This window comes from Pannonibacter sp. Q-1, assembly GCF_054073275.1.
Window position 1 is genome coordinate 55,222 of record NZ_JBSXNB010000010.1, and the last position, 107,463, is coordinate 162,684.

Here is a 107,463-nt window from a genome sequence, read left to right on the forward strand (position 1 = left end):
GCGCTCCACCTCCCCACAGATGGTGATGGCGCAATAGTCCAGAACCGCCTGCCAGGACGACAGGACCGGGTTCTGATTGAGGTGTCGCAGCAGGATCTGGCGGGCCTCATAGACGACCGCCTGCTCCTGGGCTGAGAACCGGAGAGACTGCGGCTCGATGATGAGTTTCCTGTGGTGTGATGTCATGTTCGGAATCCCCGACGGGCAGCCGGCCGGGTGCCGGGACTTTCACCGCGTCACGGCGAGAAGCGCCGCCCTCTGCCTCGGAGAGAGCGGCGCAGGATCGCAAAGCCGGAGAGCCGGAAATCAGGCGTTCCGGTTTTCCGTATCGGTGGGATTCAGGATCAACCCGGCATCGCCGCGGGCGCGGGCGTAAAGAATGCGCTCGGCCGCACGTATGCTGCCAGCCTCTCTTGCCGCCTCGGCCCAGACCGAGATCGGAAAATCCCCGGTAAAGAGCAGTTCCCGCTCGATGCCCATGCCGAGGGGCAACCGGATGGACTCCAGTTCCTCCAGAGAGAAACTGCCAAGCTCCGGATAGCCGATATCGGCGAGGCCGAACATGACGTCGCCGTCCGGATCCAGCTCGGTCGCGAGCCAGACGCCTTCGCCGAGCGGATTGAAGAATTTCACGGCGGGCACATGGTCGACGTCGCGCCGCCGGCCGTTGGCGAGCAGGCGAACGCGCAGATCGGGTGTCAGGAGGATCATGCTGCTGCCCTCCTGTCGATGATGTCGGCATCGACGGCGGGACTGTCGGCATCCGGAAGGAAGGACAGGATCCAGTCCGCCGCCTTGCTGGCCTGCGAGGCGGCACGGACGATGGCGCGGGAATCCTCGCGCAGGACCTCGAGCCAGGAGCCGATATAATCTGCGTGGCGCACGGTCGGGACGATGCCGAGCGAAGCGCAGCAGAAAGCCGAAATCTGTTCGGCGATCATCTCTTCGAAGGCGTATTTCTTCGAACCGAAGGACCCGGAAAGATCGCGATTTAGCCGGCTGTGATGCCCGCTGGCGTGACCGATTTCATGAAGTGCGGTCCGATGCCAGTTGATCGGCTCGTAGTAGGCTTGCGGCGGTGGCACGACCACATAGTCGTGGGTGGGGACGTAGAACGCCTTGTCGCCGCCGATGCGGAAGTCGATGCCGGTCGCCCTGATGAGCGCCTCCACCTTCGGCTCGATCAGGCCGGGTGGCGGCGGCGGGGTGGTGACGGCGATATCGTCGGGCAGCCCCTCGCATTGCGCCGTGTTGAACACGGTGAACCGTTTGAGGAAAGGGATGGCCTGCGCCTCTTCGCCGGTCTCGCGGGCACGCTTCTTCTCGTCCTCGGGAACGAAGCGGTCGGCATAAACGACGGTGGTGCCGCGTTCGCCCTTGCGCACATTGCCGCCAAGGGAAAGAGCCTGCCGGAAAGTGAGCCAGCCCTGGCCGGGAAAGCCGTTCTGGACGACGGCACCCCAGAGAAGAAGGATGTTGATGCCGCTGTAGCTTCGGCCCGTGCTGGCATTCTTGGGCAGGCCGAGCGGGGCTTTCGCCGCGGACGTACCCCAGGGCTGCACCCAGGGCACGCGGCCGGCTTCCAGCTCGGCGATGATCTTGCTGGTGATTTCGTCGTACAGGTTCGTCCGGTCCGCGCCGGCGCGTGGGGTGCGATCATATCTGGACATCGCGGTTCTCCGCGACGGGCGCCGGAGACCACTTCTCCGACCCTCAACCCGTCACGGCAAACCCGTCCGCACTCTCACTCTCGCCGGGCCGGAGGCCCGCAAAGGCGCAGAAACGTAAAAGCGCAAAGCCGCCTTCCGGACATCCGCCGACAGCAGCAGCACCACCATGCGTCAGGGATCGACGCCCGCAGGGTGAAGACCCGCGCAAGCGGGGCTTCAGCGCCAGCCGAGGGCCCGGCCCGAAGGGCGGCGCCCAACCTCTAAATCGTCCGAGTATCGTGACATACCTCGGCCATCGCTGAGCTGCCCAACCTCGTAAAGTCGAAGGGACTGCAGGCGATTGCGTGACTACGATGCACCTTTCCACGGTTCGCCCGGCAGGCGTTCGATCAGCGCGGACTGAACCTTCGCCGCCGCCGACTCGAAATCCCAGGCGTAGCCGTTAGCCAGCAGTGGGCCGATGTCAGCAGTGAACTGCGGATCGCTCCGCTTCTGGTGCATGTTCTGCTCGAACAGCGCACGGGTAATGGTTTGGCCGCCATGCTCCATGTAGGAGCTGAAAGTCTGGACGATGCGCTCGGGGTCGGCGTCATTCTGCTCAAGCGCCACGGCCAGATCGAAGAGGTCACGACCCTTCTTGCGCTGGTAGAGCGCGCGCAGTTTGGTGCCGAGTAGTTCGTCCAACTCGTAGGTCGCGATCTCGCAGGCCCCTTCGAACCAGCGCGACGATACGCTGAAGGGAAGCTTCTTGAATCCGTGAACCGCAAAATGCTCGCGCGAATTGATCTCGACCTTCAGCTTCATGGCGATGGGCGGCGCGTCTTCGGATGCGAAACGATAGACGAAGGTCACGCGGCCTTCCGTCTGCTTCCAACGCGGTGCGCCGAGCCACGGGTCGAGCACCGACCGCAGCGCGTCCATCACCGGCCCGGCGGCTTCCGCGCGCATCTGCACGAGGTCGATGTCCTCGGAATAGCGTGCGGCCGGTTTGAGATAGAGTTTGTACAGCGCCGTCCCGCCACGAAAGGCCAGCGCTTCGGCGAGGACCGGATGAGAGAATATCGCGACCAGCGTGCGGCAGATGACGAGGTCCTGCTCGATCTGGATGTCCTGCACCCAGGGCGCCTGCGCCCGCCATTCGGTAATGTAGTCGCGCGGGATCACAGTTCGGCCTCCACGTCGGCGTTGACGAGGAGTTTCCACCCGTCATCTCGAGGCGCACCCTCGGCCGAGGCCATGGGCAGAAGCGGAGCCGTCTGCCGTGCATGTGTGCGAACATAAGATTTCAGCGGTGCGGCAAGCGTGTGGGCATCAACCTTTTCGAGGAGATAGCCAAGACGCTGCGCCCAGGGGATCGGCGCTATTTGCGCCGCCGCGACCAGTTTGCTGGCGTCGAGGTTCTCTGCGAGTTCGCCCAGAACCGTTGCCACCTGGTCGAGGCCGCCGACGTGATCGTAGTAGCCGACAATGTCGACCGCCGTTGCCTCAGGGGTGGAGACGAGCACGGTGCCGCGCGGCGTGTTGAAGGTCTGGACGGGTACCCGTGCGATATCCTTGCGCACGATGAAGGCGACCCGCACCGCGCCGCACGCAAGCGGGCGGCGGCTCTTGGCGACCATCACCTGCGCTTCCTGCGGGCGATGATGGGCAGCGCCGTGATACTGCGCTGCGGAGAGAAGCCCCATATAATAGGGCTGTCCCAGCTTCTGCATGAGCGCCGGGATGAACTGGTCCGCAGGCAGGCACCCGAGGGATCGGTATTCCGGAGGAATGATGACGTAAAAGCCTCGCGTCGGCGAGGCGATCAAACCCTGCTTCGCGAGCCGGTTCAGAGCGAGTTTGGCAGCGTCGGGTGAGACTCCCAGCGCCTCCCGCGCGTCCCCGGAACTGAAATGATAGCGCCCGCCGCTGGCAAGGCGCGTGATATAGTCCCGGGCGTGAATCCGCGATTCTGATTTCATGTGCGCAAAGTATCATTTTTTAATACCTTGCGCAATTGATTCGGGAAAGACCATGCCTGCCAGCAGGATGCCTGGCCCCATTCCTCGTTTCTTGACAAGAGCAGGCCTGCCTACCTGGTTCCGCCTTCGGACTGCGCCTCAGCTCTGGCTGCATGGACGACGCGCGCTATCGCGGCTACGGCGGCCGAGGGCCGTGATCACAGCAGAGGCGAAGCCTTAAGGCCGCAGGCTCGCGTAGGTTTGTATCACCGCATCAGACGGCGCAACACCCGAAGCCGCGATTCGATTTCGTCGCCCGGCAGGAACACAGCCGGATCGTCACGCCATATCTCCAGGGCCGTGAGAAGGAGATCGAGCGGGCTGTTCCCGGCTTCCCTCAGCCGGTCGAGGAGCCATAGCACGCCATGCACTTCCACCTCCATCTCGTGTGCGGTCCGGCGCAGATGCTGATCACCGGTAAGCAAGATCGCCTCTTCATGACGCAACGTCGTCACCAAGCAGAAGCAGTCATTCGCGGAGAGCCGTCCGCGTCCGGCTTTGATCTGCAGCGCTTCACCGACGGCGTCGGGCGGCAGGTCGAACGTGACTAGGCCGCCGTCATCAAGAAGGCGCCATTCCTGCGCCGTGAAATCCAGCAGTTCCGATGCGCGCACCGGGAAGGGCACGACAAAGCGGTGGGGCAGGGACAGCATCGCATGAAGGAGCCGCCCCTTGCGCAGATCGATCAGGCAGGACGCATCATTGACGATCACATACGCCACTGTTCCCGCGGCCCCCTGATCCCCCGTTCAATCTCCGCAAGAGGGCGCTTGAGCAGCTGCGCGGCCCTTGCCGGCGAAATAAGCTGCTCCGCGAGCGCCCTGTAGACCAGCCCTTCGAAGCGCTTGGGCTGTTCGAAGGCGCCGATCCCGATCCCGTCCTCGATCGGCTCCGGCTCCTCCTTGCGCCAGCTCCTGGCGTAGGTGCGGAAGGCGTAGACGATCACGGCTTCCGACAGAATGCCGACATCGCGCAGCCGCATGAGCAGCGCTGCGGCCGACACGCCGTAGAACCTCTTCATCTCCATGATCTCGTGATAGGCGATGCCGTGGCGGCGCGGGCCGACCTCCCGCCTCAGATGTTCGGCAGGCACGAGAAACGCGCCCGCGAAGCGGTGCATGGCGTTCTCGAGTTTGATGTCCTTGCCGGAAACATCCTTGACGACCCTGTGTGCCAGCTCGTGCGCGAGGGTGAACCGCTTGCGCTCGACATTGATGTTCTCCGAAATCACGATGGCTTCGGTGGCGGGCCTGCCGCTGGCGCGCTTCACCACGCAGGTCATGCCGGTGACCCTGTCCGGAAAGTCCGCCTCGATGACCTTGATGCCCTTGTCTTCGAGCAGGCCGGTCATACTCGGAATAGGGTCGGTGCCGAGCTTCCAGTCCTTGCGCAGCCTGTCCGCGAGCTCTTCCGCTTCCTCATAGCTCTCCACGTGATCGCACCGCACCGCCGCGAAAGGGTCGCCTGCGGGCGGCAACTCCAGAATGTCCTCAACGGCGAGATAGTCTTCCAGCGCCTCGGTCACGATCGCCTCCACCCGTGCGCGGTCACGCGCGGACGCGCCGGAATGTTTGCGGAACTCGACGCCTTCCAGTTCCTCGACCTCGCCGCTCATCAGGAAATCGAGCGACACGCCAAGCACCTTGCCGAGCCCTACGAGCACGCGCGAGCTTGGCATCATTTCATTCGCCTCATACTTGCTGATCGCCTGGGCGCTGACAGGCGGGTCCATGATCGCGGCCAGCTCACGCAACGAAAGGCCCGCCTTTTTTCGAGCGATTCTTAGCCTTTCCCCGAGCATATGCCTCTCTCCTTCCTTAGGTTGACGATACGCATTTCAATACCTATATTGTAAACATGTGGTTGATGATTGTCAACCAAATCGATCAAGGAATAGCGCGAATGTCGAAGAAGAATCAGCATGTTGTGCCGCATCCGGACGGTTGGGCGGTGAAGAGCGAAGGCAGCCAGAGGGCGGCGTCTGTCCACCAGACGCAGCGCGAGGCCATCGAGGCGGGCCGCCAGAGCGCGATCGGCAACCGCAGCGAACTTCTCGTACACGGCCGCAACGGCCAGATCAGGGAGCGCAACACCTACGGTTCCGACCCCTATCCGCCGAAGGGGTAGGGACAAAGCCACAGCACCCGGCCGGGGGTTGACGCGCTGCGCCGACTCGGCCTGGTTGGTGAGAACGAAACTCGAACACGCGGAGCCGGCTATGACCGCTTCCCTTGCATTTTTTCCCGTTTCCAACGGGGACATGACCCTGGTCGTTCTTGATAACGACCAGACGGTCCTGATCGACATCAACATTCGCGGCGCAGCCGACGACGAGGACGACGACACGCCTGACGTGGCGACCGACCTCCGGGACCGGCTCAAGCGCGACGACAAGGGTCGGCCCTATGTCGATGTGTTCCTGTCGACCCACCCCCATCAGGACCACATCACGGGGCTGCGGAATCACTTCCATCTCGGGCCGCCGGGCGAATGGAGCAAGGATGACGACAAGATCATCATCCGCGAGATGTGGTCTTCGCCCGTGGTGTTCCGGCGTGCCGACTCCCAGACCCCGCTCTGCGAGGACGCCAAGGCCTGGGCCAAAGAGGCAAGGCGGCGCGTGAAGCGCTTCCGCGAAATCGGCTTCGACACCGTGCCGGGCGACCGGATCCTCATCATGGGCGAGGACATCGACGGCAAGACCGACGACATCCTCGACATCGTCATCAGGCTCGACGAGACCGTGACCGCGGCCAACCGCGTCAGGGCCGGCGTCTTCGAGGCCCGGCTGCTTGCCCCGCTGCCGGCGCAGAGCGACGAGGAAGAGGAGGAGCTGTCCACCAACGAGTCGTCGGTGGTCCTGCGCTTCTCGCTGACCGGCGGCGGCGTTGCCGACCGCTGCCGTTTCCTGACCGGCGGCGATGCCGAGGTCGCGATCTGGCAGCGCCTGTGGCAGCGTCATGGCGACGACAACCCGGACTGGCTGTCCTACGACGTCCTCCAGACGCCCCATCATTGTTCGTGGCGGAGCCTTAGCTTCGATAGCTGGAGAGATCTCGGCGAGGACGCCGAAGTTGACGAGGACGCACGTAGCGCCCTGTCGCAGACCAGGAAGGGCGCCGTCATCGTTGCCAGCAGCAAGCCGATCAAGGACGATGATGACAACCCGCCGCACCACCGGGCGAAGCGGGAATATCTCGGCATCGTCGATGGCGACGACGACCGCTTCTTCTGCACCGACGAGCACCGGGACGACGAAGGGCTGACCCTTGAATTCGAGGTCAAGGCGAGCGGGATCGTCCGCAAGCTTGCCAAGGCCGCCGCGCTTGCCGCGCCGGCGCTTGGCATCAGCGCGACGGCCGCCCATGCGCGCCAGCATGGGTGAGACGACCCGATGTCGACGGACGGGCCGGGCGATCATGCCGAACGCTTTCTGACCGCCGCGCGCACTCATCGCGAGTGCCGCGGCGGCCGGATTGTTTCGGTCGACGAGACGGCCGCGATGATCGAACTCGACATCAATGTCGAGATGCCCCTGCACATGCGGGTCGACGGCGTCAGCGAGAGCGGGGTGCGTCGCACCGAGACCGTTACCGCGCACCTTGGCGCCCGCTATCCGTGGTCGCCGCCGACCTTCTTCCTGCGGGAAGACTTTCCCCGCAACCTGCCCCATCTACAGCCCGGCCCCCTGACGGAACTGCCGCGGCCATGCCTGGTCGACGGTAACGAGCGCGAATTTTTCATCCAGTTCGGGCTGGTTGAGCTGGGCATCTTCAATCTCGTCCATCAGCTTGTCCTGTGGCTGCGGCATGCGGCCGAAGGCGCCCTGATCGACCCGGAGCAGGGGTGGGAACCCACCCTGCGGCGTAACCTGTCGGCCGAAATCGTCATCGATGCCGAGGCCTGCCGTGCGATCGTAGACCGGAACGGCGGGCATCGCGTCCAGAAGGCACGCTTTCTTCGGTCCGGCGCGAACGGCGCGTCGATCGGCGCCGAGGCGTTCGCGTGGATCGACGTTACTCCCGAACAGGCGCCGCTCAGCCGCGACGACAAGAAGCTGTTTACGCACCGCCCCGGGCAAGGCTATGCCGAGGGCAACACGGTCTGCGCCGTGATCTGGCCGGATAAGCTGCCGGCCGGCGGACCGTTTGTCGCTTCTTCCTACATGCCCGAAACCGTCACCACCTATGAGGACCTGGCGGCCCGCGCCGATGAACTCGGTTGCGGACGCGCCCTTCGCGTTTTCATCGACGGCCTGGAACGGTGCTTTCGCGGGTTTGTGCTCGATCCGCCGGTGCCTGTTGCCGTCATTCTTTGCGCGCGCCGTCCGTTCCACCTGATCGGGTCTGCCTCCGACATCGAGCTTCTGCCGTATGTCATCGAAATCCGCGCTCCAAATGGCCGGACATCCTTGTTCGCCGGTGGCGACGCGGAGCCGGTCGCGCCGGCGATCCAGCGCGATACACCCAATCCCGCCTTGTTGCGGCGCGTCTCCGGCGCCCCCGAAATTGCACCCGTCGTGATGCTCGGCTGTGGCAGCGTCGGATCGAAGATGGCGATGCATCTCGCGCGCTCCGGCGTCCCGATTCCGGTCGTCAGCGACAGGAGCAGCCTGCTCCCGCACAACATGGCCCGCCACGCGCTGGCGCGGCCGCCGGTCGCCCGGTCCAAGGCGACGGAGCTGGCTGCGGAGCTTTCACAGATCGGGCAATCGCCGCAGGTCCATGAGGACGACCTTGTCTTCGATCTTCCGGAACGGGACAAGCGCCGCACCCTGTTGCCGAGGGACGCCGGCTGTGCCGTCAACACGACCGCCTCGCTGGCCGTGCGCGAGGCCTTGTCCGCGCTCCCCGCGAAGGAGGTCAAACCGCGTCTCGCCGAAGCGGCGCTGTTCGGGCGCGGGCAAGGCGGGTTCGTGCTGATCGATGGCGCGGCCCACAATCCCACTCTCTCCGATCTGACCGCCGAGCTCTATGCGACCGCCAGGTCGCCGCGCCTGCGCACGCTGCTCTTCGATCCCGGCCACGGGCTCGCCGAGGTCCAGATCGGCCAGGGCTGCTCGTCGCTCACCATGCCGATGACGGATATGCGCCTGTCCGCCATGACGGCCGGCCTCGCCGAGCAGCTCGTGCAGGAGCTTCAGGCGCCCGCCGCCGACGGTCGCATCGTCGTGGCGACGACCGCCGGGGATTCGCCCGACACGAGCTGGTCCTGGCAGTCGGTCCCGCCCTTTGCCGTCGTCGATGTCGAAGGCGCCGACGGCTGGACCCTGCGCATCGCCCGGCGCGTTCTCGACGATATCTATGCGGAGGTCGCCCGCTGGCCTGCGGCCGAGACGGGCGGCCTGATGATCGGCACGTGCAGCGCCCGCCTGCGCACCGTCACGGTCGTCGATCTCCTGCCGGCGCCGCCGGACAGCCAGCGCTCGGCCGGCCGGTTCGTCCTGGGCACCGAGGGGCTCGTGGCGGCGATCAAGGCCCGCCATGCCGAAAGCGGATCGACCCTGTTCGACGTCGGGACCTGGCACTCGCACCTGGCCGACGAGGGACCGTCCGCGCTTGATCGCAAGACGGCGGCCGAACTCGCTGCGGAACGCCCGCCGCCGTCGGCCTTGCTGATCGTCACACCGGCAAGGCTTTTTGGTCTCATGCATGCGCGGCAGGGCGCCACCGGCGGCACGGGCGTCCGGCGGGAGGCGCATTGATGGGCTATGAAGTCGATTTTCTGCCGGTCGGCAATAGCAACGGGGATGCCATCTGCATTCGCTACGGTACGGACGCGACCGGATACACCATTCATGTCGTTGATGGCGGTTATGCCGACACCGGGCAAGCCGTGGTGGATCATATCAGGCAGTACTACGGAGCACCCGGTTTCGTCGATCACGTCGTCCTTTCCCATGCCGATCAGGACCACGCTTCCGGCCTGATCACGGTGATGGAGCAGTGCACCGTCGGCGCTCTGTGGATGAACCGCCCCTGGCTTCATGCCGCGGAAATCATCGACAGCTTCCATGCCAACTATACCGTTCAGGGACTCTGGAAGACGATCCGGGAGGCGTATCCCCTTTTGGTGGAACTGGAGCGCATAGCGATCTCCAATGGCGTTCCAATCTACGAAGTCTTCACCGGCACTCAGATTGGCGCCTTCACCGTCCTTGCGCCGACGAGACAACGATACCTGGCGCTTATTCCTGAACTGGACCGGACTCCGACTTCGTATGCCGAAGCCCAGAAGACGACGGGCCAGACTTTTGCCGAGGCACTGCGCAAGGCGGTGAAATGGGTCGAAAGCTGGTGGGCCGAGAATCTTGACGAGAATCCGCCCCCTGTTTCGGCCTCGAACGAAACCTCGCTTGTCCAGCTCGGCATGATCGACGGACGAACGATTCTGCTCACTGCCGATGTGGGGCCGGTAGGTCTGACCGAGGCGGCAAACGTCGCCGCCTATTACGGCGTCCTCTCGCCACCCAATGTCGTGCAGATCCCACACCATGGCAGTCGACGGAATGTGACGCCGACAGTGCTCAACCGCTGGCTCGGCCCCCCGGTTGCCGAGGGGACAAACCGGGGCACGGCTTTCTGCTCGGTCGGCCTCAACAAACCCGAATACCCGCGCCATCGCGTTAAGAACGCCTTCCTGAGGCGCGGCTATGGCGTCATCGCAACGCGCGATACCTGGAAGTCGTCCTACTATCAATTGCCGCCGAAGCCTGGCTCAATCCCGGTGGCCTCCGAGCCATTCTCCTACGAGTATCACGAATGAGCACCACGCAGTTCATCGATACCTACAACCTTCGCGCCCGGCTGTGGCCCGCTATCCTCGGGATCGCGCCGGCGATCGCACTGGCAGCAATTGCCGTCTCATGGGACGAGCTGAGCTTGCCGCAAGTGATAGCTACGGCAGCGATCGCGGTCCTGTTCGGAGCAGCGTCCGACCTTGCGCGACGCATGGGCAAGCGCTTCGAGCGAAAGATGTTTGCCTCAACCGGCGGCAAACCAATCATGACGCTGCTGAGGCATTCTGACGGGACGCTCGAGACGCGTACCAAAGACCGTTACCGCAATTTCCTGGCCGAGCAGCTAAAGGAACCACCACCCACCGCGGAAGACGAGACACGCGATCCTGCGGCCGCCAACGGATTTTACGATCGCTGCGGAATCTGGCTCCGCGAGCGCACCCGCCGTGACACAGGCAAATACAAGGTTCTGTTTGAAGAGAACGTGACCTACGGGTTCAGGCGAAACTTGTACGGACTGAAATGGCCTGGCCTCACCCTGAATGCGACGGTTGTTGTCGTTTGCCTGTATCTGTTGTCTCCGTATGGAAGCTGGATTAGCGCAACGACCCGGGCGGAACTCCATGCGGTGCTAACCATCGCTGCCATCCACGCCGTGTACTTTCTCTTCTTTGTCACCCGAAGGAGCGTCGAGGAAGCATCCGATCAATACGCGCGGCAGCTTGTCCTTAGTTGCGAAGGTATCATCGAGAACGCCACGGGACACGCCCGACCCTCTCCGACTTCCTGAAGTTCTCACTGGCCGGAGATTGGCAGGCCAGTGACTAAAGGCCGCCTATCCTGTGCCGAACACAGAACCGTACCTGCCATTACACCAGATGCCGGTCAACGCGGCGTTCGTGTCAACTTTTGTAGGTGCGTCGGGGTCGAAGGACCATTTACGAACCTTGCACCGGTCAGGTGATGGGGATTTGTAGATGCTGTGAGGAACGACTGCATTATACGGAAAGTGGTGCGCGGCTGTACGTGGCAATTACTCTGATCACGCGATAGCTCGCAAGCCCTTGGCCTTGACCAGATTGAGCAGCTTGAGCGAAGGGCCGTCCGGTCGCTTTTCTCCCCGCTCCCATTTGCTGATGGCATCCTTACGTACATTCAGATAGTGCGCGAAAACAGGTTGTGAGACCTGCTCGCGCTCCCGTAGCGCGCGGATCTCGTCTGGACTAAGGGGCTCGACTGGTGTCAAGCACATGGCGTCAAACTCGCGCATAGTCGCCTTGTCGACCAGGCCAGCTTTGTGCAGGCCGGCGGCCGTCTTGTGGACGGAAGCAAGGATGCTGCTTTCAGCCTTCCTGTTCTTTGTCATCTCTCGTCACCAAGATCAGTTCACCGCCGCTTTGCGCAGTACGAAGTTCTTCACCCGAAAACCCTAGCAGCACATCCGCCAACTGCCTGAGCGCCTTCAATTCCTTCGCTGACACGTTCGCCTTGTCGCTCTTGGCGAAGCCGTGAACGAAGAAGCTATGGTCACCGGCCTTGAACACGACAATCGTGCGAAAACCGCCCGACTTGCCACCCCCTTCGCGCGCGACCCGCTGCTTGAACACGCCCACGCCGAGATCGGCGTCGTATCGGCCTTCCATCACCTCCGCCGCCGCCTGAAGCAGCCTGTCGGCGGAAAGGCGGGACTTGCGCGCGAATCGGGCGAACTCCTTCGTGACGAAGACGGTCATGCCGAACGGTGCCCACGCAAGCTCCCATATGTATAGTCCTTGGGACTACATTTTTCAAGCTGCAGAAGCATGGGCGCGGTCCTCGTGCGTGGTGCGGCGGGATCGGCGTCCGCTTCCGGACTGGTCGAGAATGGTGGCGATCTCGTCCGCCACCTTGTCGGCTGCGAGCTTCAGCGCTTCGTCAATGTGAATGTAACGCTGCGTCACGCCACGCGCGGCATGGCCGAGAAGTGCGGCGATGGTCAGCTCCGAGAAGCCGAGATCGGCGGCGACGCTGGCGAAGGTATGCCGAAGAGTGTGCAGGGTCACACTAGCGAGGCCCACCCGAGCGCAGACGCGATCGAACACGCGGACCAGGCCGATGAAGTGTCCGTCGCCCCAATCCGCAGGAAAGAAGAACGGCGATTTCGTCCTGGGCTGGGCCAGAAGCAGGTCGACCGCCGACCGGCCAATAACACGGGTCTGCGCGCCGCTCTTGGTATCGGGAAAGCGGATCGCACCCTCTTCCTCGTCCAACCAGGCGCGCTCCAGTCCGAGCCCTTCCATGCGGCGGAAGCCAGTCAGCAGCAGGAAGCGGATGGCGGCGAGGCCGGTGGGGTGCTCGCCATCCTTCTCGGCCGCAAGCATCGCCTTGCCGAGCTTCTCGATCTCGGTACGGCTGAGCCGCCGGTCGCGCGGTGTGCTGGCGATCTTCCGAACGCCTCTGGCCGGATTGTCGTCGATCTTTCCGAGCCGGACTGCGTGCTCGAAGATTGCATGGAGTGTGGACATGGTGCGCGCGGCGACACCCTCCCCGCCGGTGGTCACGCCGCCGCGGGACCCCTTTCGCGGCTTCGACGTCTTGCCCGCCGCTATATCGGCCTGCGCGCCTTCGATGTCCCCGAGTTTCAGTTTGCTGACGACGCGCTTGCCGAGCAACGGCTTGATGTGGGCTTCGATACGGCTCTTGTCCATCGCGAGCGACGAGGCCTTGATCGGGCGCCTGCGCCGGCCAAGAAGACGGCCGCTTTCCGCTTCGCTGAGATACCAGTCGCACAGTGCGGCGACTGTTATCGGCCCGTCAGGATCATCATCGACGTCGGCAGGGTCTTCGCCGGCCGCGATGGCGCCGAGCTTGATCTTGGCCTCGGACCGGGCATTTTCGAGCGTCATGACGCCGTAGCGTCCGATGTTGATACGGCGGCTTTTGCCGGCCGCATTCCGATACTGAAGAATGAAGGTCTTGGCTCCGGCCTTCGTGATGCGAACCCCGAAGCCCTTCAATTCGCCGTCCCAGAGAAATGCCTGTCCCGATGCCGGGGCCTTGAGATCGTCGACCGCCTTCTTGGTGAGCTTGGCCATTTCGCTCCCTCGCTCTATCAATTTGCTTACATGGATTGGTTCTAGCACGTGTGTAAGCACTGTGTAAGCAGATTTGGCGAAAATGGCGGCATATTCTGGCGGACGATGGCGAAGGCGTGTCCAAGATTATTGTGTCATCGTAGTGCTTTAGAGAAACGCCGGATATAGTAGCGAAGGGCCTCGGGAAAGTTGCCAAGGTTGGAGTCGAGGGTTCGAATCCCTTCGCTCTCTTCAGATTTCTAAAGGAAATCAAAGGATTAAGTAAGGGCCATCTTCGGGTGGCCCTTCCCTTTTTGGGCTTGGTCAACACCTGGTCAACACGAATGACGCCTGAGCAGGCAGGACGGGATGATCGCCTGAACACCAGCCGGACGATGCCTCGGCGAGCCGAACTGATTCGAGTCCGTCTCCAATGCGCATTGCCCAACTGGCTCGGGCAGACAAGTGGACCCGCGTATCGTTTCAGGCCGGGCGAGTTCCTTCACCGCGACCAGCAACAGCCCGATGGACAGGAGGGTCGGAATGACGGGTACACTGCCGCCATGCCAGCGTTTTGTTTCGGCGCTGGGCTGGAGATGCCCATAAGGATCAGGGCGAGAACGGCGTTTTTGCCGGCGCGATTCCAAGTCTCGAAGACGTCCGACTCTTGGCTCAGGTAAGATGAGGTACATCACAGGCGCCCAATCCCCGAACGATATCGAGCGCGCTCAAGTTTGATCCTTAAGGCTGCCTTAAGCCTCGTATAGAAATGCGACCTGGAACCTCGGGTGATGACCATGCGCGTGCTGATAGTCGAAGATGATGCCGTCCTCAGAGACGGATTGACGGTGGGCCTTTCGATTGGCGGCTTCACCGCCGATGCGGTCAAAACCTGCGAAGAAGCCGGCGCAGCTCTCACGAACCATGAGTTCGATGCGCTGGTGCTTGACCTGATGCTTCCCGACGGTTCCGGCCTCGACGTGCTGAAATCCCTGCGGGAACGGCAGGACGCCACGCCCGTCCTCCTCCTGACTGCGCGTGATCAGGTCGCCGACCGGATTCACGGACTGGATGCGGGGGCCGACGACTATCTCGGCAAGCCGTTCGACCTCGACGAGGTCGCGGCGCGGCTGCGCGCGCTCGTCCGCCGTGCCGCTGGCCGGCCGCAGGCGCTTATCGAATGGCGCGGCCTGCGGCTCGATCCTGCAAACCAGAATGTCGAACACCAAGGCGAACCCATCCGCCTGTCGCGGCGCGAATACTCGATTTTGCATGCCCTCATGATCCATCCCGGCCGGATCCTGTCGCGGAGCCAGATCGAGGAGAAGCTTTACGGCTGGCAGGAGGAGGTCGAGAGCAATGCTGTCGAGGTCCACATCCATCATCTTCGCGGCAAGCTGGGACCGGGCATGATCCAGACCGTCCGTGGGATCGGCTATCGCCTCGGAGACGAACCGTGATGCCGTCGATCTCCAAACGGCTGTTCCTGATCCTCGCCCTGACCACCGGTCTCGTCTGGCTGTCGGCGGTCGTCTGGATTTTCCTTTCCACGCGCGCGGAGGTGGAACGGGTTCTCGACGCGCGGCTGATGGAAGCCGGCCGGATGGTTTCCTCATTGATCGTCAGCCAGGAGATCGCCATCGATCCGACGCAAACGATCACGTCCGATCTGCCGGTGCGCGGCCACAGCGCCTATGACCGCCAGCTTTCGTGCCAGATATGGTCGCTGCAGGGGACATTGATCGGGCGATCGGATGCGGCGCCCGATCAAGCAATGTCGGAGCACACCGACGGGATCTCCGAAACCGTGATAAATGGTGAGCGGTGGCGGGTTTATGCAATCACCAATACCGAGCGCGGTGTTCGCGTTCTGGTCGGCGACAATCTGAGTATCCGTAACGGGTTGGTGAACGACGTCATCCGCGGTCTTCTCCTGCCGGCCCTGCTGATGTTGCCGGTTCTTGCTGTCCTGATCTGGCTCAGCGTCAGGCGCGGCCTTGAGCCGCTAAGGAAGATCGCAGGCGACCTGGAAGCACGACCCGCCTCCGACCTCAGCCCGATCGAGGACGTGCAGACCGCGAAGGAGATTGCGCCGGTCTTGCAGTCGCTCAACGGATTGTTTGCACGCGTGGCCGGGCTTCGGGAACGCGAGCGCAACTTCACCGCCTTTGCCGCCCACGAACTGCGCACGCCGTTGGCCGGCCTCAAGACGCAGGCGCAGGTCGCGCTTGCAAGCGGCGATGGCACGATCCGCGAGCAGGCATTGCGTCAGATCATGGTTGGCGTAGACCGCACCGGCCGGCTCGTTCGGCAATTGCTGGATATGTCGGCGGTTGAGGCGCTCGACCAGGGCGAGCGTAGTGGGAAGGTATGGCCCGGGAGTATACTGAGAGCGCTCGCGGACGAATTAGCAGATCCGACCAGGGGCGTTGCGGTCGAGGTTTCCCCTGATCTTGACCGCATCGAGCTGGACATCGAGCCGGATCTGTTTGCTCTTGCTGCCCGGAATCTGATGGAGAACGCAGTGAACCATTCGCCGCCCGGAGGCGTCGTCAGGTGTCGTATGGCCGGTCGCGCCGAAGAGGGCCAGATTATCATCGAGGATGATGGTCCCGGTATCCCCGAGGAGGAGTTGGCCCGCGTCACCGAACGTTTCTTTCGCGGCCGCAACAAAGTACCGGTCGGCAGCGGTCTCGGCCTCGCAATCGTCGAACTGGCGCTCGGGCGGAGTGGTTGGCACCTACGACTTCAGAATCGCGATTGCGGAGGGCTGCAAGCTGTGATGGCGAACGCCGCGTGACCCGTTGCACATACATGGTGCGGGGCGCAGCCAACTCATCTTCAAGAAGATGGAGTGCCAGCAGGATGCGCCAACGCAGGGAGTGATCTTCTCGCCGCGCGACGAAGCTATCCCACCAAAAGATGGCCCATAGCCGGATCTGCTATCACAACCAGCGGGCTCCCGTCACGAACGTTGTCGGCGAGGTGGATGACATCCTGATTGATCATCCTGATGAAACGGCCTGGCCGATGGTCCAGAATTCCGGGTTTCCGTGGATGCGATAAATCGTGTCCCGGTTTCCTTCATGAATGTAGAGGGCGCGTGCTCCAAGTGGATTTTTCAGCCCTGGGTCCATGCCGCCATTGGCGATTGAATAGGGCTCTAACTCGGGTTGGCGCGCAACCATTTCATCGGGAGGTGTCCAGCGCGGCCATTCCCGCTTGTATGCGATATGACGCCCTCGGCCAGCCCACGAAAAACCGTCCCTGCCGACACCCACACCGTATCGGGTTGCGCGGCCGTGAGGCTGAACGTGGTAGAGGTAACGGTTTGGCGTATCGACGATGACGGTGCCGGCTCGCTCATCGGTCGGATAGTCGACTTCCGTCCGCCACCATTTCGAATCGACCTTGGAAACGTCGACTTCCGGGATCGGGAAGCGCTCGTTCGTCATTGCGTAGTATATTGGGGGCGTCGGCGGCGTGGGCGGCGTCGCGACCGGCTGCGCGACGTGCGGTGTTTGCCTCGTGGAAACGCATCCGGCGAGGGTCATTGCACTGGCACCAATGAGGAACGCGCGTCGCGCGATTGCGGGTGTCGGTAGCTTAGTCACGTTTCATACGCTCTCTGCTTTGCGATCGATCAAGCCGCACAGCACGATGCCTGTCTTAAGGGCAGCTTAAGGCAAGCGCGGCCGATGATAACGATGCGGCGGGGACTTCAGGCGCCGGCCTGCGGCTCAAGTGATCCGGCCGAACAGGTTTTCGATTGGGTGGGGGCACCTTGTTGGAAACGCGGGCTTGCGTCGCAGGCGAGGAGCACTTTTCCGCCCTTAAGCGGGCCTTAAGGAACGCCCGCTTTGCCGCCGGTCCTGTGAAGGAGACGAGGATGCGGACGCGACTTTTAAGAAACAACGCCGTAGCGTCCGCGGAAGGTGTTGGATGCGGCATCGATGCTGATGCTCAACGCAAGAATGGCCAATGGATCCGCCGCGAGCTTCTGCTCGGGGGCCTGGTGGTACCGGTAGGATTGTTGACGGCTCCCATAGGGATGGCCGCCGCCAATCCAGCTGATATGGTCACGGACGTCGCTTCCCACGGGGAGAGGCTGGAGCAGGTTGCACGAACACATAGCTTCGCGCTCATCGACATCCGTGCGGACTGGTGTGCAGTGTGTCACCGTATTGAGCGGGAAATCCTCGCCCATCCCGCTGTGCTACAACACCTTGAGGCTTTGCCTCTCGTCAGGGTGGACGTCACGACAATGGACGAGGGAAATCGCCAGCTCCTATCCCACCTTGGAGCGAGCGGCCCGCCAACATTCTTCATCGTGGATGCAGCCACCGGACGGGAGTACGACGGCACCCGTTCGGTCGGATCGTTCAGCAGGCGTGATCTCATGCGCCGATTGCGGCCGTTCATCCGATAGTCCGTAGTCTGGATAACCTGCCATCGCATCTTCGGATCGATGGATCCTTAAGGCTGCCTTAAGCTCGGGAGAGTGTGCTCGCTCCAATATCCATGATCTGGAGCTTTGACCATGCACGATCGGCGCCACCGCACATCCACACTTCTTCCCTTTTCTATCGGTGGGCCGCCATTTCGCAGTGCGATGAGCCGGCGGACCTTGCTTTCGGGGTTGGCGGCGCTCGCTGCCGCCGGCCTTGCCATGCCCGTGCGTGCCGACGACATGTCAGCCGAGATGATCCTGAACGACCCGGAGGCGCCGGTCGGCGGCAACCCGAATGGCGACCTGACGATCGTCTCGTTCTTTGACTACAACTGCCCGTTCTGCAAGCGCACCGTCGAGCCGCTGAACGCTGTGCTGGAATCGGACGGCAATGTGCGCCACGTCTATAAGGACTGGCCGATCCTCGCGCAGTCGTCCGTCTATGGCGCAAAGCTGGCGTTGGCGGCCAGGTATCAGAACCGCTACGAGGATGCCTATCTGGCGCTGATGGGTGTCGAAGGCTCGCGGGTTCCGGAAGAGCGGATGCGACAGGCATTGGAAGGCGCTCGCTTTGACATGGCGGGTCTTGAGACCGAAGCCAACCGCCGTGACGCCGAAATCACCGCCTTGCTTCAGCGCAACAACGCGCAGGCCGAGGGGCTGGGCCTGCGCGGCACGCCTGTGTTTCTGATCGGTCGGTTTCTCGTCGCCTCCGCCCTCGACGAGGACGGCTTCCGCCAAGTTGTCGCAGACGCTCGCAAAGCGTCCTGATACTCCCCCCCGATCGCGATCATCCGAGTAATTGCATGTCCTCAATCCCCTTACTCCGCCTCCTTGCCGTCCTGTTCTTCGTCTTCCTGTCGCTGCCCGCCGCGGCGCAACAGGAGGATCTCCTGCAAGCCGAGGAAGCCTTCCGTTTCTCGGTTGAGCGGAATGCGGATCAGCAGATCCAGCTCCGTTGGGAGATCGAGGGAGGCTATTATCTCTATCGCGACCATCTGGAAGCGAAGGATGCCGCGACCGGCGAGCCGGTCCCGCTTTCGACTCGACCAGGCGTCGTGGAGACAGGGGATGCCAACTTCGGCCCTTCGGAGGTCTATTATCTTGAAGCGGTGGCACGTCTTGGCGTCGAAGCGCCCGGGCAGGTCGCAGTCACCTATCAGGGCTGCAAAAAGGATTCGATCTGCTATCCGCCGCTGACCCTGACGATCAACACGGCAAACCTTCAGGTTTCCGAACCCGTTGTGGGCTTTGGCATAGCTACAACTCCGGCCGCCCCTGCCGGAGGGACGGGAAGCGGCAGCTTCAACCTGGCCGAGGACACGCAGGGCGGTGGCATGGTCGGCTCGCTTCTCGCCAGCGGCGGTGCGATCTGGGTGATCGTGAGCTTCCTCGCCTTCGGGCTTCTGCTCGCCTTTACGCCTTGCGTGCTGCCCATGTATCCGATCCTCAGCGCGACCCTGGCGCGCGAGGGCGAGGCATTGACGGCCCGGCGCGGCTTCATCCTGTCTTTGGCCTACGTGCTGGCGATGGCCGCAGCGTTTGGCATGCTTGGCGTCGTCGCCGCGTGGTCTGGCCAAAACCTCCAGATGGTGCTGCAATCGCCATACGCCATTGGCGCCGTCGCAGCGCTGTTCGTGGTGCTGGCGACGGCGATGTTCGGCCTGTTCGAACTGCAACTGCCGACCACCTGGGCCAGCCGGATGGCAGGGGTACAGGCCGGCACGCGCGGCTCGGTGGGCGGAGCCGCCGGAATGGGCTTCCTTTCCGCGCTGATCGTCGGTCCCTGCGTCACCGCGCCGCTCGCGGCGGCACTTCTCTATATCGCACATACGGGCGATGCCTGGATCGGCGCGAGTGCGCTGTTCGCCCTCGGGCTCGGCCAAGGCATTCCGCTGATCGCATTTGGCACGATGGGGAGCCGCGCTCTGCCGCGTGCGGGGGCGTGGATGGTGCAGGTCAAATACGCGTTCGGCTTCGTCTTTCTCGGCGCGGCGATCTGGATGGTCTCCCGAATCCTGCCGCCGCAAGTGACGCTGGCGCTTTGGGCGGGCCTCCTCTTGATTGTTGCGGTCTTCATCGGCGTCGCTGATCGGCTCCTGGCCGATGCGGGTGCCTGGCCACGTTTCCGCAAAGCCGCCGGACTTGGGGTTTCCCTCGGCAGCGTGTTTCTGGCAATCGGGGCTGCGTCGGGCGGAACCGACCCGCTGCGCCCGCTCGCCCACTTCGTCACGACCGGTTCAGGCCAGCAGATCGCCCAGTCCGAGATGACATTCATCGAGGCAAACTCGACGCCGCAGGTCGAGCAAGCGATTGCCTCTGCCAACGGACGTCCGACATTGGTCTATTTCACGGCCGACTGGTGCGTCATCTGCAAGACGATCGAACGCGACGTCTTTTCGAGCACGGAAATCGTTGCCGCACTGAACGACTTCCAGCGTGTCAAGGTGGATCTGACCGCACTGGATGAGGTCAGTCAGGGCCTGATGCGCGATCTTGCTGTGGTCGGCCCACCGACCATGATCTTCTTCAACCGAAATGCCTCGGAGGCAAACGGCTCCCGCCTCATCGGCGATGTGACAACCGATACGTTGCTGACATCGGTCTCTCAGGCGAGGCAGTGAGATGAACGCAGTCGCCATCGGGCCTTTCGTCTTCGCACCCGACCGCTTCGCCGCGATCCTCGCCATCGCCGCCTTTCTCCTGCTGAGCGAGATCCTCGCCCGCAGGGTCGATCAGCGCTTTTCGTCCTGGGCCTGGGGCGCGACCGTCGCTTTCGTGGTCGGCGCACGCGTCGGGCACGTCATCCAGCACGCGAGCAGTTTCCTCGCCGAGCCGCTGCGCGTATTCTACATGTGGCAGGGCGGCTTCATGATTGAAGCCGGCATTGCGCTGGCGTTCGCCCACACGTTCTTTCGCTTCCGGCGCGAATTGCGGCTCACATTGTGGACGGCCCTGCCGAGCGCCGCTGCGGCCTATGTCGCGTTCTTCGTGCTGCAGCTCACCGCCGGCGCGCCGGCGACCCCGCTGCCAACCGGAGGCATTTACCGCACGCTGGCCGGTGAACGGTTCAATCCAAGTGGACTCGAAGGCCAACCGGTGGTCATCAACCTGTGGGCGACGTGGTGCCCGCCGTGCCGTCGTGAACTGCCGATGATGGCGGACGTTGCCGCAAATACGGACGCTGCCGAACTTGTCTTCGTCAACCAAGGTGAAGGCCAGGAGATCATTCAGCGCTACCTCACAGCCGAGAATCTTGAGCTTGAGCATGTGGTGCTCGACGGACTCGGTGAGTTCGGTCGTCATTACGAGGTACCGGGCCTGCCGGCTACGTTGTTCCTCAAGAGCGACGGGACGCTGCAATCGGTACACATGGGCGAGATCTCAAGAGAAGCCCTCGTGAGCGGCATTCAAGGTCTCGAATAGCCGCCGCAGGTCCGGCACGGCTGGCTTTTGCTGACGACCGTGACGAAGCTGCGACCATCCTCATGATGTTTTGTCATGCAATCCTCATTGAACCTGCCATTCTCGGACGCTATTGGGCAAGGCAACAGGTCTTAGGGCCTTTGATCGAGACGAGCCTTAATTGTCTCCATCTGCTCGATCTCGCTGCGCTGGGCTGCGATGATTTCTTCGCAAAGCGTCAGCAATTCAGCATCGCGCAGGTCTGCTTCCCGGCACATGAGGATCGCGCCCGAGTGGTGCGGGATCATCGAATCGATGAACTGCCCGTCACCGATCAGGGTTTGGCTTCGTGTGGCTGCGAATGAGGCGATCGTCAAGACGAGGAAGACGGCGTAGAGGGTGATATTGAGCCCTTTTCGCGGAAACATGCCGGGCATCGTTGCCAGCATGAAGATGCCCATCGGCGCCCACATGGTCACGGCCATGTAGAACATGTTGAGATTGTTTCGGAAATCTTGAAATCCGTCGATCATCGAGAACATGACGACGTACATGACGATCAGGCCGAGCGCCATGTTGATCCAGAACATTAGGTAGGGACGTCCTTCGCCGTGATCGGCGTGTTCGTGCTTGCCATTATGGGACGATTGGGTCATCTCGTGGCTCCTTGGTTTTCGCTTAATGTCCGAGACCGATGCCCATGGGCTTGAGTAGCATCCAGATCGCCATGCCGACCATCATCAGGTTCTCCGTCAGCGAGACGAAGCCGAGCGGAACGTTGCTGTCACCGCCAACGCAGGCGCATTTGAGTTCGCGCTTGTCGATATAGACCGCCTTGAAGACCGATACGGCTCCGACAGTGCCGATGAAGAGGGCAACGGGGATCGACAGCCACATCAGCGCGCCGGCCATCATCAGGATGCCCGCCAGCGCTTCGGCGAACGGATAGACGTAGGAGTAGCGCACCCAGCGCTGGGCGAGCAGATCGTAGTTGAGGAACATGGTAGCGAAGCTTTCCACGTCCTTGAGCTTCTGCAGGGCGAGCAGACACATGGCGATGGCAATGAACCATTCTGCCGCCGCAACGGTCGCAAGGGTACCGAACGCGGCCCAACTCGTCGCTAGCGCCATCAACGCAGCCATCGCGAACAACGCGATCACCGGCGTATAGGTGGTGGCGTCCTTGTCCTTTACCTCCTTGCCGAAGAAGGCGAGAAGATCGTCGTAGCCGCCGATGCGATTGCCGCCGATAAAGGTCTGCGGTGTGGTGTCGACGCCGTGCGTTTTCTTGAAAGCATCGATCTCGGCGCGCGACGTCAGCTCATGATCGTTGACCTCGTAGCCCTGCCGTTTCAGGAGGTCGAGCGATTTGAGACCGTAGGGACAGGTATGTTCGTGGGTCACCATCCTGTGCAGGTCGGCGCGTTTTGCGGTGGAAGTGGCCATGTCGTCAGTCCTTCGATTTCAGAGTTTTGCTTTTGCGAACACCTCGACCAACTCGCTGAATTTGCGGCGTTGCGCGTCCGCATCACCTGCCGCTATCGCTTCCTCGACACAGCAAGCGGCGTGGGTCTTGAGGATTTCGGTCTCGACCTTGGCCAGCGCCGCCTTGATGGCGTGGATCTGATGCAGGATATCGATGCAGTAACGGTCATCGGCCACCATCTGGCTGACCCCTCGCACCTGTCCTTCGATTCGCTTGAGCCTCGCGCGGAGGGCTTTGTTGTCCTTCTGGCACATGGCCGTAAAATACCCCGTATGGGTATATTTAAGGTTCGAGAGCCATCTTGGTTCCCTCCGATCAAAAAATCTCGCCGGCGCTTTCTGTCTGCTTTGCACCATTGTCGCGATCATCAGTGGGGTTGACCTTCCAATGGTTGGAACCCTCATCTTGGAGGGCCAAACGAAGGAGATGGACATGAAGATCAGAGCCGAGAATCTGATCGCCGCAGTTGGAGAGCTTCGGGTCGGGTTGCTTGCGGTCAGGGATCTGGCCGATACGCTGTTATCCCTGGTCGAGGCCGCGGACGCATCACCATTATCGAAACAGGGTTCCAGACGTGGTTCAGCGTCCACGCGAGCCGTTTGCCTTGACCGAAGGCGCACCGATGGGGCGCTTGTCGCCTTCGCGGTGGCAACCGTCCTCGTGCTGATGACCGGCAAAGGAAAAGGGCGGAATTGATCCGCCCTTCACCGTCTCATTGGCTGCGCTTGGCCAGCCATTCCTGCATCTGCGCGATTTCCGCCTCCTGGGCGGAGATGACCTCCTCAGCAAGTGCTCGCACCTCGGGGTCTGATCCGTGTTCGAGAACGACACGAGCCATGTCGATGGCGCCCTGGTGATGGGGGATCATGCCGCGCATGAAATCCTCATCCGCATCGCCCGTAAACTCGATCGCCATATCGGCATGCATCTTGTCGTTGACTTGCTGGTAGGCGCGAATGACAGGGTTATCCGAAGGCGGGGTGGCGCCGTGTCCGGCATGTTCGCCGTGATTCATGGTCGCTCCTTGGCCTTGCTCGTCCATCTGAGACTGTGCGTAGGCGAGTCCGCCAGCAATGACGAACGCGCCGGCAATGAAGATCGGGGTGAGCTTGTTCATGACGCAGCTCCTGGTCAGTTTACAGTTGCAGGATAGCCGGCTTCTTCGAGAACCTGCTGAATAGCCCCCGCACTAGCAGTCGTCTCAACCTTGACCGCCCGCGCCTCCGGATTCGTCTCCACCCTGGCGGTGGGGTCGACTGACTGGATCGCCTTGGTGACGGATTTTGCGCAGCCACCGCAGGTCATGTTCTCGATTCTGAGTTCCATGAGAATTCTCCTTGTTTCGGTCTCACGCTGCCGGATGTAGGGCTTCCAACCATGGGAAGGTCAAGAGCGATTTTTCTCTTTCTGCCCTCTTGACCTTCCCATGGTTGGAAGCCCCATCTTCTGTCCGAACTGAAATTTCGGGACAAAAAGGAGGCGGCTATGAATGCCCCCGTTCGAGCAACAGACCCGTCTGGAACGATATCACTCCCCATTGAGGGGATGACCTGTGCATCCTGCGTAGGTCGTGTCGAAAGAGCCCTCAAGGCCGTGCCTGGCGTCGCCGATGCGGTCGTCAATCTGGCGACCGAAAAGGCGAGCATCACCACCAACGCTGCGGTCGATCCTGCCACGCTCGTCAAGGCCGTGGAGGATGTAGGCTATGAGGTCGCGGCAAGCTTCTCCGCGCCGACGGCAGCCTCGCTTGAAGTGGCGATCGAGGGCATGACCTGCGCATCCTGCGTGGGACGCGTCGAAAAGGCGCTCAAGGCCGTACCCGGCGTCACCAATGCCGTCGTCAACCTCGCGACCGAGAAGGCCACGATCCAGGGCAGCGCCGATGCGGCGGCTTTGGTGGCTGCCATTGAGGGCGCGGGATACGACGCCAGGGTGATCGCCACGGCGGCAGGAACCAGCCAGGGCGAGACGGATGATCGTACCGAAAAGAAGGAAGCGGAGCGCCGTGAACTGACGCGCGATTTCACCATCGCGGCGGGGCTGACGGTGCCTGTCTTTATCCTGGAGATGGGCTCGCATGTCGTCCCGGGCATGCATGACCTGATCGCTTCGACCATCGGCATGCAGATGAACTGGTACATCCAGTTCGTGTTGACGACCATCGTGCTGTTCGTTCCGGGTATCCGCTTTTATGATAAGGGGCTGCCCGCCCTGTGGCGGCTCGCCCCCGACATGAATTCCCTGGTCGCGGTCGGCACGCTCGCCGCCTATGGCTATTCGCTGGTCGCGACCTTCGCGCCCGGTTTCCTGCCTGCCGGAACGGTGAACGTCTATTTCGAGGCAGCCGCCGTCATCGTGACGCTGATCTTGCTCGGTCGCCTGCTGGAGGCGCGTGCCAAGGGACGCACCTCCGAGGCGATCAAGCGTCTCGTCGGCCTTCAGGCCAAGATGGCGCGCGTGCGCAGGGACGGCAAGACGATCGAATTGCCGATCGATTCCGTTCTGACCGGAGACGTCGTTGAGGTTCGGCCCGGCGATCGCATCCCGGTGGATGGCGAGGTCATCGAAGGCGAGAGCTATGTCGATGAATCCATGATCACCGGCGAGCCGATCCCCGTCTCCAAGGCAAACGGCAGCGAAGTCGTGGCCGGAACGGTAAACCAGAAGGGCGCTTTCGCGATCCGCGCCACTGCGGTCGGCGGCAACACAGTGCTGTCGCAGATCATCCGTATGGTGGAGGAAGCTCAAGGGTCGAAGCTGCCGATCCAGGCGCTGGTCGACAAAGTCACGATGTATTTTGTGCCGGCGGTGTTTGCGGTAGCGATCCTCACCTTCGCCGCATGGATGTGGTTCGGCCCGTCGCCCGCACTCACATTCGCTCTGGTCAATGCCGTCGCCGTCCTGATCATCGCCTGCCCATGCGCCATGGGTCTGGCGACGCCGACCTCGATCATGGTAGGCACAGGCCGCGGTGCGGAACTTGGCGTGCTCTTCCGCAAGGGCGAGGCGCTGCAACTGCTGAAGGACGCGAAGGTCGTCGCCGTCGACAAGACGGGCACGCTGACGGAAGGCAAGCCCGCGCTCACCGATCTGGAACTGGCCCTTGGTTTCGACCGGGCAGATGTCCTCGGTCTGATGGCGGCCGTCGAGGCGAAGTCGGAGCATCCGATCGCCCGTGCGATCGTGGATGCGGCCGCCGGGGAAAACATCCCGCTGCCGGCTGTGTCGGATTTCGAATCGGTGACTGGGTTCGGCGTCAAGGCCGTGGCCGGCGACAAGCGTGTCGAGATCGGCGCCGACCGCTACATGGCAGAACTCGGCCATGACGTGGCCGGGTTCGCTCAGGTCGCCGAACGTCTCGGCAACGAGGGCAAGTCACCGCTCTACGCCGCGATCGACGGCAAGCTGGCGGCGATCATCGCCGTGGCCGATCCGATCAAGGAGACGACGCCCGCGGCGATCAAGGCGCTGCACGATCTCGGCCTCAAGGTCGCGATGATCACCGGCGACAATGCCCGCACGGCAAAAGCCATTGCGGCTCGGCTGGGGATCGACGAGGTGGTGGCGGAAGTGCTGCCGGACGGCAAGGTCGACGCGGTACGCCGCCTCAAAGCCCAGCATGGCAAGGTCGCTTTCGTCGGCGATGGCATCAACGACGCTCCGGCGCTGGCCGAAGCGGATGTGGGCCTTGCCATCGGCACGGGTACGGACATTGCCATCGAGGCAGCCGACGTGGTGCTGATGTCGGGCAGCCTGCAAGGCGTGCCGAACGCGATCGCACTGTCCAAGGCGACGATCGGCAACATCCGGCAGAACCTGTTCTGGGCCTTTGCCTACAATACGGCTCTTATCCCCGTTGCCGCCGGTCTGCTCTATCCGGCCTACGGCATCCTGCTGTCGCCGGTCTTTGCCGCCGGCGCGATGGCCCTGTCGAGCGTCTTCGTCCTCGGCAACGCGCTGAGGCTCAAGACCTTCCGCGCGCCCGCGCAGGCGGAAAGCGGCGCAGTCCGGCCCCGTCGGCCTGAACTTGCGCCTGCGGAATGAGAAACAGGCGAGCCTGCTTCGGCAGGCTCGCCACATGTAAAGGAATGAAGCAGTGACCAATACAGGAACTCCGTCAGTGGTGCTGTATACCACGCCAACCTGCCCCGATTGCCATGCCGTCAAGCGATGGCTTGCTGACCAGGGTGTCCCATTCGAAGAGCGTGACCTGTCAGATCCGCAGATCGCCGAAGAGGCGAAAGCGCGGACCGGCGTGCGCGTTGCCCCGATCACGATCGTCAACGAACAGGTCTTCTATGGCACCTTTGCTGACCAGAAACCTCGTCTGGCGGAAGCCCTGTCATCAGGCGCCGCCTGAGGGGAGATTGTCATGGGAAGACAAATCGAAATTCGGCAGGCGGGGCGCATCATCGACGTGCCGGATGGCCGAACCATTCTGGAGAGAGCGCTAGAAGAAGGGATCGCATACCCGCATGGATGCCGTTCGGGCCGCTGCGGCTCGTGCAAGTCCCGACTGGTCAGCGGCGAGGTCGATCTTCTGCCGCACACGCGCTTTGCCCTGACGGACGATGAGCGGTCTCAGGGACTGATCCTTGCATGCCGCGCGCAGCCGCTCACGGACTGCACGGTCGCATGGCTCGATGAGGAGGAAGAACAGCTTGATCTTCCCGTCCGCACCTATCGCACGCGGGTTGTCGCGATCGATGACGCAACCCACGACATCCGGCAAATCAGGCTGGAGGTCGAAACGGGAGAGGCCGTCGCGTTCAAGGCGGGCCAGTATGCGCAGGTGACGTTCGATGGCGTTCCGGCGCGCGACTATTCGATGGCGAACCAGCCCGGGCGAGACCATCTCGAATTCCACATCAGGCATGTGCCCGGTGGAGCGACGAGCGAACACGTCGCCAGGTCACTCAAGGTCGGTGACGAGGTTTCGGTCCGCGGGCCGCTCGGCAGCTCTTTTCTGCGCGAACAGCATACTGGTCCAATTCTGGCGGTCGCCGGCGGGTCGGGACTGGCGCCGATCAAGTCGATTGTCGAAACGGCGCTGACAAGCGGCCTGCGGCAGCCGATCCATCTCTATTTCGGGGCACGGACGGAGCGCGATCTCTATCTGGTCGAACATTTCAGTCTTCTGGCGAGCGCCTACGACAACCTCACCTTCACACCCGTGCTTTCGGAAGTGAGCCGATCCGATCGCTTCCGAACCGGCCTGGTAACGGATGCGATCGTGAGTGACGTGCAGGATCTCGATGGCTGGAAGGCATATATGGCCGGACCGCCCGCCATGATCGATGCTTCTGGCATCATGCTTCGCGAACTGGGCTTGCGCGGCGAGGACATACATGCGGACGTATTTTTTACGCCCGAAGAAGCGCCTACATAAGTCGAAGAAAGGAACCAGCGATGAACATCGGAAAGGCAGCGGCGGCATCAGGCGTTTCGGCGAAGATGATCCGTTACTACGAATCGATCGGATTGATCGCGGAAGCGTCGCGGACGGATAGCGGATACCGAGATTACTCCGACAAGGACGTGCATACGTTGCGTTTTATCAGGCGTGCGCGCGATCTCGGTTTCTCGGTCGAGAAAATGACGGAACTGCTTGCGCTCTGGCGAGACCGAGACCGGGCGAGCGCGGACGTCAAGCGTGTTGCCCTTGAGCATGTCGAGGAACTTGAACGGAAGGCGCGTGAACTCAGGGAGATGAGCATGACGCTCAAGCACCTTGCCGAGAACTGCCGGGGCAATGCCCGGCCGGACTGCCCGATCATCGATGAGTTGGCGACGACTGATGACCCTGAGACCAGCCCCACACACACCCGCGATCGTTCCGGCGCGACAGGGAACAGGTTCGAGCACACGAGGCCCGTCGTGTCGGCGAAGGCGGAAAGAAGCGGTCACGGTGCCAGGGAGCAATAGCCATGACACTTGCCGGCGAAATCCTGCACCTGTTCAAACGGGCATGTTCGGACGGCGACATGGAAGTTGCCGAGAAGCTATTGCAGGCTCTTGAACTGATTGATGCGCGAGGGCTCGGCGTCGCAGCTTCGCACAAGCCGTTGTCTCAAGCTTATCTGGCTATCGGAGAACTTCCTGTGCCTCCGAAAAAATGTCAGCGGCATCACTAGGACATCATCCGTTCAATGAGGCCCAAGGATGGATGAGCCGGAAACGGGACGGGTCAATGCCGACTTCGCAGGTCAACAACTGCCCGCGTAGGCGGGACTCCGAAACTCAGCGGCGGCGGGAGACCTCCTCCTGATATCCGCGCTCTCGTTCCGGCCAGGTACTCTTAATAAAAGCGAGGACAGCCCGGATCTCGCCCTCGCTCAGGGCATCGGCAAAACCAGGCATGTCGCTCTCATAGCTCCCTCCGACGATGGCCGCTGTACCCTCCTTGACGATGCGGAACAGCATCTCATCGGCATGGTGCCAGGTGTGGCCGCTCTCGTCGTGCGGCGGTGCGGGCAGCCGACCGGAGGGAAGCGGCGAGCGCCAGTCCGGCTGCCCTTCGAGATTCGCACCGTGGCAAGACGCGCATTGATCCGCATAGACTTGTCGGCCCTGCTCGACGACCTCCGCTGATGCCGCAGCGGTGGATTCGGAACGGGCGTAATGCCACCCAGCCAATGTTACCACGATCGCTCCTCCGAGGAACGACCTTGACCAGAAAGTATTTTGGGGCTTCTTTCGCATGGCACGCATGTTCAGTAACGAGGAATTGCAACGCACGAGATGGCAAGGAAGATTTGCCAGTGGTGCGACACCATTTGCAATAGACATTCCGGTGAGTAGTACCTATCTTTCCAGTATGTTTGCGCGCGTTGTCTCCATGCTTGCCATAGCCGCGGTCGCCATCATGACGATGGTGTTTTCCGCGCACGCGGCACGCATGAGCATAACGCCGGACCCGGCTGTGCATGCGAACGAGATGATAGTCGTCTCAGCCGGCATCGAGCCTGCATGCAGCAGCGAACACTGCGGATCGGCAGACATGGATGCGGGAACCTGTGAACTGGTTTGTGCAGGTTTTTCGCTCTTTCTCATATCACCGAGCGGTGGTTCTGGAAACCAATACACGCCAACCATCTATGTCCTGCCGCCTGATGCAAGCATTGCCGGTGGGGCGCTTGGACTGAACGAGCGTCCTCCGAAGGTCCGCTTCCTCTGATCGCGCCCGGGCTTCGGCCCGCGGACTTCCGACAGCTTGAGGAACGGGACTGCTGTCCCGAGGAGACGACCATGAATACCCTTTCACGACGCGGCTTTCTCGCCGCTGGCGCAGCTATGCTGGCCTACGCTCATGTGCCCCGGACGGCGGCAGCGCAGGACGCCACGCCGCTGTCGCTTCGCGCCGCCAGCCGGACTCTGGACATCGACGGACGCGCCGCCACTGTCTGGGGTCTTGCCGGGCCATCAGGACAGGGCCTGACACTCGATCCCGGCATGCCCTTCCGGGTGGATCTAACAAACGAACTCGATACCGCCACACTGATTCACTGGCACGGCCAGATTCCGCCCAATGCGCAGGATGGCGTGCCCGACATGCCCTTGCCGATGCTCGCCCCCGGCGAAACACGCGCCTATGACTTCGCACCGCTGCCCGGCACCTATTGGATGCACGCGCATGTGCCGCTGCACGAGATGCGCCTTCTGGCCGCGCCACTGATCGTGCGCAGTGCCGAGGATGTCGCCGCTGACCGGCAGGAGGTGGTGCTGTTTCTGCATGATTTCTCGTTCAAGGCGCCCGAGGAGGTGATGGCCGAGATCACATCCGGCCATGGCGCCACGGGCAATCACGGAAGCGGCGCAGGCGCAGGCACGGGCGGAATGTCGGGTATGGACCACGGCGCGATGGGAAACATGCCGATGACTGGCATGGATCACGGCGCCATGGGTGGAATGGGGTCCATGGACAGTATGGCGATGGACCTCAACGACTACGATTGGGACGCCTATCTTGCCAACGATCGCACGCTCTCGGACCCGGAAGTGGTGCAGGTCGAGCGCGGCGGGCGTATCCGCCTACGCGTCATCAACGCCGCTGCGGCGACTGTGTTCTGGCTGGACACCGGCGAAGCGCAGGCCCGGCTCGTCGCGGTTGATGGCCACGCCGTTCAGCCGCTGTCTGGCACGCGGTTCGGTCTGGCCATGGGCCAACGGCTCGACCTTGAGATCGACCTGCCTTCGGAGGGTGGTGCCTGGCCGATCCTTGCGCTGCGAGAAGGAGCGCGGGAGCGCACTGGTCTGATCCTTGCCACTCCGGGCGCCGAGATACGGCACATTGATGCTTTGGCAGAGTCCGAAGCACCGGCTTTTGACACCAACCTTGGACAGGAGACGCGCTTGATCGCTTCCGAATCCTTGCCGGAGCGGCCGGTGGACCGCAGCCACATGGTAATGCTGGGCGGCTCGATGCAGCCCTATGTGTGGACGATGAATGGCGCCGTCTGGGGCCAGCATCGCCCGGTTACCGCGAGGCGCGGCGAGCGGATCGTGCTGTCCTTCCACAATATGTCGATGATGGGTCACCCGATGCATCTGCACGGGCATGTGTTCCAGGTCGTCGGGCTGAATGGACGGGCGGTTACGGGCGCGCGGCGGGACACGGTGTATGTGCCGCCAATGTCGATGGTCGACATTGCACTCGACGCCGGAGAAGCCGCGCGCTGGATGCTTCATTGCCATCACATGCCGCATCTTGAAACAGGCATGATGACCGAATTTGCGGTCAGCGCATAGGCAGCGTGCTGGCAGGAGGACGCCGGCACCGGCGTCCTCCTGTGCAACAAGGAGGTGAACCCTATGTCAATGTCTCACGGCGGTCATGCCGGCCACATGCCCGCGAGTGGTGATCGCAAAGCGCTCGTCATTTCGGGCTGGCTTACCGGCCTTTACTTCATCGTGGAACTCGGGATCGGCATCTGGACTGGCTCGGTCGCCGTCATGTCGGATGCCTTCCACACCTTCTCGGCCGTGGGCGGCGTGCTCATTGCGCTGGTCGCCATGCGTCTGGGTGAGCGAAAATCCAGCCCCTCGCGCACCTTCGGCTACATTCGGGCGGAGATCCTGGGGGCCCTCTTCAACGGCCTCTTCCTCGTCGCCATGGCTCTCTACGTGCTGTGGATGGGCGCGATGCGCCTCATGGAGCCCATCGAACTGGCCACGACGCCGATGTTGATCGCCGCAGCGGGCGGCATCGCCACCGAGCTTGTCGCGCTCTGGCTCATGTACGAGCGCCAGAAGGACAACCTGAATATCCGGGGTGCGTATTGGCACATACTGCAGACCTTCGTCGGCAGCTTCCTGATCATCGTCTCGGCGCTGGTGATCCGATTCACGGGCTTTGTGGCCATCGACCCGCTGCTTGGCATGGCCTTCGGACTGGTGCTGCTCTGGGCTTCCTGGGGTATTATGCGCGAGGCATTGCACATCCTGCTGCAAGGCACGCCCGAAGACCTCGACTTGGAGGCCGCCATCGAGGCCATCCGGCAGCTAGAGGGGGTTACCGACGTGCATCACGTCCATGCCTGGAGTCTGACATCCGGGCGCAATGTATTCTCAAGCCACGTCTGCGTTGGGGACTTTCAGGAAGGCGAACGGGTGTTGCGACAAGCAAGCAATCTCCTGCGCGAGCGTTTCAACATCTACTTCTCGACGTTGCAGATCGAGAAATACTGCCTCGACGGCGAGGACTCTGCGGCCGAGATTGACATCATGCAGTCTCAGACGGGGCAAGAACGGACCAGCATCGGAAAGATCCACGACAATCACTGATTGGCAGGAACTCCGGATTCCGATCACCTCTTGACCTTCCAACGGTTGGAAGGCGCAGAATAGGCGAAGAGCAAGCTTAGGATAAGACGCCGGGGAGGCGTGAAAATGGCCAGCAAGACCGAACACGATCACCAGAATCAGAGTCACGTTCATTCCGCCCAAGGTCATGCGCATGATCACGGGGCGGTCGCGCAGGACGACGCGCACAAGGTCAAGGACCCGGTCTGCGGCATGATTGTCGATCCCCACACGGCCCAGCACAAGGCCGAGCATGCGGGCCGGCCCTATTATTTCTGCTCGGCCGGGTGCCGCGCGAAGTTCCTGGCCGAGCCCGAAAGCTATCTCGATCCGGCGGCGGCGGAGGTAGTACCGATTCCCGAGGGGACGGTCTATACCTGCCCGATGCATCCCGAGATCCGGCAGGACGGCCCCGGATCATGCCCGATCTGCGGCATGGCGCTGGAGCCGGTGCTGGTCAGCCTTGAGGCCGAGCCCAATGTCGAACTGATCGACATGACACGCCGCTTCTGGATCGGCCTCGTTCTGGCGATCCCGGTGTTCATTCTCGAGATGGGCGGGCATGTGTTCGGGCTGACTCACGCCATCGGGCAGCAGGTCTCGAACTGGCTGCAACTGATCCTCGCAACGCCGGTCGTTCTCTGGGCGGGCTGGCCGTTCTTCCAGCGTGGCTGGCAGTCGCTCGTCAACCGCAGCCTCAACATGTTTACACTGATCGCCATGGGCACCGGGATGGCGTGGATCTACAGCGTCGTCGCCACGCTTGCACCCGGCATCTTCCCCGACGCCTTCCGCCAGAACGACGGCTCGGTCGCGGTCTATTTCGAGGCGGCGGCGGTCATCACCGTGCTGGTGCTGCTGGGACAGGTACTGGAGCTGCGGGCGCGCGAGAGCACCAGCGGCGCGATCCGGGCGCTGCTTGACCTCGCTCCCAAGACCGCGCGGATCATTCGTGACGACGGCACTGAGGAGGAGGTTCAACTCGACACCGTTCATGTCGGCGACCGTTTGCGGGTGCGGCCTGGCGAGAAGGTGCCGGTCGATGGCGAAGTTCTGGAAGGACGCAGCGCTGTCGATGAATCGATGGTGACCGGCGAGTCGATGCCGGTGACCAAGGAGGCCGGCGCCAAAGCCATCAGCGGCACCATGAACCAGTCCGGCGCGCTAGTGATCGAGGCACGCAAGGTCGGGCGAGACACCATGCTGTCGCAGATCGTCCAACTCGTCGCCGAGGCGCAGCGAAGCCGCGCGCCGATCCAGCGCCTCGCCGATCAGGTGTCGGGGTGGTTCGTGCCGGCGGTGATCGTCGTCGCAGTCATCGCCTTCATCGCTTGGTCGATCTGGGGACCGGAGCCGCGCTTATCCTTCGGGCTGATCGCGGCGGTTTCGGTCCTGATCATCGCCTGTCCCTGCGCGCTCGGGCTGGCAACGCCGATGTCGATCATGGTCGGCGTCGGCCGGGGCGCACAGGCGGGCGTGCTGATCAAGAACGCCGAGGCGCTCGAGCATATGGAGAAGGTCGATACCATCATCGTCGACAAGACCGGTACGCTGACCGAGGGCCGGCCCGCTGTCACCGCAATCGTGCCAGCGCCTGGCTTCACCGAGGACGAGGCTTTGCGGCTTGCCGCCAGCGTGGAGCGGGCCAGCGAGCATCCGCTGGCGCTGGCCATCGTTCGCGCTGCCGAGGAGCGGGGGATCGTGACCGCACCGGTCGCGGATTTCGACTCGCCGACCGGCAAAGGCGCCTACGGCACGGTCGAAGGCAAGCGCATTCCCCTTGGAAATGCCAAGTTCCTGGCCGAGCAAGGCGTTGATGTCGCCCCACTGGCGGATGAGGCCGACCGGCTGCGCGAGGACGGGGCAACCGCGATCTTCATGGGAGTGGACAACCGCATCGCCGCCATCTTCGCCATCGCCGATCCGGTCAAGCCCTCGACGCCCGAGGCGCTTGCCGCGCTGAAGGCGCAGGGAATCCGCGTTGTCATGCTTACGGGTGATAACTGGACCACGGCCAAGGCGGTCGCCCGCCGGCTCGGCATCGACGAGGTCGAGGCCGAGGTCCTGCCCGACCAGAAAAGCGCGGTCGTGCAGCGTCACAAGGCGGCAGGCGAGGTGGTGGCGATGGCAGGCGACGGCGTGAACGACGCGCCGGCGCTGGCGGCGGCCGATGTGGGCATCGCCATGGGCACCGGTACCGATGTGGCAATGGAAAGCGCAGGTGTCACATTGCTCAAGGGCGATCTCACGGGCATCGTCCGCGCGCGCCGGCTCTCGGAGGCTGTCATGCGCAACATCCGCCAGAACCTGTTCTTCGCCTTCATTTACAACGCGCTCGGCGTGCCGGTGGCAGCCGGGGTGCTCTACCCGTTCTTCGGCATCCTGCTGTCGCCGATCATCGCCGCCGCCGCCATGGCGCTGTCGTCGGTGAGCGTCATCGCGAACGCCTCCCGGCTGCGGGCCACGAGATTGTAGGAGGCTGACGTGGGCGAAGGTCCTCCATCTGGAAAAATTGGTGACGATGGTGGCGCCAACAGCCCGGATACCGTCCCATCCTTGCGCTAAGTCAAAGTCTGCGGCGAAGGGGGCCGCTATGAGTATCTTTGCGACGGAAGGGCAGAACAGGCCATGATGCAATGTCATGATGTCGGGCGGGATGATGTGGGGCATCGTTCTTCTGGTACTCGTGCTCCTTACCGCCGCCGCTTTGATCAAATACGTATTTTTCCGGTGATCCAGCTTTGACGAAGTTGCGGCCCAGATGGAGGAACTGAGATGCAAACCATCCATATGATCAGCAGGCGCTCCTTCCTAGCCAGCGCCACCGCGTTCCCCGTCCTGCTCTCAACGGCGGGAACGGTTCGCTCGGCAGGACTGCCTCTGGTGACCGTCACCAAGGATACGAATTGCGGGTGCTGCGGCGCATGGGTCGAGCATATCGAGGCGGCCGGCTTCCCGGTGAGCGTCGTGGAATCGAGCGAGGTCGAAAGCCTCAAGCAGCGGCTCGGCGTCCCGGCGGCGTTGTACTCCTGCCATACGGCCGAAGTGGACGGCTATGTCATCGAAGGACATGTGCCGGCCGCCGCGCTTCGCCGCCTCCTGGCCGCGCGCCCGTTCGCGACAGGGCTTGCGGTTCCCGGAATGCCCGCCGGCTCCCCCGGCATGGACTTTCCCGGCGTGGTCCCCGAGCCATACGAGGTGTTCCTGTTCGGCCCTTCCGTCCAGAAAACCTTCGGGCGTTTCCGCGGCGCGCGGGAGATCTGAGTGGAACGCTGCTCATGATCCATCCGGTCGCCATCAGTCCGATTCAGAACCGGGCCTGCGGGGCAGACCCTGCCTTTGTCAGGAGCTCTGGTTGCCTGGGCTCGGATATTGACGGCCGCAAGGATGTCATCTGGTGCGTGGCAACTCTCCATCCCGACCTCGACAAAGAAGCCAAGCCATGAGCAGGAGCTCGACTGCGGCTTTCGGATCGAAAGGCGACTGGCTCCGCCAGTTCCTGACAGGCCTGCTGCTGCTTGCGTTCAGCGCTTTTGTTTTCCTGGCAGCGGCGCATGCCAGCCCGGGCACACACGGCTCGCATCAGGATCAGACCGTTGCGGGTGCACAGCATGAGGCCCATTCGAATTACTCCGACGACCGAAGCAAGGCTGCGGACGAACGATGCTGTCACACTGAAACGGCGCCGGACCGCGATTGCGGCCAGCTCTGCACCATTGTTGCCCTGCTACCCGAGGCGCCGCCTGTGATGCCATCCTCGGACGGCGAGCCATTGCTCGGTTTCCAGGCCAGCGATCTGGGCCGAAATCCTTCAGTCCTCCTGACACCACCGCGTCTGACCGCCCCTGCGTAGTGAACGCATCGGCCGGGAGATGTTCTTCTCGGCACTCAAGCAGCAAACAGTCAGACGAAGCCACGGTAGGCGCGCGTCCAGAAATTAGACGCGGCTCTCCGGTGCCAAAGGATAAACCATGACGTACCGAACAATAGTTGCGCTTTCTGCTAGTCTCTTGATGGGAGTCTCCGGCGCTGCTCTGGCGCAGCAGGCAGAGCATGACGCCCATTACCCTCAGACGCCACAGGCCCAGGAGGAACGGGCCCCTGCCTCCATGTCCCCTTCAGGACAGATGCCTTCGATGCAGGACATGCCGCATGAATGCCGGGCCATGATGGAGACCATGCCCCAAGCGTGCATGGACGCCATGCAGCAGATGATGCAGGGCGGCATGATGCACGGTGGGATGGCCGCTCCCCAAGGCGGAGAGTCGGCTCCAGCCGACGCCGATGTCGCCGACTTCACCAAGGCCTATGTCGATGCGATGGAGGAGATGCACGGCCCGATGATGGAGGGCGTCATGGCCGAGGACCCGGACGTCGCTTTCATCCTGGGCATGATCCCGCACCATCAGGGTGCGGTCGACATGGCGAAGATCGTGCAGCGATACGGAGATGACCCGCAGACAAGAGAGTGGGCGTCTCAGATCATTGAAGCACAGGAACGTGAGATCGCCGAAATGCAGGCGTGGCTGGACAGGAATGCCGGCCAGCAGCCTGCTGGCTTGGTCGAGACAGGCGGAACCGTGTACTCCGCCAACGAGGGCGACAATTCGATCAGCGCCATCGAACTCGGCACGGGTTCGGTCGAGACGGTGCAGATCGGAGTCTCACCGCACAATGTCGATCGGACGCCGGACGGGAGGCTGCTGCTCGCCGTCGGGAGCCCTGCCTCCGATCACGCTCACGGATCGGATGACCAGGGACATGCCGATGCCGGCAACGGGCTTCTGGTGGTGCTCGATCCGCAGCAACTGTCACAACCCGTCGGCACTGTAGAAGTCGGTGCGCATCCGGCGCATGTCGTCGCCGATCGCAGCGGCCGCGCCTATGTTTCGCTGTCCGGCGGGAACGAGATTGCGGTCGTTGATCTCGCAGCGGCTTCGGTGATCGAGCACATCACGACAGGAGCCTATCCGCACGGGCTGCGCCTCAGCCCGGATGAGAGCGAGCTCTATGTGGCCAATGTCGAGGACGGCTCGGTCTCCGTCATCGACACGCAGGAGCTGACCGAGGTTGCGCGCATTCCGGTGGGCGCAGCGCCCGTTCAGGTCGGGTTCACGCCCTCGGGCGATCAGGTCTACGTCTCTCTTCGAGACGAGAACCGGGTGGCCGTCATCGACACCGCATCCCGCGAGGTGACGAACAGGATCGATGTCGGGCCGAACCCGATCCAGATGTTCGCCACCCCGGATGGAGCCTACGTCTATGTGGCCAATCAGGGCACCGAGGCGGAACCGAACGATACGGTCTCCGTGATCGAGACTGAGTCCGGAAACGTGATCGAGACGATCACCACCGGGGGCGGCGCCCACGGCGTCTCGGCATCGGCTGACGGGGCATTCGTGTTCGTAACGAACATTGCCGATGACAGCGTTTCGATCATCGACGTGGCGAGCCAGGAAGTGCTCAAGACCGTGCCGGTCGGCGATCGCCCGAACGGCATAGTCTACGCCGGATCGAACTAGTAAGCAGCGCGGCGCCGGAGCGAAACAGCTCTGGCGCCAGACTTGAGAATAGCTATTGGCGTCGATGAGCAGAGCCGGCCTGCACGACGAACTTCGAGGCAGCACGGCATTGGTTGCAGACATCGGAACTGATCTTGTCGCATATGCCGCCCTTTTCGTAAGCGCGTTCACGTCGGCGACCCTCCTACCAGGGTCGTCCGAGGCAGCGCTCCTGACTCTTCTAACAATGGGACAGGCCAACCTCGTCACCCTAGTGGGCGTCGCAACGGCAGGAAATGTGCTCGGCTCCTTGGTGAACTGGGCGCTGGGCAGGTTCCTCTCGGGGTTTCGAGACCATCGCTGGTTTCCGATTGACGACAGGTCATTTAGCCGTGCATCGGATTGGTACGGACGTTATGGCGTGTGGTCTCTACTCTTGTCCTGGCTGCCGATTATCGGCGATCCGCTGACAGTTGTGGCAGGAGCACTGCGAGTTGACCTGTTTCGTTTCCTCATATTCGTGTCGATCGGCAAAGCGGCACGCTATCTCTTTGTCGCCGGCGCATTTCTCTGGTGGAGCGATTCTTGAGTGTACTTGCACGTCGAGTCGAGCTGTTGAGAATGGCGGAGACGAAGGGGCGCAGCCGAGCCGCCACCGCGCCCAGAAGCCTCACCCGGCCGCCGACTGGTCCTTGCGCTCGGCCGGATAGCCTGCCTCGGTTAAGGCGGCGGGAAGTACCTGCTCGTCCACCTTCGTGGTGACCGTCACTTCGCGCGTGGGTGGATTGGTGGTGACATCAGCCGCCGGATCGACGCTCAGAAGTGCGTTGGTGACCCGGCGCGCGCAGCCGCCGCAAGTCATGTCGGGAACAGTGAATCGGAACATGCGAACTCCCTCTGTTGGGTGTTCACGGACAAATCTGGTCCTTGCCACGTTGGCAAGGTCAAGGGTCAACGAGGAAAATGATATCGCGGCCAAGGTGGCTTGACCTTCCCATTGTTGGAAGCCACATCGGGGGTGCAATGGATCAGGAAGGAAGCATGTCAAGACGAACGTTGTTCCGGCGAATTTGCTGCTAGGACCGTCTGACCGCCGCCCGTTCCTGCCGCGCCAGGCCGCTCGGCCCGTCCGTGAACGACGGAGCTGGTCATGTCCTGGCCAGCTAGACCACTGATCGCCATTGCCTGATCGGCGCTTCTCGCATGCAAAATGTGGGCGATGTGCAGATCATCGGCTTATAGATCAAGTTTCAGCGGATTTGGGAATCAATTTGTTCTTGACCTTCCAGCCATTGGAAGGATTAGAGGTCTGCGACATCTGAACGACTCAAAAAAGTAGCAGGAATTCCCGGATGTCTACGATCTCCCCTCAAACGCCGAAGCCTCCGGTCGCTTCGGCACCTGCAAGCACGTCATTGCCGCTTGTCGTCATTGCGACGGCCCAGCTCATGGTGGTGCTTGACGATACCATCGCCAATATCGCCCTGCCGACGCTCCAGAACGATCTCGGCATCTCGGCCGCGAACCTGCCCTGGGTGATCAACGCCTACATTCTTGCCTTTGGTGGACTGCTGCTGTTCGGCGGCAGGCTGGGCGATCTCTATGGCCGCAGGCGCATGTTGCAGGTAGGCATGGCGATCTTCACCATTGCGTCCCTGTTCGTCGGTCTTGCCCAGGACGGTGTGAGCATAATCGCGTCGCGCGGCCTTCAGGGGATGGGCGCGGCACTAACCGCCCCTAATGCCCTTGCCCTTATCGCCACGACCTTTCCCGAAGGCAAAGCCCGCAACGGGGCCATGGCCGTCTATGGCGCTATGTCCGGCCTTGGCATCATCGCCGGGCTTATCCTTGGCGGACTGCTGACGGGATTGCTCGGCTGGCGTTGGGCGTTCTACATCAATATTCCGATCGGCTTAGCGGTGCTGGCCGGATCGAGAACGCTTGTCGAAGCGGAACTGCACAAGGGCCGACCCGATCTTGCCGGTGCGCTCACCAGCATCCTCGGCATGGCGGCGCTCGTCTTTGGAATCACCCGTGGCGGCGAGCATGGCTGGACCGACAGCATCACCCTCGCTGCGTTCGCCACTGCAGTGATCCTGCTGCCGGTGTTCCTGATCCTTCAGGCCCGTAGCAAGGACCCGCTTCTTCCGCCGCGCCTGTTCAAGGAACGCAACCGCGCCGGCTCCTATCTCGCCATGCTGCTGCTCGGCTTTGGCCCAATGGGCATGATCTATATGCTGACGCTCTATTTACAGCATATCCTTGGCTACAGCCCGATCATGACCGCACTGGCGTTCCTGCCCTTCGGTGCGGGTATTATCCTTGGTGCCATTGTCAGTTCCAAGCTCGTCACGCGGTTTGCACCGCGCGAGGTGGCAGCGCCCGCCGCACTGATCGGTGGTGCTGCCTTGTTCTGGCTAGCCACAATCGGACAGGAACTCGACTATATCTGGCATTTCATGCCGGCCGCCTTCCTTTCCGCTTTCGGCTTCGTAGGGGCGGTGATTGCCTTGGCGCTGACCGCCGTGAAAGGCGTGCAGGCACAGGAGACGGGCATCGCATCGGCGCTCTTCAATGCTTCGCAGCAGATCGGGGTCGCGTTGGGGCTGGCCGTCCTTTCGACTATTGCGGTCTCGGCCACGGCTGGCCGATTGCCGGATGCACTCGGTGCGCTCTATCGCGGGCGAGTGGCTGGCGACAGCGATGTTGTGAGGTCTGCCAGTGATGCGCTGATCCACGGTTATGGTCTGGCGCTTATGGGCGCTGGAGCTGCCCTCGTGATTGCCGCCGTCATTGCAGCGGTGCTGGTCAACGCCAGGAGGGGACAGGTTTCTCCCGGCACGATCGCTGTCCATTGACAGGATAGTCATTAAGCCTACGGCGCGGTTCCGTGGCGCGCTACCCGCCGTATGCCTTGTGCAGACGCCTACTCGGGCGAATTGCAAGCGGAGCAGTGGATATGCAATACATGAACACGTATTCATATGTTGCATGTTAAACGGATGAGCCCTAAATGTCCCATTCACACAGCCATGGTCATTCTCATGATGACCATTCCCATGATCACTCCCATGCGCCGACCGTCACGAGCGATAATGAGCGCAAGGTCCTTCTCTCGTTCTTCCTGATCCTCACGTTCATGATCGTGGAGGTGATCGGCGGTCTAATCTCAGGATGGCTGGCGCTGCTCGCCGACGCTGGACATATGCTGAGCGACGCGGCTGCGCTGGCGCTAGCTTATGCCGCCTTTCGGTTCGGACGGCGGGCGGCAGACTCCAAGCGGACCTTTGGCTATCTGCGTTTCGAGGTCCTTGCCGGTTTTATCAACGCAATCACGCTATTCGCGATCGTCGTCTGGATTGTCTATGAAGCCTGGCAGCGCTTTCAGGAACCGCATGTTATCCTCGCGGGTCCGATGCTTGGCGTCGCCATTGCGGGGCTCCTCATCAATATTCTCGTGTTCTGGATTCTGACGCGCGGAGATACCGAGCACGTGAACATCAAGGGTGCCATCCTTCATGTGTTGGGCGACCTCCTCGGCTCTGTGGCAGCGGTTTCAGCGGCCATCGTGATCATGTACACGGGTTGGACGCCGATCGATCCTATCCTCTCGGTGTTTGTCTCCCTGCTGATCCTGCGCGCCGCGTGGAATCTCCTCGGCAAGTCGATACATATCCTGCTTGAAGGTGCGCCAGATAACGCGACGCCCGAGAAGATCGAACGCCATCTTGTCGAGAACATCGCTGGCGTGGCGTCGGTGAGCCACATCCATGTCTGGTCGATCACGTCCGGGCGGACCTTGGCCACCCTACATGTGCGGCCGAAAGCCGATGTCGATGCCCGCTCGGTGGTGCGCGCGGTCGAGCGTGAGTTGAAGTCACAGTTTACGATCGAACATCCGACCATCGCCATCGACTGGAATGACGATGCGGACGCGTGCAGCCTGTCGCAAGCCTCTGCCTTGACCGGGCACGCGCATGGGGATCCACACGACCATGATGGGCATCACCACAACCATGGGCCTGAGCATGTCCACAGCAAGCAGGAGCATGAACGTTGAAGCAAGCCCCGTCCCTGTCGCAGAACGACGTAACCGTACTGGCAGAGACTTTTCGCCTGCTGGGCGATCCCACACGGCTGAGAATTCTGCTCTTTTGTCTGCCGGGTCCAAAGTCCGTCGGCGACATTGTTGAGAGCCTGGAACTGTCGCAGACACTGGTTAGCCACCATTTACGCCTGCTCAGAGGTGCACGGCTCGTCAGGGGGGAGCGTCGGTCAAAGCAGGTTTTCTACGAAGTGGCAGACAGTCACGTGAGCGACATGCTGATCGACATGGCGACCCATATCGACGAGGAGCACTTTGATGACTGACAAACAAGGCTTCTTGGCGATGTGATGCCTGTACCGCTGAAGAGCGGGCCTCTAATGCGTTCGTTGACGCAGGCAGCAGCACTTATCGCCGACACGGCAATCTTCACGCTGCGGTTAAGACCGGGATCTGTAATTTGCAGAGCTTGGCGGTGTTTCCCTTGAGGGTTTCAAGGATCTGTCCGCACTGACGGCTGCGAGCAGCGGTCGTGCTGTATCGGGTTTCACAAGGCCGAACGTTGCATTGACTCGAAGCGGGCTCACTTGCCCATCCGGTAACCTTCGCAGATCGTCCGTCCCTGCGTTCCCTCTCGGGACACCGCCCTCGGATCAGCTTCTGGGCTTCACCGCTGGCAATCAGATTCTACCTCACTTCATGCTTCGAACAAAGTGCCATCGCGCAGCATGGCGTGCATGATGACGGCAAGACGGCGGGCAAGCGCGACACGCGCCTTTCTCAGCCCGCGCCGCTTCGCGATCTTCATGGCCCACCCTTTGAGGGCGAAGCTGCCGCGACTGCGCGTTAGGATCGAGTTGGCCGCTTCGTAGAGCAGCTTGCGCACCATACTGTCGCCTTGCTTGGTAATGCGGCCTGTCCAGTCGACCTCTCCGGATTGATGACGTCGGCGGACCAGTCCGAAGTAGGCTCCAGCCGTTCGTGATTGCCGGAACCGGCCAGCTTCATCGACTGCTGCGGCGAATGCTGCTGAAGTCTGGACACCGACACCAGGGATGCTCATGAGCTGCCTGCAGGATTGCGATCGGTGGGCGAACTCACGCAGCACCAGATCCATTTCCTTGATCTGCTTCATCAGCCCGGTTCTCACGGCAAGCAACGCGGTAATGCTCTGGCCGAGGCCAGGTATATTGGCAGCCTCCATCACACGGTCGATAAACGCCTTGCCCTGACCGGGACCGGGTTTAAAGCCGAAGGTCGCGCACAAGCCCCGGATCATGTTGTCGAGCCGTACCCGGGCTTCGACCAGATGGTTGCGTGCCGTGATGACGCTCCGCACGCCATGAGCAGCGGGCGATTTGACATGCACCTCTTTGTAGAAGCCGGTCCTGGCCAATTGCGCCAGACCGGCGGCGTCATGAGGATCGGTCTTGTTCGCCTTCAATGCTTTCAGACTCTGATGCGCCTGCCGTGCATCGATACAGACGACGGGAACGCCGAGAGAACGCAGACCGTGACAGATCGCCGGCGACATGCGGCCGGTTTCGATCACCGCCCGTTTGACGCCACCAACCTCGCGCAACGCCTGTGCGATCTTGTCGGGAGCGCTCTCGACCTTCATCGAGGCGATCTTCCCGCCATTCTCATCGACAATGCAGACCTGCGTGGTTTCCATCGACAGGTCCAGTCCGGCATAGTGTTTCATGGCTGCTTCCTTCCTTCAGCTTTCGACAGCCAGAAGTGTGAGCCATTTCAGCTCCGAGGGAAGCGGCCACAAATTACCCGATGACTTAAGCAATTTCGGTCTTGACCTTCCAATGGTTGGAGGCCGCACGATCTTGCTTGATACCCGTTTCGTCAATGCAAGGCGGCAGAAATGAAAGACCAAGCGAAGAACCGTTCGTCCGTCGACAAATTATTCGGCTCGCTGATCGCGGAAGGGTACGTTTATGCAGATGATGCCGCGGACCTCGATGATGGTGCCGACATACGGATTCGTTTGGGCTTTCTCCAGACATTGATGTTGGCGACCAGAAGCAAGGTGGCCGCATAATGCGGAAAGGGGTCAAGTGTTCGGATAAAGTCGAGCTTCGCCATCTCCGTTATTTCGTGGCGGCGGCCGAGCATGGCAGTTTTCGTAAAGCAGGCGCTGCGGTTGGGCGGTCGCAAGCTGCGATCAGTCGGTCCATTGCCAAGCTGGAAGACGAGATCGGCGCCTCCTTGTTTCACCGGCACACGTGGGGCGTATCGCAAACCTATGCCGGCCAGCGATTCCTCATACACGCCCGCAGGGTCATCAGGACTGTTGGAGAAGGCGCTCAAGAGGTTGCCTCCGCAGGTCGTTCTGAAAAGGGACGTGTCCGAATCGGTATTTATTCGTCGATCGCTTCCGGCTTTTTGGCGGAGTTGCTGGAAGTTTACGGCAGGCGACATAGCGCGGTCAGAATCGAAGTGGCTGACGGGAACCCCGCAGAGCATGTCGCAGCGATCCGGCAACTCAATCTCGACGTCGCCTTCATCACTGGAACACGAGACTGGCCGGATTGCGAACGCGCCCTCTTGTGGTCGGAGCGTGTGTTCGTGGTCTTGCCTGGCCATCATGCCTTAGCCAACAGAGAGGAGGTCGTGTGGCGCGATCTGGCCGACGAATCCTTTATCGTCAGCGAGACTGCTCCGGGACAGGAAATCCATGATCATCTGGTGCGGCGGCTCGCGGATCTCGGCAGGCATCCCGAGATCCAGGTGCAATATGTCGGTCGGGATAATCTGGTGCCGCTTGTCGCACTCGGTCGAGGGCTGACTCTGGTGAGCGAAGCCATGACCGTCGCACAATTTCCGGGTGTGGTTTACCGGCCGGTCCTCGGTGAGATCCTGCCCTTTTCGGCCGTCTGGTCGGCGAGCAACGACAATCCCGCCTTCCGTCGGTTTCTCAGTCTGGCGAAAGCAATGGCCGTCAGACCTGCGACTTCGGAGACCGGACGGAGCGCCGTGCTTTCGTGAATCCCCTGTCGGTGGCGATAAAGCGCTCCAACATAGGCACGATCAGCCTGACAGGATCAGCGGCGGGCTGGCCCGTCTCGCGGGCCAGTACTTCGGCATAGGTGGCAAGATCGCGATGGAGCGGCCCCGGCAGCTCCACCGTGACCTTGACCGGCTTGTCGTCGGGCAGCGGGCCGAGTTTCAGCTTGGTCATGGTCAACCTCCTCCGTTGTCAAATACTAAATCTCGGGTCACAATTATCCTGACCGGGAAGCCCGGCCGGATGGTGAGCGTCGGCGCGACCTGCAACTGGCGCTGCACGATCTGCTGCCCGGCCTGATTGACGGTATCCTGTGCGCCGTCGCGGATAGCCCGGATCAGCCGGTCCTCGTCGCTCGTCGCCAGCTCCGTGCCGACCGCGAGCAGCGTGGACAGCCCTGCGGCCTTCATCAGATCCCACCAGTGATAATCGACGCCATCCTCAAGGCCAGCGTAACCGCTGGCGTCCGCGCCCGGCAGGCGCTCCAGAACGATGGAGCGTCCGCCGGGCAGGATCAGGCGATTCCACACCAGCAACACCCTGCGCTGGCCGAAGGTCACGCCGTCATCGTATTGGCCGATGATGCGTGTCCCCTGCGGGATCAGAAGCAGGCTGCCGGTTGGGCTGTCATAGACGTTTTCGGTCACCTGCGCCGTAATCTGGCCGGGAAGATCGGAACGGATGCCGGTGATGAGCGCGGCCGGAATGACGGCGCCCGCCTGAAGGATATAGGGCGAAGCGGGCGGCGTGACGCGATCCGCGGAAACGGTCTGCCGGTCGACCGGGCCATTGAGGAAAGCCGCGTGCCTGTTCTGCCCGGACGCGTCCTGTTGCTGTCCGCCAAGCCCGGCGAGGCCGGGCATGGCCGTTCCCGGTGTCCCGCCAGAGCGCGGGCCGGACTGGAAGAACACGTTGCTGAGGCGGGCCGCCTCTTCCTCGGCGCGCCGGCGTTCCTCTTCGGGATCGACGGCAGGCGTCGTAATGGCAGGTGTCGCTATGGGCTGGCCCCGGTTCTGAGCCTCAACGATCGGGCGGCCGAGATCGCCCGGCAGCGCCGGTCCCAGGATCGGGCCCGTATAGTCGCGCGGCAGGTCGGATAACCCGTCGGCCGTAGGTCGGTTTTCGGTCGAATAGAGTTCTTCGCCGCCCGGTCCCATGTCGCGGGTCTGGAGCGCGTAGATCAGCGCGCCGCCGATGCCGAGAAGTGCAATCGCACCGACGCCCGCCAGCACCTTGCGAGACAGTCGGGTAACGCGGGGCGATTCAGCGCGCAGGCGCATGGGCGCGGCGGTGTCGGTATCGCTCATAAGGACGATGCTCCCGTGGTCGTGCGGGCCGGCTGGGCTGCGGCCTGCCTCTGTTCCATGCGAACGATCCTGACCACCTGCTGGCGGTCGCCGCTGCCAAGGCGCAGTTCGGCCGCGCTGAACAGGCGGTCCACAATCAGGACATTCTGGTGGACACGGCTGTTGACGATCTGCGGCTCGCCATCGGAGCCGAGCACGAAGATCGGCGGCATCTCGCCCTGCACGATGCCGCGCGGGAAGACGACATAGACGCGGCGTCCATCGTCGAAGACGGAAACGGGCCGCCATGGCGGGCTATCGCCTCGCACCTGCAATCCGTAGCGATAGTTTCGGGCCGCTTCGGCCGGGATGACGGGTGCGGTCGGAACGCTCTGGCGCAGGCCTGCCGGTGGCGCGGGATAGGCCCATGCCAGGGAGGGCATGTAGAGCGCTTCCCGCGCGCGCAACTCGATCATGTAGGTGCGCCGGTCGGTGGTCACGACAAGGTTCGTGGAAATGTCCGGTCGCGTCGGCTTCACGAGGATGTGGACACGGCGGGTCGCGCCCGAACCGGATTCGGTGTCGCCGATGATCCATCGTGTCGTATCCCCGGCCGCAATCGGTCCCGCGCCGGTCAGGCTTTCGCCCGGCTCCAGCGCGATATTGGTGATTTGACCGGGGGCTGCATAGACTTGGTAGAGCGCGCCTTCGCTCCACGGATAAATCTGGATGGCGTTGTAATAGCCTTCGCGGCGTGGTTCGACGCGGGCGGCGGCATTGGCGTTTTCGACACGGCCTGCCGGTGTGCTGGCAGCGGTTCCGCCCCGCGCGACTGTCAAGGCAGGCGGGACATGCAGCGGCCGGGGCCGGTCGTCGGTGGCGGCCGCCTGCACGGCGGGCAGCGGCGGAACGTTGTCATCGTAGCTGAATTGCGGTGTTCGGTTGGTCGCGCATCCCGCAAGTATGGTCGCGGAAAGCAGCAAAGCCGCGAAAGGGGGTTTACGGAAAACCGGTAGCCCGGCTTTACGGAAAGTCGTGCGGGTCATTGGCTCATCTCCCGCGACCAGTTGATCGCGTTGACATAGATGCCTAACGGATTGGCGCGCAGCCGCTCGGCGTCGCGCGGAGCCTGGATCACGATGGTCAGGATGGCGGTCCATCGCTCGGTGGTAGAAAGCTGGCCGCTCTCGTAATGCCGTTCCGTCCACGCCACGCGGAAACTGTCCGGCGAAGCCCGGATGACGCTCGATACCTCGACAGCGATCTGCTGGCGGCCGACCTTGGTGAACGGGTCGTTGGCGCGGGCATAGTCGTTGAGCGCCGCCGCGCCACGATCGGTGGTGAACTCATAGGCGCGAAGCCAGTTCTGCCGGACGATGATCGCGTCCGCCGGGATCGCGCGGACCTGCTCGATGAAGCGGCCGAGATGGAAGGCGATCTGCGGATCGGTCGGGCGATAATCGGCCGCTGCCGGCGCGACTGCCTGCGCCTGTCCGAGATTGTCGACCTGCACCACCCAAGGCACGACGGTTCCGCGCGCCGATTGCCAGACGAGCGCGGCGGCGAAGCCGGCCGCGAGGATCAGGCAGCCGAAGGCCATATAGCGCCAGTTCTTCGCCTGCACGCGGGCCGAGCCGATGCGCTCGTCCCAGACCTGCGCGGCGCGCTGATAGGGGGTCTCGGGTTCCGGCACCTTGCCGTAATGGGTCGTCGGTCGTTTGAAGAGATTCATGAGCGGTCACTTTCGGAAAGGCTGACGGAGGAGCCGCCGCCGCGGCTGTCGCCGGATCGGACAGCATGAGCAGCAGCGGTAACGCCGTGGCTCATGGCCCGGCCGCGGCGGATCTGCTGTGCCCAGGCTGGCCCATCGGTAGATGGCGAAGTTGATGGCTCGGCAGATGCGCTTGCGCCGACCGTGCCCATAGAGGAACTGCCGCCGGACGCAGCGAACCCGGCTCTTGCACCGTCGGAATAGCTGGATTTGAGGCTGTCGGTGGCTCGGGAGGCGGCGCGTTTCAGGGGCGAAACGGTCGCGGAGGCTCCGGCGCGTGCCACACCTCCAAGGCCGGAGGCGACCCCGGCCGCGCCGGAGCCGCTCATGGAACCAAGGGTATAGGCGGACGAAGCCGCACCGGCTGCCACAGCACTACCACGCGCCAACGCTGCACCGCCCGATAGCGCGGCTGCACCTCCCTTGGCGGCGAGCATGGTCGCACCGCCTGCGGCAACGGCCGCGCCGCCAACCGCAAGGCCAGTGCCGACGGCAGCGCCTGCGCCGAGTTGCGGGCCGCCGGAGACAAGGCCGGTGGCGATACCGGGACCGAAGATGCCCAGGCCGAGAAGGGAGAGTGCGGCGAGCACAATCGCCATGGCGTCGTCGATCGTCGGGGTCGCACCGCCGAAGCCTGCGGTAAACTGCCCGAACAGTGTCGACCCGATGCCGATGATGACGGCAAGAACCAGCACCTTGATGCCGCTGGAGATCACATTGCCCAGCACCCGCTCGGCCATGAAGGCGGTCTTTCCGAACAGGCCGAATGGAATCAGCACGAAGCCGGCCAGCGTGGTCAGCTTGAACTCGATCAGCGTGACGAAAAGCTGGATTGCCAGGATGAAAAAGGCCAGCACCACCAGCGCCCAGGCGAACAGCAGGCACGCGATCTGGATGAAGTTCTCGAAGAAGGCGATCCAGCCCATCAGGTCCGAAATGGATTCCAGCAGCGGGCGACCGGCGTCCAGCCCGGTTTGGGCAACGCGGCCGGGGCGCAGCAGATCGGCAACCGAGAAGCCAGTTCCGGACGCCATGAGCCCGAGCCCGGCGAAGCTCTCGAAGACGATCTGTGCGAGATTGTTCCAGTTGCTGATGAGATAGGCGAAGACGCCGACGAACAGCGTTTTCTTCACCAGTCGTGCAATGATGTCGTCGTCGGTGCCCCAGGCCCAGAACAGTGCGGCGAGCGTCACGTCGATGACGATCAGCGTCGTGGCGATAAAGGCTACTTCGCCGCCGAGCAGGCCGAAGCCGGAATCGATATAGCTGGTGAAGATGCCGAGAAAGTTGTCGATGACCCCCGTTCCGCCCATGTGCTCACGGCCTCCCGTTCTGTTCGGGTGTCGCTGGCGCAGGTGTGCGGCCGAGGAAGCGGTTGCGGGTCTCGGCCCAGATCGCGAGGCAATCGGTGTTGTTGGCCGCAGCTTCGCCCATCTGCTGGCAGCGGCGCTGCCCCTCGCGCAAGGGATCGACCGGAGGCTGGAGCGAGGGAGCGGAAGGCGCCGGGACGGAGACGTCCTCGCGGGTCATCTCGATGATGGTCGCCGTGATGGCCACGGCGACAAATACGATGGCCGCGATCCGTGCCAGCACCTTCCCGTCCATGACTTCCCCTCCCGGCTCAGTTGAACATTCGCGCGTTGCCGGGCTGGTAGCCGGACCCCGGGGTCAGGAAGCGCTCGCGCTGGATGCGTCCCTGTTCGGCTGCGGTGGCGCGTTCGGCCTCGGTCAAGGCGTCCGCCCGGCCATTGGCCGAGATCACCGCGATCAGGTCGGAAAGCTGCTGCGACTGGAGGGCGAGAAGCTGGTTGCCAGCCTGGGTTGCCTGAAGCGCACCGGTCGCGCCCTGGCTCTGGCCGACAAGTGCAGACATTTCGGCGCGGTTGCTGTCGATATTGCCGACGACGCCGGCCTGCACCCGCATGGCGTCCTGCAAGCCGCCGACCGTGTTTTCCCAGCGGGACCGAGCATTCGCTATGAGCTGCTGATCGGTGGCTGTGAGGGACAGGTTGCCATAGTCCTGCTGGAACATCTGGTCGATGTTCTGAACGTCGAACGCAATGTTCTGGGCCTGCCCGAGAAGCTGCTGGGTCCGCTGGACGTTCTGCTGAAGCGCCTGAAGCGAGCTGTGAGGCAGGCTCGCGAGATTGCGGGCCTGATTGATCAGCATCTGCGCCTCGTTCTGAAGCGAGGTGATCTGGTTGTTGATCTGCTCCAGCGTACGGGCGGCGGTCAGCAGGTTCTCCGCGTGGTTGGTCGGATCATAGACGATCCTGCCGAATCCGCCAAAGAAGGCATTGGCCGGGGTGATGAAGACCGGCGCGAGCGCCAGCGGCGCGGCGAGCGAAAGGGCGAGCGCCGAAGCGCTGGCCATGCGGGAAATCTGGGTCTTTGTGCGCGTCATGGGGTAATTTCCTCTTCTTCCAGGGTGAACTCGAACGCGTCGTCATCGAAAATGACGGACGGCAGATCCTCGCTTTCGGTCGCGAGATTGCTGAGGTCGGGGATGAGATCGGCCGCCCATTCGACATCGCGCGCCCGCAGCCAGGCGGCGAGGAACCCGTCACGGCCATGCTCGGTGAGGATTTCGGCAATGAGTGCCTGATCGGATTTGGCGGACGCGGCGCAGAGCGCGAGGCCGACTTCGGACAGGCCCAGCTCGAACAGGCGATTGCCGCGCCGCGACTGGCAGTAGTAATCCCGCTTGGGCGTGGCCCGGGCCAAGATTTCAATCTGCCTGTCGTTCAAGCCGAACCGGCGATAGATCTCCGTGATCTGCGGCTCGACGGCGCGCTCGTTCGGCAGCAAGAGCCGCGTCGGGCAGCTTTCGATGATGGCCGGGGCGATGGCGGAATTGTCGATGTCGGACAGCGACTGCGTGGCGAAGATGACGGAGGCGTTTTTTTTGCGCAGGGTCTTGAGCCATTCCCGCAACTGATCCGCGAACCCCTTGTCGTCCAGCGCGAGCCAGCCTTCGTCGATGATGAGCAGCGTCGGACGGCCATCAAGCCGGTCGCCGATGCGATGAAACAGGTAGGACAGGACAGCGGGCGCCGCGCCAGTGCCGACCAGGCCCTCGATCTCGAACGCCTGCACGTCGGCTGAGCCGAGATGCTCGGCCTCGGCATCGAGAAGGCGTCCATAGGGGCCGCCGACACAATAGGAGCGCAGCGCCTGCTTGAGGTCATTGGACTGAAGCAGCACGGCAAGGCCGGTGATGGTGCGTTCGCCGACCGGGGCGGAAGCCAGCGAGGTCAGCGCCGTCCAGAGATGTTCCTTCACCTCGGGCGTGATCTGGATGTTCTCGCGCATCAGGATAGCGACGATCCAGTCGGCGGCCCAGGCCCGCTCGGCCGTCTCGTGGATGCGGGCCAGCGGTTGCAGCGAAACCGAGGTCTCGGTCGCATCGGTCAGTTCACCGCCGAGATCGTGCCAGTCGCCGCCCATGGCCAGAGCGGAGGCGCGGATGCTGCCACCAAAATCGAAGGCAAAAACCTGCGATCCCGCATAGCGGCGGAACTGCAAGGCCATCAGCGCCAGCAACACCGACTTGCCCGCGCCGGTCGGGCCGACGACGAGGGTATGGCCCACGTCGCCGACATGAAGGGAGAGCCGGAACGGCGTCGATCCTTCGGTCCTGCCATACAGCAGCGGGGGCGAGCTGAAGTGATCGTCCCGTTCCGGCCCCGCCCACACGGCGCTTGAGGGAACCATGTGGGCAAGGTTGAGCGTCGAGACCGGAGGCTGACGAACATTCGCATAGGCATGTCCGGGCAAGCTGCCGAGCCAGGCGTCGACGGCATTGACCGTCTCGACCATGACACTGAAGTCGCGGGACTGGATGATCTTCTCGACCAGCCGCAGCTTTTCGTCGGCGCCGCGGGCGTCCTCGTCCCAGACCGTGACGGTCGCCGTGACATAGGCCATGCCGGCCATGTCGGCGCCGAGTTCCTGCAACGCCATGTCCGCGTCAGCCGCCTTGTTCGCGGCATCGGTGTCCACGAGCGCGGATTGCTCGTTGGTCATCACCTCCTTGATGATCGCCGCAATGCTCTTGCGCTTCGCGAACCATTGCCGCCTGATCTTCGTCAGCAGCCGCGTCGCGTCGGTCTTGTCCATGAGGATGGCGCGGGTGGACCAGCGATAGGGAAAGGCCAGCCGGTTCATCTCGTCGAGCAGGCCGGGGGTGGTCGTGCTCGGGAAGCCTGTGATCGTCAGCACCCGGAGATGTTGATTGCCCAGGCGCGGCTCCAGGCCGCCGGTCAGCGGCTGATCGGCCAGCAGCGCATCGAGATAGACCGGAGTTTCCGGCACGCAGACACGATGCCGATTGGTCGAGATGGTGGAGTGCAGGTAGGTCAGCGTCCCGGCGTCATCGAGCCAGCGGCATTCCGGCATGAAGCCGTCGAGCAGCGCCAACACGCGATCGGTGCGGTCGATAAAGCCGCGCACCAGTTCCCAGGGATTGACGCCCGAGGTTTCGCGGCCCTCGTAGAGCCAGGACTCGGAGCGGGCGGCATCCTCGGCGGGCGGGAGCCACAGGAAGGTCAGGAAGTAGCCCGAGACGAAGTGGCTGCCTTCCTCCTCGAAATCGGCCTTCCGCTCGGCATCGACCAGCGCGGAGGCCGGATCGGGGAACTGGCTGGCGGGATAGGTCGCGGCTTCCGACCGCTGCGCCTCGACAAAGATCGCCCAGCCCGAGCCGAGACGGCGGAAGGCGTTGTTCAGCCGTCCGGCCACAGCGACCAGCTCGGCCGCGACGGCGCTGTCGAGATCGGGACCGCGAAACTTGGCGGTCCTCTGGAACGAACCGTCCTTGTTGAGGACAACCCCCTCCCCGACCAGCGCGACCCAAGGTAGATAGTCCGCGAGGCGGGATGCGGTGCGGCGGTACTCTGCAAGGTTCATCATGGCTCGTGCCTCACACCGAGAGATGGCCGGGGATACGCAGATGGCGGCGCGCGACCTCGACGAAGAGCGGATCGCGCTTGGCTGCCCAGACGGCGGCGATATGGCCTACCGCCCAGATCAGGATGCCGGCGAGCCAGAGCTGAAGACCGAGGCCGACGGCCCCGGCCAGCGTACCGTTCAGGATCGCGACGGAGCGCGGCGCCCCGCCGAGCAGGATCGGCTCGGTCAGGGCGCGATGGACCGGAACGGAAAAGCCCCGCACCGTGTCGAGCGCCTCAAAACTCACCGCCATCAGACCAGCGCCCCGCCGCCGAAGGAGAAGAAACTGAGGAAGAAGGAGCTGGCGGCGAAGGCGATGGAAATGCCGAAGACGATCTGGATCAGACGGCGAAATCCGCCGCCGGTATCGCCAAAGGCCAGCGTCAATCCGGTGACGATGATGATGATCACCGCGACGATCTTCGCCACTGGGCCCTCGACGGATTGCAGAATGGACTCGAGCGGGGCCTCCCATGGCATGGAAGAGCCGGAGGCCCAGGCCGGGGACGTCGTGAGGCTCACCCAGGCGAAGGCCGATGCGGTTGCGATATGGTGGCGGATACGGAAGGCACGACGGATCATGCAGGTTCTCCAGTGTTGTGAGCGGTGTCTGGTTCTGAGAAAGCGGGGGAAATCCGGTAGTCGCCGTCCGGCCCGATCCCTTCGACGCGGGCAAGCTCGGCCAGGCGGCGCGCAGCCCCGCGACCTGCGAGGACGGCCACGAGGTTGATGGTCTCCGCGATCATCGCGCGGGGGACGGTGACGACGGCTTCCTGGATGAGCTGTTCGAGGCGGCGCAGCGCGCCGATGCCGGAACCGGCATGGATGGTGCCGATGCCGCCGGGATGCCCGGTGCCCCAGGCTTTGAGGAGATCGAGCGCCTCGGCGCCGCGCACCTCGCCGATGGGGATACGATCCGGACGCAGGCGCAGCGAAGACCGCACCAGTTCCGACAGAGTGGCGATGCCATCCTTGGTCCGCATCGCCACCAGATTAGGCGCGGCGCATTGCAGTTCGCGGGTGTCCTCGATGATGACGACACGATCCTGCGTCTTCGCTACCTCGGCGAGCAGCGCATTGGTCAGCGTGGTCTTGCCGGTGCTGGTGCCGCCTGCAACGAGGATGTTGGCGCGGGAAGAAACGGCCGCGCGGAGCGTTTCCGCCTGATCGGCGGACATGATGCCGGCGGCCACATAGTCATCAAGGGTGAATACGGCGACCGCGGGCTTGCGGATGGCGAAGGCGGGCGCGGACACGACCGGCGGCAGCAACCCCTCGAAGCGCTCGCCGGTTTCGGGCAGTTCGGCCGAGACGCGCGGGCTGCGCGCATGGACTTCGACGCCGACATGGTGGGCGACCAGCCGCACGATGCGCTCGCCGTCAGCGGCGGACAGTATCTCGCCTGTATCGGCCAGCCCTTCGGACAGCCGGTCCACCCAGATGCGTCCGTCGGGGTTCAGCATGACCTCGACGACAGACGGGTCTTGCAGCAAGGTTGAGATGGCAGGTCCGAGCGCTGTCCGGAGCATGCGCGCGCCGCGGTCCACATTTGCCTGTTTGTGGTTGATGCCTGCCATCTCGTCCCCGTTCCACCGGGGAGGCGAGAGACGATCCCCGGATGGGGATCACTAAAAGAGACACAAAACAGGTCGTTTCAACAAGTTTCGGTCGTCGTAGTAGTGTGGGATAAAATTACAGGAGAACGGCGGTGTGTCTGAGCAGTCGGATGATCCGCAGGCACACCGGCATGCTCTCGACTGATTCGACTGGCTCGTGGCGTCAGGCCGCCTCGCCGGGACCGAGCCGGCGTTCGCCCCAGGTGGTCCGCTCTCGGAAATCATGTCGCAAGTGGCTTAGCACTTGCGATAAAGACTTGTGAAACGAAAAGCCGCGACTTTCCGGGTGCAGCCGATCTATTGCGGGTTTCAGGAATTGCGCGAGATTGACGCGTGCGCGCTCCATCTATAAGCAATAATTTCAACAAAACATGAAACGTTGAAATGATATGGACGAAAACGACGCGCTCGCGGGCTTCGCCGCGCTCTCTCACGAGGACCGCTTGCGGATAATCCGCATGTTGGTCGTCGCCGGCGCTGACGGCATGGCCGCTGGTGCCATCGCCGGCGCGCTCGATAATGCGCCGCCGTCGCGCGTCTCCTTCCATCTCAAGGAACTGGAGCGTGCCGGACTCGTGCAGGGGCGGCGAGATGGCAAGTCGATCATCTACAGCGCCAACTGGCCGGCGCTCTCCGATCTCGTCGCCTTTCTCATGCACGACTGCTGCGAGGGCCACTGCAAATATTGCGATCAAGCGATTGCCCTATTCGCAAAATGCGAGGGTCGCCCAACCGGGCCGATCTGCTGCGACTAGAACTGGCCGTGCAAAAAATCCTCGCTTTCGTTGAAAACAACCTTCTGCTGCTGACCGTCGCGACGGCCGCGCTCGGCCTGCTGGTGCCTTCGGTCGGAATCATCCTTGAAAGCGGCATAAGCCCGCTTTTGGCCCTGCTGATGCTAGTCATCAGCCTGACCTTTGACGCTCATGCCGTAAAGCTGGTTTTCCGGAAGCCGAGCCGGCAGCTTTGGGCGCTTGGCCTCGTCTATGGTCCCATGTCGCTCGCCGGATGGCTCACCGGGCGGCTGTTCTTCGGCTCTGGGCCGCTGGCCGCCGGTCAAACCCTTGTCGGCACTCTGCCGACTGACGTTTCCGCTCCGTTGCTGGTCCTGCTCGCACGCGGCAATGTCGCCCTCGCGGCGGTCCTCAATGCGGTCAACACAGTGCTTTCGCCCTTCATCGTGCCGATCCTGTTCCTGCTTCTCACCGGAATCGAGCTGCAAGTTCCCATCGGGGCGGTCATCATGGAATTAGTGCTGATCGTGGTGCTGCCGACCGTGATCGGGGTCTACCTACGCACGCGATACCCGGAAGCGGTCGGCCGACACGATGGCCTCTATCCCTCTCTTGGTTCGGTGCTCTACCTGCTCCTGCTTCTGGCGGTCGTGGGTCCAAACGCCGAAACAATCCTCGGCTATGGCTGGTTCGCCCTCCTAATCGCGCTGGCCGCGCTCACGCTGAACCTGATCGGCTATGCGGTCGGGTCCATCGCAAAAGTCTTTGTGGCCGACCGGCAAGAGCTGATCGCCTACCTGTTCACGGTGAGCAAAAAGGAGTTCTCCATTGCGGCGGCGTTCGTAGCGGCGTCCGGGTTGCCCTCGGAAATCGCCGTGCCTGCCGCCTTCTTCGCTGTGATCCAGATGATTACGTCACCGATCGCCGCAAAGATTTTGGCATCGAGAGGCCCGGCGCTGCGGTGAGCAGTCATTAGGTTCTGGCTGGCAGCGGAGACAGGCTCTCTATTATCCTACAATCTGCGACCAGCCCGCATCCACACTGGTCTATCATCCTGTCCAGTTCCGACTTGAGCGCAGTTAGGTCTTCGATTTTTCGCTCGACTTCCTTCCGGTGCTCCTTTGCGATCGCATCAATCGCCGCGCAGGACTGCGAACGATCGTCGGCCAGCTTGAGAAACTCCCTGATCTGATCGAGCGAGAAACCAAGCTCGCGCGCACGCCTGATGAAGCTGAGGCGGTTGAGGTGGCCCGGCTCATATGCACGGTAGTTGCCATCGGTACGCGAGGGTGCGGGCAGGAGACCGTTCTTCTCGTAGAACCGGATCGTCTCGACCTTGGTCCCCGTTCGTCTAGCCAATTGGCCGATCATCAGAATTCTGTCGTTCATCTCTTGACCCTATAGTCACTACAGGGTCTATCTACAATGTCACATCGGGAAAGTCGAGGTGACATCATGGCGGCAGCGAACCCTTACAGACTGCGCGTAGAAGGCATGGACTGCGCCTCTTGCGCGTTGAAAATTGAAACGGCGATGCAACGCTTGCCGGGCGTTAGCGACATCAATGTCAGCTACGCCAACGAGACGCTTGCATTGCAACTCGATGAAGACCGTACGGCCCTCGGCACCATTGAGCAAAAGATCCGATCGCTCGGCTACACACCAGTGATCGAGCAGACCGAGGCAAAGGCGAGCCCACCTCGGAAACGCATCACAGAGGCATGGTGGAAAGGCAACAAGGGTCGGCTTGTGCTCCTTACCGGCGCGTTGTTCATCCTTGCCTTCGCCCTCGCGCGTGTCCTGCCCGAATCGGAGCAATGGCTATACTCAGGCGCTGCATTGATCAGCGTCATCCCGTTTGCGAGGCGGGCGGTCGCCGGCGCGATGTCAGGCTCACCCTTCACCATCGAGACGTTGATGACGGTCGCGGCACTCGGCGCGGTCGCCATTGGCGAGGCCGAAGAAGCTGCTGTCGTGATCTTCCTGTTCGCAGTGGGCGAATTGCTTGAAACGGTCGCGGCGGGCCGTGCGCGTGCTGGCATCGAGGCGCTGATCGATCTGGTGCCCCGCGTCGCATTCCGCGAACGTGATGGTGCCGTTGAGAAGATCGACGCCGAAGATCTGGCCATCGGCGATGTCGTGGTCGTTCGGCCAGGGGACCGTGTGCCGTCTGACGGCACGGTGATTGACGGTGTATCTGAGGTCGATGAGGCGCCCGTGACAGGCGAATCCGTGCCCGTGCTGAAAGAAGCCAGCGCAAACGTCTATGCCGGCAGCATCAACGCCAATGGAGAGCTGTGCGTAGCGATCAGCCATGTCGCGGCCGACAACACCATCGCCCGCATTATCCACATGGTCGAGGAAGCCCAGGAATCAAAAGCCCCAACGGCGCGTATGATCGACCGTTTCAGCCGCTGGTATACGCCGGGCGCGATGGTCGTCGCGGCTCTGATTGTTGTCGTGCCGCCGCTCGCCTTCGGCGGTGACTGGATGACATGGGTGTATCGGGGTCTCGCGACGTTGCTGATTGCTTGTCCCTGCGCGCTCGTGATTTCCACACCGGCGGCTATTGCCTCGGGTCTTGCCGCCGGTGCGCGTCAGGGACTGTTGATCAAGGGCGGCGCGGCGCTGGAAACACTTGGCAAGGTCGTAACCGTTGCCTTCGACAAGACGGGAACGCTGACGCGTGGCCATCCCCAAGTGACGGACATTGTGCCGATCAACGGTGATGAGAACTCCGTCCTTGCCACCGCAGCGGCCGTCGAGCGCAGCACCAGCCATCCTCTCGGGATTGCAATCGTGGAGGCGGCAAAGGTGCGGGGGCTCGAACTGCCCGCCACCTTCGGGGGCGGCGTTGCCACACCTGGCAAAGCGGTCACAGCGCGGTTGAAGGACGGCTTCGCTTCGGTCGGGTCTCCCCGTCACGCCGCCGAACAAACGGGCCTCGAAGAGGGCATCGTTGAGACGATCACCGAGCTGGAGAGCCAGGGCAAGACGGTCGTCGTGCTTATGAAGGACAAGACCATCGAGGGATTGATCGCATTGCGCGACGAGCCGCGCGACGACGCTATCGAAGGTGTGAAGCGGCTGACAGACCGCGGCGTGCGCCCTCTGATGCTGACGGGCGACAACAAGCGCACGGCCGACGCCATCGCGGCTCATCTTGGCCTTGAGGCGAGCGCCGAACTTCTGCCCGACGCCAAGCTCGCCGAGATCGGCCGCCTCAGGGCTGATGGACCGATTGCCATGGTGGGAGACGGTATCAACGACGCTCCGGCGCTCGCTGCTGCCTCCGTTGGCGTTGCCATGGGTGCGGGCACCGACGTTGCTCTGGAGACCGCCGATGCCGCGCTGCTAAGAAACCGGGTGACAGGTATCGCTGATCTCATCGGATTGTCGCAGGCGACGCTCGGCAATATCTGGCTGAATATCGCAATAGCGCTTGGTCTGAAGGCTGTCTTCCTCGTGACCACTTTATTCGGCATTACCACACTCTGGATGGCGATCCTCGCCGATACGGGCGCTACGGTCCTCGTTACGGCCAATGCGCTGCGCCTGCTGACCTGGCGCGGCACCCGCGACAAATGAGCTTGAACAGTGCGCACATGCAGGTCGCGGCTTCCACTTCTCGCCAAGAAAGCCGAGGTGTAATTTATGAGTAATCAGTCCCAGGGCAGTGCCAATTCATCCGAGAAGAGCGAACAATGGGCGCTCGCATGGGTACTTGCGATCAATACTGCCCAAGCAGCCATTGTGGGAGGATTAGGGTGGTGGGCTCAGTCAACAGGATTGATGGGCTCTGCGCTCGATAATCTTGGCGATGCAGGTGTCTACGCCATCAGCCTTTTTGTCGTAGGGCGCGGACTGGTGGCGAAGGTTCGCGTTGCGCGGCTGTCGGGTATGCTGCTGATATTATTCGCCGGTTTGCTTCTGTTTGAGGTCGGCCGACGCTTCTTCACTGGCTCCGATCCGATCGGGCCGGTCATGATCGCCGTGGCGATCGCGAGCGCCCTGACGAATATGGTCTGTATGTGGTTCCTGAAATCTCATCGGGAAAGCGGCGTGCATCTGCAAGCCTCATGGATTTTTACGACAAACGACATGCTGGTGAACTCGGCGATCGCTGTTTCTGGTCTTGCAGTAATTCTTTTCAATTCGCCTTATCCGGATCTGATCATTGGCTTGGGTGTGGTTGTAGTCGTTGTCAGAAGCGGCTTCGAAATCCTTGAGAAGGCCGGCGAAGCTGGAAAAGGAGAAAAGGAACATGACTAGTTTGCGAGCCCTATCCGCCGCCTTCCTTGCCTTTGCAGTGTCGATCTCTCCTGCTGTGGGTCACGACTTCCAAGCTGGTTCGATCACCATCAATCACCCGTGGTCACGCGCGACTCCGCCGGTCACGCCGGTAGCCGGCGGCTATCTCACGCTGACGAACGATGGCGACATTGCCGACCGCCTGATCTCGATCTCATCACCCCTGTCAGACCGGGTGGAGATCCACGAGTCGACCGTGAGCGACGGGGTTGCCAGCATGAGACCAGTGCAAATTGGCATCGAAATTGGAGCTGGCGAGACCGTCGAGCTTCAACCTGGCGGTATGCACATCATGTTCTTGAAGCCATCGCGCCCTTTGAAGGATGGGGAGCGGTTTGGCGCGACTCTTGTGTTCGAGCAGGCCGGTGCCATCGACGTTGAGTTCGCTGTGCAGAACATGGGTGCTCGTCCGGCATCTGCGAACGAGCATGACGGGCACGGGGAGCCCGCCCAATGAGCGGCGTCAAACTTTTCCGACTCGTTGCATGGGTCTCCGTCGCCGTTGTCGGCGGGCTTTTCATCGGCCTGTCCGTATCCAAGCCTTGGCAACAGCAAACCGTGACGGTCGCGTCCTCGACAGGCACGGCAGCCATCGGCGGCCCGTTCCAACTCACATCCCATCGAGGCGAGACGATCGACAATGCTGCGCTGGCCGGAAAGCCTTATCTCGCCTTCTTCGGCTTCACCCATTGTCCCGATGTGTGCCCGACGACGCTCTATGAATTGAGCGATCTCATGAACGAGCTCGGGCCGGTGGCCGACCAGTTCAACGTCCTGTTCTTCACCGTCGATCCCGAACGGGACACACAAGAATTGCTTGCTCAGTACATGACAGCCTTTGATAATCGCATCCTCGCACTGCGGGGCAATCGACAGGAAACGGACGCTGTGGTGAAGGCCTTTGCGGCCTATGCGCGAAAAGTGCCTCTGGAAGGGGGCGAATACACAATGGATCATACCGCCGGCGTTTACCTGATGGATGCCGAGAGCCAATTCGTCGGCACGCTCGACATGCACGAGCCGCGTGAGATTCGATTGCAGAAGCTCCGCCGCCTGGCGGGCGAGATTGGCTGATGGAGTTCTCCAGTATCGGAATAGCGACGGCTTTCGCCGCAGGCGTCGTATCCTTCCTGTCGCCCTGCGTTCTGCCGCTGGTGCCGGGCTATATCTCCTACGTCGCAGGCCGCACGATTAGCCCGGATGGCACTGCGGCCGATGCCGAATTCAAGGCGGCAAGCCGAACTCTCGGCCTCAGCCTCTGCTTCGTGCTCGGCTTTACGACCGTGTTCGTCCTCCTTGGGGCCAGCGCAACCGTGTTGAGCCGGCTCCTGCGCATGTATCTTTTCGAAGCGAACCTGATCGGAGGCGTGATCGTCGTCCTCTTCGGTCTGTTCACGACAGGTCTCGTACCAATGCCCTGGCTCAATCGTGAAGCGCGGTTCCATGCCAATCCGGGCAGCGGAAGCGCCGGGGCGGCTTATCTCCTCGGTCTCGCTTTCGCGTTCGGCTGGACTCCCTGCATCGGACCAGTGCTGGGCGCGATTCTGACCCTGTCCGCCGCCAACGCCACGGTCGCAAGCGGAACGACGCTACTCGCCGTCTACTCGCTCGGCCTTGGCCTCCCTTTCATCTTGGCCGCTTTGTTCATGCGCGGGTTCATGGCCCGGATGATGTCGATGCGCCGTACTGGCCGGGTGCTCAAAATCGTCGCTGGTGGGGTGATGGTGGTGATGGGCATCGCCATGATCACCGGCCATCTAACCAGCTTTGCGATATGGCTGCTCCAGACGTTCCCGGCCCTCGGTCGGATCGGCTAAGCCGGAGTTTAAAGGACATTTGGACATGCTCAGACTCGGCCTCCCCCTCGCCCTTGGCGGATTTTTCTTTGATCAGGCGACGAAGTGGTGGGTCCTGAACCATGTTATGAACCCGCCTCAGGTCATCCCCGTCACCGGCTTCTTTAATCTCGTGCTCGGCTTCAATACCGGCGTGAGCTTCGGATTGTTCGGCCAAGCGCCGGCTTGGCTCCTGATGGCGTTCACGCTCGCAATAGTCGCCGGCCTCCTTATCTGGATCCATCGAAGCGACAGCCGCCTGACGGCATCCGCCCTCGGGCTCGTGATTGGGGGGGCGCTCGGCAATCTGCTCGACCGGCTCCGGCAGGGTGCCGTGACGGATTTCCTGGATTTTTACATTGGCAGCTATCATTGGCCCGCCTTCAACCTTGCCGACGTGGCGATTGTTTGTGGGGTCGGGCTTTTGCTGGTGGAGAGCGTTCTGGCACGAGGCAAAACAAAGGCTGCATGAACAGAAGCCCTCGCCAGCTATCCGAAACTATCGCCGCAAAATTCCCGGAACCTGCAACGTAGCGGGCTTTAGAAGTAGTGCGACATGGCAATGGCTCGGGCGGGCTCAGCCGCAGCAGGCAGACGCTCTCGTCTGCTGCGCGCGATGCCTCGGCTTGCAGATTGCGGAACGTGGGCTGAGACGCACAATCGTCCGGTCTTTCTCGATCTCGATTCCGGCCCCGTCATAGACCTGCATCGGCTTACCGGGCCGGCTCACCTCCCATGTCAACCGCACGTCCGTGTCAAGCTGGACCCTGCTGCCGACCTTTCCCAAGATTGACCGGAACTTGGCGACGGTCATCGGCATGCTGCCTTCGGTCGGGGGGAATATCCTCGACCTGCAAGACCGTCTCCCGCCACGCATCGGGATTGCCGCCGCAATCGAGCGTGACGAAGGAACCGGCCTTGACCTCCGTGATGTGATAGCCGGCCTGCACCTGCTGCCCGTCGCCATAGGCGAGCACAAGAGCCTTGTCGGCATGGCCCTCCAATATATCGAGGATCGCCCCGAGCGAGGCATCATCAGGAAATTCTGTAATTGAGGGGCTGGCGTGAGCGTTCATGTCCGTGTATCCATGATTCAATTACTCTTGAGATGTTGAGGCATACATGAACGAAAAGCAAGCCCTCTCCGCGTTCGCGGCGCTCTCGCAGGAAACCCGCCTGCGCATCGTGCGCTTGCTGGTCACGGCCGGGCCGGAAGGGATGCCGGCCGGCGCGATCGGGGAAGCGATGGACGGCGCATCGTCGTCGCGCATGTCCTTCCACCTGAGCCACCTTGAACAAGCCGACCTCATCGAGTCGCGGCGCGACGGGCGCTCGATCATCTACAGCGCCTCCTATCCGGCGCTGTCCGGCCTGCTCGAATTTCTCATGCGCGATTGCTGCCAAGGCCACCCGGACGTGTGCAACCCGGCAGTCGCCGCGCTGTCCTGCTGCGAACCGACGAAAGGCGTCACCCATGCCTGAGCCTATGACCAATCACTCCGATAGAATCTTCAACGTGCTGTTTCTTTGCACCGGAAATTCCGCCCGCTCGATCCTCGCCGAAAGCATCTTGAACAAGGATGGTGCGGGTCGCTTCCGGGCCTACTCGGCTGGAAGCCAGCCCAAAGGCGAAGTAAACCCGCTCGCCCTGAAGGTACTCGAAAGCTACGACTACCCGGCTGAAGGCTTCCGATCGAAAGGATGGGAAGAATTCTCCGGGCCGGTAATGGATTTCGTGTTCACCGTTTGCGACAACGCGGCCGGCGAAGCCTGCCCGGTCTGGCCGGGCCAGCCGATGACCGCGCATTGGGGTATCGAAGACCCTGCCGCCGTCGAGGGCACCGAGATTCAGCGCATGGCCGCTTTTGTCACGGCGTTTCGCTACATGAAAAATCGGATTTCAGTCTTCGTGGCCTTGCCCGTCGCCAGCCTCGATAAATCGTCGCTCAAGGTGAAGCTCAACGAAATCGGTCAATCCGAAGGGGCAACCTGGCCCCGCTCTGGCGCGGCGTGAGGCAATCCATGGATGTCATTATCTACCACAATCCCGATTGCGGCACCTCGCGCAATACGCTCGGCCTGATCCGCAATTCCGGCGTCGAACCGCATATCATCGAATATCTGAAAACCCCGCCCTCACGGGCGCTGCTCGTGCAACTCATCGAGCGCGCCAGCCTGACGGTCCGCTCAATCTTGCGGGAGAAAGGAACGCCCTATGCCGACCTCGGCCTTGGCGATCCAGAATTGAGCGATGACGCATTGCTCGACGCCATGATGGCGCACCCGATCCTCATCAATCGCCCCCTCGTCGTCACCCCCAAAGGGGTCAAGCTCTGCCGACCGTCCGAAGCCGTTCTTGATCTGCTGCCCCCACAACGGGGCGAGTTCGTGAAAGAGGACGGCGAGCGGATCATTGACGAACATGGACGGCACGTCGCTTCCGCCTGACTTTCAGCCTGTGATTGGAGAATACCGATGGCTTCCCTCAAGCCAGCTTCCCGCCTTGGTTTCCTCGACCGCTATCTGACGGTGTGGATTTTCGCCGCGATGGCGCTCGGCGTCGTGCTTGGCACGATATTCACCGGCTTGCCGGAAGCTCTTAACGCCATGTCGGTCGGCACGACCAACATACCGATCGCCATCGGCCTGATCCTGATGATGTATCCGCCGCTCGCCAAGGTCCGCTACGAAGAACTGCACCGGGTCTTTTCCGACAAGCGGGTGCTGATCCTCTCGCTGGTGCAAAACTGGATCATCGGCCCGACATTGATGTTCGCCCTGGCGGTGATCTTCCTGCGCGACCACCCGGAATACATGACAGGACTGATCCTGATCGGACTCGCCCGCTGCATCGCTATGGTGCTGGTCTGGAACCAACTCGCGCGCGGCGACAATCAATATGTCGCCGGTCTGGTTGCCTTCAACTCGATATTCCAGATTCTGTTCTTCTCCACCTATGCGTGGTTTTTCCTTTCCGTCTTGCCGCCCCTCTTCGGCCTTGAGGGCAGCGTCATAGACGTGAGCTTCTGGACCATTACCGAAGCGGTGCTGATCTATCTCGGCATTCCCTTCCTCGCCGGGTTCCTGACGCGCCGCATCCTCATCGCTCGCAAAGGCGCGGGCTGGTATGAGCACGAATTTCTGCCGCGCATCAGCCCGATAACGCTAGCCGCGCTGCTGTTCACCATTGTCGCCATGTTCAGCCTCAAGGGCGCGGACGTGGTGTCGCTGCCTCTCGATGTCCTGCGCATAGCCATTCCCCTGGCGCTTTATTTCGTCATCCAGTTCCTCATCAGCTTCGCGATGGGCCGGCTGATCGAGGCGGATTATCCGCGCACCACGGCCATCGCCTTCACCGCTGCCGGCAATAATTTCGAGTTGGCCATCGCGGTCGCCATCGCGGCATTCGGTCTCGCATCGCCGGTGGCCTTCGCCGCCGTCATCGGCCCGCTCGTGGAAGTGCCCGCACTGATCCTGCTTGTCCATGTCGCGCTCAGGCTCGGCGCGAAGTGGTTTCCCGAGAAGGGACGCCCGTTGCCGTTCCGGCCGAGGCCAAGCCATGACGGTTTCCGACCTTCCTAATGTGGTCCGCGCGGTGCTCGACAGCCCATCGGCTGAACGCCTACGAACGACGCCCTCTGCTCATCCGCCGCGCATTCTCCTGCTCTACGGCTCGTTGCGTGAACGCTCCTATAGCAAGCTGCTCACGCTCGAAGCCGAACGGCTCCTCAACCACTTCGGCGCGGAAACCCGTGTGTTCGATCCGCACGGCCTGCCGCTGCCTGATGGTGCGCCCGTTGATCATCCGAAGGTGCAGGAGCTTCGGAAACTGTCGCAATGGTCAGAAGGGCAGGTCTGGACCAGCCCAGAACGCCACGGTGCCATGAGCGGAATCCTCAAAGCGCAAATCGACTGGATACCGCTCGCGATCGGCGCAGTTCGCCCAACGCAAGGCCGAACATTGGCGGTAATGCAGGTCTCCGGCGGCTCGCAGAGTTTCAACGCCGTCAACCAACTTCGCGTCCTCGGCCGCTGGATGCGGATGATCACCATCCCCAACCAGTCCTCGGTCGCCAAGGCATATCAGGAGTTCGACGAAGCGGGTCGAATGAAGCCTTCATCCTATTACGACCGGGTGGTCGATGTGATGGAGGAACTGGTGAAGTTCACGCTTCTGACCCGCGACGTCGCTCCCTACCTCACCGATCGCTACAGCGAACGCAAGGAAACGGCCGATAAGCTGGACGAGCGCATGGCGCTCAAGCGCGTCCGGTGATGACGAACCTGCCGGCGCATACAGGTATGTCATCTGGGCCAAGAAGGTGGCCCGTCATCTCCGCGCTCGGCATCGTACAGATATTTGCATGGGGCAGCTCCTATTACCTGCTCGCCGTTCTCGCCGCCCCGATCGCGGCCGATACGGGTTGGCCGCTTTCATGGATCGTCGGCGCTCTCTCCATTGGCCTGCTCGCGGCCGGCGTCGTTTCCCCGCGCGTGGGTGACGCCATTGGCCAGCACGGCGGGCGTCCCATCCTAGCTCTGGCTTGCCTGCTGCTGGCGGCGGGTCTCGTCGTCCTTGCGGCTGCGCCGTCCCTATGGGTATTCGTCGCCGGATGGATCGTGCTCGGTATCGGCATGGGGGCCGGCCTTTATGATGCGGCATTTGCCACGCTCGGGGGCTATTATGGCCGTTCCGCGCGATCCGCCATCACTACACTGACCTTGTGGGGCGGCTTCGCAAGCACGGTCTGCTGGCCGCTCTCGGCCTTGTTTCTGGAGCATCTTGGATGGCGCGGGGCCTGCATGGCCTATGCCGGCATTCATCTCGCGATCTGCCTGCCGCTCGTGCTGCTGGTCCTTCCGAGCAACGGCAAGCCCAGGCCGATCGGTGGCAAAGACCAAGCTCCTGCGATCAAGCTGCGCGACCATGAACGTCGGGCCTATCTGATCATGATGGCGATCGTGGTGCTGGCCGGATTGGGCGTCACCATCATATCGGTGCATCTGCTGACCCTGTTGCAGCAACGCGGGCTGTCGCTGGGCGAAGCTGTAGCCCTCGGCGCGCTGATAGGCCCGGCCCAAGTCGCCGGCCGAATTGGCGAAATGGCGAGCGGGGGGAGGCATCATCCCTTCTGGACGCTCGCGGCCGCCTCCGTCCTGAGCGCGGCAGGGGTGACGATGCTCGCGGCAGGTTTTCCCATCATCGGCCTGTCGCTCATCCTCTACGGGACCGGCAATGGCATCTTCTCGATCGCCAAGGGTGCGCTCCCGCTCGCCCTGTTCGGACCTTCCCGCTATGCGCCGATCATGGGGCGGCTTGCCCGGCCCAGTCTCGTCGCCCAAGCTGCCGGCCCAACCGTGGGTGCGATCCTGCTTTCGGTCGGGGGCACCGATCAAACTCTTGTGGCGCTGGCAGCTCTCGCCATCGCCAATCTCGCCCTCGTCGCGCTGTTATGGGGGCCGATCAAAGGAGAAGCGGGAAGCAACGATAAGTTTTGAGAAGCCGTCACGAAGATCCCTGATTTTTGTAGCAGGTCAGGCCAACGTTGAATTTTCAGGGGAATTTCTGTCGCAAATGTCGCGTGCGAAAGTCAAAATTGTGCGACTGATTTTTGCGACACGTCGCGGCCCGGAATCCGGGCCGCAATGGATTACCGCTCTTCCCGCTGCTGTGGTGCTGGACCGATTGTAGCGGGTTCCCCTTCGATGATGCGGATCGGCACGCCCAAAGCAGCCGAAAGGGATGCTTCGCTGCCACCGGCAAGCTCTGTTCCGGGGAGAACCGTAAGAACCACATATCCGGTGCGCTCATCGACATATCCGCCGTAGCCATCGGGAAGAACGCGCGTAATCATCTGGCGGTCATCCAACGCGGCGACCAGTTGATCGACGGTATGGGATGCGCCTGTCAGGACTTCGACACGCACCCGATCTTCGCCCAATTGGTACTGAAGCGTGCCCGCATCCCGGTCTCCCGTTAGCCTGACGACGACATGGAAATCGGGCTCGCGCTCGATGAAGATACCGGCGATACGGTCGCGGAAACGCTCCTGTAGGGCGGCCGAAAGCGGGCCGGTGTCCGGCTCCATCTCATGCGAGGGGATTTCAGGAACATAGTTCTCAGGCAACCCGGCCGGTCTTGCGGGGTCGGGCGTCTCCGCGCCTGCCACGGATGCTGCCGCGACAAACACCGTTGCGCCAAAAGCCCCCGCCCATACCCTATTCATTTGTGGTTTTGCCGCGTGCTTCGAAGAGCGCGGCCTTGTCTTCCGCGGGGCTGATGAAACCGTCGCCATCGGTGTCGATCTGGTCGAAGACTTCATCGGTCATGTTCGGATTCCCGGCTTTCGCCTCTTCCCGGCTCAGCTTGCCGTCGCCATCCGTGTCGCCCGCGTCCCATTCGGCCTGCCATGCGGCTTCGTCAAAATCTGCGGGTGGTTCCGTCTGGGCGAAGGCAGGGACGGCGAGACCGATGGCGAACAGGCTGGCAATGGCAAGTCTCAAGGCTGTTCCTCCAAAGTCGAGTGAATATACAGCCATCACCTTAGGATATTTCGCGAAAATCCCAAAGACCGCGACAGTCGCGAAGGCTGCTTCCGGCCGATCCTTGTTACTGCTCAGCCAACCGGGAGCGGGAACTCGTGTCAACGACTAAGGCGGCCGAATTCAACTCTCTGATCCGTCCATATCCTCCGAAACCTCCTGCCGGAGCTTCGGTCCCTGTGCGAGGCGGCGGCCAAGCGCGGTGATGAACGCCTCGTATCGCTCCGCCGATTTGGCCTTTGCGGCCTTTGCCGCCGGCTCAGGCAAGGCCGGTGTGGTGTTGATCCAGAAGCGGATGAAGACCGCCAGGCTTTCGACGGCGATGCCGACGTCTCGTTCAAGTCGGTCCATGCGGCGATCGAGTCGATCGAGGCGCTTGGCGATTATGGCCTCTCGACGTTCGGCATCGTCGGGAGACAGGAAGGAGGCGATGGCCGCCTCGCCGATCATCGACTGCGACCGATCCCGCCGCGCGGCAAACTCGGTCAGGGCTTTTTCGACATCGGGGTCCAGATAGACGGTGAGTTTTTTCTTCTTCCGGTGATTGGCCATGGCGCTACAACTCCATGCCGTCGTTCGGGTCCATGGCAACCTGTCGGGCAATGCCCTGCACCTGCCGAACCATGCGCCGGTTCTGGGCGGCGTCTTCATCGACGTCATCGGGCAGCGCGATCTCGAACTCGTTCTCGATCGGCTTTTTCTTCTCCACGGGCTTTACGCGGCTGAGTTCAGGTTGCAACCGGCGTTCGGATTCAGTCGGATCTTCGCCATCGGTCCTCTGGTCATCGTGATCCGTGGCGCCTTCCGGTCGCGCCGGGATCGGAAGCGTGGTCCAGTCGTCAGGCCGCGTTTCTTCGGGACCTTTCAATTCAGGCGGTGACAGTACGCGCTCCCGAAACCGGGCATCCTCGTAGTAGCGCGCCTTCGTCGCCCGGATCGGGGGGATACCCGCCACCATGACGATCTCCTCGTGTGGGGGAAGCTGCATGATTTCGCCCGGCGTCAGCAACTGGCGCGCCGTTTCCGAGCGCGAGACCATGAGATGCCCGAGCCAGGGCGACAGCCGGTGCCCGGCGTAGTTTTTCATGGCTTTCATCTCGGTGGCGGTGCCGAGGGCATCGGAAACACGTTTCGCGGTGCGCTCGTCGTTGGTGGCGAAGCTGACCCGGACATGGCAGTTGTCGAGAATCGAGTTGTTCGGGCCATAGGCTTTCTCGATCTGGTTCAACGACTGCGCGATCAGGAACGATTTCAGGCCGTACCCTGCCATGAAAGCCAGCGCTGTCTCGAAGAAATCGAGCCTGCCGAGCGCCGGAAACTCGTCGAGCATCAGCAACAGGCGGTGCCGGCCGGCATTCGCCTGCAGATCCTCGGTCAGGCGGCGACCGATCTGATTGAGCAGCAATCGCATCAGCGGCTTGGTGCGGTTGATGTCGGAGGGCGGCACGACGAGATAAAGCGTGGTCGGTTGATCGTCTCCCACAATGTCCCTGATGCGCCAGTCCGAGCGGCGCGTGACCTCGGCCACGACCGGATCGCGATACAGGCCGAGGAACGACATCGCCGTCGACAGGACGCCGCTCCGCTCGTTCTCGGACTTGTTGCGCAACTCCCGCGCCGCACTGGCCACGACCGGATGCGGCCCTGCTTCGCCCAGATGCGCGGTCTTCATCATGGCGCGCAACGTAGAATCCACCGGGCGCTTCGGATCGGACAGGAATTTGGCCACACCTGCCAGGGTCTTGTCGGGTTCGGCATAAAGCACATGCAGGATGGCGCCGACGAGGAGGCTATGGGAGGTCTTTTCCCAATGGTTGCGCTTGTCGAGACTGCCTTCCGGATCGACGAGGATGTCGGCGATGTTCTGGACATCCCGCACCTCCCACTCGCCGCGGCGCACCTCGAGCAGCGGATTGTAGGCGGAGGAGTTCGGGTTGGTCGGGTCGAAGAGCAACACCCGGCCGTGGCGTGAACGAAAGCCGGAGGTGAGTTGCCAGTTCTCGCCCTTGATATCGTGAACGATGGCCGAGCCCGGCCAGGTGAGGAGCGAGGGCACGACCAGGCCGACGCCTTTGCCCGAACGTGTCGGGGCAAAGCACAGGACATGCTCCGGGCCATCGTGCCGCAGATACTCGCGATCATACCGGCCGAGGACGACCCCATCGGGATCGAGCAGGCCCGCCGCCTTGATCTCTCCTTTCCCGGCCCATCGCGCCGAGCCATAGGTGGCGACGTTCTTCGCCTCGCGCGCCCGCCAGACGGACATGCCGATGGCGACCGCGATGGCGATGAAGCCGCCCGAGGCCGCGATGATCCCGCCCTTGGCGAAGATCGGCGGCGCATAGGCTTCATAGAAATACCACCACCAGAAGATCGCGGGCGGATAATAGATCGGGGTGCCGAACAGCACGAACCAGGACGGCCCGAGCTGCGCCTGATAGCCGAGGCTCCAGGCGACATACTGCGTCGCGCCCCAGGTGGTGGCGAGAATGATGAGGAAGACCACTGTGATCTGTCCCCAGAGAATCTTGGTCGCGGACATGGCGTAGTTCCTTTCCGATTGAGGCTAGAGACCGAGACCGCGCTTGCGCCCGAATTCCCAATCGACGCCGCCATCGTCGCGGGCGACGCCGGAGACGTGGCGGCCGATCTGCTTTTCGAGAGAGGGCGACCAGGGCACGAGCTGGAAGCCGAGGCCGTCGTCGATCATGGCGAAGCGGCCGGAGGCGAGCGCGAAACGCTGCCGATAAGAGCCGGCAACATATTCGCCGCTGGCGGCGCGCTCGAGGGACATGCCGGTCTCGGTCGCGAGCTTCTCGCCGAGACTGTCGAGTTCGCGTTGGCGCAAGGTGCTGAGCAGCCGGCGCGCGAAGACGACACGCCCGCCTTGCCGCTCGGCAAAGCCCTCGCCAATCAGATGCTCCGCGCGCTCGTCCAGGGCCTGACGGACCTCGGCGCCGAAACCGCTGTCCGAAAGAGAGATGGGTTCGCGCGCCACGGCCTGCCGGTCGAGCCAGGTCGCGCCTGTGGCGCCCACCTGTGCGCCAAGATCGAGATCGGCACGGACGGCGAGCGCGACGCGGCGCTGCCCCTGCGGGTCCTCCCAGGATCGCAGTTCAACGATGGAACCGGGCGGGCTGTCGCCGGCGGCGTCGAGATGCGGCAGCTTGATGTGGTGGGTGCGCCCGTCAACACCGTCGACCACGGCATAGGCCGTGCCTTTCAGTTCGTCGTCGAGGCCGCGCTCGACCAGGCGGCCGATGACGGGAACGTCGAGGCTTTCGCCGGCGAGGACATAGCTCGCCGAGCCGCGCTCGATGCCGCGTTCGGTCAGGGCGCGGTGCATACGCTTGATGATGTCGCCGCGCTCGCCCATCTCGCGCAGCACGGTCTCGGCTTCGGGCTTGATGAACCATTGCGCGTGCCCGACCTGTCCGGCCAGCCCGCGGATTTCGAGGGTGCGCAGCCGCCCCACCTTCAGCGCATGAAACTCGTCCGGCTTGCGGTCGGCGAGCGGGGCAAGGTCGATGATGCCGGACCTGCCGGCTTCGCGCACAAGCTGCCGGTCGAGCTGCGTCCAGCGTTCCGCCTCGACCTGCCGCTCCAGATTGCGGTGGAGCTCCAGATCGGTGCGGGGCCCGAGTTCCTGCGTGACAAGATCCTGCGCACGGGCGCGCATGCCCTCCTTGATGTAGTCGCGGGAAATCACGAGGTCCTGGCCGTAGTCGGCGCGGCCGCGCAGGATGACATGGATGTGGGGATTGTCGGTATTCCAGTGATCGACCGCCACCCAGTCGAGCTTTGTGCCGAGATCCTTCTCCATCTGCCCCATCACCTCGCGGGTGTGGGCTTTCAGGTCGGCCATATCCGGCGCGTCCTCGGGCGAGACAATGAAGCGGAAATGATGCCGGTCATCCTGGCAGCGCTCGGCGAAGGCACGTACGTCCATGTCGTCGCCTTCCGGGCCGAACATCCGCGCCTTTTCGTACTGCTGCCCATTGCTCACTTCGTTCGCGGCACGGGTCACGCCATCGCGGCGCAGGTAATCGAGGTGCGCGCCGAGCGGAGCCGAGCGCACCGTATGGCGAACCACGCGGGTCTTGATGACGACGATGCGCGAACGTCCGGTGAGAAGCCGGTTGGCCTGGATGCTGGCGCGCTGACCGCGCCCGAAGCGCGAGCGGTTGCCCGAGGTGATCTTGCCGGAGCGCGAGACGCGTCCGCCGGCCTTCTGGGCGGCAGCGAGAGCCTGGGCGATGAACGGCCGGGCCTGCTGCGCGCGGGTCGATCGGATGCGCCCAGGACGGATGCGGAACTCGCTGTCATCTGACATGGCGTTGCCCCGCACCGTGCAAATCATCATGGAAAATCAGGAAGATGGGCGCGCAGCGCACGGTGCGCGCCAGCGCCGCACGGTGCGGAACGCGCCGGAAACCTGAACAAAAACAACCGCCCGCCACAGCCGCACCGTGCGGCCTTTTATCTCGCCATCCTTCGGTCGTGGTGCCTGCCGCCACCGCCCGCACCCTCCATGATGCGCCGGAGCCCGATGCAGTGCGAAAAACCGCGGAGCCGCTCATGGCCGGTCCCCACCGGCATTGCGGGCGACGAAGAGGCCCTCCGGCTGCAAGGCCGTGAGGGCGTCGGGTGTCGCCGGAAGGGACGAAGGGATGTCATCCGGCGCGGGATCGGGCAACGCCGGATCGGCGGCGGAAGCATCATCTTCGCGGACCACGAAGATCCCCGCCTCGCGCCAGTCGAGCGGCCGGGCGACAGCAGAAGCGCCGCCCGAGGGCCGCTCGCCGAGCAGGATGGGCGCAAGCGAAGCGACATAGGCGCGCGTCTCGGCGGGCAGCGGACGATCTGCCAGGCGGTATTCGTCGTAGCGGCCGGGACCGGCATTGTAGGCCGCGAGCATCGCGGCCACATTGCCGTAGCGATCCCACATCTCGCGCAGATAGGCCGTGCCCGCGAGGATGTTGTCGCGCGGATCGTAGGGGTCGCGACCGAGGCGATGGTGGTTGCGCAACTCCGCCCAGGTGTCGGGCATGACCTGCATCAGGCCCATCGCGCCGGCGGAGGATAAAGCGCGCACATCGCCCGCGCTTTCGGCCCGCATCACGGCGGCGATCCATGTCACCGGGATGCCGAAGCGCTGCGCCGCTTCGGCGATGTGGGTGTCATGCGGATGCGCTGCGGTCGCGCGCGCCGGCACGATGGTCTGCGCCAGAACGGGCGGCGTGGCGACAGCCGGGATGAACAGGCCGGAAAGAAGAAGGAGGAGGAGGATGCGGCGACGGGCGCCGCATCTCCCGGTGACGGGGCGAGGACAGGAATTGCGCATGATCATTCCTGTTCGTCGCGCTTCTTCTGACGGGTCCAATGCAGGCCCCAGTCGCGGCCGTCTTCGTCCGACTGGAACAAGCGGGCGCGGATCGGCTGCTCGAAGACGGGATCATCGAGGAGCACGGAGATGAACGTGCCCGCGCGTTCGCCGGAGTGTTTCCAGCCCGCGCCGACTTCCGGCCCATCGTCATCGCCGAGGTGAATGCGATAGGCGGGAGCCTTCTCGGCATCCGTGTTCTCGGTGGGAACAAATGTCAGTTCGACGTCGAGCGCGAGCGTGCGCACACGCCCGGAATAGCCGGACGGGGTGCGGGTGAATTGTCCGATCTGTGCCATTGGAGGTTCCTTTCCTACGCGGTGGAGAAGACGCGGGCCGTTCGCACGCCCCACTATGGGCGCGCCGTCACCGCACCGGCGCGCGCCAGACGAAGCGGCCATCGCCGTCCTCGTCGGTGAAAAGCGGAGTGGCCCGGCCGATCACCGCCGCGGCAGGGAGCGGGCCGAAGTAGCGGCCGTCGAGACTGTCGGCGGCTTCAAGATTCATGAGGAAGAGTTCGCCGTCGGCGATCACGCGGCAGCCCCGCCAGACCGGCAGGTCGCGGCCCCGGCTGTCGCGATCGCGGGCGGCGCCGAGTGGAAGGTTGTCGACCGTGATGGCGCGGCCGTCGCGGCACACCCGCTGACCCGGCAGACCGACGACGTGCTTCAGGATTGGCACGTCACGGCCGACATAGCCGCGTTCGACCATGAAGGAGGCGAACGGTTCGGGCGGCATCACGGCGACCAGATCGAGCACATCAAGCCGGTCTGCCGGCGCGATGGTGTAGAACCCGACCGGCACGCTGGCCGATGCGTTCCAGACCAGCCGGGGCGTTGTCTCAATGCCGCTGGCGATGATGACGGCGAACACAGCCGCCGCCGTCGCAATGACATGGCGGGCGCGCGTCATCGTGCGATCTCCCGGCGCCGGAGCCACGCCTGATGGCGCTCTGTCGTGTAGGGACGCGGCGTCTCGCCTGCGTTCATCCAGTGGGCGACATGGCGCCAGTGATCCGGATCGGCGTCTGCGGGATCGACGCCGAGGATTTCGATCGCATCGACATGGCGAAGGACATCCTCGACGTGTCGCCAGCTTTCCGCCTTCAGCAGGATTTCGCCGCCGGGACGCACAAAGGGTAGCGTCTGATAGGCATTGCCCGGCGCGACGGTTCGCACGATGTCGACCCGCGAGATCACGGTGCCGTAGTCGTTCGCCGCCCAGCGGACGAATGCGAAGACGGCGCCGGGGCGGAAGGAAACGATGCGGCGGTTGCGGTCGAGAATCTGCTCACCAGTCGCGTGGCCGAACCTGATCCAGTACTCGATCTTCTTTTCCACCCACGTCAGCTCCACGCGGGTCAGATCATCTTCATGGGCTGCGGCGCCAATCATGAGCGCTCTCCTGATGTGTCGGGAAATTCGCGCGCGAGCAGCTCGCGCAGCATGTCGGTGACGGTGCCGCCGCGCCTGATCGCGGCGATCTTGATCCGTCCGCGAAGCTCGGGCGTGATGTCGATCGTCAGGCGGGCGGAATAGACCGCGGCATCGCCGCTGCGTTTCGGCGGCGTGTCATCGGCCCTGATCCAGCCATCAGGATCGACCGGACGGGCGGCGAAGCCGCGCTTCCCGTTGCGGGCCGTCATGACGAAACTCCGTCATGGAACGGCAGCACGGTTGCGATGCGCGCCCGCGCACGCTCGGCCATGTCGGGGTCTATCTCGCAGCCGAGATAGCGCCGGCCGGAAAGCCGGCAGGCTTCCCCGGCCGCGCCGGACCCGGCGAACCAGTCACCGACCAGACCGCCTTCCGGGCAGCTCGTGCGGATCAGGATTTCCAGCAGAGCCGACGGCTTCTCGGTCGGGTGGATGGCGCGGCCATGGCAGTTGCGCAAATAGATGACCGAGCGCATGAGGCGCGGCCCGCCGTCGTGGCTGACATAGTGGCCGGCGTCGATCTGGCCGGTATGGGGAGGACGCTGCTTGCGCCGCACGGTGCGGGCCGTCGCGTCCGGCGTGGTCTGGACGTCGTTGTAGATGTCCCGCCATGCCGTTTCGGCCGGGTAGAACTGGACGGCCAGTTCATGCACACGCTTGAAGCGGTCGGCATGAAAGCCGGTGCCGTTCTGCTTTTCCCAGACGATCTCCTGGGCGATCCGCAAGCCGGCATCGGCGAAGCGGTCGGCAGTCGCCATGAAGCTGCGCAGTGAGCCGAAAACCCAGAGCGAGCCGGTCGGTCGGAGGGCGGCGCGCGCGAGCGCAACCCAGCCCTCGACGCGCCGATCCCAGGCAAGCGAGGTGTCGCCGTAGGGAGGATCGGCGAGGATCATGTCGTAGGGTGCGTGCCAGGGCATTTCTTCGCGGCAATCGCCGGTGAGGATCGTCATGGCGCGACCCTCCCGATGCCGAGGCGCACGATCTCGGCCGCCAGCGCCGCGATTTCGCGCGCCGCAGGCGAACGATGGTCGATGTCCGAGGCGAGCCGCCCGGTCTGCGCGGCGTCGGCGAAGATGACGCGCTGACCGATGGTGCTGGTGAGGACAGGAGGATCGTGTTCCGCCAGCGTCTCGGCCGTCTCGCGGGCGATGACGGTGCGGGCGCCGCAACGGTTGAGCACGAAGCGGGCGGCGATCTGCGGGCGATAGATGCGTGCCTCCGCAAGGAGGGACAGCATCTCGGCCGAGGCCCAGCCGTCGAACGGCGATGGCTGCACCGGGATCAGCACGAGATCGGCGGCGAGCAGCGCGGAGCGCATGGGGCCGGCGACGCGCGGAGGCCCATCGATGACGATATGATCAGCATCGCGGGCGAGTTCGGGCGCTTCACGGTGCAGCGTATCGCGCGCCACGCCGACTGTGCCAAAGGCACGCGGCAGGCCCTCACGCGCGCGTTGCTGCGACCAGTCGAGGGCGGAGCCTTGCGGATCGGCGTCGATCAGGGTGACGCGCTTGCCGCCCCGCGCCAGTTCTCCAGCGAGATGCAGCGCCAGCGTCGTCTTGCCGACTCCGCCCTTCTGGTTGAGAAGCGCGATGATCATCGGCGACCTCCCGGCAGATCGAGCGGAAAGTGGGGTGTATCGGCGACTTCAGAGGCCGCAGCCGCACCTTGATCAGGTGCCGGTCGAGCCGTTGTCGGGGCGTCAGATGCCCTCTTCCTCGCTTCTATTGTCGTTTTTCCTTGAACCCGAGACTGGGCCACGGCGAAAACTGCGTATTTCCGGACTGTTGAGCATGGCGTGATTTCCCTTGAATCGTGGAATTTCTCCTTAAATCGTGGACTGACTGCGCCAGCTGCATGCAGGCGCGACTTTGAAGCCGAAAGGAGAAAAGGAACGGCGAAGCGAGCCTTTTCGGGAGGTCGCCCGGTTTGCGGGGAGGCCGTTATCGGGTTGATCTGCAAGCGTGGCGAAGCTGGGAGTCCGCCCAAGCTGGGAGCCAGCCAAGTCTCATCGGCAAGCCAGTCCACGATTAAAGGAAAATCCCGTTCAACGATTAAAGGAACGCGGGTCCACGATTTAAGAAGCCGTTCAATCATTTATCGGCCCTCGTCCACGATTTTGGGGAAACCGACATCTATGCTGAGGCTTCGGGCGGTGTCGCGGATGAGGTTTTCCACATCGCGCGCGCGCTCTTCAGGGTTAGAATCTAGGTTAGACTCTAAGTTAGGGGCGCGATTTCGTGTTTCTGTGTTATATGTTAGGGCTGGTTTCGGTTCCCTATAGCACGCGACCCGGGTTCCCGATGGCACGCCTCTCCGGGTTCCGAATGGCACGACGCCTTGCACAGGTTTTCCACAGGGCAGGATCGGCTCGAAGGCGAGCAGCGCGCGACCGCCGATCTCAAGCTCCAGGAACAGGGCGTAGCCGGGCAGCGGCTGGCGCCGGATGATGTCACGCAACTCGAAGGCAAAGCGCTTGAACGGCGACAGGCTGCCGGATTTCTGGTGCAGGTGACGGAAATCGAAGCGCCAGCCTCTGCGCTGGCGTCCGCCATGTTTGCGAACGATCCGGTAGAGCCAGCGTTCGAGCCCGCCGGTCAGCCCGAAATAGCTCCGGTCGATGGTCAGGATGAGCGCATCGTCGAGAACCGCCTGATAGAACCAGTCCGGCACGATCATCTCGATGCCGTCGGCCTTGCCGCAGCGATCGGTGCGCTCCTTCCATTCGTTGATCCAGGAGAAGCGGTGGCGGCGACCTTCCGCCGGCTGGCGTATCGTGGTGGTGACAGTCGTGGACTGGAGCCGGTCGAGAGCGGCCTTCAGGCGCCGATAGTCGCGTACCGATGTGCCGCGCCCGATGAAGCGGAGGATTTCGTAAGGTGTGGCGACCATCAGCCGCGAGGTGCGAAGCCCGGCGTCGCGCGCCTCGACGATCTGGCTTGCCGCCCAGATCAGGATGTCGGCGTCCCAGATCGTCGCCATGCCGTGATCGGGAACAGCTTCGACGCGGATCGCGATATCACCGGCCGAGAAATCAATCGGCGCAATGCGATGGGTCTTGGAAAGGGAGAAAAAGGGATAGGCCATGAGATCCTGCGCGTCTCGTGGCGCGAAATCGCCGGGGAGTGCCCTGAACAGGTCGAGTTGCCCGCGCTCGGAAGGAGATCGATGTCGCACCGCCATGAAGGGAGCCGGCGGCGATCAGCGCGCATAACGTCCGGCCCGCGGGCCGGACGGAAGGGACGTATGTCGCTTGGCGGGCAGGACGGAGCCACGCGGATCGGACGTAGACGTCACCGCGCCGCGATCGGCCCACGATTCGAGATCGTCGATGGCGTAGACGACACGGCCGCCGAGCTTGCGATAGGCGGGTCCGGTCCCGTAGGTGCGGTGTTTTTCGAGGGTGCGTGCCGAGAGGCTGAGAAAATCGGCGGCTTCCTTGGTGCGCAGGAAGCGCGGCGGCAAGACGACGGGTTCGTGCGGCATGGGTCGGACCTCCGTGGTGTCGGGACGGCCGCTGCGGATCAGCGGCGGGCAACGACCACGGTGGCGAAGAAGCACCGGCAATGTGCAGGGCGAAGTTGGGGGGTATCGAAATCGCCCACCATGCTGGGCGCAGGATTGCGCTAGCGTGGGCGACGATGACGCAGGAGTTTTCGATAGCCGCCCGCCACCATGGCACGGGCATCGCGCAAGAGCGATTTGATGACATGGCGGGCAGAGGATGCCTGCCATTCGTCACGGTCGAGTGGGCCGGTCTTCAGGATGACCTGCGCGATTTCCTGTTGTGTGGCGCCCGCCCTATGTCCATCCAAGGCGCGTAGCATCCGTCTCTGGCGTGTGCGCCGCTGTGGTGTCAGGCGCGTATCCGGTGGGATTGCCCGGCCATGCAGAGCACTGAGGAAACGGCGAAGAGCTTCGATGTGGTCAAGGCCATCGAGATCCAGCGGCACGATGGCAACGGCGATCGTGTCGTCATTGACGGTGCGGTCGAGAACCTGAAGGTATTGTCCGTTTCCAAGAGCAAATCGGAAATCGGCATCGGAATCGTCTGCCCGCAAATGAGGACGCCGGATCGGCAGAACGTGTCCGATAATATCGGCAAGCAATGCAGGGGCTTCCGCCAGCAGGATAATGCTGGTGTCCTCCCGCGGAAGCCAGAAGACGGGGGCATCAGGAGGCGGGGTCTGGGGGTCGACCGGGAAATCGCAGCCCCCACCGCTGCCGGATTCGTTCGGTCAGCGGTTCGGGATCTCCATGGCCTGCAACTGAGGCTTCAAAATCGGCGTCGTAGGCATCGTTGCGGCGGAGCCATTCCCAGGCCAGATCGGATGCCGTCAACGCATCCAGATGCTCGTATTCCGCCGAGGAACGCCAGGTAGATGCGTCGGGTGTCATCGCGATCTCCCACGTCAAGGTCGAGAAAGTTGGGGATTCACGATTCCCGCTCGGGTTGAATTGAGCAAGTCAGGTCAGAATCAACAGGTAATGCGTCCAGCGCATCACGATGAAGGTCGCTGCTGGCTTTCGCGGACCAGTTCGCGGTAGCCGCGTTCGGTCATCCAATGCGCGCGTGCGAGATGAGCGTCATGAACGAAGCGGCAGCGCTGGGGGTCGAGATCGGGATCGAGATCGAAGAGGATTCGCACCGCCTCGCGCCAGTCGGCCCCGTCGCGCTCGGCATCGAGCAACCGCATGTAGAGCTTCATATGCTCGCGATCATAGGACGTCAGCGTGTGGCTGGACGGTGGTTCATCAAGAAATGTCTGCGTCGCGCGTCCCATCACTCGCTCACGATCAGGTAACGTGTTTGTTAACCATCTCTGGTGAGAGATAGCCATTCTTTTTGACGAGAGCAGGTCAACGCCCAAGCCGCGACGCTACCTTTGGGCATCGATCCTGTCGTGCAGGAGCAACACCCCTTCGCCCTTGTCCGTCGACAGGAGAACGATTCCGGCGGCTTCGAGTGCGCGGCGCACCTGATCGCGCGTCGATTCGAACACCTCGAGTCCGCTTTGGGATTCGAGGCGTTTGAGCGCGGTCAATGCGACCTGGGCCTTGTCAGCGAGCGTCTCCTGTGTCCACCCCAGCAACGCGCGTGCGGCCCGTGATTGGCGGGCGGTGATCATACATGATCACCTCCCACTCACTGCTGCACTCGCTCCAGAACTACGACTATAATAGTCGTTTTCTGGTTGGATTCCACCCGAAATACGCGTGAAACAGCCATCGCTCACAGGATGTTACAGCGTGAGGGTCGCATCTGATTCGGTCGCCGAGTGGGCGGCCTCCAGGGAGAGGGATGGGGCTTGGGGAAGGGAGGAGGGAACCGTCTCCCTTCCTCATGGGAGGGTTCAATGGAGGGGTTTCCCCTCCATTGGGGAGGATGTTTGAAGGAGGGGGCTTGCCCCGTCCTTCATGGGGAGAGTTTGAGAGGGGTGGCTTGTCCCCTTTCATCAGCCCTGGTGGCCGGTCGATCCGGCCGGCAGTGCTCCTGACGACGAAGCAAAGACGCGAGGCGGCTTTCGCCGCCTCTCGTCGCAGGTTCAGTCGGTATCCGGTCCCCAGAGCGGATTGCTCGCCGGATGCTCGATGCCTCCCCAGTCGGGTTCCAGGCCCTGGATCACCGCCCCGATATTGTGCCCGCCGATATGCGTGCGGCCTTGCGCGACGAGGATGCTCACCGCGGTCGGGTCGGCCTCGATGGCCCGGATCGCGTCCTCCATCTCGTCGTGGGGGGCGAGGTTCTCGATGGGGATCACATCGCCGTCCTCGTCGTAGCCGCCGTGCAGATACATCGGCGCCTCGGCCAGTTCCTCCGCCGCCAATTCGGCCTCGCGGATGAGCCCGAAGGCATGCTTGCGCTCGCGCCAGTAGGCCGCGCTGCCACCGTCGATGCTGATGTGCTTGTAATTATTCATGTCATGCTCCTTTCTCTCGCTGACGAGAGGGTCGGGCACCGTAGCTGCGAGGAGTCAGGGATCGCGTAGCGACCGCCAGCGGCGGCGAGCGGGGGTGCCGATTTTCTGACGACGCCCGATGGGCGGCGACTGAAAATAGGGGGCACCGCGAAGTCCTTGACGCCGGAGTAGCTGGTGCATGATCCGAAGTCAGTGAGAGAAGAGCGCGCGGCCCCGACCAGGGGCCGCGTCAATATTGGAATGGGGATGGTTTGGAAGGGGGTGTTACACCCCTTTCCATGGGAGGATGTTTGAAGGAGGGGCTTTGCCCTTCCTTCATGGGGAGAGTTTGAGAGGGCGGCTCGCCCCCTTTCATCAAGCGATGGCGGCCGATCGATCCGGCTGGCATCGTTCGTTCGGCACAGCAAAGCAACGGGCGCGATATAGTGCGAACATGGAAAACCCGGCGGCTTGCGCCGCCGGGCTCCGGGCTTCCGCTCAGAACGGTATGTCATCATCGTCGATGAACTTGCCGTCGTCGTTTTCAGTCTGCTTGGCCCGGCTCAGAAAATCGACCGTCTCGGCGATGATCTCGCAACCGTAGCGGTCAACCCCTGCCGCATCGGTCCACTTCGTGTAGTGGATGCGGCCGCGAACCAGAACCTTCATGCCCTTGTCGCAATGCTGCTGGACCGTCTTGCCGAGGCCGTTGAAGCAGGTGATGCGGTGCCATTCCGTGTCCTGGACCCGATAGCCGTTCTCGTCGCGGACGACGCGGCCTTCCGAGTAGCGAGGGCGCGAGGTGGCCAGGGTGAAGTGGGTGATGCCGGTGCCGCCCTGGGTGGTGCGGGTTTCGGGGGTCTGACCGATGTTGCCGGCGAGGATGACGATGTTCTGCATTTTCAAGTCTCCGTTGCTCCTCGGAGGGACCATCCCTCCGACGAGACCCGGCCAAGGCCGTCGGGAGACTCCCGCAACTGCCGACCTTTCGGCAGCTTGCCCCTAAGGCCCCAGGTGGGGCGGGCAGCCGCGCTTGCGCGGCAACACGGCTGGGAGCCGCGGGGGTTGCTGGAGGAAACCGAACGGACTTAGGGGATCAGTCAGGCGGAGGGATTGGTGCCTCTGAAAGCACAAACACGGGGACGCACAGCAGAACCATCGTCCTTGCCGACGACAGCGAACAGACAGGCCCCCGAGACCCGGACCATGGGGCACAACACCGGCCCACCCGCCTTCTCTTTCCCGGCCGCGCTCGCGCTCGCCGCAGGAAGGCTATGTCGTCCGGGATGAGAACGAAGCAGCTATCGGGTTTCCAGGCGCGGCATTGCATTGCCCCGGCTTCGACAGCGGAAGGCCCGGTCCCGCTGCATTGCGAGAAGCGGCAATGAAGGTGTTCGTGGCTGAACTCCCGGAACGAAGCGCCGATGCTGCCGGGGTTGACCGCTACGGCTATGGGATTCATGCCGATGACCGATTTCCAGGCCGCTCGCGAAGCAGACCGAGAATGATGGCGGTGAGGACAGCGATGACATGACCGCTCAACATTCGAGGCGGAAGCCGGAGCCCGGCGGCGCAGGCTGCCGGGTTTTCCCCTTGGAAGCGGAAGATCACTACCGCCGTTTCAGCGCGAGAACACCGACTCGCCGAGGGCGTTCAGATTGACGACGGCCGAGACGCCGATGGCAAGGCCGCCAATGCCGCCGAGCAGATTGAGGACAAGGGCCGAGTCGATGGCGTTCTTCGTGATGCCATAGACAAGAGCATAGCCCGCGATAACGGCGGGCACCGCGAAGAGAGCGAGCGCGATGAGGCGCAGGACCGGGTTTTTGGCGAAGCCAAGAACCGCGATCACCAGTGCGATCGACAGCAGGGCGGCGCCAGCAGCACTGAGGCCGGACATCACGACGCCCGCTCCCGCGCCCCAGGCATATTGCGCGGCGGTAATGGCGGCCATGACGGGCAAGGCATAGATCGCGAGATTGAAGGCAATCACGCAAGCCGTGATAGTGAGCGAGATGGCGAGCAGGATCAGCGTCATGGAAACCTCCAGATGACCAGTTGAGGATCACGACAGGCTGCCGGGAGATACGCTCCGCCTGCGACTATTCTGCTTCGCCGGTTCTTCAAGGATGCTCCATCAAAGGCCCCGCCTCTCCTTCTGTCAAGGTTCGGCGGCGCTTACGCGCCGCCGTCGAACTTCATGACCGGGATGCCGAGCTTGCGAGCCTTGTCCGCGAAGTTCTCCTGAATCCCGGTGCCGGGGAAGACCAGGACACCGACCGGCAGGACGTCCAGCATGGCATCGTTGCGCTTGAAGGGCGCGGCCTTGCCGTGCTTCGTCCAGTCGGGCCGGAAGGCGACCTGCGGCACCTTGCGGTGATCTGCCCAGCGGGAGGCAATCAGTTCCGCGCCTTTCGGGGTGCCGCCGTGCAGCAATACCATGTCCGCGTGCTTGGCATGGACCTGATCGAGCTTCGCCCAGATCATGTGATGGTCGTTGAAGTCGGCGCCGCCGGTCACGGCCACCTTCGGGCCGGCGGGCAGCATCACCTCGGTCTCGGCCCGGCGTTTCGCGGCAAGAAAGTCGCGGCTGTCGATCATCGCGGCGGTCAAGTTGCGATGGTTGACCATCGAGCCGGTGCGCGGTCGCCAGGCGCTGCCGGTGTGGTGCTCGAAAGCCTCGGCGGCGAGGTCGCGGAAGAGTTCCATGCTGTTGCGCCGTTCGATGAGGGTCTGCCCCTCGGCCGTGAGGCGTTCGAGTTCGACGCTCTTGACCTCGCTGCCGTCTTGTTCCCTCTGCATCCGGCGCTGCGCCTGCTCGTTGTCGTCGAGATCGCGTTCGACCCGGCTGGTGGCGCGGTGGAAGAGATTGACGGTCCCCCAGAGCAGTTCTTCGAGATCGGGTTCGAGGCGGGTGTCGCCGAGCGTCGCGACAAGGGCGTCGAAGATGTCGGTGACGGCGGTGGCGACGGTATTGCCCTCGGGCAGCGGCCTGGGATCAGGTTCGTCCTGGAACGGACGCCAGCCGTAGAGCTGGAGTTCGGTGAGGGCGTGGTCGGTCTGGGAGGCGGTGTGGACCGGCTCGTTGCCTGCGGAATAGGTTTCGTTCGTCATCGGGAGCGTCCTTTGTCTGGAGACCGCGCCCATCGCGGCCTTCGCAGGCGTCGAAGCGCACGGGCGGGACGGGTTGGCAGCCCTCGCCCGCTCCGCGAGGGCCTTGATGGCCGGGTGCGGCTAATTTGCCTTTCGCGATGCAAAGGCGGCGCAGCCGCCGGCGGAAATTAGCCGCACCCGGCCATTGCCTGCCCGTCCCGTTTGTGCGCCGATCGCCCTCTCCGAAGGCCGTGGGCGCGGGACTCTCCGACGAAGGATGCACTTGGCGATGGCGAAAGAACGAAACCGGTAGGGGCTGAGCCGGGCCGTGCCTCCGGGGCCGATCACAGTGTCACCCCTCCAGAAAACGGCAGGCGTCTTCAGGATGAAGCTGATCCTTCAGGGCCGCCCGGAGGGCATCGGCGCCGTGGCGTCGCAGATCATCGTTGAAATCGCCGTTGAGCGGCGTGAGCGATATCGCCTCGATCCCGAAGCTCGCTGCTCTGGCGACCAGACTGTCTCTTGCGCCCTCCCCGGCCGGGTCGCGATCCCGCAAGACATAGAGCCGACGCAGGGACGGCGGGAACAGGATGGCAGCGAGGTGAGCGGCCGAAAGCGCCGCCAGCATCGGCATGCGAGGCAGAACCTGACGGGGCGACAGCACGGTCTCAATGCCCTCGCCGGCGGCGAGAACCTCAGCGGCAGTGCCGAAGCGGACGGCGTGGCCGAGAAGGTCGCCCATCGCCCGCCTCGGTGTCTCGACATCCGCCTTGCCGGAACCGTCCGGGGCGAGCCAGGTGCGATGCACGCCGGTCTGATGGCCGGCGAGATCGGTGACGGCGGCGACCATCGCCGGCCGGATCTCGGTGGGCGAATGCGCCTCAGACCTGTAATAGCACCGCGGATGGTAGCGTAGCGCGGCGGTGCCCGAGAGGGAGGTGATCGCCCGCCCGCTGAGGTAGATTTCCACAAGCGTGCCGCGGATCGGCTGCGCCATGGCGAAGAGCCGCCGCGACGCTTCGGGCGAACCGAGTGCCGGGCTGGATGTCCTGCCGGTCGGCGTCCTCGTCTTTTCAGGTTCAGGATGCGGGAGGGCGAGGAAACGGCGCGCTTCCTCGGCCACGTCCCTGAAGTCGACCAGGCCAAGTGCTTCGCGGATGACGTCGAGCAGATCGCCATGCTCACCCGTGGCCATATCGGTCCATTTCCCCGCCGCGCCCTTGCCGGAGGCAGGGCCGGTAAGACGGACGAACATCGAGCGTCCTGGCGTGTTCTGCACGTCACCGACCAGCCAGTACCGCCCGGCATGCTGGCCGGACGACAGGTAGTGGCGGCAAACCGCCTCGGCCTCCCGGCCAAGGCGGATCGCCAGTTCAGAGGCGTCGTGACGCGGCATCAGGCTGCCTCCCGCTCGCCGATGCGCAGGGCGGGCCAGCGGTCGAGCAGCTTGGCCAGCACGGTGGGGCCGTTGGCATCGACCGGCACGAACATGCGCAGCTTCCACGAGATGATCTCGTGGAAGAGGCCATAGGCCCGAAGCCGGTCGCGCATCGTGTCGGTGAAGCCCGACAGTTCGATCCGGTTCGCGCCCATGACGCGGACCCGGCGAAGCTGGAGGCCCTCGGCGAGATCGAGGATCGTCCGGCCTTCGATCAGCGCCGCGAAGGCATCTTCCGGCGTGACCGATGCAATGCCGGTCGTGGTCGCGTTTGCCGCCCAGGCCGGGGAGACCTTGCGGCCGATGATGCGCTCACCCGCATCGGTCTGGAGGCGATAAACGCGGGTGGAGTCGTTCGGCAGCCGCTTCCAGATCGGCAGCAGCAGGCCCGTCACCATATGCAGGGTGCTGTCTGCAAACTCCGGCACCTCTGCAACCTCGGTATTCCAGACCGCGGCGAAGGTATCGAGGTCAGCCTCGACCCAATGGGTCTCGCCCATCATCCTGACCGGGATATTGTGGGCCTCCATCGGCCGGATCAGCCGGACGCGGCGCTCGATCTCGCCATCGTCCAGCATGACGCTGGTGGTGGGTATCTGCACCGCCGCGCGGCCCGAGCGCTCGTTGACCAGCAGCTTCGCACGCGGATCATCGAGTTCGGCCAAGGCGGCGTCGAACGTCACCGGCCGGTTGCGCCTGCGCTCGGTGATGGTCAGCAGGCTGGTTTCCGCCCCGGTGCGAGGATGGGTGTAGATCACCTGCCGGTCGGTGACGATGAAGCTCTCGGCGCGCAGCGTTTCCAGCCCGGCGTCATAGGTGCCCGAGGCGATGGCACCTTCTATCCGCGCGGTCAGCAGTTGCTCGAAGGCGGTGAAGAGGACGCCCTGAAGCTCAATGGTCAGCGCCAGAAGCCGGTTGAGGAAGGTGGTAATCGCGGGCAGATCATCCTTGATGCCGTTCGAGTCCATCAGCTTCAGGCCGGTGGCAGCCTCGAACCGCTCCAACGAGCAGCCCTCGACCTTGCCACGCACCAGAAGGAGATAGAGCTGGCGTAGCGCGTCGCGTGCGTAGTGGCTCTCCAGATTGTCCTCGGGCCGGAACAGGCCCTGGCCGCCGGTCTGGCGCTGGCCGCGCGTGATCGCGCCCAGCGTGTCGAGGCGGCGGGCAATGGTCGAAAGGAAGCGTTTCTCGGCTTTGACGTTCGTGGAGATCGGCCGGAACAGCGGCGGCTGCGCCTGGTTGGTGCGGTGTGTGCGGCCGAGACCCTGAATGGCGGCGTCGGCCTTCCACCCGGCTTCGAGGAGATAATGGACGCGCAGGCGGGTGTTCTTTGCCGAGAGTTCGGCGTGGTAGCTACGCCCGGTGCCACCGGCATCGCTGAACACCAGCACGCGCTTGGCATCGTCCATGAAGGCCTGCGTCTCGGCCAGGTTGGCCGAACCTGCACGGTTCTCCACCACGAGGCGGTCGATAGTTACACCGCGCTTGCGGACGATACGGCGTGAGCGGCCCGTCACCTCGGCCACCGTGTCGGCACCGAAATGCTGGATGATCTGGTCGAGCGCGCCGGGGACCGGCGGCAGGCTGGCGAGGCTGGCGATCATGTCGTCGCGCCGCGCCACGGCCTCGCGGCTCTCGACCGGCTGGCCGTCGCGATAGACCGGGCGCGAGGACAGATTGCCCTCGCTGTCAGTATAGGGCTCGTAGAGCTGCACCGGGAAGGAATGGGCGAGGTAGTCCAGGACATACTCGCGCGGCGACAGGTCCATTTTCAGGTCGCCCCATTCCTCGGTGGGGATCTCCGCCAGACGCCGCTCCATCAGCGCCTCGCCGGTCGAGACGATCTGGATGACGGAAGAATGTCCCGCTTCCAGATCGGCGGTGATCGAGCGAAGCAGGGTCGGCGTCTTCATCGAGGTCAACAGGTGCCCGAAGAACCTCTGCTTGGCGCTCTCGAAGGCCGAGCGCGCGGCGGATTTGGCCTGCCGGTTCAGCGTGCCCGAACCGCCATCGCCGCCGGTGATATTGGCGGCCTGCATCGCGGCATCGAGATTGTTATGGATGATGGCGAAGGCATCGGCATAGCTGTCGTAGATGCGGACCTGCTCCGGGGTCAACTCATGGTCGAGCAACTCGTATTCGACGCCTTTGAACGACAGGGATCGGGCGGTGTAGAGGCCGAGCGCCCGCAGGTCGCGGGCCAGCACCTCCATCGCCGCGACGCCACCGGCCTCGATCGCTTCAACGAACTCCGCCCTGCTCGAGAAGGGGAAATCCTCGCCGCCCCAGAGGCCGAGCCGCTGCGCATAGGCGAGATTGTGGACGGTGGTGGCGCCTGTGGCCGAGACATAGACCACGCGGGCATGGGGAAGCGCGTGCTGGATGCGCAGCCCGGCACGGCCCTGCTGCGAGGCGGCGACATCACCACGTTCTCCCTTGCCGCCAGCGGCGTTCTGCATCGCGTGCGCCTCGTCGAAAACCACCACTCCATCAAAGTCGGAGCCCAACCATTCGACGATCTGCTTGACGCGCGAAACCCTTTCTCCGCGGTCGTCGGAGCGCAGCGTGGCATAGGTTAAAAATAGGATGCCTTCGTTCAGCGTGATGGGCTTGCCTTGCGGGAAGCGCGACAGCGGCGTGACCAGCAGCCGCTCCATGCCGAGGGCCGACCAGTCGCGCTGCGCATCCTCCAGCAGCTTGTCCGACTTCGAGATCCAGACCGCCTTGCGCCTTCCCTGCATCCAGTTGTCGAGGATGATGGCGGCCGATTCCCGGCCCTTGCCGACGCCGGTGCCGTCGCCGATCATGAAGCCCTGCCGGAAGCGGATGGCGCCCTTGGCGTCCTCCGGCGCGGCCGACAGGGTGTCGAGCGTGTCATCGACCGTCCAGGCCCCGGCGAGGAAGCCCGCATGGGCCTCGCCGGCATAGATCACGGTCTCCAACTGCGCCTCGGACAACTTGCCGAGGATGTCTTTCGGCAGCGTCGGCCGGTAGCTCGGCTTCGGCGGCGCGATGCTCGCCATCGAGGCCGATTGCACGAGCTGGGTCGGATGCGCCTGCGCCCCGGCGATGCGGATCGTCTGGAGACCATATTCCTCATAGATCGCGTCGGAGAGACGGTCGCCCTCCGCCGGTTCCCAATCCACGGTTTCATAGGCGAGCGGAACGGCCTCCGGCTCGGCCAGAGGCGCGGCAGGCGCGGCCTTCGCGGCCCGGTTGACATAGCCGCGCACGGTGCGGGGCGCGGCAGGTTGTGCGGCCGGCACGGTGACGTCAGGATCGACCGGCAACCGGGTCGGAAGCTGTTCGGCCAGCCAGCCGATCAGCGTGGCCACGTCCGGCGCGACACCGAGCGCTGCCGGAAACAATGACGTATCTTCGGCGGGCAGCTTGTCGATGACGGTCAGCCGCGTGTCGATGGTGGTGCCATGCTTGGCATAGACCGAACCGTCGATGGCGGCGGAGAAGACCACGCGGCCGCGTTCCTGCAGCCGGGTCCAGGAGGTCGTCCAGGCCGCATCGTCAGGCGCGAAGCTCGCCCCGGTAATGGTCACGAGCCGCCCGCCGGGCGCAAGGCGCGCCAGCGCCGAGGCGACATGGCGGAAGGCGGCATCGGCCATGCGGCCCTCGACATTGGCCATGACCGAGAACGGAGGGTTCATCAGCACCACCGTCGGGATCAGGCCCGGATCGAGATGATCGTCGATCTGGGCGGCATCAAGCCGGCTGACGGAAAGGGCCGGAAAGAGGGAGGAAAGCAGGCCGGCGCGGGCTTCGGCCAATTCGTTAAGCAGGAGCGAGCCGCCGGCGATCTCGGCCAGGATGGCGAGGAGCCCGGTGCCGGCCGAGGGCTCCAGCACCCGGTCGGCGGGCGTGATCGCCGCCGCCGTCACCGCCGCGAAGCCGAGCGGGATCGGGGTCGAGAACTGCTGGAAGATCTGGGCTTCCTCCGACCGGCGCGTATGCGTCGGCAGAAGCCCCGCAATCTTGCCGAACTGGAGCAGGATCGCGTTAGGAGAACCGGCTTTGCGGAAAAGCGCATTGCCGTATTTGCGCAGGAAGAGGACGGTCGCCGCCTCACAGGCATCATAGGCGGTCTTCCAGTTCCATGCGCCGGTGGCATCGGAAGCGCCGAAGGCAGCTTCCATCGCACCGCGCAGGGTGGCGGCATCGACGCGCTGACCGCGCTCCAGATGCGGCAGCAACAGCCCGGCAGCGGTGAAGATGCTGGCTGCGGTCTCAGCGTCTTGGTCGAACGGAAGCGGCGCGGTGGCGGATGCCGCCGCGGATGCAGAAATCATGTTCATCGGGATTCCTCGGGAGAGCGGGACAGGATCGAGCCTAAGCGGCGCTCTCTCTCGACCGCACCGGCTCAAACCCCTTCCGGCCCACCTCTGCCTCTCAGTCCGAAACGATAGCAGACATGAAACAAGCGCCCGGCCGTCAGGCGGGGCGCTTGTGAGGATTAGCCAAAACGGCGTCCGGCTTCGGTGAATGTGTATTCGTTGGCGGTGATGGCCGCGTCCACCGCCTCGTCCGAGGTCAGGTAGTCGTATTCGCGCTCAAGCTGGCGATAGAGCCATCGTGCCAGGTCCCGCAGCGTCTCGCTCACGATATCCTCCGCATCGGCGGTCATGTCCCGCCAGGTCGGACTGTCGCGGGTGACGGAAATCGCCATGGAGTATTCGTGATAGTAGTGGCCGCGGTGGCTGACCTCGGCGCGAAGCTGGTAGAAATTGCGCCGCTGGACGGACTGGAGCACGTCGGCAATCCTGTGCAGCTCGATGTCCTGTGGCGCGTATTCCCTCATCCGGCGCGGCGCGTCCTTCTGGTAGGAATACCAAGCCTCAAAACAGGCGCCATCGCCCTGGTTCCAAAAGCCGCGGAACCAGATGCACGGCTGTTGCTGGCTGCCGCCGCCCTTGAGGCGCAGCGGACGCAATTTCAATCGCAGGCCGAGAATGTCTCCAATCCGCAGGAAATCCTCATAGACGGCATCATACCAGTCGTAGCCGAAGCCGCCTTCGCGATACCAGACACGGGCGTTGTCCTTCGCGGCGTCGGAAAGCTCGTCGAGCCGATAGACGGTGGTTTCGATAACGTCAGGCATAGGGGTCGCCTCCGTCCAGAACGATCTCCAGCCAACTGTCGCTGTAGATCCAGTCCACGGTCTCGCCCGTGGCGAGATCAAGGGCGTGCGCGCCGCCGCCGAAGGCGTTCACCCGCGCCTGCGAACAGGTGGTTGCGTATTGGAAACCCCATAATCCGGTGAGGCCGAACTCGGCGGCGCAGCGCTTGACGAACTGGATGACATGTTCGGGATCGCCGGTTTCGTCATCGCGCATCCAGAGCTGGGTGCCACCATGCTCGGGCTGGATCGAGAGCAGGAAACCCTCGGACGGAGGGTCTTCCGCGGCGTTTTCCTCGGACAAGGCATTGTAGAGGTCGAGCGCTCGGGCAGCATTTTCGGGAGTGCCTACATCGAGCAGGCAGGAGAAATGCGTGTAGTAGTTGGCCATGTCAGGCTCCTGAAACGACAAAGCCCGGCGCGAGGCCGGGCGGTATGGGTAGGAAGCAGGGCGAGAGATCAGGCGGCCTGTGGCAGCCGCAGAAGCTCGGCGGCGGTCTCGCGCCAGAAGGGGTCAACCAGTCGCGCCTCGAGGAGACTGGCGCGGTAACGCAGATCGCGGGCGGTCGCCGCGTCGCCGCGCCCGGATGCCGTGAAGGCCATGCCGCGCAGACGGCTGGCCTCGGTGACGACGCGGCGGGCCTCGGCGTTGGAAGCGACGGGTTGCTGCCAGGTGACGATCCCGGACCGGACCTCGCCGGCGAGGACCAGGCCAAGTTCGCGGTCCTGAATGACCATGACGCGCGGGCGGAAGCGCGGCGCATCGTCCGGGCTGATGCGGAAATCGCCGCGCGCGACGCGCTGGCTGGCGATTGTCATGGCCTCTTGGGGGGAAAGGCCCTGGCCGATGACGAGTGTGCGGTCGAAGCTGTCGACGTGATCGCTTTCGTCGTAGCTGGCGATACCGATGCAGGAGATGCGCAGCGGCAGCTTCTGGGCGGGACGCAGCCGGGGCAACACCTGCTGCGCGACGATCTCGCCGATTGGGGCGAAAGCGTTTTGGCGGGATAGGGACATGGGAAATACTCCGCGACGGGCGGCGGAAGCCTCTCTCCCGCCTTCCAACCCGTCACGGCCAGCCGGCCCGCACTCTCACTCTCCCTTTGCGATGGAGGATCGTTCCCGCTTGCGCCGGACTGATCCGACGCTCAGCACCAGGGGTCGCGCCGCCCTGCCCAGGTTCTCGCCAGACCCTCGCTGACGAGAACATCACCGACATCATGACCTCCGACGCGGATCGCTGCCAGCGTCCGGCCATAGCGGTCGGTGCCCTGGCGCAGGATTTCGACCCGCCGGCCTTGCAGGATTTCTGCCAGCCTGATCTTGGCTTGCCGGGCAAGGTTGGATTCATAAGCGCAGCGGCCCTCGATCTCGGGGGCGTCGATGTTGAAGATCCGGACGGATTCGGATTGATGGCCCGCACCCAGCCGGATCGAGTCGCCGTCCCAGACCCGGACTTCCGCGGGTTCGCAGGATGCCGTGCAGAGCATGACGGAGATGACGATATGGCTGAGCATGGCGAACGGCTTTCATCTTGAAGGCGCGAAATCTGAGTGATTGCCACGGTTCTTTCCCGATGCGGGTCGAGATCGCAATGCAGATTGGTACGCAAGCGGCAATCGGCGGTGATTGACGGGAGAAGGCCCGGCTGGGCCTGGGCACCGGGCCGTGGGGTGAGGCGCTTTCGCGCCTCAGCTCCATGGATCGAGTTCCAGCTTCACCATGTCCTCGTCACCGTCGAATTCGTCGGCCGGCATGGCGGTATGGGTGCCGTCCCCGGCCTGGAGCACGACGATCGGGACCATCAGCGTGGTGGCGAGGCTGGCGGCGAAGGCGGTGGCATCTGCATAGGACATGGGTTCCGGCTCCTGTTTTTGGAGCGGGGGACCATCCCCCGCGCGACAGGCGCCCGAAGTGTCCGGCCGGATCTGCAATCACCCTCGGGCGTTCGGGCTCGTCCCGAATCCCCGAGGGCGGCACGCTTGCGTAAGCCGACCCTTCACGGGTTGATTGACAAAGAGACGGCTGGACCAAGGTTCGCGAATGGAAGCGGGGGTGGTGCTTTGCCTCTGACAGGCGCCGGAAATCCGTCGCAGATGCCTCGCCGCGCAAGCCTCGTTGCCGGGCCGATTTCCAGGATGTGCTTCAGGCCGGGGACGGAGCCGTTCCTCCGGCACCGACAAGGAGACGTTGCAATGGTGAAGCTGGACCTCGATTCATCGCTGCCTGACCAGCGATACTCCACGGCCCGGTGCCCAGGCGCAGCTTTCAGGGCCGGTCAGTCCCAGAAACTATCGGCGATTTCACGGGCGATCATGGCGCGGGCCTTCATCATCACGCCGTCGCCGGAGGTGTCGATATGACCATAAAACCGCGCGCGGCCGCCATCTGCGGTCCAGTCGGCATAGCGGCAATATTCGCGGGTATCGAGCAGGAAGACGCGCATGTCCTCAGCCCAATGCGGCTTCGGCTGAACAACGACGGTGATGCCGCCGCGTGTTTCTTCCCGCGGAAGTGAGCGTTCCGAGGAAGAATTGCGGCGGTCGTCGGCGAGGATTTCATCGACCGTCATCATGATGCGTCTCCGTCTCCGGCGATCTCGACGAAGCCGGCAGGATCGTCAGGGTCCGGCGGCAGATAGGCGTCATAGGGATTGCCGTCGGCGAGATGACCGAACGGCGTGAAGACGTAATCGCCGCGGTCGTAGCCGACAGCGCACAAGACATAGCGAATCTCGCGGGTTGCGGCGTCGAGGCATTCCATGAGCGCCAGATTTCCGTCACCGGCGGCGCGCAGCAGGGTGTTGAAATTCGTTCGGACGGGATCGGGAATGGCCATGATGTTCTCCGGATACGAAAAAGGCCCGCTATCGAAAGACAGCGGGCCATGTGGATGGGGTTATGTGGATCACGCGGCGGCACGACCTTCGACGACATCGGCGCCAGCCTCGTCGGCGGTGATCTCCTCCAGACGGGCGCGGCTGTATCCTTTCTGCGCGAGCCAAAGTTCGGCCGCCTCGCAGCTCTCCGCGAGGTGCAGCAGTTCGACGTTCTCTCCGACATCCTGAACGACGCGGACCTGACCGATCTTCGGGCGCTCGATCACCCGAAACCTCAGATCGCTGTCGATGCCGTAAGTGCGCATGACAGTGATGAGGATGATACCGCCTTTGCCGAAATCACCCTCATGCAGGGTGAAGGAAGGCGGGCTGGTGTAGGTCGGACGCTCGCGGCCGGGCTCCTTGCGTACAAGGCGGCCGACCCCGTTGCGGGATTTCCACGTGGCGAGCCTCTTCGTGAAGCGCGCAGGCGGCTTCGGCTGACCGTCGCTATAGGCCACGAGCGAGCCAAGCGGCACGATGTCGAAGATGAGGGAAGCGGACATGAATCTGGTCTCCTGAAACGAAAACGGCCCGGCGAGCTGCCGGGCCTTGGAATGGACAGGGATGGAAAGCGGGGCGACGGAGGCCGCCCCGCTGGTGCGCGCATCACTCGGCGGCGACGAGGGCCGCCGGATCGTCCGCGGCCTCGGCCGCGTCCAAGTCGTCACCGGCGAGGAAGTCGGGCAGCGCCACGGTGTCCTCATCCTGATCAACCGCGCCATCGACAGCCTGCGCGTCCATGGCGGGGCGCAGCGGTTCGGGCAGCCAGCCTGTGTCGGCCAGTAGGCGTTCGGCCTCCTTCGCCATGTCACCTTTCTTCAGGTGGGCGATGAGATCGGCGGCGCGATCGCCGGCGCCCTCGCGCACCGCTTCGAGGATGCGGGCCTTGGTCACGCGGCCCAGGTAGTTCTCGACCGTGGGCCTCCAGCCCGCTTCGACGAGATCGAGGCCGGTTGCCTGGGCCAGCCGTTCGGCCTCGGCCATGCGACGATCGAGACCGTGCTGCGAGATGCCGTTTCCCGAATAGGGGTTGGGCCGCTCGTAGAGCGCGTTGACGCCGAAGCTGACGCAATGGGCGAGCAGCGCCAGGCGGCTGGCCTCGTCGAGGCCGTCGATCCACCCCCAGAGCCGGTCGTCATCGCCGGAGGGAATGTCGCCCCGCCAGGCTTCCCCGCGCTCGTCGATCATCTTCGCGGCGGCACTGTCCGCGAGCCCGGTCGCATCGGCCGGGAGGTAGATGTGACGCACGGCGGCATAGAGGCTCGTTCCCGCGGTGGAGGTCCGCTCGAAGGTGTCGAGGACGAGCTTGTGTAGCAGGGCCGTCATGGCGACGTGCGGATTCTCGGCGAGCGCATTGCGCAGCGCCAGCGTCCGCCAGGCGGTCAGGTCGATCACCAGCCGCTCGGGCAGCGGCTTGACGGCATCGTCCTCCTCCTCGTCGTCGCCCTCCGGGACCGGCTCGCCGCCGACGGTGATGACGGCGCGCTGCACGGCATCGGGATCGGACGGGTCCGCATCGTCTCCGGCATCCTCGCCATCGACGGTCTCGGGTTGCTCGTCCTCGGGGCGGACGTAGCCGCCGCTGACGATCAACTCGCCCTCGCGACCGATGCTGACGAACACACCGGCACGGGCGATGTCTTCCGGCGCGAAGGTGACGGGCCGGTTCTCGAACGCTTCGAGTTCGGCCTCGATTTCGCCGAGCCGCTGGTCGACCTCATCGGGCAGTTCATCGGCCTCGGCGTATTGCGATTCGAGTTCGTCATACTCGTCGCGCAGCGCTTCGCGGCTGGTGCGTTCCTCATCGGTCAGCTCCTGGGTCACGCCGACCAGCCTGCGCAGGCCGTTGGCGTAGCCGTAGGGAAGCTCGACCGCCGCGTCGATCCACTTCCAGCCCTGACCCGCGATTTCGTCGGCGACGGTGCGCAGCTTCTCGTCGACCAGCCGGTCGAGAAGCGTGACGTCCTGCAACCAACCGCCGTTCTCCTCGGAGAAGAGATCGCGCAGCACCGGGCCGCCCGCCGCCTCATAGGCTTCGATGCCGACGAAGCGGGCGCGCTTGTCGGCTGCCGGCACCGTGGTCTCGGTCAGCATGCTGCGGATCTGCCAGGGTTCCTTCTGCCAGGAATTGCTGACGCGCTCCCAAACCTGCTGCTGACGCTCGTGATCGGGGTTGACGGTGAAGGCTTCCAGCATCGCCAGCGTCATCTCGTTCCGCGCATAGGCGTCGAGCAGGGATGGCGCGACGGTCGCGAGGCGAAGACGCTGCATGATGTAGCGCGGCGTGGTCCGCCAGGCGTCGGCGATCTCCTCCTTCGACATGCCCATGTCGAACATCCGCTTGAACGCCTTGAACTGGTCGAGCGGATGCAGGGCGAGGCGTAGCAGGTTTTCGGCCAGCGAGTCGTCGACTGCCGAGGTCTTGGCATCGGCCTTCTTGACGATGCAGGGGACAAGGCCATCGGCCGGGAAGCGTCCAGCCTCGACGAGGCGCGCAATGGACCTGTAGCGCCGGCCGCCGGCGGGCGTCTCGAAATCGCCGGTCTCGTTGCCGCCCTCATCGAGGATCGCGCGGACATTGAGGCCCTGAACGAGATCCTCGCGACGGTCGATGTCATGGGTGAGTTCGTCCAGGCCGGCCTCAACGTCGATCTCGCGGACATTGCTGTCCGACAGGCTGATCCGGTTGAACGGAATGTCCCGCGCCCGCGAGAACTCGATCATCGGGAGGGCGGGCTTCTTTTTCTTGGCAGCTCTTGCCATCGTGGTTTCTCCGCGACGGACGCCGAAAGCCTCTCTCTCGACCCTAAATCCGTCACGAAACCCCACCCCCCTCTCTTCCTCTAAACCGCCAGCGGCAGGCACCGCGTCACCAGTCGAGGCGCCGCGGCCGCTCCTCGTTGACGCCATGTTTGCGGCGCAGCGACAGGATGGCCGCCTCCTGCCGGTCGATCTTTCGCCGGAGCCGTTCAAGGTCTGGCCCGACCGCGAGGAGCAGATCGTCGAGGACGCGCCGATATTCGGCCTCGTCCGCGCCCGTCCACCGGCTCATCCGACGATGATAGTGGCGCGCCTTCGGTCGCTGCCGAACGGTCATGGCCTCGGCCCGGTCGCGAACCGCGCGTTCCGCGAGCGCCAGGTTGCGACGGGTATCGGCAAGGCTCGCTTCCATCCGCGCCAGCACCGCGCGCAACTCGTCACGGCTCATCATGGCGGGGCTCCCTTCTGGCGTCTCGATCACCCAGGTCGAGATCCTCTTGCTGGAAGCGCGCCGGGATTTTTTCCTCCGGCCCCTGCCAGACGACGCGCCCGTTGCTCCAGATCGTGACGAAGCCGCCGCCGACCGGACGATCCGCGCGGGGCTTCGCCTCGAAGTTCCGGCAACCGAACTCGGCGGTCGTCGCCGAGAAGACGGTGGAGGACGGGCCAGCGAAGAGCACCTGGTCGCAGGTGCCGGTCGGCCGTTTCACGCGCTTGCACGACAGGCCGACCCGGAACATTTCATAGGCGCGCTGCTCATTCTTGGGTCGCGCAAGCGAAGGGATGCGGTTCTTGCACCGGCCGCGTTCATGCGGAACGGACGGGTCGAGCGGAGGCCCGCCATTGTGGCCGGGACGGAGGGGACGGCCGGTCATGACAAACCTCCAGCTCGTGCCTTGGACCGGGCGGAGACGATGTGCTGGACAACGACCGGCCGCGTATCGGCGGCCTGAGCGAGCCGTTCGATCAGCGCAAGCTCCGCCCTGGAACAGTCGCCGCGCACCTCGATTTCCACCCAATGACCGGAGCGTCCGACATGGGAATCGCGCAGGCGATGGCTGGACGAGGTGTAGAAGCTCTCGTTCGGGTCGATCAGCCGGACGCGGGTGGTGAGGAAGATGATGCCGGAGCCGAGATTGCCGCAGAACAGCAGCTCATCCGCCGGCGTGGTTTTCGGGCCGCCGCCGACCTGTTTGCGGCCGATCTGACGAAATGCTTCATCGAACGTGGCCGGATCGTGGGTCATGCGTGCCGACCGGGCTTGCTGGAAGACCCACGGCGGCCGCCAGGGATCGAGCTTGCCGACGGCGATCTGGTAGAGGAAATCGGCGAAGCTCGCCGGATCGGCCGGATATGGGCACGTCCGCCAAATCTCGCGAACACGCGCGCGCAACGTGTCGGGTAGCGCGAAAAGCCGGGCGCGGGCCTTCCGCCACCAGGCAGCTCGCTGGCTGCGGCGTTTGTGTTCGGCCTCGCCCCACCAGACGGCGCGGCGGGCCATTTCCTCATCGACACCATGTTGTGTGGCGGCGATCTGATCGGCAAAGAGCGGCAACGCTTCCCGTTCGAGGCGTTGCTTGCGGAGAAATGCCGCGCGTTTGCGCGACGTATCTCCATAGGGTTCAAATCTGTGCCAGCGACGGAAGCGCATCACACGCCCTCCCACCGGGACTGCCGGGCCGTGCGGATGATCCGTTCGGCCTGGCGGATGCTGCCGGCCTCTCGCGCGGCTTCGGCCCAGACCGAGATAGGGAATTCGCCGGTAAAGAGGATGTCGCGTTCGATGCCGAGCCCGAAGGGCAGGCGCACCGAGGTCATTTCCTCCAGCGAGAAATAGCCCAGCTCCGGCTCGCCGAGATCGGCCAAACCGAACAGCGTGTCGCCGTCGGCGGCCAACTCGGTCGCAAGCCAGACGCCTGCGCCGAAGGGATTGAAGAACTTCACGACCGGCACATGATCGACATCGCATTGCCGTCCGTTGCCGAGGAGCTGTTCACGCAGCTCGGGTGTCAGGAGGATCATGCCGCCCTCCTGTCGATCTCGGCCGCGCCGGGCTCGCTGGCTTCGGCATCCTCGCCGGCGTCCGGCAGGAAGCCGAGCAGCCAATCGGCGGCCTTGCTGGCCTGCGAGGCAGCGCGGACGATGGCGCGGTTGTCCTCACGCAGCACCTCCAGCCAGGAACCAATGTAATCCCCATGACGCACTGTCGGCACGATGCCGAGCGATGCGCAGCAGAAGGCGGCCGTGATCTCCGCGATTTATCTGAACAGTCAAGCTGTCTCAGCGGACTTTCATCAGCCGAAACCAGCCGATCTGGCGGCGTTGCGCGGTTTTAGAACGGGTGAGACACTCGGGAGTATCTGGAGGGCTGCTCTTCGCATTGCGGTTCGTGGTTTTTACGACTGCTCAGCGAACCGAATGCGACTGGTGAAGGGATTTCTTTCGTGCAGACTGCTCCGCGGCCGTACCGGTCGACCACCTCACTTACGCTCAAAGCATCTCGCCGATATCTGACGCGCCGCTGGGATATGCGAACATGGTGGTCTTCAACTGCTCTGCCGTCAGCCCTTGCCTGATCGCCAGTGCAAAGATGTTGATCACTTCGTCAGCGTGCGGACCGACAAGATGGGCGCCGAGGATGCGGTCAGTGTCCGCGTCGACCAACGTTTTGAAGCCATACACCGTCTCGGCCTGCTGGCGTGCGGTGAACCAGCCGTCCACGCGCTCGGTCTTTACGCGAACGTTCAGGCCTTTCTCACGCGCCTTGGCTTCGCTCATGCCGACGGCTGCGATCGGCGGGATGGTGAAGGCGACACTCGGAACGCCTGTGTATTCAGGCCTGACCGTGTTGCCGTTGAGCAGGTTCGCCGAGACTACCTTCGCGTCATGGCTTGATACCGGAGTGAGCGGCGGTCCTAGGCCGGCGGCATCACCTGCTGCGTAGACCGCGGGGTTGGAGACGCTTTGCAAAAATCCGTTCAACGCCAGCCGCCCGTTATGGTGCTTTACGCTCCCGGCATCGAGATCGAGCGTCGCGAGCGCCGGCGCCCGACCCGCGGCATGGACGACCAGATCTGCGTCCATATCGAGTTCGCCGTCAGGACAGTCCGCCCGGACGCGATAGCCGTCTGATACCTTCTCAATGGCGGTCACCCCTGCCTGTGTGCGGACATTGATGCCGCGCTCGCTGAACTTGTCCATCAGCCAGCCGACGAGATCGGGGTCGAATTGCTTGAGCATTCGCTTCCCGTGCTGAAGAATTGTGACCTGTGCTCCGGCGCGCGCCGCGATGTGCGAAAACTCGGCCGCGATATAACCGCCGCCGACAAGGACGATGCGTTCAGGCAGGCTCTCCAGTTCCAGGAAGCCTTCATTGGTGATCAGGTGCTGCTCGCCCGGAATGCCGAGCGGCACGGCCTCGGCGCCGGCGGCGATCACGATACGGTCCGCCTCGATCCTCTCTCCTCCGAACTCGAGCGCATTCGGGCCGATAAAGCGAACGTGACCGTGGAAGGCGTGAATCCCTTTGTCGGCAAAGGCTTTCTCACGCTTCTGCGGTACCGGATCGGTGAAGCTGCGCTTGAAGGCCATCAGTCCCGTCCAATCGAGCGTCGCGTCCCCTTCGATTCCACGTCCGCTCATGCGCCAGGCGTGATCAGCCGCCTCGGCGCCGCCGACCATCATCTTCTTCGGATCGCAACCGCGCAAGGCGCAGGTGCCCCCGAAGGGCCGGAAGTCCGCGACGGCGACGCTCCAGCCAGCCGCACGAACCCTGTGTGCTGTTACGATCGCAGCCGTTCCCGTGCCGATGATCGCAAGGTCATATCTCTTCGCCACTAGATCTCCTCCAACATTGTCACGTTCGACATCCGAGCCTTCACGGCTCAGCCGGCGCAGCATGAGAGCTTCGCCACGTCCTTGTCGAAGGCAAGAGCCGCGAGCTTCAGGCCCTCAACGGTGGTGAGATACGGAAAGAGCGTATCCGCGAGGTCGTCGACGGTGAGGCCGTGCCGGATTGCCAGGGCCGCCGTCTGGATGCTGTCGGCTCCCTCCGGTGCGAGGATATGCGCCCCGAGCAGCCGGCCGCTGCCAGCGTCGGCGACGAGCTTGATGAGCCCGCGTGTGTCTCGGGCGGCAATCGCGCGCGGCACCTGGTCGAGACCGATCGTGGAGACACGGACGGCGTGGCCGGCGGTCCGCGCAGCCGCCTCTGTCAGCCCGACGCTCGCCACCTGCGGATCGGTGAAGACGATGGCCGGCATGGCACTGTTGTCGTAGCGCAGGCTGTCGCCGTTGAGGGCGTTCTTCGCCGCGAGCTTGGCACCGTAGGCGGCCATGTAGACGAACTGATCGTGACCGGTGACGTCGCCGGCAGCGTACACGCCCGATCTTGTCGTGCGCATGCGGTCATCGACGAAGATGCCGCCCTTCGGCGAGAGAGCGATCCCATGCTCGGCGAGCCCGAGACCTTCGATATTGGGCGCGCGGCCCGTCGCCACGAGCACCTGATCGGCGTCGATCGTGACGTCCTTGCCGTCGCGATGGACAGTGAGTGCAACACCGTCCGCGGTCTTGCGGATCGTCCGGTACGTGATGCCGGAAATCACCGCGATGCTCTCGTCCATGAAATACCCCGTCAGCGCCGTGCCGATCTCGGGTTCGGCCTCCGGAAGGAGACGCGAGCGGCACACCAGCGTCACCTCGACGCCGGCGCGGGCGAACATCTGGGCGAGTTCGGCCCCGATATAGCCGCCGCCGATCACGAGCAGAGATCGGGGCAGCGCCTCGAGATCAAGCGCCGTCGTGCTCGTCAGGTATGGCACGGTCTCGATGCCGGGGATGACAGGGACGGCCGGTCGCGCGCCGGTCGCGATGATGATCTTGCCGGCTGAGACAAACGTGCCGTCCACCTGGACGCCGCCGTCCACGATGCGCGCCGGCCCTTCGCGATAGGCGATGCCGTTGTAAGCCGGGAGCAGGTCGGCGTACTTGGCCTGACGTAGCTCCGAAACCAGCGCGTCCTTCTGACGGACGGTTCCGCCCCAGTCGGTCAGTTCGGCCTCGGCCGTGATGCCGGCGAAACGTGCCGCGGCTCGGGCATTGTGGAGCGTCTCGGCGGCGCGGATCAGCGTCTTCGACGGCACGCAACCGATATTGACGCAGGTGCCGCCGATGGTGCCGCTGCCGATGAGGGCCACCTGGGCGCCCTGATCGGCTGCCGTGATCGCGGCCGAGAAGCCGGCCGAGCCGGCGCCGATGATGGCAAGGTCGTAGGAACCATTGTTGCGGCCATTCGTGCCAAGGCGCCGATGCGTCACGGGCCTGTCCGGCGATGCCGTATCGCCCGACGATTGAGGCTCACCTTGTGTCTCGGCCGCGTTGTTGCCGTGGCCGGCGATTGTGCCGATTCCGGCAAGGCTGGGCCCGAAGATCGCCCGACCTGCTTCGAGAGCTTCCTCGATCGACAGCCGGAATCCCGGCTCGTCTGCAGGACGCTGCCGGCGCCACGCGGCGAGGTGATCGTCGGAACAGAAGAAGGATGTTGCAGTGCACAGCGAGTTCGCAGCGCATCCGCCTTCGTAATGGACGCTGAGCCATACGACGGCCGTCGTCGGCTCAACGTCGGCCAGAGCCCGGCCCCGTTCCTGCGTGGTGATCCGGACCGGCGCGCCGCAGTGGCGGCAGCGCGAGACGATCGAGATGTCTTGGTCGGTCATAGCGCCGATGCCGAGCGCGTCGACCGCGCACATCGCAGTAAGAGTGCGTCCGTCCAGTGTGACCCGGTGGCCGGTGTCGCGGTCGGTGAAGGGATACGCGCCGACAATCATGTCGCCATCGAGTACGACGAGGTCGCGACGGCGGAGCTCTTCGAGCAGCGCACGGACGGCTTCCTCGCTCAGCCCCGCACGCTTGGCAAGCGCGCTTGGGGTCGGGGCTCGCCCGTGTTCGGCGTAGAGCTGTAGCAACGCAACGCGCACGCGATCCGTGGCCGCCTCGTAGCCGCTCCAGCGGTTGAGCACATGGTCGGAGCCGACCATGGCCAGCAGGGCCTCCTTCACCACGGGTGACGAAACCACCGACCAGTCCGGAAACGTCACACCCGGCCGCACGGCCAAGCTCGGCACCGTTGCGGATGTAGAAACCGTCGCCTTGTCGCGGGACGCAGAGGATGTGCAGCAATCGTTCATGGCTTCAGGCCTTCATTCAGAATCTTCGTGTTGGAACAGACGACCTTTGCACGGCGATGATGGATGCCGCAGGCGACAAGCCCGAGGCCCGCGGCGATCAGGGAAAGCACGACCAGACCCGAACCCGTCAACCACGCGCCGAGGCCGGCCAGCGGCGGGGGCACGGCAAGGAGTGGCGCCGCGCAGCAGATCGCAACGACAATGGCGCCTGCGGCGCCGGTGCGGATCAGGGCGCGGTCATGCATGTCAACTGCCTTGCTCCTGCGTCGGGCGGGCCGGATAGCCGGCATTCATGCTGGCGGCCGCGATGGCATCCGGGGTCGTCTGCGCGTCGTCGAAGGTCACGGTCGCGGTCTTGGCTTCGAACGAGACGGCCACCGTCGAGACCCCGGGGACCGCCGCCATCGAGGTCTTCACGATGTAGGGGCAGGAGGCGCAGGTCATGTTGTCGATGGCGAAGGTGACTGTGCGTTCGGTAGCGAACACGGCAGGCGCGGTCATCACCGACATGATCAAAGCAAGAGCACTCAAACTCTTCTTCATGGGACGGGTCTCCTCTTGGTGTCAGGCGGAAAGCAGCAGCGGGGCGACGTAGTCGAATGCGAAGGCGGCCGCGACGAGCACCGTCGCAAACCAGAGCGCGATCTGGACAATGCGGCTGGGGATCGGGCGCGCGCAGGCAGCATCCTCGGCGCAGGCCCGCCTCGGCTTCCAGTAGACGAGATAGAAGCCGTAGCCGAGAACGCCCGTCGTCCCGGCGACGAAGAGCGGCTTGTAGGGCGCGAGCGCCGTCAGATTGCCGATCCAGGCGCCACCAATGCCTAGGCTAAACAGGATGAGCGGGACGATGCAGCACGAGGAGGCGGCAAGCGCGCCGAGAATGCCGCCGACGGCGACCAGGCGCTGCCGTCCGACTTCGGCTCGGTCCGACGCGAGCACGTCGGTCGTGGCGGACGTCATGCCCGCCGTGCTGGGTCGCGATATATCCATGTCCGATCTCGCTTTCCTTGCCGAAATCCTCATTGCGCAGTACCATGCGGTCTGTAGCAACTACAGGGTCAAGAGGGATTTTTGCGATGCGCGATCACGCTGGCGTGAAGGGCCTGCAGCGGGCTGAGCTCGCCCGGCGGACGGGCAGCAATCTGGAGACTGTGCGCTACTACGAGAAGGTCGGGCTCCTGCCCGAGCCACCGCGCACGGCGGCCGGCTACCGCAGCTACGACACGACGCACGAGCGGCGCCTTCGCTTTGTGCTGCGGGCACGCGAGCTCGGCTTCTCACTCGACGAAATCCGCGAGCTGTTGCGCCTGGTCGACGAACGCGACCAGCCCTGCGCCGAGGCAAGCGCGGTCGCCGCCGCGCATCTCGACGATGTGCGGGCGAAGATCGCTGACCTGAAGCGCATGGAGCGGGTGCTCAAGGACGTCGTCGCGCAATGCGCCGACGGCACGCGGCCGGAATGTCCGCTGATTGAGGCGCTGTTCCGGGAGCGAACTGTCAACTGATCGGGTCGAGGAGCGCCTATGCGGCGCCCCTGACGTCGTTCCGGCAAGCGTTGCCCTGCTGGGCGTGCAGCCAGTCGGCGATCTGCTGCGCCTTGGCTGCGGCGGTGAAGATCGCGCGCTTGTCGGAGCGAAGCACCTCGAGCCAGGAGGCGATATAGCTGGCGTGGTCGGGCCGCGGCTCGACGCTGAGATGGAGGTCGGCGCAGATCATGGCGCTCAGGAGCTCGACCGTGCATTCCTCCATAGCATAGGCGGCCGAGCCGAACCGTCCGGAGAGATCACGGTCGAGGCGATGCCTGGCGCCGGAGGCGTGCCCGCATTCGTGGAGCAGCACGGCGTAATAGGCTGCGGCATCGCGGAAGCAGGCGAAGTCGGGCATCTGCACGTGGTCGGTGGATGGGCGGTAACAGGCCTGCGATCCGCCGTGGCGGATGTCGATGCCGAGCGCTGCGCAGAACCGTTCGGCCCGCTCGATGCGCTCGGCCTCGGGTAGCACCGGTATCTCGGGCGGCGTGTAGCCGTCGACCTGCGCGCAGTTGAAGACCGTGTAGCCGCGGGCGAACATGCGCCGGGCGGGCTCGTCGCGATCCTCGTCGCCGTCCTGTACGTCTGCCTTGCCGTGGCGATCGACGGTCTTCCAGAACACGACGAGGTGCCCGCGCTCGCCCTTGCGGACCTGGGCGCCGAGCGCCTGCCACTGGCGATAGGTGCCCCAGATGCCGGCGGGAAAGCCGGCGGCGTGCGCGGCGGCCCAGAGTGCGATGACGTTGACGCCACGATAGGCCTTGCGCGAGGCGACGTTGACGGGCGTAGTGATGGCCGATCCGTCGTGGTGCCAGGGCATCCGGTACTGGTCGGCGCCGGCCTCGATGGCGGCGATGATCTGGCTGGTGACACGCTCGTAGATGTCGTTCCGGGGCTGGGGTGTGCGATCGGTGGTCATGGCTGCCTCCTGTGTTCGCCCTCTCCGTCGAGGGCGAGGCGGCAGGGGCAGACGCGGGAAGCCGGGCCGTCACACCCTGTTCTCGGTGCTGGTGCGGAACAGGGTTGATGGGCCGGCAGCGTCTGCCACAACCCGAGCCCTGCCTCGACGGGCGAGCACGGGAGGCAGCCATGACCGGCGAGCGGCGCCTGGACCGGTCAGGATGAAGCGCGGCTGTCAGCCGGTGCCGTCCAGAGGCGGACGCCGCAACGGGACGACCCTGGCGTCCACGGATCGAGACAGCTCCGCTCGCAGACCTTCGATGACGGCATCTCGCTCGGCGAGCTGCAACGTCAGCATCTGGATGTGCTGCGCGAGCGTCCGGGTGAGCGCCCGCAGCTCCGCCATCTCGGCACCACGCACGGCGCGTAGTTCCGCTTCCAGAGCATGGATGCGTTCCTTGAGGGCCCTGGGCGACGATCGCCGCAGGCGGGCTTCGGCCGCGCGGAGCTCGGCGAGAAGATCGCCGGCCCGGTTCGCCGTCGCTCGGCTGACGCCGGCCTCGCGCGCCAGGTTGGCGACGGTCAGCGCCCCGTCGGTGCGTTCAGGGCGGCCGTCGAGCAACCGCTTCATGGCAGCCCTTAGCGCCGCTTGGCTCTTCGGCCCGAGCGCGGTCATGCGTCACCGTCCATGAGAGGCGCGATCAGCCGGCACTTGCGCTCGTTGTCCCGCAGGATCGCCGTGCGCTGCAGCGGCGATAGACGCCGGTCGGCCAGAAGCGCTTCGCCCTCGACGATCGAGGCCTGCCACGGTTCGCGGTGCCGGGCGGTCAGGCAGGCGTTCGGGCACCGGTCGGGGCTGCAGCGCGATAGGGCCGGCGCCGTCCGCTCGGCATCTGGCGCGCCGGTGAGGCAGAGCGCGGTCGCTGCATCGAACAGGCAGTCGTTGAGGAAACCGACATGCAGGGTCCGCCCGAGATGGGCAACCATGGTGCGCAGCCGCTTGCGGTCCAAGATCCGGCCGGGAAGATCGCCAAGTTCCTCCTGCACGCGGCCGAACTCGCGTCGCAGTCGCGCAGCACCCGGTCCCGCCGGGCCTTCACGGCGAAGATAGGCCTCGTAATGGGCGACAATGTCGTCGAGCTGGCCGAGTGCACGTTCGCGCTCGATCGCCAAGCGGAAGTCGGCCTGCGCCGATCCGGCATAGCCTTCGAACATGGCGACCGAGGCGTGCTTGTACTGGATCTTGCCGGCGACCGTGCCGAACGGCCGGTTGGCGATGTACCAGGCGATCGTGCGTCGGAGCTGCCGGGTCGTAAACTTCCAAGGCTCGTCGCCGATGCGCGGAATCGCCGGCGCGGCCTCCGAGCGCGTGTCGAGGCCCTCGCGGAAAAGGTTGAGTGTCGGCGTTGCACCCATCCCGAGATGATCGTTGCTCCAGGGCCAGTCCTTCAGCGCCACCCACAAGGATGACAGTTCCTTCTCTCGGCGATTGCGTGCCGAGAGAACCTCCATCACCGCGACGGCGCGAGCGACGGGCTCGATCGTGATCCAGTCGGCCGTGACGCCGCGCGCGCCATGGCGCTTGTACACCGTGCTGCGCAGCCGGTACCGCTCGACCAGGCCGTCGGCGCTGCGCACCGGCGACACGCAACCCGGCTGCATCGCCTGCACCTCGCTGTCGCGCATGCCGGTGAGGTAGGCGCAGACGAGATAGCAGGCGCCCTGCAACATCCGTTCTTCGCGGGCGAGGCTGAGGCCGTCGAAGCGCTCGCGCCATGGCAGTCCGGTGTCCGGATCGATCGAGATCGGCGTATCGAGCCCGCCGATCTCGGTTCCGAGCTCGGCGGCTGCCTTCTCGATCAGTCGTGCAGTCGGCTCGGACTGGCTGATGCGGCCGCTCTGCGGAGCGCCGGCGTGAAGGCGCATCAGATGGAGATTGTAGGGCGGGGTCTCTTCGCCGGTGAGCGGGTCGATGCGGCGGGCCACATTGGGCGCGTGCTCCCAGATCGGCACGCCTCGGCCCATGGCCCGGCGCACGTCGAGCCACTTGGCCACGCGGGCGCGATAGTTCTTGGCCACGGCCCGTCCGGCCCGCGCGTCCCGCGCCATCAATCGGGCGCAGCGGGCTTCGAGAGCGTCAAGCTCGGCCCGCGCCGCGAGGATATCGGGCGCATAGACCTCGACATACTTGAGCGCCCAGCGCAGCATGGCGCCGATGACCGGCTCGGGAATGCGCGGCGTGGCGTTCTCGGCGGGCGCTGGCGGCCGGCCGGCAACGCGGTGCGCCGCACGTCCACGCCACGGCAGGAAACCGATGCCGCCGCCGGTTAGCCATGGCGCCAGGTGATGCAGGTCGATCGGCACCTCGACATACTTCACCGTCTCGTGAGGCGTTCGCCGTCCGCCGTCACGGGCATACGCCAGATAGGCGTCGAGCAGCGCCTGATCGATCCGGCTGAGATCGACGGCGCCAGTCCTTGCGCGGAGGAACGCGGCGAAATGCTGGATGTAGCGCAGCAGGCGGATCGCCGAGGTCGCGCCGCAGGGCGCCCGATATCCCGGCACATGGATGCGCAGGCGGGCGATCACGTACTCCTTCGCCAGCCGCCGCGT

At 63.7% G+C, this 107,463-nt stretch carries 123 protein-coding genes and 2 pseudogenes (2 of these 125 cut by a window edge); 46 read left to right on the forward strand and 79 right to left on the reverse strand.

From position 1 onward, the window contains the following. The 7 genes from ACVNHC_RS22305 to ACVNHC_RS22335 form a co-directional block, all read right to left on the reverse strand. Positions 1–186 carry the start of a JAB domain-containing protein gene (locus ACVNHC_RS22305; protein WP_457169592.1) on the reverse strand. It extends 303 nt beyond the left edge of the window, so only the first 186 of its 489 coding nucleotides appear in the window; its start codon is at positions 184–186; its stop codon lies off the left edge, out of view. A gap of 120 nt (positions 187–306) precedes the next feature. Continuing rightward, the gene (locus tag ACVNHC_RS22310) at positions 307–711 is read right to left on the reverse strand and encodes a DUF2958 domain-containing protein (protein WP_457169594.1); all 405 of its coding nucleotides are present in this window, start codon (positions 709–711) and stop codon (positions 307–309) included. Further along, positions 708–1,670: an ArdC family protein gene (locus ACVNHC_RS22315; protein ID WP_457169596.1), complete on the reverse strand. Its 963-nt coding sequence runs from the start codon at positions 1,668–1,670 to the stop codon at positions 708–710. Before ACVNHC_RS22315 ends, ACVNHC_RS22310 begins: the two co-directional genes overlap by 4 nt. Before the next feature lie 348 nt (positions 1,671–2,018). Then, the gene (locus ACVNHC_RS22320) at positions 2,019–2,834 is read right to left on the reverse strand and encodes a nucleotidyl transferase AbiEii/AbiGii toxin family protein (protein ID WP_457169598.1); all 816 of its coding nucleotides are present in this window, start codon (positions 2,832–2,834) and stop codon (positions 2,019–2,021) included. Then, complete coding sequence (locus ACVNHC_RS22325; protein WP_457169599.1) at positions 2,831–3,631, reverse strand: type IV toxin-antitoxin system AbiEi family antitoxin; 801 nt, start codon at positions 3,629–3,631, stop codon at positions 2,831–2,833. Before ACVNHC_RS22325 ends, ACVNHC_RS22320 begins: the two co-directional genes overlap by 4 nt. Before the next feature lie 245 nt (positions 3,632–3,876). Further along, the gene (locus ACVNHC_RS22330) at positions 3,877–4,392 is read right to left on the reverse strand and encodes a type II toxin-antitoxin system VapC family toxin (RefSeq protein WP_457169601.1); all 516 of its coding nucleotides are present in this window, start codon (positions 4,390–4,392) and stop codon (positions 3,877–3,879) included. Further along, on the reverse strand, positions 4,380–5,471 hold the full coding sequence (locus ACVNHC_RS22335) for a helix-turn-helix domain-containing protein (RefSeq protein ID WP_457169603.1): 1,092 nt from the start codon (positions 5,469–5,471) through the stop codon (positions 4,380–4,382). Before ACVNHC_RS22335 ends, ACVNHC_RS22330 begins: the two co-directional genes overlap by 13 nt. Positions 5,472–5,572: 101 nt before the next feature. Between ACVNHC_RS22335 and ACVNHC_RS22340 the strand changes: the two genes are divergently transcribed. From ACVNHC_RS22340 to ACVNHC_RS22360, 5 genes are all read left to right on the forward strand, one after another. Beyond that, on the forward strand, positions 5,573–5,797 hold the full coding sequence (locus ACVNHC_RS22340; protein WP_457169605.1) for a DUF2188 domain-containing protein: 225 nt from the start codon (positions 5,573–5,575) through the stop codon (positions 5,795–5,797). Positions 5,798–5,888: 91 nt separating this feature from the next. After that, complete coding sequence (locus tag ACVNHC_RS22345) at positions 5,889–7,055, forward strand: hypothetical protein (RefSeq protein WP_457169607.1); 1,167 nt, start codon at positions 5,889–5,891, stop codon at positions 7,053–7,055. A gap of 9 nt (positions 7,056–7,064) precedes the next feature. Next, positions 7,065–9,374 (forward strand): Mov34/MPN/PAD-1 family protein, encoded by a 2,310-nt coding sequence (locus ACVNHC_RS22350; RefSeq protein ID WP_457169609.1) that lies wholly within the window; start codon positions 7,065–7,067, stop codon positions 9,372–9,374. Then, the gene (locus ACVNHC_RS22355) at positions 9,374–10,435 is read left to right on the forward strand and encodes a ComEC/Rec2 family competence protein (protein WP_457169611.1); all 1,062 of its coding nucleotides are present in this window, start codon (positions 9,374–9,376) and stop codon (positions 10,433–10,435) included. Before ACVNHC_RS22350 ends, ACVNHC_RS22355 begins: the two co-directional genes overlap by 1 nt. Further along, a complete protein-coding gene (locus tag ACVNHC_RS22360) occupies positions 10,432–11,199 on the forward strand; it encodes a hypothetical protein (RefSeq protein WP_457169613.1) in 768 nt (255 codons plus the stop codon). The genes ACVNHC_RS22355 and ACVNHC_RS22360 overlap by 4 nt, the downstream gene beginning before the upstream one ends. Before the next feature lie 252 nt (positions 11,200–11,451). Here ACVNHC_RS22360 and ACVNHC_RS22365 read toward each other — a convergent pair whose 3' ends face one another. From ACVNHC_RS22365 to ACVNHC_RS22375, 3 genes are read right to left on the reverse strand one after another with little or no spacing between them, the layout of a single operon-like run. Further along, positions 11,452–11,775 (reverse strand): helix-turn-helix domain-containing protein, encoded by a 324-nt coding sequence (locus ACVNHC_RS22365; protein WP_457169615.1) that lies wholly within the window; start codon positions 11,773–11,775, stop codon positions 11,452–11,454. Beyond that, positions 11,753–12,142 (reverse strand): type II toxin-antitoxin system RelE/ParE family toxin, encoded by a 390-nt coding sequence (locus ACVNHC_RS22370; RefSeq protein ID WP_457169617.1) that lies wholly within the window; start codon positions 12,140–12,142, stop codon positions 11,753–11,755. Before ACVNHC_RS22370 ends, ACVNHC_RS22365 begins: the two co-directional genes overlap by 23 nt. A 54-nt stretch (positions 12,143–12,196) precedes the next feature. Beyond that, positions 12,197–13,483: an integrase arm-type DNA-binding domain-containing protein gene (locus ACVNHC_RS22375; RefSeq protein WP_457169619.1), complete on the reverse strand. Its 1,287-nt coding sequence runs from the start codon at positions 13,481–13,483 to the stop codon at positions 12,197–12,199. A gap of 776 nt (positions 13,484–14,259) precedes the next feature. On the opposite strand from ACVNHC_RS22375, the gene ACVNHC_RS22380 reads away from it, so the two are divergent. Both ACVNHC_RS22380 and ACVNHC_RS22385 read left to right on the forward strand, forming a co-directional pair. Beyond that, entirely contained in the window at positions 14,260–14,922 is a 663-nt protein-coding gene (locus ACVNHC_RS22380; RefSeq protein WP_012092695.1) for a response regulator, read from the forward strand. After that, positions 14,922–16,262 carry an ATP-binding protein gene (locus ACVNHC_RS22385; protein ID WP_122520882.1) on the forward strand — a complete coding sequence of 447 codons (1,341 nt, stop codon included), beginning with the start codon at positions 14,922–14,924 and terminating at the stop codon, positions 16,260–16,262. Before ACVNHC_RS22380 ends, ACVNHC_RS22385 begins: the two co-directional genes overlap by 1 nt. A 107-nt stretch (positions 16,263–16,369) precedes the next feature. Here the strand turns inward: ACVNHC_RS22385 and ACVNHC_RS22390 are convergent. Both ACVNHC_RS22390 and ACVNHC_RS22395 read right to left on the reverse strand, forming a co-directional pair. Further along, a pseudogene (locus ACVNHC_RS22390) lies at positions 16,370–17,016 on the reverse strand (L,D-transpeptidase). A gap of 350 nt (positions 17,017–17,366) precedes the next feature. After that, on the reverse strand, positions 17,367–17,669 hold the full coding sequence (locus ACVNHC_RS22395; RefSeq protein WP_457169679.1) for a hypothetical protein: 303 nt from the start codon (positions 17,667–17,669) through the stop codon (positions 17,367–17,369). Here ACVNHC_RS22395 and ACVNHC_RS22400 point away from each other — a divergent pair. The 4 genes from ACVNHC_RS22400 to ACVNHC_RS22415 all read left to right on the forward strand — a co-directional run bounded on the left by ACVNHC_RS22400 (position 17,613) and on the right by ACVNHC_RS22415 (position 21,338). Further along, positions 17,613–17,891, forward strand: coding sequence for a thioredoxin family protein (locus ACVNHC_RS22400; RefSeq protein WP_457169673.1), 279 nt, complete (start codon positions 17,613–17,615; stop codon positions 17,889–17,891). The genes ACVNHC_RS22395 and ACVNHC_RS22400 overlap by 57 nt on opposite strands. A gap of 183 nt (positions 17,892–18,074) precedes the next feature. Next, positions 18,075–18,683: a DsbA family protein gene (locus ACVNHC_RS22405; RefSeq protein WP_122520885.1), complete on the forward strand. Its 609-nt coding sequence runs from the start codon at positions 18,075–18,077 to the stop codon at positions 18,681–18,683. A gap of 35 nt (positions 18,684–18,718) precedes the next feature. After that, positions 18,719–20,536 (forward strand): protein-disulfide reductase DsbD, encoded by a 1,818-nt coding sequence (gene dsbD / locus ACVNHC_RS22410; protein ID WP_122520886.1) that lies wholly within the window; start codon positions 18,719–18,721, stop codon positions 20,534–20,536. A gap of 1 nt (position 20,537) precedes the next feature. Then, complete coding sequence (locus ACVNHC_RS22415; protein ID WP_122520887.1) at positions 20,538–21,338, forward strand: TlpA disulfide reductase family protein; 801 nt, start codon at positions 20,538–20,540, stop codon at positions 21,336–21,338. 131 nt (positions 21,339–21,469) lie between these two features. On the opposite strand, the gene ACVNHC_RS22420 is transcribed toward ACVNHC_RS22415, so the two are convergent. Genes ACVNHC_RS22420 through ACVNHC_RS22430 form a run of 3 tightly spaced genes read right to left on the reverse strand, consistent with a single transcriptional unit; the run spans position 21,470 to position 23,171 of the window. After that, positions 21,470–21,973, reverse strand: coding sequence for a DUF305 domain-containing protein (locus ACVNHC_RS22420; RefSeq protein ID WP_012092688.1), 504 nt, complete (start codon positions 21,971–21,973; stop codon positions 21,470–21,472). A 22-nt stretch (positions 21,974–21,995) separates the two neighbouring features. Continuing rightward, on the reverse strand, positions 21,996–22,763 hold the full coding sequence (locus ACVNHC_RS22425; RefSeq protein ID WP_122520888.1) for a glutaredoxin family protein: 768 nt from the start codon (positions 22,761–22,763) through the stop codon (positions 21,996–21,998). 18 nt (positions 22,764–22,781) lie between these two features. Further along, complete coding sequence (locus tag ACVNHC_RS22430; RefSeq protein ID WP_012092686.1) at positions 22,782–23,171, reverse strand: metal-sensitive transcriptional regulator; 390 nt, start codon at positions 23,169–23,171, stop codon at positions 22,782–22,784. A 64-nt stretch (positions 23,172–23,235) separates the two neighbouring features. Here ACVNHC_RS22430 and ACVNHC_RS22435 point away from each other — a divergent pair, with 64 nt between their 5' ends. Beyond that, positions 23,236–23,499, forward strand: coding sequence for a hypothetical protein (locus ACVNHC_RS22435; RefSeq protein WP_163001344.1), 264 nt, complete (start codon positions 23,236–23,238; stop codon positions 23,497–23,499). A 16-nt stretch (positions 23,500–23,515) separates the two neighbouring features. Here the strand turns inward: ACVNHC_RS22435 and copM (ACVNHC_RS22440) are convergent, their stop codons facing one another. Together copM (ACVNHC_RS22440) and ACVNHC_RS22445 are read right to left on the reverse strand one after the other, a co-directional pair. Next, positions 23,516–23,920, reverse strand: a complete 405-nt coding sequence (gene copM / locus ACVNHC_RS22440) for a CopM family metallochaperone (protein WP_122520890.1) — start codon at positions 23,918–23,920, stop codon at positions 23,516–23,518. Positions 23,921–23,934: 14 nt separating this feature from the next. Continuing rightward, complete coding sequence (locus ACVNHC_RS22445; RefSeq protein WP_012092684.1) at positions 23,935–24,129, reverse strand: heavy-metal-associated domain-containing protein; 195 nt, start codon at positions 24,127–24,129, stop codon at positions 23,935–23,937. 159 nt (positions 24,130–24,288) lie between these two features. Here ACVNHC_RS22445 and ACVNHC_RS22450 point away from each other — a divergent pair, with 159 nt between their 5' ends. From ACVNHC_RS22450 to ACVNHC_RS22470, 5 genes are read left to right on the forward strand one after another with little or no spacing between them, the layout of a single operon-like run. Beyond that, positions 24,289–26,847, forward strand: a complete 2,559-nt coding sequence (locus ACVNHC_RS22450) for a heavy metal translocating P-type ATPase (protein WP_122520891.1) — start codon at positions 24,289–24,291, stop codon at positions 26,845–26,847. Between the two features lie 52 nt (positions 26,848–26,899). After that, the gene (locus tag ACVNHC_RS22455; RefSeq protein ID WP_012092682.1) at positions 26,900–27,163 is read left to right on the forward strand and encodes a glutaredoxin family protein; all 264 of its coding nucleotides are present in this window, start codon (positions 26,900–26,902) and stop codon (positions 27,161–27,163) included. 12 nt (positions 27,164–27,175) lie between these two features. Then, complete coding sequence (locus ACVNHC_RS22460; protein ID WP_122520892.1) at positions 27,176–28,192, forward strand: 2Fe-2S iron-sulfur cluster-binding protein; 1,017 nt, start codon at positions 27,176–27,178, stop codon at positions 28,190–28,192. A 20-nt stretch (positions 28,193–28,212) separates the two neighbouring features. Further along, the gene (gene cueR, locus ACVNHC_RS22465) at positions 28,213–28,728 is read left to right on the forward strand and encodes a Cu(I)-responsive transcriptional regulator (RefSeq protein WP_012092680.1); all 516 of its coding nucleotides are present in this window, start codon (positions 28,213–28,215) and stop codon (positions 28,726–28,728) included. A 2-nt stretch (positions 28,729–28,730) separates the two neighbouring features. Further along, positions 28,731–28,937: a hypothetical protein gene (locus ACVNHC_RS22470; protein WP_028034408.1), complete on the forward strand. Its 207-nt coding sequence runs from the start codon at positions 28,731–28,733 to the stop codon at positions 28,935–28,937. 106 nt (positions 28,938–29,043) lie between these two features. On the opposite strand, the gene ACVNHC_RS22475 is transcribed toward ACVNHC_RS22470, so the two are convergent. Further along, on the reverse strand, positions 29,044–29,448 hold the full coding sequence (locus tag ACVNHC_RS22475) for a c-type cytochrome (protein ID WP_247648027.1): 405 nt from the start codon (positions 29,446–29,448) through the stop codon (positions 29,044–29,046). Between the two features lie 55 nt (positions 29,449–29,503). Between ACVNHC_RS22475 and ACVNHC_RS22480 the strand changes: the two genes are divergently transcribed. The 9 genes from ACVNHC_RS22480 to ACVNHC_RS22520 all read left to right on the forward strand — a co-directional run bounded on the left by ACVNHC_RS22480 (position 29,504) and on the right by ACVNHC_RS22520 (position 38,694). After that, positions 29,504–29,980 carry a hypothetical protein gene (locus tag ACVNHC_RS22480; RefSeq protein ID WP_457169627.1) on the forward strand — a complete coding sequence of 159 codons (477 nt, stop codon included), beginning with the start codon at positions 29,504–29,506 and terminating at the stop codon, positions 29,978–29,980. 71 nt (positions 29,981–30,051) lie between these two features. Further along, positions 30,052–31,551 (forward strand): multicopper oxidase family protein, encoded by a 1,500-nt coding sequence (locus ACVNHC_RS22485; protein WP_457169629.1) that lies wholly within the window; start codon positions 30,052–30,054, stop codon positions 31,549–31,551. A 63-nt stretch (positions 31,552–31,614) separates the two neighbouring features. After that, entirely contained in the window at positions 31,615–32,586 is a 972-nt protein-coding gene (locus ACVNHC_RS22490) for a cation diffusion facilitator family transporter (RefSeq protein WP_206110628.1), read from the forward strand. Positions 32,587–32,691: 105 nt separating this feature from the next. Next, positions 32,692–35,079 carry a heavy metal translocating P-type ATPase gene (locus ACVNHC_RS22495; RefSeq protein ID WP_122520895.1) on the forward strand — a complete coding sequence of 796 codons (2,388 nt, stop codon included), beginning with the start codon at positions 32,692–32,694 and terminating at the stop codon, positions 35,077–35,079. A 300-nt stretch (positions 35,080–35,379) separates the two neighbouring features. Continuing rightward, a complete protein-coding gene (locus tag ACVNHC_RS22500; protein WP_122520896.1) occupies positions 35,380–35,868 on the forward strand; it encodes a DUF411 domain-containing protein in 489 nt (162 codons plus the stop codon). Positions 35,869–35,882: 14 nt separating this feature from the next. After that, positions 35,883–36,050: a hypothetical protein gene (locus tag ACVNHC_RS22505; RefSeq protein ID WP_163001346.1), complete on the forward strand. Its 168-nt coding sequence runs from the start codon at positions 35,883–35,885 to the stop codon at positions 36,048–36,050. After that, complete coding sequence (locus tag ACVNHC_RS22510) at positions 36,047–36,457, forward strand: hypothetical protein (protein ID WP_122520897.1); 411 nt, start codon at positions 36,047–36,049, stop codon at positions 36,455–36,457. The genes ACVNHC_RS22505 and ACVNHC_RS22510 overlap by 4 nt, the downstream gene beginning before the upstream one ends. A 283-nt stretch (positions 36,458–36,740) precedes the next feature. Then, positions 36,741–38,126, forward strand: a complete 1,386-nt coding sequence (copM, locus tag ACVNHC_RS22515) for a CopM family metallochaperone (protein WP_247648028.1) — start codon at positions 36,741–36,743, stop codon at positions 38,124–38,126. 64 nt (positions 38,127–38,190) lie between these two features. After that, a complete protein-coding gene (locus tag ACVNHC_RS22520) occupies positions 38,191–38,694 on the forward strand; it encodes a YqaA family protein (protein ID WP_122520899.1) in 504 nt (167 codons plus the stop codon). Positions 38,695–38,775: 81 nt separating this feature from the next. On the opposite strand, the gene ACVNHC_RS22525 is transcribed toward ACVNHC_RS22520, so the two are convergent. After that, positions 38,776–38,991, reverse strand: a complete 216-nt coding sequence (locus tag ACVNHC_RS22525; RefSeq protein WP_122520900.1) for a heavy-metal-associated domain-containing protein — start codon at positions 38,989–38,991, stop codon at positions 38,776–38,778. Positions 38,992–39,457: 466 nt separating this feature from the next. Between ACVNHC_RS22525 and ACVNHC_RS22530 the strand changes: the two genes are divergently transcribed. The 3 genes from ACVNHC_RS22530 (at position 39,458) to ACVNHC_RS22540 (ending at position 42,476) form a co-directional block, all read left to right on the forward strand. Beyond that, the gene (locus ACVNHC_RS22530; protein ID WP_122520902.1) at positions 39,458–40,963 is read left to right on the forward strand and encodes an MFS transporter; all 1,506 of its coding nucleotides are present in this window, start codon (positions 39,458–39,460) and stop codon (positions 40,961–40,963) included. Positions 40,964–41,118: 155 nt separating this feature from the next. Next, entirely contained in the window at positions 41,119–42,165 is a 1,047-nt protein-coding gene (locus ACVNHC_RS22535) for a cation diffusion facilitator family transporter (RefSeq protein WP_457169633.1), read from the forward strand. Then, on the forward strand, positions 42,162–42,476 hold the full coding sequence (locus ACVNHC_RS22540) for an ArsR/SmtB family transcription factor (protein WP_122520906.1): 315 nt from the start codon (positions 42,162–42,164) through the stop codon (positions 42,474–42,476). The genes ACVNHC_RS22535 and ACVNHC_RS22540 overlap by 4 nt, the downstream gene beginning before the upstream one ends. A gap of 371 nt (positions 42,477–42,847) precedes the next feature. Here the strand turns inward: ACVNHC_RS22540 and ACVNHC_RS22545 are convergent, their stop codons facing one another. Next, positions 42,848–43,855, reverse strand: a complete 1,008-nt coding sequence (locus tag ACVNHC_RS22545; RefSeq protein WP_457169636.1) for an IS110 family RNA-guided transposase — start codon at positions 43,853–43,855, stop codon at positions 42,848–42,850. 171 nt (positions 43,856–44,026) lie between these two features. On the opposite strand from ACVNHC_RS22545, the gene ACVNHC_RS22550 reads away from it, so the two are divergent. Both ACVNHC_RS22550 and ACVNHC_RS22555 read left to right on the forward strand, forming a co-directional pair. Then, positions 44,027–44,203 carry a hypothetical protein gene (locus ACVNHC_RS22550; RefSeq protein WP_012092667.1) on the forward strand — a complete coding sequence of 59 codons (177 nt, stop codon included), beginning with the start codon at positions 44,027–44,029 and terminating at the stop codon, positions 44,201–44,203. Beyond that, complete coding sequence (locus tag ACVNHC_RS22555; protein ID WP_122520910.1) at positions 44,203–45,150, forward strand: LysR family transcriptional regulator; 948 nt, start codon at positions 44,203–44,205, stop codon at positions 45,148–45,150. Before ACVNHC_RS22550 ends, ACVNHC_RS22555 begins: the two co-directional genes overlap by 1 nt. On the opposite strand, the gene ACVNHC_RS22560 is transcribed toward ACVNHC_RS22555, so the two are convergent. The 11 genes from ACVNHC_RS22560 to trbB are packed head-to-tail and all read right to left on the reverse strand — an operon-like array spanning position 45,104 to position 54,753. After that, the gene (locus ACVNHC_RS22560) at positions 45,104–45,343 is read right to left on the reverse strand and encodes a DUF2274 domain-containing protein (RefSeq protein WP_122520912.1); all 240 of its coding nucleotides are present in this window, start codon (positions 45,341–45,343) and stop codon (positions 45,104–45,106) included. The genes ACVNHC_RS22555 and ACVNHC_RS22560 overlap by 47 nt on opposite strands. 2 nt (positions 45,344–45,345) lie before the next feature. Continuing rightward, positions 45,346–46,476 carry a TrbI/VirB10 family protein gene (locus ACVNHC_RS22565; protein ID WP_122520914.1) on the reverse strand — a complete coding sequence of 377 codons (1,131 nt, stop codon included), beginning with the start codon at positions 46,474–46,476 and terminating at the stop codon, positions 45,346–45,348. Then, the gene (trbG, locus tag ACVNHC_RS22570; RefSeq protein WP_122520916.1) at positions 46,473–47,501 is read right to left on the reverse strand and encodes a P-type conjugative transfer protein TrbG; all 1,029 of its coding nucleotides are present in this window, start codon (positions 47,499–47,501) and stop codon (positions 46,473–46,475) included. Before trbG ends, ACVNHC_RS22565 begins: the two co-directional genes overlap by 4 nt. After that, complete coding sequence (gene trbF, locus ACVNHC_RS22575) at positions 47,498–48,187, reverse strand: conjugal transfer protein TrbF (protein ID WP_122520919.1); 690 nt, start codon at positions 48,185–48,187, stop codon at positions 47,498–47,500. Before trbF ends, trbG begins: the two co-directional genes overlap by 4 nt. After that, a complete protein-coding gene (gene trbL, locus ACVNHC_RS22580; protein ID WP_122520921.1) occupies positions 48,184–49,539 on the reverse strand; it encodes a P-type conjugative transfer protein TrbL in 1,356 nt (451 codons plus the stop codon). The genes trbF and trbL overlap by 4 nt, the downstream gene beginning before the upstream one ends. 4 nt (positions 49,540–49,543) lie before the next feature. Continuing rightward, positions 49,544–49,831 carry a putative entry exclusion protein TrbK-alt gene (gene trbK-alt / locus ACVNHC_RS22585; RefSeq protein WP_122520923.1) on the reverse strand — a complete coding sequence of 96 codons (288 nt, stop codon included), beginning with the start codon at positions 49,829–49,831 and terminating at the stop codon, positions 49,544–49,546. A 16-nt stretch (positions 49,832–49,847) separates the two neighbouring features. Next, positions 49,848–50,630, reverse strand: a complete 783-nt coding sequence (gene trbJ, locus ACVNHC_RS22590; protein ID WP_122520925.1) for a P-type conjugative transfer protein TrbJ — start codon at positions 50,628–50,630, stop codon at positions 49,848–49,850. Then, positions 50,627–53,137, reverse strand: coding sequence for a conjugal transfer protein TrbE (trbE, locus tag ACVNHC_RS22595; protein WP_353392189.1), 2,511 nt, complete (start codon positions 53,135–53,137; stop codon positions 50,627–50,629). Before trbE ends, trbJ begins: the two co-directional genes overlap by 4 nt. A 10-nt stretch (positions 53,138–53,147) precedes the next feature. After that, positions 53,148–53,429, reverse strand: coding sequence for a VirB3 family type IV secretion system protein (locus tag ACVNHC_RS22600; protein ID WP_122520929.1), 282 nt, complete (start codon positions 53,427–53,429; stop codon positions 53,148–53,150). After that, a complete protein-coding gene (locus ACVNHC_RS22605; RefSeq protein ID WP_122520931.1) occupies positions 53,429–53,758 on the reverse strand; it encodes a TrbC/VirB2 family protein in 330 nt (109 codons plus the stop codon). The genes ACVNHC_RS22600 and ACVNHC_RS22605 overlap by 1 nt, the downstream gene beginning before the upstream one ends. Further along, the gene (gene trbB, locus ACVNHC_RS22610) at positions 53,755–54,753 is read right to left on the reverse strand and encodes a P-type conjugative transfer ATPase TrbB (protein ID WP_122520933.1); all 999 of its coding nucleotides are present in this window, start codon (positions 54,751–54,753) and stop codon (positions 53,755–53,757) included. The genes ACVNHC_RS22605 and trbB overlap by 4 nt, the downstream gene beginning before the upstream one ends. Before the next feature lie 428 nt (positions 54,754–55,181). On the opposite strand from trbB, the gene ACVNHC_RS22615 reads away from it, so the two are divergent. Both ACVNHC_RS22615 and ACVNHC_RS22620 read left to right on the forward strand, forming a co-directional pair. Then, complete coding sequence (locus ACVNHC_RS22615) at positions 55,182–55,547, forward strand: ArsR/SmtB family transcription factor (RefSeq protein ID WP_122520935.1); 366 nt, start codon at positions 55,182–55,184, stop codon at positions 55,545–55,547. An 8-nt stretch (positions 55,548–55,555) separates the two neighbouring features. Next, positions 55,556–56,491: a bile acid:sodium symporter family protein gene (locus ACVNHC_RS22620; RefSeq protein WP_122520937.1), complete on the forward strand. Its 936-nt coding sequence runs from the start codon at positions 55,556–55,558 to the stop codon at positions 56,489–56,491. Between the two features lie 7 nt (positions 56,492–56,498). Here ACVNHC_RS22620 and ACVNHC_RS22625 read toward each other — a convergent pair whose 3' ends face one another. Next, on the reverse strand, positions 56,499–56,915 hold the full coding sequence (locus tag ACVNHC_RS22625) for a MerR family transcriptional regulator (protein WP_012092652.1): 417 nt from the start codon (positions 56,913–56,915) through the stop codon (positions 56,499–56,501). A gap of 66 nt (positions 56,916–56,981) precedes the next feature. Between ACVNHC_RS22625 and ACVNHC_RS22630 the strand changes: the two genes are divergently transcribed. From ACVNHC_RS22630 to lspA, 6 genes are all read left to right on the forward strand, one after another. Next, complete coding sequence (locus tag ACVNHC_RS22630) at positions 56,982–59,114, forward strand: heavy metal translocating P-type ATPase (protein ID WP_457169644.1); 2,133 nt, start codon at positions 56,982–56,984, stop codon at positions 59,112–59,114. Between the two features lie 66 nt (positions 59,115–59,180). Beyond that, complete coding sequence (locus tag ACVNHC_RS22635) at positions 59,181–59,798, forward strand: cation transporter (protein WP_122520941.1); 618 nt, start codon at positions 59,181–59,183, stop codon at positions 59,796–59,798. Continuing rightward, a complete protein-coding gene (locus ACVNHC_RS22640) occupies positions 59,791–60,294 on the forward strand; it encodes a copper chaperone PCu(A)C (RefSeq protein WP_122520943.1) in 504 nt (167 codons plus the stop codon). Before ACVNHC_RS22635 ends, ACVNHC_RS22640 begins: the two co-directional genes overlap by 8 nt. Then, entirely contained in the window at positions 60,291–60,911 is a 621-nt protein-coding gene (locus ACVNHC_RS22645; RefSeq protein ID WP_122520945.1) for an SCO family protein, read from the forward strand. The genes ACVNHC_RS22640 and ACVNHC_RS22645 overlap by 4 nt, the downstream gene beginning before the upstream one ends. After that, positions 60,911–61,654, forward strand: coding sequence for a cytochrome c biogenesis CcdA family protein (locus ACVNHC_RS22650; protein ID WP_012092647.1), 744 nt, complete (start codon positions 60,911–60,913; stop codon positions 61,652–61,654). The genes ACVNHC_RS22645 and ACVNHC_RS22650 overlap by 1 nt, the downstream gene beginning before the upstream one ends. 25 nt (positions 61,655–61,679) lie before the next feature. Beyond that, positions 61,680–62,144: a signal peptidase II gene (gene lspA / locus ACVNHC_RS22655; RefSeq protein ID WP_122520947.1), complete on the forward strand. Its 465-nt coding sequence runs from the start codon at positions 61,680–61,682 to the stop codon at positions 62,142–62,144. Between the two features lie 283 nt (positions 62,145–62,427). On the opposite strand, the gene ACVNHC_RS22660 is transcribed toward lspA, so the two are convergent. After that, positions 62,428–62,748, reverse strand: coding sequence for a DUF6428 family protein (locus ACVNHC_RS22660; RefSeq protein WP_206110630.1), 321 nt, complete (start codon positions 62,746–62,748; stop codon positions 62,428–62,430). A gap of 46 nt (positions 62,749–62,794) precedes the next feature. Between ACVNHC_RS22660 and ACVNHC_RS22665 the strand changes: the two genes are divergently transcribed. Genes ACVNHC_RS22665 through ACVNHC_RS22690 form a run of 6 tightly spaced genes read left to right on the forward strand, consistent with a single transcriptional unit; the run spans position 62,795 to position 67,171 of the window. After that, positions 62,795–63,154, forward strand: a complete 360-nt coding sequence (locus ACVNHC_RS22665; RefSeq protein WP_122520949.1) for an ArsR/SmtB family transcription factor — start codon at positions 62,795–62,797, stop codon at positions 63,152–63,154. Further along, positions 63,147–63,686 (forward strand): arsenate reductase ArsC, encoded by a 540-nt coding sequence (locus tag ACVNHC_RS22670; RefSeq protein WP_206110631.1) that lies wholly within the window; start codon positions 63,147–63,149, stop codon positions 63,684–63,686. Before ACVNHC_RS22665 ends, ACVNHC_RS22670 begins: the two co-directional genes overlap by 8 nt. Positions 63,687–63,694: 8 nt before the next feature. Further along, positions 63,695–64,120 (forward strand): arsenate reductase (glutaredoxin), encoded by a 426-nt coding sequence (gene arsC / locus ACVNHC_RS22675; RefSeq protein WP_122520952.1) that lies wholly within the window; start codon positions 63,695–63,697, stop codon positions 64,118–64,120. 27 nt (positions 64,121–64,147) lie between these two features. Next, positions 64,148–65,254, forward strand: coding sequence for an ACR3 family arsenite efflux transporter (gene arsB, locus ACVNHC_RS22680; RefSeq protein WP_457169648.1), 1,107 nt, complete (start codon positions 64,148–64,150; stop codon positions 65,252–65,254). Beyond that, a complete protein-coding gene (arsH, locus tag ACVNHC_RS22685; RefSeq protein ID WP_122520954.1) occupies positions 65,232–65,948 on the forward strand; it encodes an arsenical resistance protein ArsH in 717 nt (238 codons plus the stop codon). The genes arsB and arsH overlap by 23 nt, the downstream gene beginning before the upstream one ends. After that, positions 65,948–67,171: an MFS transporter gene (locus tag ACVNHC_RS22690; protein ID WP_457169650.1), complete on the forward strand. Its 1,224-nt coding sequence runs from the start codon at positions 65,948–65,950 to the stop codon at positions 67,169–67,171. The genes arsH and ACVNHC_RS22690 overlap by 1 nt, the downstream gene beginning before the upstream one ends. 152 nt (positions 67,172–67,323) lie before the next feature. Here the strand turns inward: ACVNHC_RS22690 and ACVNHC_RS22695 are convergent, their stop codons facing one another. From ACVNHC_RS22695 to ACVNHC_RS22905, 43 genes and pseudogenes are all read right to left on the reverse strand, one after another. After that, a complete protein-coding gene (locus tag ACVNHC_RS22695; protein ID WP_122520956.1) occupies positions 67,324–67,899 on the reverse strand; it encodes a hypothetical protein in 576 nt (191 codons plus the stop codon). Then, positions 67,892–68,176, reverse strand: a complete 285-nt coding sequence (locus ACVNHC_RS22700; protein ID WP_036749074.1) for an EF-hand domain-containing protein — start codon at positions 68,174–68,176, stop codon at positions 67,892–67,894. The genes ACVNHC_RS22695 and ACVNHC_RS22700 overlap by 8 nt, the downstream gene beginning before the upstream one ends. A gap of 162 nt (positions 68,177–68,338) precedes the next feature. After that, positions 68,339–68,767, reverse strand: coding sequence for a ribbon-helix-helix domain-containing protein (locus ACVNHC_RS22705; protein ID WP_122520958.1), 429 nt, complete (start codon positions 68,765–68,767; stop codon positions 68,339–68,341). A 4-nt stretch (positions 68,768–68,771) separates the two neighbouring features. Further along, entirely contained in the window at positions 68,772–70,757 is a 1,986-nt protein-coding gene (locus tag ACVNHC_RS22710; protein WP_122520960.1) for a conjugal transfer protein TraG, read from the reverse strand. A 24-nt stretch (positions 70,758–70,781) separates the two neighbouring features. Further along, positions 70,782–72,548: a relaxase/mobilization nuclease domain-containing protein gene (locus tag ACVNHC_RS22715; RefSeq protein ID WP_457169653.1), complete on the reverse strand. Its 1,767-nt coding sequence runs from the start codon at positions 72,546–72,548 to the stop codon at positions 70,782–70,784. 243 nt (positions 72,549–72,791) lie between these two features. After that, the gene (locus tag ACVNHC_RS22720; RefSeq protein ID WP_209004975.1) at positions 72,792–73,559 is read right to left on the reverse strand and encodes a lytic transglycosylase domain-containing protein; all 768 of its coding nucleotides are present in this window, start codon (positions 73,557–73,559) and stop codon (positions 72,792–72,794) included. A gap of 2 nt (positions 73,560–73,561) precedes the next feature. Further along, positions 73,562–73,897 (reverse strand): DUF736 domain-containing protein, encoded by a 336-nt coding sequence (locus tag ACVNHC_RS22725; RefSeq protein ID WP_122520966.1) that lies wholly within the window; start codon positions 73,895–73,897, stop codon positions 73,562–73,564. 67 nt (positions 73,898–73,964) lie between these two features. Continuing rightward, positions 73,965–74,510, reverse strand: coding sequence for a S26 family signal peptidase (locus ACVNHC_RS22730; protein WP_122520977.1), 546 nt, complete (start codon positions 74,508–74,510; stop codon positions 73,965–73,967). Further along, positions 74,507–74,992: a DUF2840 domain-containing protein gene (locus ACVNHC_RS22735; RefSeq protein ID WP_122520979.1), complete on the reverse strand. Its 486-nt coding sequence runs from the start codon at positions 74,990–74,992 to the stop codon at positions 74,507–74,509. The genes ACVNHC_RS22730 and ACVNHC_RS22735 overlap by 4 nt, the downstream gene beginning before the upstream one ends. After that, positions 74,989–75,243 carry a hypothetical protein gene (locus ACVNHC_RS22740; protein ID WP_122520981.1) on the reverse strand — a complete coding sequence of 85 codons (255 nt, stop codon included), beginning with the start codon at positions 75,241–75,243 and terminating at the stop codon, positions 74,989–74,991. Before ACVNHC_RS22740 ends, ACVNHC_RS22735 begins: the two co-directional genes overlap by 4 nt. Beyond that, positions 75,240–75,983 (reverse strand): DNA-methyltransferase, encoded by a 744-nt coding sequence (locus ACVNHC_RS22745; protein WP_122520983.1) that lies wholly within the window; start codon positions 75,981–75,983, stop codon positions 75,240–75,242. The genes ACVNHC_RS22740 and ACVNHC_RS22745 overlap by 4 nt, the downstream gene beginning before the upstream one ends. Beyond that, positions 75,980–76,633: a ParA family partition ATPase gene (gene parA, locus ACVNHC_RS22750; RefSeq protein ID WP_122520985.1), complete on the reverse strand. Its 654-nt coding sequence runs from the start codon at positions 76,631–76,633 to the stop codon at positions 75,980–75,982. Before parA ends, ACVNHC_RS22745 begins: the two co-directional genes overlap by 4 nt. 497 nt (positions 76,634–77,130) lie before the next feature. Continuing rightward, positions 77,131–78,216: a replication initiator protein A gene (locus tag ACVNHC_RS22755; RefSeq protein ID WP_122520987.1), complete on the reverse strand. Its 1,086-nt coding sequence runs from the start codon at positions 78,214–78,216 to the stop codon at positions 77,131–77,133. An 18-nt stretch (positions 78,217–78,234) separates the two neighbouring features. After that, positions 78,235–78,519: a helix-turn-helix transcriptional regulator gene (locus ACVNHC_RS22760; protein WP_122520989.1), complete on the reverse strand. Its 285-nt coding sequence runs from the start codon at positions 78,517–78,519 to the stop codon at positions 78,235–78,237. 140 nt (positions 78,520–78,659) lie between these two features. Continuing rightward, the gene (locus ACVNHC_RS22765) at positions 78,660–79,142 is read right to left on the reverse strand and encodes a DUF2285 domain-containing protein (RefSeq protein WP_247648031.1); all 483 of its coding nucleotides are present in this window, start codon (positions 79,140–79,142) and stop codon (positions 78,660–78,662) included. 64 nt (positions 79,143–79,206) lie between these two features. Further along, positions 79,207–79,431 carry a transcriptional regulator domain-containing protein gene (locus tag ACVNHC_RS22770; RefSeq protein ID WP_122521536.1) on the reverse strand — a complete coding sequence of 75 codons (225 nt, stop codon included), beginning with the start codon at positions 79,429–79,431 and terminating at the stop codon, positions 79,207–79,209. A 104-nt stretch (positions 79,432–79,535) separates the two neighbouring features. Beyond that, positions 79,536–79,817 carry a DNA -binding domain-containing protein gene (locus tag ACVNHC_RS22775; RefSeq protein ID WP_037092222.1) on the reverse strand — a complete coding sequence of 94 codons (282 nt, stop codon included), beginning with the start codon at positions 79,815–79,817 and terminating at the stop codon, positions 79,536–79,538. Between the two features lie 96 nt (positions 79,818–79,913). Then, entirely contained in the window at positions 79,914–80,162 is a 249-nt protein-coding gene (locus tag ACVNHC_RS22780) for a helix-turn-helix domain-containing protein (protein ID WP_037092223.1), read from the reverse strand. A gap of 417 nt (positions 80,163–80,579) precedes the next feature. After that, positions 80,580–80,954, reverse strand: a complete 375-nt coding sequence (locus ACVNHC_RS22785) for a hypothetical protein (RefSeq protein WP_457169659.1) — start codon at positions 80,952–80,954, stop codon at positions 80,580–80,582. A gap of 477 nt (positions 80,955–81,431) precedes the next feature. Beyond that, positions 81,432–81,833, reverse strand: a complete 402-nt coding sequence (locus ACVNHC_RS22790; RefSeq protein ID WP_122520995.1) for a single-stranded DNA-binding protein — start codon at positions 81,831–81,833, stop codon at positions 81,432–81,434. A gap of 721 nt (positions 81,834–82,554) precedes the next feature. Further along, positions 82,555–82,971, reverse strand: coding sequence for a hypothetical protein (locus tag ACVNHC_RS22795; RefSeq protein ID WP_122520997.1), 417 nt, complete (start codon positions 82,969–82,971; stop codon positions 82,555–82,557). Positions 82,972–83,111: 140 nt separating this feature from the next. Next, positions 83,112–84,047 (reverse strand): DUF2493 domain-containing protein, encoded by a 936-nt coding sequence (locus ACVNHC_RS22800; protein WP_122520999.1) that lies wholly within the window; start codon positions 84,045–84,047, stop codon positions 83,112–83,114. 331 nt (positions 84,048–84,378) lie between these two features. Next, positions 84,379–85,422, reverse strand: coding sequence for a DUF7146 domain-containing protein (locus ACVNHC_RS22805; protein ID WP_122521001.1), 1,044 nt, complete (start codon positions 85,420–85,422; stop codon positions 84,379–84,381). Next, a complete protein-coding gene (locus tag ACVNHC_RS22810) occupies positions 85,422–89,771 on the reverse strand; it encodes a strawberry notch-like NTP hydrolase domain-containing protein (protein WP_122521003.1) in 4,350 nt (1,449 codons plus the stop codon). Before ACVNHC_RS22810 ends, ACVNHC_RS22805 begins: the two co-directional genes overlap by 1 nt. A gap of 158 nt (positions 89,772–89,929) precedes the next feature. Next, positions 89,930–90,574: an antitoxin of toxin-antitoxin stability system gene (locus ACVNHC_RS22815; protein WP_122521004.1), complete on the reverse strand. Its 645-nt coding sequence runs from the start codon at positions 90,572–90,574 to the stop codon at positions 89,930–89,932. Next, positions 90,567–90,983, reverse strand: coding sequence for a hypothetical protein (locus ACVNHC_RS22820; RefSeq protein WP_122521005.1), 417 nt, complete (start codon positions 90,981–90,983; stop codon positions 90,567–90,569). The genes ACVNHC_RS22815 and ACVNHC_RS22820 overlap by 8 nt, the downstream gene beginning before the upstream one ends. 68 nt (positions 90,984–91,051) lie before the next feature. Beyond that, a complete protein-coding gene (locus ACVNHC_RS22825; protein ID WP_374628867.1) occupies positions 91,052–91,609 on the reverse strand; it encodes a hypothetical protein in 558 nt (185 codons plus the stop codon). A 131-nt stretch (positions 91,610–91,740) separates the two neighbouring features. Further along, a complete protein-coding gene (locus ACVNHC_RS22830; protein ID WP_122521008.1) occupies positions 91,741–92,109 on the reverse strand; it encodes a thermonuclease family protein in 369 nt (122 codons plus the stop codon). Positions 92,110–92,283: 174 nt separating this feature from the next. After that, positions 92,284–92,448: a hypothetical protein gene (locus ACVNHC_RS22835; RefSeq protein WP_122521009.1), complete on the reverse strand. Its 165-nt coding sequence runs from the start codon at positions 92,446–92,448 to the stop codon at positions 92,284–92,286. Between the two features lie 422 nt (positions 92,449–92,870). Next, entirely contained in the window at positions 92,871–93,167 is a 297-nt protein-coding gene (locus ACVNHC_RS22840; RefSeq protein ID WP_122521010.1) for a hypothetical protein, read from the reverse strand. Continuing rightward, entirely contained in the window at positions 93,164–93,430 is a 267-nt protein-coding gene (locus ACVNHC_RS22845) for a DUF6117 family protein (protein ID WP_122521011.1), read from the reverse strand. The genes ACVNHC_RS22840 and ACVNHC_RS22845 overlap by 4 nt, the downstream gene beginning before the upstream one ends. 69 nt (positions 93,431–93,499) lie before the next feature. Further along, positions 93,500–93,976 carry a hypothetical protein gene (locus ACVNHC_RS22850; protein ID WP_122521012.1) on the reverse strand — a complete coding sequence of 159 codons (477 nt, stop codon included), beginning with the start codon at positions 93,974–93,976 and terminating at the stop codon, positions 93,500–93,502. Between the two features lie 103 nt (positions 93,977–94,079). Next, the gene (locus ACVNHC_RS22855) at positions 94,080–96,236 is read right to left on the reverse strand and encodes a chromosome partitioning protein ParB (RefSeq protein WP_122521013.1); all 2,157 of its coding nucleotides are present in this window, start codon (positions 96,234–96,236) and stop codon (positions 94,080–94,082) included. Positions 96,237–96,342: 106 nt separating this feature from the next. Beyond that, positions 96,343–96,684, reverse strand: coding sequence for a hypothetical protein (locus ACVNHC_RS22860; RefSeq protein ID WP_122521014.1), 342 nt, complete (start codon positions 96,682–96,684; stop codon positions 96,343–96,345). Continuing rightward, positions 96,671–97,108 carry a hypothetical protein gene (locus ACVNHC_RS22865; protein ID WP_122521015.1) on the reverse strand — a complete coding sequence of 146 codons (438 nt, stop codon included), beginning with the start codon at positions 97,106–97,108 and terminating at the stop codon, positions 96,671–96,673. The genes ACVNHC_RS22860 and ACVNHC_RS22865 overlap by 14 nt, the downstream gene beginning before the upstream one ends. Then, positions 97,105–97,884 carry a hypothetical protein gene (locus ACVNHC_RS22870; protein WP_122521016.1) on the reverse strand — a complete coding sequence of 260 codons (780 nt, stop codon included), beginning with the start codon at positions 97,882–97,884 and terminating at the stop codon, positions 97,105–97,107. The genes ACVNHC_RS22865 and ACVNHC_RS22870 overlap by 4 nt, the downstream gene beginning before the upstream one ends. Beyond that, complete coding sequence (locus ACVNHC_RS22875; RefSeq protein ID WP_122521017.1) at positions 97,884–98,255, reverse strand: DUF2958 domain-containing protein; 372 nt, start codon at positions 98,253–98,255, stop codon at positions 97,884–97,886. Before ACVNHC_RS22875 ends, ACVNHC_RS22870 begins: the two co-directional genes overlap by 1 nt. Next, positions 98,252–98,491: pseudogene (locus ACVNHC_RS22880) on the reverse strand (zincin-like metallopeptidase domain-containing protein); the annotation flags it as partial. The gene ACVNHC_RS22875 and the pseudogene ACVNHC_RS22880, both read right to left, overlap by 4 nt. Positions 98,492–98,723: 232 nt before the next feature. After that, positions 98,724–100,133: a dihydrolipoyl dehydrogenase family protein gene (locus tag ACVNHC_RS22885; RefSeq protein WP_246670937.1), complete on the reverse strand. Its 1,410-nt coding sequence runs from the start codon at positions 100,131–100,133 to the stop codon at positions 98,724–98,726. Further along, positions 100,118–102,421, reverse strand: a complete 2,304-nt coding sequence (gene merBA / locus ACVNHC_RS22890; protein ID WP_012112815.1) for a bifunctional organomercurial lyase/mercury(II) reductase MerBA — start codon at positions 102,419–102,421, stop codon at positions 100,118–100,120. The genes ACVNHC_RS22885 and merBA overlap by 16 nt, the downstream gene beginning before the upstream one ends. After that, positions 102,418–102,666 carry a hypothetical protein gene (locus ACVNHC_RS22895; RefSeq protein ID WP_036742955.1) on the reverse strand — a complete coding sequence of 83 codons (249 nt, stop codon included), beginning with the start codon at positions 102,664–102,666 and terminating at the stop codon, positions 102,418–102,420. Before ACVNHC_RS22895 ends, merBA begins: the two co-directional genes overlap by 4 nt. A 1-nt stretch (position 102,667) precedes the next feature. After that, the gene (locus ACVNHC_RS22900) at positions 102,668–102,964 is read right to left on the reverse strand and encodes a heavy-metal-associated domain-containing protein (RefSeq protein ID WP_012112816.1); all 297 of its coding nucleotides are present in this window, start codon (positions 102,962–102,964) and stop codon (positions 102,668–102,670) included. 21 nt (positions 102,965–102,985) lie between these two features. Continuing rightward, positions 102,986–103,381: a mercuric transporter MerT family protein gene (locus tag ACVNHC_RS22905; protein ID WP_231771510.1), complete on the reverse strand. Its 396-nt coding sequence runs from the start codon at positions 103,379–103,381 to the stop codon at positions 102,986–102,988. Between the two features lie 116 nt (positions 103,382–103,497). Here ACVNHC_RS22905 and ACVNHC_RS22910 point away from each other — a divergent pair, with 116 nt between their 5' ends. After that, a complete protein-coding gene (locus tag ACVNHC_RS22910) occupies positions 103,498–103,926 on the forward strand; it encodes a MerR family transcriptional regulator (protein WP_012112818.1) in 429 nt (142 codons plus the stop codon). A gap of 16 nt (positions 103,927–103,942) precedes the next feature. Here ACVNHC_RS22910 and ACVNHC_RS22915 read toward each other — a convergent pair whose 3' ends face one another. The 3 genes from ACVNHC_RS22915 to ACVNHC_RS22925 all read right to left on the reverse strand — a co-directional run. Continuing rightward, entirely contained in the window at positions 103,943–104,869 is a 927-nt protein-coding gene (locus tag ACVNHC_RS22915; protein WP_012112819.1) for an ArdC family protein, read from the reverse strand. A 216-nt stretch (positions 104,870–105,085) separates the two neighbouring features. Beyond that, a complete protein-coding gene (locus tag ACVNHC_RS22920) occupies positions 105,086–105,526 on the reverse strand; it encodes a hypothetical protein (protein WP_012112820.1) in 441 nt (146 codons plus the stop codon). After that, positions 105,523–107,463, reverse strand: the 3' portion of a protein-coding gene (locus tag ACVNHC_RS22925; protein WP_012112821.1) for a hypothetical protein. 225 nt of this gene lie beyond the right edge of the window; 1,941 of the gene's 2,166 nt are visible here — the last part of the coding sequence; its start codon lies off the right edge, out of view; the stop codon is at positions 105,523–105,525. Before ACVNHC_RS22925 ends, ACVNHC_RS22920 begins: the two co-directional genes overlap by 4 nt.

Bases quoted from the DNA above. Each gene is read 5' to 3' on its own strand.
- ACVNHC_RS22310 (WP_457169594.1), bottom strand. From the start codon at position 711: ATGATCCTCCTGACACCCGATCTGCGCGTTCGCCTGCTCGCCAACGGC.
- ACVNHC_RS22315 (WP_457169596.1), bottom strand. From the start codon at position 1,670: ATGTCCAGATATGATCGCACCCCACGCGCCGGCGCGGACCGGACGAAC.
- ACVNHC_RS22325 (WP_457169599.1), bottom strand. From the start codon at position 3,631: ATGAAATCAGAATCGCGGATTCACGCCCGGGACTATATCACGCGCCTT.
- ACVNHC_RS22335 (WP_457169603.1), bottom strand. From the start codon at position 5,471: ATGCTCGGGGAAAGGCTAAGAATCGCTCGAAAAAAGGCGGGCCTTTCG.
- ACVNHC_RS22340 (WP_457169605.1), top strand. From the start codon at position 5,573: ATGTCGAAGAAGAATCAGCATGTTGTGCCGCATCCGGACGGTTGGGCG.
- ACVNHC_RS22345 (WP_457169607.1), top strand. From the start codon at position 5,889: ATGACCGCTTCCCTTGCATTTTTTCCCGTTTCCAACGGGGACATGACC.
- ACVNHC_RS22350 (WP_457169609.1), top strand. From the start codon at position 7,065: ATGTCGACGGACGGGCCGGGCGATCATGCCGAACGCTTTCTGACCGCC.
- ACVNHC_RS22355 (WP_457169611.1), top strand. From the start codon at position 9,374: ATGGGCTATGAAGTCGATTTTCTGCCGGTCGGCAATAGCAACGGGGAT.
- ACVNHC_RS22360 (WP_457169613.1), top strand. From the start codon at position 10,432: ATGAGCACCACGCAGTTCATCGATACCTACAACCTTCGCGCCCGGCTG.
- ACVNHC_RS22365 (WP_457169615.1), bottom strand. From the start codon at position 11,775: ATGACAAAGAACAGGAAGGCTGAAAGCAGCATCCTTGCTTCCGTCCAC.
- ACVNHC_RS22370 (WP_457169617.1), bottom strand. From the start codon at position 12,142: ATGACCGTCTTCGTCACGAAGGAGTTCGCCCGATTCGCGCGCAAGTCC.
- ACVNHC_RS22375 (WP_457169619.1), bottom strand. From the start codon at position 13,483: ATGGCCAAGCTCACCAAGAAGGCGGTCGACGATCTCAAGGCCCCGGCA.
- ACVNHC_RS22380 (WP_012092695.1), top strand. From the start codon at position 14,260: ATGCGCGTGCTGATAGTCGAAGATGATGCCGTCCTCAGAGACGGATTG.
- ACVNHC_RS22385 (WP_122520882.1), top strand. From the start codon at position 14,922: ATGCCGTCGATCTCCAAACGGCTGTTCCTGATCCTCGCCCTGACCACC.
- ACVNHC_RS22395 (WP_457169679.1), bottom strand. From the start codon at position 17,669: ATGGGCGAGGATTTCCCGCTCAATACGGTGACACACTGCACACCAGTC.
- ACVNHC_RS22405 (WP_122520885.1), top strand. From the start codon at position 18,075: ATGAGCCGGCGGACCTTGCTTTCGGGGTTGGCGGCGCTCGCTGCCGCC.
- dsbD (WP_122520886.1), top strand. From the start codon at position 18,719: ATGTCCTCAATCCCCTTACTCCGCCTCCTTGCCGTCCTGTTCTTCGTC.
- ACVNHC_RS22415 (WP_122520887.1), top strand. From the start codon at position 20,538: ATGAACGCAGTCGCCATCGGGCCTTTCGTCTTCGCACCCGACCGCTTC.
- ACVNHC_RS22420 (WP_012092688.1), bottom strand. From the start codon at position 21,973: ATGACCCAATCGTCCCATAATGGCAAGCACGAACACGCCGATCACGGC.
- ACVNHC_RS22425 (WP_122520888.1), bottom strand. From the start codon at position 22,763: ATGGCCACTTCCACCGCAAAACGCGCCGACCTGCACAGGATGGTGACC.
- ACVNHC_RS22430 (WP_012092686.1), bottom strand. From the start codon at position 23,171: ATGATCGCGACAATGGTGCAAAGCAGACAGAAAGCGCCGGCGAGATTT.
- ACVNHC_RS22435 (WP_163001344.1), top strand. From the start codon at position 23,236: ATGAAGATCAGAGCCGAGAATCTGATCGCCGCAGTTGGAGAGCTTCGG.
- copM (WP_122520890.1), bottom strand. From the start codon at position 23,920: ATGAACAAGCTCACCCCGATCTTCATTGCCGGCGCGTTCGTCATTGCT.
- ACVNHC_RS22445 (WP_012092684.1), bottom strand. From the start codon at position 24,129: ATGGAACTCAGAATCGAGAACATGACCTGCGGTGGCTGCGCAAAATCC.
- ACVNHC_RS22450 (WP_122520891.1), top strand. From the start codon at position 24,289: ATGAATGCCCCCGTTCGAGCAACAGACCCGTCTGGAACGATATCACTC.
- ACVNHC_RS22460 (WP_122520892.1), top strand. From the start codon at position 27,176: ATGGGAAGACAAATCGAAATTCGGCAGGCGGGGCGCATCATCGACGTG.
- cueR (WP_012092680.1), top strand. From the start codon at position 28,213: ATGAACATCGGAAAGGCAGCGGCGGCATCAGGCGTTTCGGCGAAGATG.
- ACVNHC_RS22470 (WP_028034408.1), top strand. From the start codon at position 28,731: ATGACACTTGCCGGCGAAATCCTGCACCTGTTCAAACGGGCATGTTCG.
- ACVNHC_RS22480 (WP_457169627.1), top strand. From the start codon at position 29,504: ATGGCACGCATGTTCAGTAACGAGGAATTGCAACGCACGAGATGGCAA.
- ACVNHC_RS22485 (WP_457169629.1), top strand. From the start codon at position 30,052: ATGAATACCCTTTCACGACGCGGCTTTCTCGCCGCTGGCGCAGCTATG.
- ACVNHC_RS22490 (WP_206110628.1), top strand. From the start codon at position 31,615: ATGTCAATGTCTCACGGCGGTCATGCCGGCCACATGCCCGCGAGTGGT.
- ACVNHC_RS22495 (WP_122520895.1), top strand. From the start codon at position 32,692: ATGGCCAGCAAGACCGAACACGATCACCAGAATCAGAGTCACGTTCAT.
- ACVNHC_RS22500 (WP_122520896.1), top strand. From the start codon at position 35,380: ATGCAAACCATCCATATGATCAGCAGGCGCTCCTTCCTAGCCAGCGCC.
- ACVNHC_RS22505 (WP_163001346.1), top strand. From the start codon at position 35,883: ATGATCCATCCGGTCGCCATCAGTCCGATTCAGAACCGGGCCTGCGGG.
- ACVNHC_RS22510 (WP_122520897.1), top strand. From the start codon at position 36,047: ATGAGCAGGAGCTCGACTGCGGCTTTCGGATCGAAAGGCGACTGGCTC.
- copM (WP_247648028.1), top strand. From the start codon at position 36,741: ATGCAGGACATGCCGCATGAATGCCGGGCCATGATGGAGACCATGCCC.
- ACVNHC_RS22520 (WP_122520899.1), top strand. From the start codon at position 38,191: ATGAGCAGAGCCGGCCTGCACGACGAACTTCGAGGCAGCACGGCATTG.
- ACVNHC_RS22525 (WP_122520900.1), bottom strand. From the start codon at position 38,991: ATGTTCCGATTCACTGTTCCCGACATGACTTGCGGCGGCTGCGCGCGC.
- ACVNHC_RS22530 (WP_122520902.1), top strand. From the start codon at position 39,458: ATGTCTACGATCTCCCCTCAAACGCCGAAGCCTCCGGTCGCTTCGGCA.
- ACVNHC_RS22535 (WP_457169633.1), top strand. From the start codon at position 41,119: ATGTCCCATTCACACAGCCATGGTCATTCTCATGATGACCATTCCCAT.
- ACVNHC_RS22545 (WP_457169636.1), bottom strand. From the start codon at position 43,855: ATGAAACACTATGCCGGACTGGACCTGTCGATGGAAACCACGCAGGTC.
- ACVNHC_RS22550 (WP_012092667.1), top strand. From the start codon at position 44,027: ATGAAAGACCAAGCGAAGAACCGTTCGTCCGTCGACAAATTATTCGGC.
- ACVNHC_RS22555 (WP_122520910.1), top strand. From the start codon at position 44,203: ATGCGGAAAGGGGTCAAGTGTTCGGATAAAGTCGAGCTTCGCCATCTC.
- ACVNHC_RS22560 (WP_122520912.1), bottom strand. From the start codon at position 45,343: ATGACCAAGCTGAAACTCGGCCCGCTGCCCGACGACAAGCCGGTCAAG.
- ACVNHC_RS22565 (WP_122520914.1), bottom strand. From the start codon at position 46,476: ATGAGCGATACCGACACCGCCGCGCCCATGCGCCTGCGCGCTGAATCG.
- trbG (WP_122520916.1), bottom strand. From the start codon at position 47,501: ATGACCCGCACGACTTTCCGTAAAGCCGGGCTACCGGTTTTCCGTAAA.
- trbF (WP_122520919.1), bottom strand. From the start codon at position 48,187: ATGAATCTCTTCAAACGACCGACGACCCATTACGGCAAGGTGCCGGAA.
- trbL (WP_122520921.1), bottom strand. From the start codon at position 49,539: ATGGGCGGAACGGGGGTCATCGACAACTTTCTCGGCATCTTCACCAGC.
- trbK-alt (WP_122520923.1), bottom strand. From the start codon at position 49,831: ATGGACGGGAAGGTGCTGGCACGGATCGCGGCCATCGTATTTGTCGCC.
- trbJ (WP_122520925.1), bottom strand. From the start codon at position 50,630: ATGACGCGCACAAAGACCCAGATTTCCCGCATGGCCAGCGCTTCGGCG.
- trbE (WP_353392189.1), bottom strand. From the start codon at position 53,137: ATGATGAACCTTGCAGAGTACCGCCGCACCGCATCCCGCCTCGCGGAC.
- ACVNHC_RS22600 (WP_122520929.1), bottom strand. From the start codon at position 53,429: ATGGCGGTGAGTTTTGAGGCGCTCGACACGGTGCGGGGCTTTTCCGTT.
- ACVNHC_RS22605 (WP_122520931.1), bottom strand. From the start codon at position 53,758: ATGATCCGTCGTGCCTTCCGTATCCGCCACCATATCGCAACCGCATCG.
- trbB (WP_122520933.1), bottom strand. From the start codon at position 54,753: ATGGCAGGCATCAACCACAAACAGGCAAATGTGGACCGCGGCGCGCGC.
- ACVNHC_RS22615 (WP_122520935.1), top strand. From the start codon at position 55,182: ATGGACGAAAACGACGCGCTCGCGGGCTTCGCCGCGCTCTCTCACGAG.
- ACVNHC_RS22625 (WP_012092652.1), bottom strand. From the start codon at position 56,915: ATGAACGACAGAATTCTGATGATCGGCCAATTGGCTAGACGAACGGGG.
- ACVNHC_RS22630 (WP_457169644.1), top strand. From the start codon at position 56,982: ATGGCGGCAGCGAACCCTTACAGACTGCGCGTAGAAGGCATGGACTGC.
- ACVNHC_RS22635 (WP_122520941.1), top strand. From the start codon at position 59,181: ATGAGTAATCAGTCCCAGGGCAGTGCCAATTCATCCGAGAAGAGCGAA.
- ACVNHC_RS22640 (WP_122520943.1), top strand. From the start codon at position 59,791: ATGACTAGTTTGCGAGCCCTATCCGCCGCCTTCCTTGCCTTTGCAGTG.
- ACVNHC_RS22645 (WP_122520945.1), top strand. From the start codon at position 60,291: ATGAGCGGCGTCAAACTTTTCCGACTCGTTGCATGGGTCTCCGTCGCC.
- ACVNHC_RS22650 (WP_012092647.1), top strand. From the start codon at position 60,911: ATGGAGTTCTCCAGTATCGGAATAGCGACGGCTTTCGCCGCAGGCGTC.
- lspA (WP_122520947.1), top strand. From the start codon at position 61,680: ATGCTCAGACTCGGCCTCCCCCTCGCCCTTGGCGGATTTTTCTTTGAT.
- ACVNHC_RS22660 (WP_206110630.1), bottom strand. From the start codon at position 62,748: ATGAACGCTCACGCCAGCCCCTCAATTACAGAATTTCCTGATGATGCC.
- ACVNHC_RS22665 (WP_122520949.1), top strand. From the start codon at position 62,795: ATGAACGAAAAGCAAGCCCTCTCCGCGTTCGCGGCGCTCTCGCAGGAA.
- ACVNHC_RS22670 (WP_206110631.1), top strand. From the start codon at position 63,147: ATGCCTGAGCCTATGACCAATCACTCCGATAGAATCTTCAACGTGCTG.
- arsC (WP_122520952.1), top strand. From the start codon at position 63,695: ATGGATGTCATTATCTACCACAATCCCGATTGCGGCACCTCGCGCAAT.
- arsB (WP_457169648.1), top strand. From the start codon at position 64,148: ATGGCTTCCCTCAAGCCAGCTTCCCGCCTTGGTTTCCTCGACCGCTAT.
- arsH (WP_122520954.1), top strand. From the start codon at position 65,232: ATGACGGTTTCCGACCTTCCTAATGTGGTCCGCGCGGTGCTCGACAGC.
- ACVNHC_RS22690 (WP_457169650.1), top strand. From the start codon at position 65,948: ATGACGAACCTGCCGGCGCATACAGGTATGTCATCTGGGCCAAGAAGG.
- ACVNHC_RS22695 (WP_122520956.1), bottom strand. From the start codon at position 67,899: ATGAATAGGGTATGGGCGGGGGCTTTTGGCGCAACGGTGTTTGTCGCG.
- ACVNHC_RS22705 (WP_122520958.1), bottom strand. From the start codon at position 68,767: ATGGCCAATCACCGGAAGAAGAAAAAACTCACCGTCTATCTGGACCCC.
- ACVNHC_RS22710 (WP_122520960.1), bottom strand. From the start codon at position 70,757: ATGTCCGCGACCAAGATTCTCTGGGGACAGATCACAGTGGTCTTCCTC.
- ACVNHC_RS22715 (WP_457169653.1), bottom strand. From the start codon at position 72,548: ATGTCAGATGACAGCGAGTTCCGCATCCGTCCTGGGCGCATCCGATCG.
- ACVNHC_RS22720 (WP_209004975.1), bottom strand. From the start codon at position 73,559: ATGCGCAATTCCTGTCCTCGCCCCGTCACCGGGAGATGCGGCGCCCGT.
- ACVNHC_RS22725 (WP_122520966.1), bottom strand. From the start codon at position 73,897: ATGGCACAGATCGGACAATTCACCCGCACCCCGTCCGGCTATTCCGGG.
- ACVNHC_RS22730 (WP_122520977.1), bottom strand. From the start codon at position 74,510: ATGACGCGCGCCCGCCATGTCATTGCGACGGCGGCGGCTGTGTTCGCC.
- ACVNHC_RS22735 (WP_122520979.1), bottom strand. From the start codon at position 74,992: ATGATTGGCGCCGCAGCCCATGAAGATGATCTGACCCGCGTGGAGCTG.
- ACVNHC_RS22740 (WP_122520981.1), bottom strand. From the start codon at position 75,243: ATGACGGCCCGCAACGGGAAGCGCGGCTTCGCCGCCCGTCCGGTCGAT.
- ACVNHC_RS22745 (WP_122520983.1), bottom strand. From the start codon at position 75,983: ATGACGATCCTCACCGGCGATTGCCGCGAAGAAATGCCCTGGCACGCA.
- parA (WP_122520985.1), bottom strand. From the start codon at position 76,633: ATGATCATCGCGCTTCTCAACCAGAAGGGCGGAGTCGGCAAGACGACG.
- ACVNHC_RS22755 (WP_122520987.1), bottom strand. From the start codon at position 78,216: ATGGCGGTGCGACATCGATCTCCTTCCGAGCGCGGGCAACTCGACCTG.
- ACVNHC_RS22760 (WP_122520989.1), bottom strand. From the start codon at position 78,519: ATGCCGCACGAACCCGTCGTCTTGCCGCCGCGCTTCCTGCGCACCAAG.
- ACVNHC_RS22770 (WP_122521536.1), bottom strand. From the start codon at position 79,431: ATGACACCCGACGCATCTACCTGGCGTTCCTCGGCGGAATACGAGCAT.
- ACVNHC_RS22775 (WP_037092222.1), bottom strand. From the start codon at position 79,817: ATGGGACGCGCGACGCAGACATTTCTTGATGAACCACCGTCCAGCCAC.
- ACVNHC_RS22780 (WP_037092223.1), bottom strand. From the start codon at position 80,162: ATGATCACCGCCCGCCAATCACGGGCCGCACGCGCGTTGCTGGGGTGG.
- ACVNHC_RS22785 (WP_457169659.1), bottom strand. From the start codon at position 80,954: ATGAATAATTACAAGCACATCAGCATCGACGGTGGCAGCGCGGCCTAC.
- ACVNHC_RS22790 (WP_122520995.1), bottom strand. From the start codon at position 81,833: ATGCAGAACATCGTCATCCTCGCCGGCAACATCGGTCAGACCCCCGAA.
- ACVNHC_RS22795 (WP_122520997.1), bottom strand. From the start codon at position 82,971: ATGACGCTGATCCTGCTCGCCATCTCGCTCACTATCACGGCTTGCGTG.
- ACVNHC_RS22800 (WP_122520999.1), bottom strand. From the start codon at position 84,047: ATGACGAACGAAACCTATTCCGCAGGCAACGAGCCGGTCCACACCGCC.
- ACVNHC_RS22805 (WP_122521001.1), bottom strand. From the start codon at position 85,422: ATGCCGCGTCACGACGCCTCTGAACTGGCGATCCGCCTTGGCCGGGAG.
- ACVNHC_RS22810 (WP_122521003.1), bottom strand. From the start codon at position 89,771: ATGAACATGATTTCTGCATCCGCGGCGGCATCCGCCACCGCGCCGCTT.
- ACVNHC_RS22815 (WP_122521004.1), bottom strand. From the start codon at position 90,574: ATGCCTGACGTTATCGAAACCACCGTCTATCGGCTCGACGAGCTTTCC.
- ACVNHC_RS22820 (WP_122521005.1), bottom strand. From the start codon at position 90,983: ATGGCCAACTACTACACGCATTTCTCCTGCCTGCTCGATGTAGGCACT.
- ACVNHC_RS22825 (WP_374628867.1), bottom strand. From the start codon at position 91,609: ATGTCCCTATCCCGCCAAAACGCTTTCGCCCCAATCGGCGAGATCGTC.
- ACVNHC_RS22830 (WP_122521008.1), bottom strand. From the start codon at position 92,109: ATGCTCAGCCATATCGTCATCTCCGTCATGCTCTGCACGGCATCCTGC.
- ACVNHC_RS22835 (WP_122521009.1), bottom strand. From the start codon at position 92,448: ATGTCCTATGCAGATGCCACCGCCTTCGCCGCCAGCCTCGCCACCACG.
- ACVNHC_RS22840 (WP_122521010.1), bottom strand. From the start codon at position 93,167: ATGATGACGGTCGATGAAATCCTCGCCGACGACCGCCGCAATTCTTCC.
- ACVNHC_RS22845 (WP_122521011.1), bottom strand. From the start codon at position 93,430: ATGGCCATTCCCGATCCCGTCCGAACGAATTTCAACACCCTGCTGCGC.
- ACVNHC_RS22850 (WP_122521012.1), bottom strand. From the start codon at position 93,976: ATGTCCGCTTCCCTCATCTTCGACATCGTGCCGCTTGGCTCGCTCGTG.
- ACVNHC_RS22855 (WP_122521013.1), bottom strand. From the start codon at position 96,236: ATGGCAAGAGCTGCCAAGAAAAAGAAGCCCGCCCTCCCGATGATCGAG.
- ACVNHC_RS22860 (WP_122521014.1), bottom strand. From the start codon at position 96,684: ATGATGAGCCGTGACGAGTTGCGCGCGGTGCTGGCGCGGATGGAAGCG.
- ACVNHC_RS22865 (WP_122521015.1), bottom strand. From the start codon at position 97,108: ATGACCGGCCGTCCCCTCCGTCCCGGCCACAATGGCGGGCCTCCGCTC.
- ACVNHC_RS22870 (WP_122521016.1), bottom strand. From the start codon at position 97,884: ATGCGCTTCCGTCGCTGGCACAGATTTGAACCCTATGGAGATACGTCG.
- ACVNHC_RS22875 (WP_122521017.1), bottom strand. From the start codon at position 98,255: ATGATCCTCCTGACACCCGAGCTGCGTGAACAGCTCCTCGGCAACGGA.
- ACVNHC_RS22885 (WP_246670937.1), bottom strand. From the start codon at position 100,133: ATGCTGCGCCGGCTGAGCCGTGAAGGCTCGGATGTCGAACGTGACAAT.
- merBA (WP_012112815.1), bottom strand. From the start codon at position 102,421: ATGAACGATTGCTGCACATCCTCTGCGTCCCGCGACAAGGCGACGGTT.
- ACVNHC_RS22895 (WP_036742955.1), bottom strand. From the start codon at position 102,666: ATGCATGACCGCGCCCTGATCCGCACCGGCGCCGCAGGCGCCATTGTC.
- ACVNHC_RS22900 (WP_012112816.1), bottom strand. From the start codon at position 102,964: ATGAAGAAGAGTTTGAGTGCTCTTGCTTTGATCATGTCGGTGATGACC.
- ACVNHC_RS22905 (WP_231771510.1), bottom strand. From the start codon at position 103,381: ATGACGTCCGCCACGACCGACGTGCTCGCGTCGGACCGAGCCGAAGTC.
- ACVNHC_RS22910 (WP_012112818.1), top strand. From the start codon at position 103,498: ATGCGCGATCACGCTGGCGTGAAGGGCCTGCAGCGGGCTGAGCTCGCC.
- ACVNHC_RS22915 (WP_012112819.1), bottom strand. From the start codon at position 104,869: ATGACCACCGATCGCACACCCCAGCCCCGGAACGACATCTACGAGCGT.
- ACVNHC_RS22920 (WP_012112820.1), bottom strand. From the start codon at position 105,526: ATGACCGCGCTCGGGCCGAAGAGCCAAGCGGCGCTAAGGGCTGCCATG.